At 46.7% G+C, this 86,139-nt stretch carries 78 protein-coding genes, 8 tRNA genes and 1 other RNA gene (1 of these 87 cut by a window edge); 81 read left to right on the top strand and 6 right to left on the bottom strand.

Annotated features, from left to right (window positions below):
• The 47 genes from BM613_RS04530 to BM613_RS04760 all read left to right on the top strand — a co-directional run.
• On the top strand, positions 1 to 197 hold the 3' portion of the coding sequence (locus BM613_RS04530) for a response regulator (protein WP_109429986.1). Its footprint begins 169 nt before the window's first position; only the last 197 of its 366 coding nucleotides appear in the window; the start codon falls outside the window, past its left edge; it ends in the stop codon at positions 195 to 197.
• Entirely contained in the window at positions 197 to 721 is a 525-nt protein-coding gene (locus tag BM613_RS04535; protein WP_109429987.1) for a flagellar biosynthetic protein FliO, read from the top strand. Before BM613_RS04530 ends, BM613_RS04535 begins: the two co-directional genes overlap by 1 nt.
• Positions 718 to 1,476 (top strand): flagellar type III secretion system pore protein FliP, encoded by a 759-nt coding sequence (gene fliP, locus BM613_RS04540; protein ID WP_109429988.1) that lies wholly within the window; start codon positions 718 to 720, stop codon positions 1,474 to 1,476. Before BM613_RS04535 ends, fliP begins: the two co-directional genes overlap by 4 nt.
• Before the next feature lie 15 nt (positions 1,477 to 1,491).
• Positions 1,492 to 1,761 (top strand): flagellar biosynthesis protein FliQ, encoded by a 270-nt coding sequence (gene fliQ / locus BM613_RS04545; protein ID WP_109429989.1) that lies wholly within the window; start codon positions 1,492 to 1,494, stop codon positions 1,759 to 1,761.
• Positions 1,762 to 2,553 carry a flagellar biosynthetic protein FliR gene (fliR, locus tag BM613_RS04550; RefSeq protein ID WP_109429990.1) on the top strand — a complete coding sequence of 264 codons (792 nt, stop codon included), beginning with the start codon at positions 1,762 to 1,764 and terminating at the stop codon, positions 2,551 to 2,553.
• Positions 2,553 to 3,626 carry a flagellar biosynthesis protein FlhB gene (gene flhB, locus BM613_RS04555; RefSeq protein WP_109429991.1) on the top strand — a complete coding sequence of 358 codons (1,074 nt, stop codon included), beginning with the start codon at positions 2,553 to 2,555 and terminating at the stop codon, positions 3,624 to 3,626. The genes fliR and flhB overlap by 1 nt, the downstream gene beginning before the upstream one ends.
• Before the next feature lie 54 nt (positions 3,627 to 3,680).
• Positions 3,681 to 5,717 (top strand): flagellar biosynthesis protein FlhA, encoded by a 2,037-nt coding sequence (gene flhA, locus BM613_RS04560; protein WP_109429992.1) that lies wholly within the window; start codon positions 3,681 to 3,683, stop codon positions 5,715 to 5,717.
• The gene (gene flhF / locus BM613_RS04565) at positions 5,718 to 6,923 is read left to right on the top strand and encodes a flagellar biosynthesis GTPase FlhF (RefSeq protein ID WP_109429993.1); all 1,206 of its coding nucleotides are present in this window, start codon (positions 5,718 to 5,720) and stop codon (positions 6,921 to 6,923) included.
• Positions 6,907 to 7,797: a MinD/ParA family protein gene (locus tag BM613_RS04570; RefSeq protein WP_181362888.1), complete on the top strand. Its 891-nt coding sequence runs from the start codon at positions 6,907 to 6,909 to the stop codon at positions 7,795 to 7,797. Before flhF ends, BM613_RS04570 begins: the two co-directional genes overlap by 17 nt.
• Before the next feature lie 79 nt (positions 7,798 to 7,876).
• Positions 7,877 to 8,497, top strand: coding sequence for a chemotaxis protein CheC (locus BM613_RS04575; RefSeq protein WP_109429995.1), 621 nt, complete (start codon positions 7,877 to 7,879; stop codon positions 8,495 to 8,497).
• A complete protein-coding gene (locus tag BM613_RS04580; protein WP_109429996.1) occupies positions 8,494 to 8,967 on the top strand; it encodes a chemotaxis protein CheD in 474 nt (157 codons plus the stop codon). The genes BM613_RS04575 and BM613_RS04580 overlap by 4 nt, the downstream gene beginning before the upstream one ends.
• Positions 8,968 to 8,985: 18 nt before the next feature.
• Positions 8,986 to 10,392, top strand: a complete 1,407-nt coding sequence (locus tag BM613_RS04585) for a flagellar assembly protein A (RefSeq protein WP_109429997.1) — start codon at positions 8,986 to 8,988, stop codon at positions 10,390 to 10,392.
• Positions 10,393 to 10,457: 65 nt separating this feature from the next.
• Entirely contained in the window at positions 10,458 to 10,931 is a 474-nt protein-coding gene (locus BM613_RS04590; protein WP_109429998.1) for a hypothetical protein, read from the top strand.
• Positions 10,928 to 11,389, top strand: a complete 462-nt coding sequence (locus BM613_RS04595; protein ID WP_109429999.1) for a hypothetical protein — start codon at positions 10,928 to 10,930, stop codon at positions 11,387 to 11,389. The genes BM613_RS04590 and BM613_RS04595 overlap by 4 nt, the downstream gene beginning before the upstream one ends.
• 162 nt (positions 11,390 to 11,551) lie before the next feature.
• Positions 11,552 to 12,253: a 30S ribosomal protein S2 gene (gene rpsB / locus BM613_RS04600; RefSeq protein ID WP_109430000.1), complete on the top strand. Its 702-nt coding sequence runs from the start codon at positions 11,552 to 11,554 to the stop codon at positions 12,251 to 12,253.
• A 68-nt stretch (positions 12,254 to 12,321) separates the two neighbouring features.
• Positions 12,322 to 12,972: a translation elongation factor Ts gene (gene tsf, locus BM613_RS04605; RefSeq protein ID WP_109430001.1), complete on the top strand. Its 651-nt coding sequence runs from the start codon at positions 12,322 to 12,324 to the stop codon at positions 12,970 to 12,972.
• Positions 12,973 to 13,048: 76 nt separating this feature from the next.
• Complete coding sequence (gene pyrH, locus BM613_RS04610; protein ID WP_109430002.1) at positions 13,049 to 13,780, top strand: UMP kinase; 732 nt, start codon at positions 13,049 to 13,051, stop codon at positions 13,778 to 13,780.
• Between the two features lie 32 nt (positions 13,781 to 13,812).
• The gene (gene frr / locus BM613_RS04615) at positions 13,813 to 14,334 is read left to right on the top strand and encodes a ribosome recycling factor (RefSeq protein ID WP_219930634.1); all 522 of its coding nucleotides are present in this window, start codon (positions 13,813 to 13,815) and stop codon (positions 14,332 to 14,334) included.
• A 31-nt stretch (positions 14,335 to 14,365) separates the two neighbouring features.
• Positions 14,366 to 15,142: an undecaprenyl pyrophosphate synthase gene (locus tag BM613_RS04620; protein ID WP_109430004.1), complete on the top strand. Its 777-nt coding sequence runs from the start codon at positions 14,366 to 14,368 to the stop codon at positions 15,140 to 15,142.
• A gap of 9 nt (positions 15,143 to 15,151) precedes the next feature.
• Positions 15,152 to 15,946 (top strand): phosphatidate cytidylyltransferase, encoded by a 795-nt coding sequence (locus BM613_RS04625; protein ID WP_109430005.1) that lies wholly within the window; start codon positions 15,152 to 15,154, stop codon positions 15,944 to 15,946.
• Positions 15,947 to 15,960: 14 nt separating this feature from the next.
• Positions 15,961 to 17,124, top strand: a complete 1,164-nt coding sequence (locus BM613_RS04630; RefSeq protein WP_109430006.1) for a 1-deoxy-D-xylulose-5-phosphate reductoisomerase — start codon at positions 15,961 to 15,963, stop codon at positions 17,122 to 17,124.
• Positions 17,125 to 17,126: 2 nt separating this feature from the next.
• Positions 17,127 to 18,389 carry an RIP metalloprotease RseP gene (gene rseP / locus BM613_RS04635; RefSeq protein ID WP_109430007.1) on the top strand — a complete coding sequence of 421 codons (1,263 nt, stop codon included), beginning with the start codon at positions 17,127 to 17,129 and terminating at the stop codon, positions 18,387 to 18,389.
• 39 nt (positions 18,390 to 18,428) lie between these two features.
• The gene (locus tag BM613_RS04640) at positions 18,429 to 22,811 is read left to right on the top strand and encodes a PolC-type DNA polymerase III (RefSeq protein ID WP_245926237.1); all 4,383 of its coding nucleotides are present in this window, start codon (positions 18,429 to 18,431) and stop codon (positions 22,809 to 22,811) included.
• Between the two features lie 167 nt (positions 22,812 to 22,978).
• Positions 22,979 to 23,446 carry a ribosome maturation factor RimP gene (rimP, locus tag BM613_RS04645; RefSeq protein ID WP_109430008.1) on the top strand — a complete coding sequence of 156 codons (468 nt, stop codon included), beginning with the start codon at positions 22,979 to 22,981 and terminating at the stop codon, positions 23,444 to 23,446.
• Between the two features lie 38 nt (positions 23,447 to 23,484).
• The gene (nusA, locus tag BM613_RS04650) at positions 23,485 to 24,570 is read left to right on the top strand and encodes a transcription termination factor NusA (RefSeq protein WP_109430009.1); all 1,086 of its coding nucleotides are present in this window, start codon (positions 23,485 to 23,487) and stop codon (positions 24,568 to 24,570) included.
• A 14-nt stretch (positions 24,571 to 24,584) separates the two neighbouring features.
• Positions 24,585 to 24,857, top strand: a complete 273-nt coding sequence (gene rnpM / locus BM613_RS04655; protein ID WP_245926238.1) for an RNase P modulator RnpM — start codon at positions 24,585 to 24,587, stop codon at positions 24,855 to 24,857.
• Complete coding sequence (locus BM613_RS04660; protein WP_245926239.1) at positions 24,841 to 25,170, top strand: L7Ae/L30e/S12e/Gadd45 family ribosomal protein; 330 nt, start codon at positions 24,841 to 24,843, stop codon at positions 25,168 to 25,170. Before rnpM ends, BM613_RS04660 begins: the two co-directional genes overlap by 17 nt.
• 38 nt (positions 25,171 to 25,208) lie before the next feature.
• Positions 25,209 to 28,136 carry a translation initiation factor IF-2 gene (gene infB / locus BM613_RS04665; protein ID WP_109430059.1) on the top strand — a complete coding sequence of 976 codons (2,928 nt, stop codon included), beginning with the start codon at positions 25,209 to 25,211 and terminating at the stop codon, positions 28,134 to 28,136.
• 7 nt (positions 28,137 to 28,143) lie between these two features.
• A complete protein-coding gene (gene rbfA / locus BM613_RS04670) occupies positions 28,144 to 28,530 on the top strand; it encodes a 30S ribosome-binding factor RbfA (protein WP_109430012.1) in 387 nt (128 codons plus the stop codon).
• Between the two features lies 1 nt (position 28,531).
• On the top strand, positions 28,532 to 29,527 hold the full coding sequence (locus tag BM613_RS04675) for a DHH family phosphoesterase (RefSeq protein ID WP_181362889.1): 996 nt from the start codon (positions 28,532 to 28,534) through the stop codon (positions 29,525 to 29,527).
• Positions 29,520 to 30,458 (top strand): tRNA pseudouridine(55) synthase TruB, encoded by a 939-nt coding sequence (truB, locus tag BM613_RS04680; protein ID WP_109430014.1) that lies wholly within the window; start codon positions 29,520 to 29,522, stop codon positions 30,456 to 30,458. The genes BM613_RS04675 and truB overlap by 8 nt, the downstream gene beginning before the upstream one ends.
• Complete coding sequence (locus BM613_RS04685; protein WP_109430015.1) at positions 30,455 to 31,402, top strand: bifunctional riboflavin kinase/FAD synthetase; 948 nt, start codon at positions 30,455 to 30,457, stop codon at positions 31,400 to 31,402. The genes truB and BM613_RS04685 overlap by 4 nt, the downstream gene beginning before the upstream one ends.
• A gap of 205 nt (positions 31,403 to 31,607) precedes the next feature.
• Positions 31,608 to 31,877: a 30S ribosomal protein S15 gene (rpsO, locus tag BM613_RS04690; protein ID WP_109430016.1), complete on the top strand. Its 270-nt coding sequence runs from the start codon at positions 31,608 to 31,610 to the stop codon at positions 31,875 to 31,877.
• 114 nt (positions 31,878 to 31,991) lie between these two features.
• On the top strand, positions 31,992 to 34,229 hold the full coding sequence (locus tag BM613_RS04695) for a polyribonucleotide nucleotidyltransferase (RefSeq protein WP_109430017.1): 2,238 nt from the start codon (positions 31,992 to 31,994) through the stop codon (positions 34,227 to 34,229).
• A 145-nt stretch (positions 34,230 to 34,374) separates the two neighbouring features.
• Entirely contained in the window at positions 34,375 to 35,424 is a 1,050-nt protein-coding gene (locus tag BM613_RS04700; RefSeq protein WP_109430018.1) for a polysaccharide deacetylase family protein, read from the top strand.
• A 100-nt stretch (positions 35,425 to 35,524) separates the two neighbouring features.
• The gene (locus BM613_RS04705; protein ID WP_245926241.1) at positions 35,525 to 36,766 is read left to right on the top strand and encodes a M16 family metallopeptidase; all 1,242 of its coding nucleotides are present in this window, start codon (positions 35,525 to 35,527) and stop codon (positions 36,764 to 36,766) included.
• 13 nt (positions 36,767 to 36,779) lie between these two features.
• Entirely contained in the window at positions 36,780 to 37,253 is a 474-nt protein-coding gene (gene dut, locus BM613_RS04710; RefSeq protein ID WP_109430020.1) for a dUTP diphosphatase, read from the top strand.
• 109 nt (positions 37,254 to 37,362) lie between these two features.
• Entirely contained in the window at positions 37,363 to 38,259 is an 897-nt protein-coding gene (gene dpsA / locus BM613_RS04715) for a dipicolinate synthase subunit DpsA (RefSeq protein WP_109430060.1), read from the top strand.
• A 3-nt stretch (positions 38,260 to 38,262) separates the two neighbouring features.
• Positions 38,263 to 38,862, top strand: coding sequence for a dipicolinate synthase subunit B (locus BM613_RS04720; protein ID WP_109430021.1), 600 nt, complete (start codon positions 38,263 to 38,265; stop codon positions 38,860 to 38,862).
• Positions 38,863 to 38,922: 60 nt separating this feature from the next.
• A complete protein-coding gene (locus BM613_RS04725; RefSeq protein ID WP_109430022.1) occupies positions 38,923 to 39,963 on the top strand; it encodes an aspartate-semialdehyde dehydrogenase in 1,041 nt (346 codons plus the stop codon).
• The gene (dapG, locus tag BM613_RS04730) at positions 39,963 to 41,168 is read left to right on the top strand and encodes an aspartate kinase (protein ID WP_109430023.1); all 1,206 of its coding nucleotides are present in this window, start codon (positions 39,963 to 39,965) and stop codon (positions 41,166 to 41,168) included. The genes BM613_RS04725 and dapG overlap by 1 nt, the downstream gene beginning before the upstream one ends.
• A gap of 25 nt (positions 41,169 to 41,193) precedes the next feature.
• On the top strand, positions 41,194 to 42,081 hold the full coding sequence (dapA, locus tag BM613_RS04735) for a 4-hydroxy-tetrahydrodipicolinate synthase (RefSeq protein ID WP_245926242.1): 888 nt from the start codon (positions 41,194 to 41,196) through the stop codon (positions 42,079 to 42,081).
• Between the two features lie 102 nt (positions 42,082 to 42,183).
• On the top strand, positions 42,184 to 43,884 hold the full coding sequence (locus BM613_RS04740) for a ribonuclease J (protein WP_109430025.1): 1,701 nt from the start codon (positions 42,184 to 42,186) through the stop codon (positions 43,882 to 43,884).
• Positions 43,885 to 43,953: 69 nt separating this feature from the next.
• The gene (locus tag BM613_RS04745) at positions 43,954 to 44,730 is read left to right on the top strand and encodes a ClpP family protease (protein WP_425450685.1); all 777 of its coding nucleotides are present in this window, start codon (positions 43,954 to 43,956) and stop codon (positions 44,728 to 44,730) included.
• Entirely contained in the window at positions 44,727 to 44,963 is a 237-nt protein-coding gene (locus BM613_RS04750; RefSeq protein ID WP_109430026.1) for a YlzJ-like family protein, read from the top strand. Before BM613_RS04745 ends, BM613_RS04750 begins: the two co-directional genes overlap by 4 nt.
• Positions 44,964 to 45,136: 173 nt before the next feature.
• Positions 45,137 to 47,725, top strand: coding sequence for an FtsK/SpoIIIE family DNA translocase (locus BM613_RS15640; RefSeq protein ID WP_109430027.1), 2,589 nt, complete (start codon positions 45,137 to 45,139; stop codon positions 47,723 to 47,725).
• A gap of 72 nt (positions 47,726 to 47,797) precedes the next feature.
• Positions 47,798 to 48,421 (top strand): hypothetical protein, encoded by a 624-nt coding sequence (locus tag BM613_RS04760; protein WP_109430028.1) that lies wholly within the window; start codon positions 47,798 to 47,800, stop codon positions 48,419 to 48,421.
• A 58-nt stretch (positions 48,422 to 48,479) separates the two neighbouring features.
• Here BM613_RS04760 and BM613_RS04765 read toward each other — a convergent pair whose 3' ends face one another.
• Positions 48,480 to 48,821, bottom strand: a complete 342-nt coding sequence (locus BM613_RS04765) for a hypothetical protein (RefSeq protein ID WP_109430029.1) — start codon at positions 48,819 to 48,821, stop codon at positions 48,480 to 48,482.
• Between the two features lie 168 nt (positions 48,822 to 48,989).
• Here BM613_RS04765 and BM613_RS04770 point away from each other — a divergent pair, with 168 nt between their 5' ends.
• From BM613_RS04770 to BM613_RS04905, 27 genes are all read left to right on the top strand, one after another.
• Entirely contained in the window at positions 48,990 to 50,216 is a 1,227-nt protein-coding gene (locus BM613_RS04770) for a hypothetical protein (RefSeq protein WP_109430030.1), read from the top strand.
• 9 nt (positions 50,217 to 50,225) lie between these two features.
• A complete protein-coding gene (locus BM613_RS04775) occupies positions 50,226 to 50,999 on the top strand; it encodes a DUF3388 domain-containing protein (protein ID WP_245926243.1) in 774 nt (257 codons plus the stop codon).
• 35 nt (positions 51,000 to 51,034) lie between these two features.
• Positions 51,035 to 51,982, top strand: a complete 948-nt coding sequence (locus BM613_RS14860; RefSeq protein ID WP_146192764.1) for a helix-turn-helix domain-containing protein — start codon at positions 51,035 to 51,037, stop codon at positions 51,980 to 51,982.
• A 12-nt stretch (positions 51,983 to 51,994) separates the two neighbouring features.
• Entirely contained in the window at positions 51,995 to 52,486 is a 492-nt protein-coding gene (locus BM613_RS04785) for a YajQ family cyclic di-GMP-binding protein (protein ID WP_109430031.1), read from the top strand.
• Between the two features lie 136 nt (positions 52,487 to 52,622).
• Positions 52,623 to 53,945, top strand: coding sequence for a 30S ribosomal protein S12 methylthiotransferase RimO (gene rimO, locus BM613_RS04790; RefSeq protein ID WP_245926244.1), 1,323 nt, complete (start codon positions 52,623 to 52,625; stop codon positions 53,943 to 53,945).
• Positions 53,946 to 54,524 carry a CDP-diacylglycerol--glycerol-3-phosphate 3-phosphatidyltransferase gene (gene pgsA, locus BM613_RS04795; protein ID WP_109430033.1) on the top strand — a complete coding sequence of 193 codons (579 nt, stop codon included), beginning with the start codon at positions 53,946 to 53,948 and terminating at the stop codon, positions 54,522 to 54,524.
• A gap of 39 nt (positions 54,525 to 54,563) precedes the next feature.
• Complete coding sequence (locus BM613_RS04800; RefSeq protein ID WP_245926245.1) at positions 54,564 to 55,805, top strand: competence/damage-inducible protein A; 1,242 nt, start codon at positions 54,564 to 54,566, stop codon at positions 55,803 to 55,805.
• Between the two features lie 13 nt (positions 55,806 to 55,818).
• On the top strand, positions 55,819 to 57,423 hold the full coding sequence (locus BM613_RS04805; protein WP_109430034.1) for a DEAD/DEAH box helicase: 1,605 nt from the start codon (positions 55,819 to 55,821) through the stop codon (positions 57,421 to 57,423).
• A gap of 266 nt (positions 57,424 to 57,689) precedes the next feature.
• Positions 57,690 to 58,745, top strand: coding sequence for a recombinase RecA (gene recA / locus BM613_RS04810; RefSeq protein WP_181362891.1), 1,056 nt, complete (start codon positions 57,690 to 57,692; stop codon positions 58,743 to 58,745).
• Between the two features lie 23 nt (positions 58,746 to 58,768).
• Positions 58,769 to 59,434: a regulatory protein RecX gene (locus BM613_RS04815; RefSeq protein WP_181362892.1), complete on the top strand. Its 666-nt coding sequence runs from the start codon at positions 58,769 to 58,771 to the stop codon at positions 59,432 to 59,434.
• Between the two features lie 189 nt (positions 59,435 to 59,623).
• A complete protein-coding gene (gene rny, locus BM613_RS04820; protein ID WP_109430036.1) occupies positions 59,624 to 61,162 on the top strand; it encodes a ribonuclease Y in 1,539 nt (512 codons plus the stop codon).
• Positions 61,163 to 61,262: 100 nt separating this feature from the next.
• Complete coding sequence (locus BM613_RS04825; protein ID WP_109430037.1) at positions 61,263 to 62,039, top strand: TIGR00282 family metallophosphoesterase; 777 nt, start codon at positions 61,263 to 61,265, stop codon at positions 62,037 to 62,039.
• Positions 62,040 to 62,117: 78 nt separating this feature from the next.
• Positions 62,118 to 63,068 (top strand): dipeptidase, encoded by a 951-nt coding sequence (locus BM613_RS04830; protein ID WP_109430038.1) that lies wholly within the window; start codon positions 62,118 to 62,120, stop codon positions 63,066 to 63,068.
• A 264-nt stretch (positions 63,069 to 63,332) separates the two neighbouring features.
• Positions 63,333 to 63,854 (top strand): outer spore coat protein CotE, encoded by a 522-nt coding sequence (gene cotE, locus BM613_RS04840; RefSeq protein WP_109430065.1) that lies wholly within the window; start codon positions 63,333 to 63,335, stop codon positions 63,852 to 63,854.
• 71 nt (positions 63,855 to 63,925) lie between these two features.
• Positions 63,926 to 65,299: a YheC/YheD family protein gene (locus BM613_RS04845; RefSeq protein ID WP_109430040.1), complete on the top strand. Its 1,374-nt coding sequence runs from the start codon at positions 63,926 to 63,928 to the stop codon at positions 65,297 to 65,299.
• Positions 65,296 to 66,450, top strand: coding sequence for a YheC/YheD family endospore coat-associated protein (locus tag BM613_RS04850; protein WP_109430041.1), 1,155 nt, complete (start codon positions 65,296 to 65,298; stop codon positions 66,448 to 66,450). The genes BM613_RS04845 and BM613_RS04850 overlap by 4 nt, the downstream gene beginning before the upstream one ends.
• A gap of 18 nt (positions 66,451 to 66,468) precedes the next feature.
• Positions 66,469 to 67,953 carry a putative amidoligase domain-containing protein gene (locus BM613_RS04855; RefSeq protein WP_109430042.1) on the top strand — a complete coding sequence of 495 codons (1,485 nt, stop codon included), beginning with the start codon at positions 66,469 to 66,471 and terminating at the stop codon, positions 67,951 to 67,953.
• Positions 67,950 to 68,999: a YheC/YheD family endospore coat-associated protein gene (locus BM613_RS04860; RefSeq protein WP_109430043.1), complete on the top strand. Its 1,050-nt coding sequence runs from the start codon at positions 67,950 to 67,952 to the stop codon at positions 68,997 to 68,999. The genes BM613_RS04855 and BM613_RS04860 overlap by 4 nt, the downstream gene beginning before the upstream one ends.
• Positions 68,999 to 70,060 carry a YheC/YheD family protein gene (locus tag BM613_RS04865; protein ID WP_109430044.1) on the top strand — a complete coding sequence of 354 codons (1,062 nt, stop codon included), beginning with the start codon at positions 68,999 to 69,001 and terminating at the stop codon, positions 70,058 to 70,060. Before BM613_RS04860 ends, BM613_RS04865 begins: the two co-directional genes overlap by 1 nt.
• Positions 70,061 to 70,108: 48 nt before the next feature.
• Positions 70,109 to 70,293, top strand: a non-coding RNA gene (gene ssrS / locus BM613_RS04870) — 6S RNA.
• A 155-nt stretch (positions 70,294 to 70,448) separates the two neighbouring features.
• The gene (gene miaB, locus BM613_RS04875; protein WP_245926247.1) at positions 70,449 to 71,906 is read left to right on the top strand and encodes a tRNA (N6-isopentenyl adenosine(37)-C2)-methylthiotransferase MiaB; all 1,458 of its coding nucleotides are present in this window, start codon (positions 70,449 to 70,451) and stop codon (positions 71,904 to 71,906) included.
• Positions 71,907 to 71,959: 53 nt separating this feature from the next.
• Positions 71,960 to 74,512, top strand: a complete 2,553-nt coding sequence (gene mutS / locus BM613_RS04880) for a DNA mismatch repair protein MutS (RefSeq protein ID WP_146192765.1) — start codon at positions 71,960 to 71,962, stop codon at positions 74,510 to 74,512.
• Positions 74,490 to 76,352 carry a DNA mismatch repair endonuclease MutL gene (gene mutL / locus BM613_RS04885; protein ID WP_109430046.1) on the top strand — a complete coding sequence of 621 codons (1,863 nt, stop codon included), beginning with the start codon at positions 74,490 to 74,492 and terminating at the stop codon, positions 76,350 to 76,352. The genes mutS and mutL overlap by 23 nt, the downstream gene beginning before the upstream one ends.
• Before the next feature lie 33 nt (positions 76,353 to 76,385).
• A complete protein-coding gene (miaA, locus tag BM613_RS04890) occupies positions 76,386 to 77,330 on the top strand; it encodes a tRNA (adenosine(37)-N6)-dimethylallyltransferase MiaA (RefSeq protein ID WP_219930633.1) in 945 nt (314 codons plus the stop codon).
• A gap of 88 nt (positions 77,331 to 77,418) precedes the next feature.
• The gene (hfq, locus tag BM613_RS04895) at positions 77,419 to 77,658 is read left to right on the top strand and encodes an RNA chaperone Hfq (RefSeq protein ID WP_245926248.1); all 240 of its coding nucleotides are present in this window, start codon (positions 77,419 to 77,421) and stop codon (positions 77,656 to 77,658) included.
• Between the two features lie 176 nt (positions 77,659 to 77,834).
• A tRNA-Thr gene (locus BM613_RS04900) sits at positions 77,835 to 77,910 on the top strand.
• Between the two features lie 3 nt (positions 77,911 to 77,913).
• A tRNA-Tyr gene (locus BM613_RS04905) sits at positions 77,914 to 77,997 on the top strand.
• 78 nt (positions 77,998 to 78,075) lie between these two features.
• Here the strand turns inward: BM613_RS04905 and BM613_RS04910 are convergent.
• Positions 78,076 to 79,047 (bottom strand): MraY family glycosyltransferase, encoded by a 972-nt coding sequence (locus tag BM613_RS04910; protein WP_245926249.1) that lies wholly within the window; start codon positions 79,045 to 79,047, stop codon positions 78,076 to 78,078.
• 207 nt (positions 79,048 to 79,254) lie between these two features.
• Here BM613_RS04910 and BM613_RS04915 point away from each other — a divergent pair.
• The 6 genes from BM613_RS04915 to BM613_RS04940 all read left to right on the top strand — a co-directional run bounded on the left by BM613_RS04915 (position 79,255) and on the right by BM613_RS04940 (position 79,779).
• Positions 79,255 to 79,330: transfer RNA gene (locus BM613_RS04915), tRNA-Trp, on the top strand.
• Positions 79,331 to 79,344: 14 nt separating this feature from the next.
• Positions 79,345 to 79,420 (top strand) — tRNA-His (locus tag BM613_RS04920).
• Positions 79,421 to 79,422: 2 nt separating this feature from the next.
• Positions 79,423 to 79,497, top strand: a tRNA-Gln gene (locus BM613_RS04925).
• A 14-nt stretch (positions 79,498 to 79,511) separates the two neighbouring features.
• Positions 79,512 to 79,587 (top strand) — tRNA-Lys (locus BM613_RS04930).
• 9 nt (positions 79,588 to 79,596) lie between these two features.
• Positions 79,597 to 79,679 (top strand) — tRNA-Leu (locus tag BM613_RS04935).
• A 23-nt stretch (positions 79,680 to 79,702) separates the two neighbouring features.
• Positions 79,703 to 79,779 (top strand) — tRNA-Pro (locus tag BM613_RS04940).
• A gap of 137 nt (positions 79,780 to 79,916) precedes the next feature.
• On the opposite strand, the gene BM613_RS04945 is transcribed toward BM613_RS04940, so the two are convergent.
• From BM613_RS04945 to BM613_RS04960, 4 genes are all read right to left on the bottom strand, one after another.
• Positions 79,917 to 81,053 (bottom strand): tyrosine-type recombinase/integrase, encoded by a 1,137-nt coding sequence (locus BM613_RS04945; RefSeq protein ID WP_109430049.1) that lies wholly within the window; start codon positions 81,051 to 81,053, stop codon positions 79,917 to 79,919.
• Between the two features lie 68 nt (positions 81,054 to 81,121).
• Positions 81,122 to 81,760: a hypothetical protein gene (locus BM613_RS04950; RefSeq protein WP_109430050.1), complete on the bottom strand. Its 639-nt coding sequence runs from the start codon at positions 81,758 to 81,760 to the stop codon at positions 81,122 to 81,124.
• Between the two features lie 7 nt (positions 81,761 to 81,767).
• Positions 81,768 to 81,950 (bottom strand): hypothetical protein, encoded by a 183-nt coding sequence (locus BM613_RS04955; protein WP_109430051.1) that lies wholly within the window; start codon positions 81,948 to 81,950, stop codon positions 81,768 to 81,770.
• 38 nt (positions 81,951 to 81,988) lie between these two features.
• A complete protein-coding gene (locus BM613_RS04960; protein ID WP_109430052.1) occupies positions 81,989 to 82,303 on the bottom strand; it encodes a hypothetical protein in 315 nt (104 codons plus the stop codon).
• Positions 82,304 to 82,779: 476 nt separating this feature from the next.
• Here BM613_RS04960 and BM613_RS04965 point away from each other — a divergent pair, with 476 nt between their 5' ends.
• Positions 82,780 to 85,770, top strand: a complete 2,991-nt coding sequence (locus BM613_RS04965; protein ID WP_109430053.1) for an AAA family ATPase — start codon at positions 82,780 to 82,782, stop codon at positions 85,768 to 85,770.
• Positions 85,771 to 86,139: the final 369 nt, after the last annotated feature.

Consider the following 86,139-nt stretch of genomic DNA (forward strand, 5'->3'; position numbering starts at 1 on the left):
TGCCAGAGAAAGATGGGATTCAGGCACTCAAAGAGATTCGCGCGTTAGACCCTGCGGCTCGGATCATTATGTGTTCTGCAATGGGACAACAAGGGATGGTTATTGAGGCGATTCAAGCGGGAGCTAAAGACTTTATCGTTAAACCCTTTCAAGCGGATCGAGTTCTTGAAGCTGTCCGAAAAACGTTGGGGTTGTAATGAACGGTTTTGCGAGTGCGTTTGAATTTTTACTCAGTCTTCTATTCATCATTTTTTTGGCGATCGTCTCAATACGGCTGCTAGGGAAAAAGACGCTTGATCTCTCTGGGAATCGTTATGTGCGCATTATCTCTGCGCAATCTCTCGGGCAAAACAAGTCTTTGCATACAGTGGTGGTAGATGACAAGACCGTTCTTTTAGTAGGTGTGGGGACACATGTAGAGTTAGTTGCGCGATTTGACGACACCGCGTTGGCTGAGAAACTCTTAGCTGCAGATAAGGGGCGGCGTGAGACAGCAAACTCAATGTTTTATCCCGCATTTTCGTGGTTGGATGCGAAGTGGCGAAAGGTTCGATCTGTTGATCAGGATGAGGTAAAACCTGATTTCTCCGTTTTTTTGCGCGATCGGTTTGAACTGCTGAAAAGTAAACGACAGGAAGCGCTGGGGGCAGAGGAAGAAAAGTCAATACCAGATGAGAGGATCCAAGCTTCGGAAGTTACCCATCAGGAGAAACAGTTATGAGATTGCGTGGACGTTCTGTGATTGTCGCTCTATTGCTCGCTCTGTTTGTACCTCATCTTGCTTTTGCCGCGACGAATATTGGGGTTCCAGGACTCTCAGTGTCCGTTTCACCGACAACGAGCCCTTCTGGGGTTGTCAGTGTGGTACAAATTCTCGTTTTATTGACGGTGTTGAGCCTCGCGCCAGCGATCCTCATTATGATGACTGCCTTTACCCGTATCGTTGTGGTGCTGTCATTTGTACGCAGTGCCCTCGCATTGCAAACCACACCGCCAAATCAGGTCATTATTGGCCTCGCGTTGTTTCTTACCTTATTTGTGATGGGGCCGACGTTTCAAACCGTGAACAAAGATGCAGTTCAACCCTATTTGGCGGGACGTATCAGTCAAACAGCGGCTATTTCGCGTGCGGAGTATCCATTTAAAGTCTTTATGGCCAAGCAAACGAGGATTCAAGATGTGGATCTATTTTTGCAATACGAACATGAAGCACCGCCTAAATCACTAGCTAGCCTGCCGTTGACTACGCTTGTACCTGCCTTTGCGATTAGTGAACTAAAGACGGCATTTCAAATTGGTGTAATGATCTATATTCCTTTCCTTATCATTGATTTGGTTGTCGCGACGACGTTGATGTCGATGGGAATGATGATGTTGCCCCCTGTCCTCATTTCACTGCCTTTTAAGTTGCTATTATTTGTAATGGTGAATGGGTGGTATTTAGTAGTTAAATCTTTGCTTGCTGGATTTCATTGATTAGGAGGGGATCGTCTGAACGGCAACTTTGTGATTGGGTTAGGTCAACAGGTGATCTTTATTGTATTGGAATTGACAGGTCCCATTTTGATCGTAGGAATGCTTGTGGGCTTAATCATAAGTATTTTCCAAGCGACTACGCAGATTCAGGAACAAACTTTGACCTTTGTTCCTAAAATTGCTGCGATTATTGTCATTCTATTTTTGGCAGGACCGTGGATGTTAGGAACATTAACCCACTTTACATCAGATGTTTTAGGAAATTTACAGCGCTATATACAATAAATGATGATTGGGATAACTTCTATACTCATTTTCCTGTTGATCTTCGTACGTGCAACTGGTGTTGTATTTGCATCTCCGATTTTTGGGAATCTGCAGATTCCGACTTTAGTGAAAATCGGATTGTCGTTTTACTTGTCTGTCATCATAGTGGAAAGTTTGCCTAAAACAACGCTGCTTGCACATGGAGTTCTTGTCAATGCGACGACTTTTGTCCTCTTGCTTTTGCAAGAGGCGCTTGTCGGGATTGCTCTTGGCTTGATTGCAAACTTTATTTTTTATGCGATTCAGTTTGCGGGTGCGTTGCTCGATTTGCAAATCGGATTTTCGATGGTAAATCTAGTGAATCCTGGATTTTCGACCCCATCGACACCCCTTGCGAATCTGCTCTACATTTTATTTGCCCTATTTTTTCTCGGAGTTCACGGCGATTACAGTGTCATATTGGCTATCTTACAAAGTTATCGCTATGTTCCGATCGGTTCTGCCCACTTTGGGGGGCCGGTAGCGGATGTTTTTTTACATGCGACGATCACTTTGTTCCTGATTGCCGTAGAGATTGCTGCTCCGGTTATGTTAGCTATTTTCTTGACAAATATTGCTTTTGCTGTGGCGTCACGTGCGGTTCCGCAAATGAATGTATTTTTTGTTGGGCTTCCCATTACGCTGTTTTTAGGGTTAGGACTTGTAGGTGTTCTCATGCCAGCATTTGTCGCTTTGATGCGTGAATTGATTTATACAATGGATCAACAGTTGAATCAACTTTTACTGGCTTTGGGGAGTGGCAGCGCCTGATGCAATGGAATTTACAGCTTTTTGCTGAAAAAACGGAGCAACCCACAGCACGGCGCAAGACGGAGGCTAAGCGAAAAGGACAAGTTGCAAGAAGTCCCGATTTGACGGCTGCTGTCGGATTTTTAGCGTTAGTGGGCAGCCTTTGGTTGTTTGGTGGAGGGCTTTTGTCAGCACTCTGGCAAGCGATGATCTTGTTATTAGGTCAAGGCACCTTGCAAGCAGCGCATGTAACACTTGATCGTGGGGATGTGCAATTTGCCTTCATACATGTTTTTTCAGCATTAATACCGATTGTTCTAACTGGACTTGGAGTGGGGTTATTGACAGCTTTTGCGCAAGTTGGCCCTATGTTTGTGCCGAGTTTACTTGTTCCAGATTTTACACGAATCGATTTTTTAAAAGGAGTTGCGCGGTTTTTCTCAGTGCGTTCGATTGAAGAGTTAATTAAATCGATGATCAAATTGGGAATTATCGCGATTGCAGTCTATCTTGCCATCATGGCGAGTGCGCCTCAGGTCTTGATGTTGGTTGGAGCTGATCCTGCTCAATTGTTTGCATTATTTATAAACAGTGCATTGATGATCTTTTTGTATGTTGCAGTTGCTTTTCTTGTCTTGTCGTTTGCTGACTTTTTGTTTCAGCGCTTTCAATTTAATCGCAATATCAAGATGACGAAACAGGAAGTCAAAGATGAGATGAAACAAGCAGAGGGGAATCCAGCAATTAAACGTAAGATTCGTGAACGCGGTCGCGCAATCGCTCGTCGACGGATGTTACATAAAGTTCCAACAGCCGATGTAATCATTACCAATCCCACGCATTATGCGGTTGCACTGCGATATGACGCGAAAACCATGCATGCTCCACAGGTCATTGCGAAAGGCAGCGACCAGTTGGCGCATAAAATTCGCGAAATTGCGATCCAACATGATGTGCCTATCGTTGAGAACCGACCATTAGCACGATCGCTTTATCAGTTGACAGAGATTGACGAGTTTGTGCCGCCTGAGTTATTTGCAGCCGTCGCAGAAGTTCTTGCTTATGTTTATCGCCTGCAAAAGCGTAACGTCTAACTGCGTGAGTCAAGTTTTTAGCTCATTTTGTTGTGAAAGGGAGGGACGCAGCGAGTGAAAAAATTGACGTTGCTTCCCATTGTCGTTGTCATTGGTATTATTGCGATGTTAGTGATTCCGATATCGCCAGTTCTACTTAGCTTTTTGCTCATCTTAAACTTAGCGATCTCACTGACGATTCTGATGGTGGCGATGACGACGAAGGAGCCGCTGCAGTTTTCTATTTTCCCCTCGTTGTTATTGATCACGACTTTGTTTCGGCTTGCTTTGAATATCTCTTCAACGCGGCTGATCCTTACGCAAGGGTACGCGGGTCAGGTGATCGAAACGTTTGGCAGTTTTGTGATCAGTAGCAATGCGGTCGTAGGTGTCATCGTATTTGTTATTTTGATTATTATCCAGTTTATCGTCATTACAAAAGGCGCAGAGCGGGTTGCGGAGGTGGCTGCACGTTTTACCCTCGATGCGATGCCTGGTAAGCAAATCAGCATTGATGCAGACATGAACTCTGGGCTAATTACAGAAGCGCAGGCGCGAGCACGTAGAAAAGCGATTGAACAAGAAGCGGATTTTTACGGTGCCATGGACGGGGCAAGCAAATTTGTGAAAGGCGATGCGATTGCTTCCATGATTATTGTTGCAGTCAATATCGTCGGTGGATTTATTATTGGCATGGCGCAGCAAGGACTCCCTTTTCAGACAGCGATCTCGACTTATACTGTGCTTTCTGTTGGCGATGGGTTAGTCAGTCAGATTCCAGCGCTGTTATTGTCCACTGCAACGGGTTTGATCGTCACGCGCTCATCAAGTAGTGATGATTTTGGCGGCGATATCATGGTTCAAGTGTTTTCATCTCCCAAAACCCTCTACATTGTGGCAGTAGTGCTTTTTATGTTAGGAGCATTTTCTCCCATTGGAATTTTGATCACAGGTCCGATCGCTGCCGTTCTCGCTTATTCAGCCTATCGAATGACACGCGTTCGCGCTGCACAACTCAAAGAAACGAAACAAAAAGCTGAGATTGAGCGTGCAAAGACGGTGAAGAGCCCAGAGAGCATGTATCAATTGATTCAAGTAGAACCGATTGAATTTGAGTTTGGCTATGCAATTGTTCCCTTAGCAGATTCAAAGCAAGGAGGCGACTTGCTGGAGCGGGTTGCTTTAATTCGCCGTCAAATTGCGCTTGACTTGGGTATTGTGGTGCCGATGATCCGCTTTCGTGACGATATTCAATTGCGACCGAGTGAATATGTAGTACGCATTCGTGGGACAGAAGTGGCACGTTATGAACTCATGATCGGTCACTATCTTGCTATGAGTGGGGGGGTGACTGATCCTGCAGTTGTTGGGATTCCAACAAAAGAACCGGCGTTTTCGCTGCCGGCTGAATGGATCAGTGAATCGATGCGGGAGAAAGCACTGATTGCTGGGTATACGGTAGTCGATGCGCCTTCTGTGATTGCTACGCATCTTACGGAAATTATCAAACGAAATGCGCGCGAATTGCTCGGGCGTCAAGAGGTAAAGACGCTGCTTGACACTGTAAAGGAGCGTCAGCCCGTCTTAGTTGAAGAATTGGTTCCACAACTATTGACAGTCGGAGATGTGCAAAAAGTACTTGGTAATCTGCTCGATGAACAAGTTTCCATTCGCGACTTGCCGACGATTTTGGAAGTGTTAGCTGATCAAGCGCGTTACACAAAAGACCCGGATGTGCTCACAGAGTTTGTTCGACAAAGATTAAGTCGCCAGATTACAGCGCAAGTGCGCGCAGGTGCTTTTTCGGCCATCACTGCGATTACGCTAAGTCAACCTACTGAACGGCGCCTTGAAGAACATCTGCACCACACGGAACACGGTACGCATTTGGCACTTGATCCGCGATTGACGCAACAGTTATTAAAGGCCGTGAGCGACCATACGGGACGCTTGGCTGCACTTGGGAAAACTGCAATATTGCTCGTGTCGCCACAAATACGCGCACATTTGCGACGGCTTTTGCAACGATCGCTTCCTGATCTATCCGTTTTGTCATATGCCGAATTAGATCCAGATACTCCAGTTGAAAATGGAGGGGTGGTGAATCTATAGATGTTTATCAAACGCTATGTGGCTAAAACAGTAAATGAAGCCCTCCAACAAATCCGTTCGGAACTTGGTCGTGACGCTGTGATTTTATCGCAAAAAAAAATCAAGGCTCGTGGCCTCGCAGGTTTGTTTGGACAACGGGTAGTGGAAATCGTGGCGGGGATTGATGAGGCAGGGAGTAAGAATTCCGGGCAAATGGAAAAAGTGGTTTCTCCCCCTCTTGCATCCTCATCTCCCGTTGTGTCTGTAAGCGAAACCCCAGCACCTCATATTGAAGCAAAGCGTTTACAATCACAGGAACAGCAATTGCAAGAACCTGCGACACTTCTTCAAGCAGCATCTGTACAAGCGGAATTACAAGATATTCGAGCACTGCTCGGCACTCTGCTGATAGGTGAGATCGATGGTGTGCGATCGCGCGAACTAGCAATGACTATGCAACAATTAACAGGAACTAGTTTATCGCAGACCCTGCTCCAGCGCTTTTTGCGTTTGCATGCAGAATCTGTAGGAACAAATCCTGCGACTGCAACTACGGCAGCTTTACGCAGATTGGTTTCAGAAGTAATCGAGGAAGCAGGCAGTATTCGCGCACTTGATCCTAAGGATCGCTTGGTCGCTTTCATTGGGCCGACTGGAGTTGGGAAAACCACAACCGTGGCGAAACTCGCTGCAGTCTCGAGACTGCGTGACAATCGCCAGGTAGGGCTTCTGACGCTCGATACATTTCGTGTTGCCGCAGTGGAACAGTTGCGAACGTATGCTGAAATTCTAAATATCCCTTTTGCAGTTGCGCGGACAGGGCAAGAATTGCAAGAGCAAGTGGATACGTGGTCGGATTTAGATTTAGTCCTCATCGATACGACGGGGCGGGGGTTTCTTGATACAGCGCAGGCAGAAAACCTAGGAAAGTTACTGAGTCAAATTCCTCTTGATTTAACCTATCTCGTATTGAGTGCGGCCGCTAGAGAAGCTGAAGCGCGGCAAGTTGCCCTGCGACTCAAGGAAGTTGGGTATGATGCGCTGCTTTTCACCAAACTCGACGAAACGATTCTTCCTTCGCTCATTTTAACCATGGTCAATGAATTGCATCGCCCACTTTCTTATTTTTCAATAGGACAACAGGTGCCTCACGATCTCATCGTGGCGGATGAATCTACACTTCAAGCTTATTTTTGCGGAGGTGAGTCGCTTGCCCGATCAAGCTGAGCCTTTGCGCGAGCTTTTGCGTGAGAGCAAGGGAGCATTGAGTAAAGCGCATAGTCAGATGCGCCTTGTTGCCGTTGCAAGTGGTAAAGGCGGTGTCGGAAAGTCAAATATCACCCTCAATCTCGGCCTGACACTTGCTCAGGCAGGGATGCGGATTGCGTTGCTTGATGGTGATTTTGGCTTTGCGAATCTCGATATCTTACTTGGAATGCGCCCTTTGCACAGTTTTCTTGACGTACTTGAAGGGCGGATTCCTTTGCAACAAGCCTTGACGCGCGGCCCATATGAGTTAGCATTTATTTCGGGGGGATCAGAATACGTCATTGACAGTAACTTGCGGTCGACTTATGGCGCTCGTCTCACGCAAGAATTGCTGGCAATTGAGACGCAATTTGATCAGATATACATTGATTTTGGAGCAGGGTTTGGGAGCTTTACGGCTGAATTAATGGGACTATGCGATGAGCTAATGATTGTTACCACACCTGAACCGACAGCGCTGGCAGATGCGTACGCGCTAGTAAAGATGGTTGCCAAGGTGATTCCACTCCCACCTGTCTCATTACTGATTAATCGTGCCCATAGTGTAACAGAGGGTATGGATGCTTCGCGCAAGTTGCACCGCGTTGTACAGCAATTTTTGCATGTGGATTTACAAGTATTAGGGTATGTCTTAGAAGATGCAGCAGTACGCCGAGCAGTTTCCAAACAGATTCCATTTATCTTACTCGAGCCTAGATCTATGGCTGCACGCTGTGTAGCACAAGTAGCGAAGAATGTGACAAAAGGTTCACTGTCTTCAAAGAGTGCTCCAGTGTCGCACGAGCGTGGTGTACAAGCTTTTATACGCCGGTTTCTCAAGCGTGGAGGTTAAACTTTTTACATTTGAAAGGAGTTTGTATTGGCTATGCAGAAACATGTAGAAAATCGTTTCTTGTAAAGGGGGGCTTTTGATGGCAGGGACTTATCAATTAGAAACGCAAGCGGCAGATATTTTGCGTGAGTTAGGGAATATTGGTGCGGGCCATGCAGCTACGGCGTTGTCCGAACTCTTACATACACCAATTGCGATGCGCGTTCCACAAGTTGAACTGATTCCGCAAGATGAAATTAGCTCTGTTCTAGGGGGACCAGAATCGTTAGTCGCTTGTGTTTTTCTTCAAGTCATGGGTGACGTAGAAGGAACGATGTTTTTTGTGCAATCTATGGCAAGTGCAAAACAATTAATCTCTAGCATATGGGATGGAGAAGGACAAGGTGATGGAATTAGTGAGATTGGCTGGTCTGCGCTTGGTGAGGTGGGGAATATCTTGGCAGCTAACTATTTATCTGCTTTGATGGATTTTACACACCTTCGCATGTTACCTTCAGTTCCCCTAGTTGCTGTGGATATGGCACAGGCAATTCTCTCGATTGCTTTTCAAGATGAGCGCACAGAGGGACGCTATGCATTAGTCATTCATACGGCCGTTCATCATCGTGACGAGCAAGAAGATGCTCACTTTTTCTTATTCCCCACTCCAAGTGCACAAGATGTATTGCTGCGAGCGCTTGGGATTGGGGGCATCGTATGATTCACCACGTAGGAATGGCGGATGCAAAAGTAGCGCGCGGCAGCGATGCGCTGCGTACACTTGGTCTTGGTTCTTGCGTCGGCGTCACGCTGTTTGATGCGGCCGCGCAAGTTGCGGGGTTAGCTCATGTGATGTTGCCAAGTGCACCTAGTGGGACAGAAGATGTTTTTAAATACGCTGATACAGCGATTCCCCTTTTGCTTTCGATGGTTGTGCAAGAGGGGGCAGATCGAACTCGATTACGCGCAAAGTTAGCAGGTGGTGCGCAGATGTTTGCTTTTTCCAAAGGGATGGATCTCGTGCGAATTGGGCCACGCAATGTGGAGGCAATTTACGCGCAACTTGACACACTGCGCATTCCTGTGATTGCTGCCGATGTTGGCGGGAATTTTGGAAGAACAATACAAATTCAATGCGACACTGGACAACTGTGGGTTCGGACGGTGCAACATGGGGAGCATTATATTTGATCCTTAGGGGGAACTGTCATGGCGAATGAATCGCCAAAGCTTGCTGAATGGGTCAGTTTTGCTGTTCGGGACAAAGGGCTTACGGCTGTTGTGAGTTTTCGCGAACCGCCGCTTGCACAAGAAAAGAGCTTTACGCTGGAAGAATTCAAAGCGCTAATCGAGCACCAAGGCTTTCAATATGGCGTTTTTGCGGATCAGGAACTGAGTGCAATTTTAGATGGATGGTTACAGGCGATGTCAGATGTTCCGATCGCAAAAGGGAAGCCGCCTGAACCTTCACAAGATGAGAGGCTCGAATTCTGTTTTGATACGAACCCACTTCCAACGCCGCAACTGCTAGAAAATGACCGCGTGGATTATCGAGAACTGGGCATTTTGCAAAATGCCCATCAAGGGCAAGTATTGGTGCGTAAGATTCCGGGAAAATGGGGTGAAAAAGGCATTGATGTATATGGGAATGAAGTACCAAGCAATCCTCCCAAAACAAAAACTTTGCCTGCTGGCCAAGGAACTGTAATTGCCCCAGACGGAGCAAGCCTTGTCAGTGCGATCGATGGGCAAATTGTCTATGGTCGAGATCAACGCGTCGCGGTTGTGCCAGTACACCACGTAAGAGAAGATGTTGACTTTTCTACTGGAAATATTGATTTCGTGGGGAGTGTCGTTGTTCATGGCAGTGTGAGAGAAGGATTTACTGTAAAGGCGACGGGAAATATCGAGGTTTTTGGCATTGTTGAGCGTGCAAATCTTTTAGCTGGAGGCGACATTATTATTCGAGGCGGTGTACAGGGATCTGCCAAGACGCGAATCAATGCGAAAGGAGCGATTAAGGCGCTGTTTGTACAAAATGCTGTGATCGAGGCCGAAGGCCCAATGGTTGTTTCAGACAGTGTGATGCACAGTTTCTTGCGTGCCGAAACTCTGCGTGTAACGGGGAAACGCGGGTTACTTGTCGGAGGTGTTACACGTGTTGATCACTCCGTCTTTGCACGCATCATTGGCTCACATTTAGGAACAGCAACTCGCATTGAGTTTGTTCTGCTTAGCGAAGAGAAAAAACAATTGACAATTCATCGCACGCAGTTGGCAAAGCTCGAAGAGACTCTAGGTAAAGCGGAGGAAGCATTAACAAAACTTCATCTGATCGAAGAGCGCGCAGGTCAATTGCCGTTGGAACAACGTCAGATTAGAGACCGCTTACTTGCTACACGTTCCGCGGCCTACGAGGAGCGAACCACGTTACAAGAAGAAGTGCAAAGATTAGAGGCGATGCTTGCTCAAAAGACACGGGTGACGATCGAAGTGACTGCAATGATGTATCCCGGTGTCCAACTGCTGCATGATCACATGGAATGGCATAATAACGATTTTATGAGTGGATGTAAACTTGAGTGCACAGCTGAAGGTTGGCAACGCTATGTCTAATCTTTTATAGGTTATATGCTAGCAAGCGAGAGCAGGAACAAAAGGGGTAGGAAGAAGGTGTGGCAATGACTGTGATCGTTCTGATTTTATTGGCGCTAGGCGCATTTTTATATGCTTGGCTGGCACACAGGAAAACAGGGCCAGACACGCAAATGGCAGTTGTAGCAGCTGTGGAAGAATTCGCCTCACAAATGGAAGCGGAAAACGATCGAATGGTTGAAATGATCGCAGCACTTCGCCATAAACTTGACGGATATGAAGTACAAAAAGAACGCGAAATTTATACGTTAAAAAATGAACTCACAAAATTGCAAACCCAGGTTGCAGAAATGATTGAGCCAAAAACAGACGAAACAGCCATTGTTTCAAATCCTCCTAAGGATGAACTGCCCGAGTTTTTACAGCCAAAGTACAAAGAAGTGGCAGAGCGTTTGCTGCGAGGAGATGATGCACACGCGATCATGATGGAGTTAAATGTTGGTTATGGGGAAGTTGATCTTGTTAAAGGTTTATTGCAAAGTAGGCGGATGCATTCATGAACACACGTGCTCTTTTTGCCACAGGAATAGGGGTAGGATTGCTGTTGGCCGCAGGATTTATACAGATCTCTCCACGTCCAGCGCCTGAGGCTGTCGATTCAGGACTCGTACAGCAGTTGCAGGTACGCCTTCAACAAGTTTCGGCACATGCGACCCAATTGCAAAGAGACTTACAGACCACGCAAAATAAGCTGCAAGTTTTAGAGATGCAGGCGCAGCATAAAGTTCAGACGGCAGTGAACAAAAGTGTAACGCATGGCGTTGCCGTCGATGTCAATATACTTTCCGGAATGACAATCGATCAGATTGCTACTTTGCTACAAAACAAAGGTGTCCTTACAACGCCGAAACTGTTCATCCAATTAGCGGAACATGAACCTTATATACATGCTGGTCACTACGTACTGTATAAAAATGAAGCGATTGCACAAATCCTTGTCGCACTGACGAGTTCGTAAGCAGAGTGTTGTGTTCTTCAATCAATACTTGCTGTATGGCCTGCTTTAATGGTATACTCTTGCAGGTGAAAATTCACACGCTTATTGAGATGGATTAAGTCTGTAGAACAGGGGATCCGATCGATGAAGTAAGCGGAGGGACAACTTGAAGGGAGAATTCAGATGGCAGTCATTTCGATGAAGCAATTACTTGAAGCGGGTGTGCATTTTGGACACCAAACGCGTCGTTGGAATCCAAAGATGGATCGCTATATCTTCACAGAGCGGAACGGGATTTACATTATTGATTTGCAAAAAACAGTGAAAAAAGTAGAAGAAGCTTATAATTTTGTCCGCAGTGTAGCTGCTGAAGGCAAAGATATTCTTTTTGTCGGCACAAAGAAACAGGCGCAAGAGTCTGTGCATGATGAGGCGTTGCGCTGTGGCGGTTATTATGTTAATCAGCGTTGGCTCGGCGGTACGTTGACAAACTTTAGTACGATTCAAAAGCGGATCGAACGTTTGCGTGCACTTGAAGCGATGGAGATGGATGGAACGTTTGATGTGTTGCCGAAAAAAGAAGTGATTTTGCTGCGTAAAGAGAAAGATCGTTTGGAGAAATTTTTGGGCGGAATTAAAGATATGAAGAAAATGCCGGGGGCGCTTTTTATCATCGATCCTCGCAAGGAGCGCATTGCAGTTGCTGAAGCGCGTAAATTAGGCATTCCGATCGTTGGCATTGTAGATACAAACTGTGATCCAGATGAAATTGACTATGTGATTCCGGGGAACGATGATGCAATTCGGGCAGTAAAATTACTTGCGGGTAAAATGGCGGATGCTGTTCTTGAAGGTAAACAAGGCGGCGAAGAGTCTGCTTCGTAAGTTTGTGGCTGGTAAAACAGCTAAGTGGCTTTAAACGAATTTTAGCAAGTATTCAAGGGGTGTACACAGTGGCAGTAACGGCAGAACAAGTGAAACAATTGCGTGAGAAAACAGGAGCGGGCATGCTGGATTGTAAAAAAGCGCTCGCACAAACAGATGGAGATATGGAAAAGGCAATTGAGTTTTTGCGTGAGCAAGGATTGGCTTCTGCTGCGAAAAAAGCAGGTCGTATAGCAGCGGAAGGTGTCGTCGAAGCGTATATTCATGCGGGGGGCCGCATTGGGGTTTTAGTTGAAGTAAACTGCGAGACCGATTTTGTGGCTAAGACAGAAGAGTTTCGTGCGTTGTGCCGAGATATTGCAATGCACATTGCAGCTTCGCGCCCGGAATATTTGCGCCGTGAAGATATTCCAGAAGATGTGGTTGCGCGGGAGACGGAAATTTTCCGTCAGCAAACCTTAAATGAAGGCAAACCTGAACATATTGTTGATAAAATTGTCGCTGGAAAAGTAGATAAGTTTTTGCGTGAGCAATGCTTGCTTGATCAGCCATTCGTAAAAGATCCATCTATGACCGTAGGCACATTGGTTGCCTCAAAGATCGGAAAGATTGGGGAAAACATTTCGATCCGCCGTTTTGCTCGCTATGAGATGGGGGAAGGGTTGGAGCGTAAAGCGGACGACTTTGTGGCAGAAGTCATGGCACAGGTGAAAAAGTGATTTTAGGGGGCACGAAAGTGTTCCCTTTTCGCATCGTCTCATTGGCGGGTAAAGGGTTAGAGTTAGGGAGGTCTGTATGAGTCAAAAGAAGTATCGGCGAGTCGTTCTGAAGTTAAGCGGCGAAGCGCTTGCGGGTGCCGGGGGATTTGGCATTTCGCCTGAGGTGCTGCATTCTGTAGCTGACCAAATTCGTGAGATTACGCAACTTGGTGTACAGGTTGCTGTAGTTGTTGGTGGTGGCAACATTTGGCGTGGGGCCTCGGCAAGTGGCGAGGGTGGAATGGAGCGCGCGCACGCAGATTATATGGGAATGATTGCGACGGTTTTGAATGCTCTCGCGCTGCAAGATGCTTTAGAACGATTGGACGTCGTGACGCGCGTACAGACTTCAATTGAAATGCGACAAGTTGCAGAGCCTTATATTCGACGGAGAGCAATGCGCCATTTGGAGAAGGGTCGAGTTGTGATTTTTGCGGGCGGAACAGGAAATCCCTTCTTTACAACAGATACTGCAGCGGCATTGCGCGCAGCAGAGATTGAGGCAGATGTCATTCTGATGGCGAAAAACGGCGTGGATGGTGTTTATAATGCTGACCCGCAAAAAGTGCCTACGGCGACAAAATATGATTCGTTAAATTTCATGACCGTATTAAGCCAGGGGCTAGGTGTGATGGATGCCACAGCAACTTCGCTTTGCATGGATAATGACATTCCTATTTTGGTATTTTCTATCACGAAGCCTGGAAATATTCGCCGTGCAGTACTAGGTGAACCGATTGGCACGATCGTTCGGAGGGATATCGAGTGAACGAAGAATATATAAAGTCCGCAAAAGAGCGCATGGACAAATGTTTGGCAGCCTTGCGTCGGGATTTTTCCTCTGTTCGCGCCGGGCGTGCGACACCTTCACTTCTAGATAAGATCACAGTGGATTATTATGGTTCGCCAATGCCGATTCATCAAATGGCTACTATTACAGTTCCTGAACCGCGATTGATTGTGATTCAACCGTGGGATAAAAACACGATTGGAGAAATTGAGCGCGCGATTCAAAAGTCAGATCTTGGTTTAACGCCATCAAATGATGGGGTCGTGATTCGGCTTGCAATTCCGCAACTAACGGAAGAACGGCGACTTGAACTGACGAAAGTTATCAAAAAAATGGCAGAAGAGTCTCGCGTTGCAGTGCGCAATGTACGCCGGGATATCAATGAAGAAGTGAAAAAAGCAGAAAAGCAGTCGGCTTTGTCGGAAGATGAAAGTCGTCGGTTGCAAGAACAGATTCAAGAGGTGACCGATAAATCAGTTGCCGAAGTCGATCGGTTGTTGCAACAGAAGGAAAAAGAGTTGCTAGAAGTCTAATCGACTGCTGGGGGTTCTGGGGGAAAACGGCATGTTTCCAGTGTGGAAGGGCGTGTTCCGCAGGCAAAAGGCATCGAAGCTAGAGTCTGATATGCCGTGCCGTCCTGAAGAAATTCCAGTGCATGTGGCTGTGATTATGGACGGTAATGGACGTTGGGCGCGCAGGCGGGCATTGCCGCGCGCGGCTGGGCACCACGCTGGAATGCTCGCTATGCGCGAGGTGATACGCGCTGCGGATGACTGGGGTATTAAAGTGCTCACGCTGTACTCTTTTTCTACCGAAAATTGGAAGAGACCGCGTCAGGAGATCGATTATTTATGGCAGTTGGTTGATGAGTTTTTCAAGTTAGACATTCAGGAATTGGTGGAGCGCAATGTCCACATTCGAATTCTTGGTGATCCATCTCAATTGCCTTTAGCAACACAACAAACCATTGCTCGCGCGTTAGAACAAACTAAAGCGAATTCAGGGTTGACTGTTCAATTCGCTTTGAATTATGGTAGTAGATGGGAAATCGTCAGAGCCGTTCAACAGATTGCCACTCGCATTGAAGAGCTTGAAATTTCGGTTTCAGATATTGATGAGCAAATGGTTTCTGATGCTTTGGCGACTGCGGGTCTGCCTGATCCGGATCTGCTGATTCGAACAGCGGGTGATCAGCGTATAAGCAACTTCCTGTTGTGGCAAATTGCGTATGCGGAGTTTGTATTTGTCGATGTAATGTGGCCGGAATTTACGCGCCAGCACTTTTATTCGGCAATCCAAGCGTTTGTTGCTCGGGAACGGCGGTTTGGTGGATTGAAATGAGGTGACAGGATGCTGCGCCAACGCGTGGTGACCGCGGCGTTAGGTGTCGCTTTAGTGGTATCTGCTACACTCCTTGGTGGAGTGTGGCTTGCCATATTGTTTGCGGCGATCGCTGCGGTGAGTACGCTTGAGATCGGCGCAATGATGAAGGTTCGCGTGACAAGCGCAGAGAATTTGATCGCTGTCGCATTTACGGTGCTCATGGTCATATGGGGACCGTTTGAACAATTTTGGTACGTGCTATTTTACGCATTGTTGATTACCACAATTTTGCGTCGGGAGCAATTTTCTTTTGCTGGTGCGAGTATGCTGTTTGCAGCGGCTCTCTATTCGAGCTATGCTTTTCGCATGATGCTTGATCTGCGTGCATTGAACCATGGGTTTGGTTGGGTTTTACTTGTATTTATTGCGATTTGGTCAACAGATACCGGAGCTTTTTTTATCGGTCGTGCATTTGGTGGACGCAAACTCTTGCCGGAAGTAAGTCCGAAAAAAACGGTATCTGGTGCATTTGGCGGGTTTTTATTTGCTACAGTCATGACCCCGATTGCTGGGGGGTTCTTATTGGGGTACGATATACATAGGATGGCAATGCTTGGACTGCTTGCATTACTTGGTGCGGCGACTTCGATCGCGGGGCAATTGGGCGATTTAGTTGAATCCGCTTTAAAGCGCCATTATGCTGTGAAAGACTCTGGGTGGATTTTGCCTGGGCATGGGGGGATCTTGGATCGCTTTGACAGCTTGCTCTTGGCTGCGCCCATCGCGTATCATTTGATTATCTGGTTGTTTCCACATGTTTGAAGAGAGGTGAGGCGATGACGCGCAAGGTGACGATTCTTGGAGCTACTGGTTCTATAGGTCAGCAAGCGCTTGATGTTGCGCGCGCACATCCGGAGGAGTTGCAGGTTGTCGCCATGTCAGCACATACTCGAATCGAGCAGCTGATTCCTCTCGTTCAGGAGTTTCGACCGCGCTTTGTTGCTGTTCATACGGTAGAGCAAGCGCGTGTCGTGCGCGCGCAGTGTCCGTTTGTGGAAGTGGGTTTTGGCGAAGAGGCATTACAGGATGCGGCTTCCTTGACGGAATCATCCATGTTGCTAAACGCGCTTGTCGGCGCAGCGGGGATTCGTTCGACACTTGCGGCACTTCAAGCTGGCATTGATGTAGCGCTTGCAAATAAAGAGACATTAGTGGCCGCTGGAGACCTCGTTTTGGATGCCGCGCGAGTTGCAAAGGTGAAAATTCTTCCCGTTGATTCTGAGCATTCAGCGATTACTCAGTGCTTGCAAGATGCACATAGTCCTACTGATGTGGAGAAGTTGCTTTTGACTGCTTCAGGTGGACCGTTTCGAACGGCGAGTAAAGCAGATTTACTGCGTGTGACGGTACAAGATGCACTAGCACATCCGACTTGGACGATGGGTGCAAAAATCTCTATTGATTCAGCCACGTTAATGAATAAAGGGTTAGAAGTCATTGAGGCGCATTTTCTGTTTGATGTGCCATACTCTGATATTGAAATTTTGATACATCCGCAAAGCATCATTCACTCAATGGTGCAATTTCGTGATGGAGCTGTGCTTGCTCAATTAGGTTCACCTGATATGCGCATCCCGATTCAGTATGCATTGCTTGGTGATCAAGGGCGACTTGCAGCAAATTGGAAGCGTCTGAACTGGTCGGAGGTATCGCAATTGACCTTTGAACTCCCCGATATCGAGAAATTTCCGGCTATTTCACTTGCTTATGAATGTGGCATCGCACAAAAGACTTATCCGGCGGTAATGAATGCAGCAAATGAAACGGCTGTGTATGCATTTTTGGCAGGACACATTCATTTTCTTGAAATCGTTGAGATCGTGCGACGCGTTGTCGAGGCACATCAAGCAGAAGTGGGAATGGGGCTCGATGAGATTTTTGCGGCAGACCGCTGGGCGCGTGAAACCGCGCAAAGTTTGATCGCGAAAAGGGGGCTTTAAGAGTGATCGCAGGCGTCTTGGCGGGCGGATTAAAGTCCGTTCTCGGGGTCGTCATCGTGTTTTTAGTTCTCGTGACGATTCATGAGTTTGGTCATTTTATCGTTGCAAAGAAAGCAGGCGTGCTTGTTCCGAAGTTTGCGATCGGATTTGGGCCGCCTATCTTTCGTTTTGGTAAGGGTGAAACGGAGTACTCCATTCGCTTATTGCCACTTGGTGGATATGTTCAATTGGCTGGCGATATGCCGCAAGATCAGTTTTTTAAACTTGGCGAAACGCTTGCGATCAAACTCAATGACTCAGGAGAAGCTGTCGAGATAGGTGATCCAGCGGATATTGAGGATGGAATGACTGGAACGCTGGCTTTTATCGACACGATGAAGGCATATAAGCTCGCGCTTGAAGTGGCGGATGGTTATCGTGAATTTCCAATCGCGCGACGTGCGTTTTTGATCACTGGAAAGGATCGCATTGCACTTGCTCCGCCCGATCGACAAATGGCGCAAAAACCTTTGCTTGCCCGCATGCTCATTATCCTGGCAGGACCTCTGATGAATGTGTTGTTAGCGATGGTTCTATTTGCAGTGGTTTTGGGGTCAATTGGTATTGTGACATCACCGCCACAAGTTGCTTCTGTAATGCCTAATTCGCCAGCGGCAAAAGCGGGGATGGTTTCTGGTGACATCATTGAGAGAGTCAATGGTCAATCAGTGACGAGTTGGCCGCAGTTGGTTTTGGAGATTGAACAGCATGCGAAAGATCGCCTTGCCTTCACGGTTTTGCGAGGAGCAAAAGAGCAGACTCTTTATGTCGTGCCTCGTGAACGCAAGAGCGGAATTGGCTTTATTGGAATCTCACCTGCAGTCACGCACGGTGTGGGTCCAGCGATTATTGGTGGGGCACAGCAAACGGCTGTATATACGCAATTGATTTACAACAGTTTTGGGACGCTGTTTACGCATCGTAATGCATTTGTAAAAGATTCAGCAGGACCAGTAAAGATTGTGGCGATTATTGGACAACAAGCGCAACTCGGGATTTTAAACTTAATGAATTTGACTGCGCTGTTGAGTTTGAATTTAGCGATTCTCAATTTACTTCCGATTCCACCGCTCGATGGAAGTCGCTTGCTGTTCTTACTTGTTGAGTTTGTGCGTGGCAGGCCGATTGATCCACGCAAAGAATATATTGTACATGCGATCGGCTTTGTCTTAATTATTGCATTAACAGTGGTGCGCACGTATTTAGATGTGGCACAGTTGTTCTAGTGGATAATATTGTAAATTGGGTAGAGGACGTTGGGTAGGGTGACACAGGAATCATCAGATGCAGTTGTGGAGAGAGCAGAAACTCCTAAAGAAGATCACGGATTCTTTCCTTTACTTGTGAAGGAAGTGGCAGATCGTGTGCGAGTCGATCAGCGATCACTCGATGCGATCGTTCCTTTCGTACGGAATGTAAATATTAAGGGAACTGATCGCCGGGTGCATGTGGTTCTCGAACCAAACTGTGCGCTGTCCGTTTTTGAACTGGTTAGCGCGTGGGCGTTTTTGCAAGGGCGAGTACCAGAAGCAACCGTTTTGATGGAATATGCTGATCTTGATGCTGGCGCGGTCCAATTGGCTCCATGGGAAGAGGTGCAAAGTAAGTCTATAGCAACCGAATCCATTGATTATGGTGTCAGTCTCGCTCTAGCAGTGTGGATGCTGATGGAGCGTGAGCCTGCGCTGCGGGGTGAACTGCAACAGGTCGAATGGCGCTTATCTGGAGATAGGAAAATTCAATTGCGCGTGGCAGGTTCGATTAAGTTATTGCGTGCGCGTCAGGTTGATCAGAAATTGGCAGATTTGCTGTGCGTTCTGCTGAGAGTTCAGTCGTTTACAGTTGAACTTTGTACTGATACAGATGAAGAGCAACGTGTTGTGCAATTTCGTCAAGAGATCGAACAGCAAGATTGGGATGTTTTGCGCCAGCAAGTTACAGTAGACAAAGAATCGAGTGGGCAAACAGCGCAATGTATCGAATATGGACAAGCGATTTTAGAACCGGCTATTTCCATTGCGCTGATTCAAGATGAGATGCGCAGAGTCGTTGTAGAGGGACGTTTGTTTGCTGTTGAATGGCGCGATTTAGCGAATGGACGACGATTGTGCCAATTTTATTTGACGGATGAAAAAGATTCAATTACTTGTAAAATGTTTTCTCGCGGTGGAAAAAAAGAGCTTCCTCTGCCATCTGTAAAAGATGGGATGTACGTGCGTGTGCGTGGTTCCGTGCAATATGACACGTATTCAAAAGAACTCGTCTTACAGGTTAATGATTTGATCGAGTATGAGCCGGCCAGAGAGCGTGACGAAGCTGAAGAAAAGCGAGTCGAATTGCATGCGCATACGCAGATGAGTGCCTTAGATGGGGTGGTTTCAGCTGGAGATCTCGTAGCGGCGGCAAAAGCGTATGGCCATTCTGCGATTGCGATTACCGATCATGGAGTTGTACAGGCATATCCAGAGGCGTACGCGGCAGCTAAAAAACATGAGATCAAGGTTTTATATGGGGTTGAAATCAATCTGATTGATATTGGACAAACGATTGTTTATCAAATGCAGGATACCCCTCTCTCGGAAGATACGATCTATGTGGTGTTTGATACAGAGACAACGGGTTTGTCAGCCGCGGAGCATGAACTTATTGAAATTGCCGGCGTGAAGATGAGGCGCGGAGAAGTGATTGACACGTTTGCGGAGTTAATTGCCCCGGCGAACCCGATTCCAGAGAAAATCACGGAAATTACGAACATCACAAATGAGATGGTAGCAGGGAAACCTACTGTGGATATCGTTTTGCCAAAGTTTCAAGCGTTTTGTGAAGGTGCCATTTTGGTTGCTCACAACGCTGAATTTGATTTGTCTTTTTTAAGTGTGCAGGCTGCTAAACTCGGGTTGCCGCCTTTTTCTCAGTCGACAATTGACACGTTGGCACTTGCGCGCACACTTTTGCCGACAGATCGCAATCACCGTTTAAAGACACTTACACAGAAGTACCATGTTACACTCACGCAACATCACCGTGCACTTGCCGATGCTGAAGCGACGGGTAAGGTATTTTATAAGTTGCTTGAAGAAGCGCAGCACATTTCATCGGTACGAAACTTAAGTGACCTTTCAGCTCTAGGTGCAAAAGGTGGAGATTTTGCGCGCAGTCGCGCCTATCATGCAACAGTTTTAGTGCAGACGCAACAAGGGTTGCGCAATTTATATCGCCTCATCTCTGCTGCTCATGTCGACTATTTTTACCGGGAACCTCGGACGCCACGACAATTGCTCAAACAATACCGAAAGGGTTTGCTGATTGGATCGGGTTGTAAGTATGGCGAAGTGTTTCAGGCTCTCTTGCGCGGGAAAACAGATCAAGAACTGCGTGCACTTCTGGAATTCTATGATTTTATTGAATTGCAGCCACTTGATCATTATGGTGCGTTGATTGAATCTGGTGAAGTAGGAAGTTACGAGGTTGTCGCACAGTATCATAAACGCCTGTTAGCCCTTGCAGATGAGCTGCAAAAACCAGTGGTAGCTACCGGGGACGTGCATTTTTTGCGCGATCAAGATGCAATTTATCGCGAAATTATCATGCATAGCGCTCCCGGTCGCAAAGATGTAAAACCGGGGGTAAAGCAGCCGCCGTTGACTTTTCGCACAACGCAGCAAATGCTAGATGCTTTTTCACACTTAGGCGCTCGTGCAAAAGAAATCGTCGTGTCAAATAGCCGTAAAATCGCGGAGCAAATTGAAACCGTTTTTCCTCTGCCGAATCAAGTGTATCCGCCTAACATGGAGGGGGCAGATGAACAAGTTCGCTCACTTGCCCTAGCTAAGGCTCATCGTTTGTATGGGGATCCGTTGCCTCAAGTGGTGGATGAGCGCTTGCAAAAAGAATTGCACAGTATTATTACACATGGCTTTGCAGTAAACTACTTGATTGCCCATAAGTTAGTAACGAAGAGTTTAGAAGATGGCTACATTGTGGGATCGCGTGGGTCAGTGGGATCTTCACTTGTTGCGACGATGCTTGATATCACCGAAGTGAATCCGTTACCGCCCCATTACTTATGTGAAACTTGCCAAACGAGTGAGTTTATTCTTGATGGTTCGATCGGATCGGGATTTGATTTGCCAGACAAGTTGTGTGCAACTTGTCAGCAACCGATGAAAAAGGATGGTCAAGATATTCCGTTTGAGACTTTTCTAGGGTTTAAAGGAGATAAAGTTCCAGATATTGATCTCAATTTCTCCGGCGAGTATCAAGCGCGTGCGCATAAATATACGGAAGAACTATTTGGTGCAGAGTATGTCTATCGTGCAGGTACAATCTCTACAATTGCTGAAAAAACGGCTTTCGGATATGTTAAGAAATGGGCAGAAGATCGTGGCAAAGTGTTGCGCACAGCGGAAATGCAGCGGCTCGTGGCGGGGTGTACGGGGATTAAGCGAACGACAGGTCAGCATCCAGGCGGCTTGATTATTGTGCCAAACGATCACGAAATTTACGATTTTTGTCCGATTCAGTATCCTGCTGATGATCGCACCGCAGAGATGCGCACGACACATTTTGATTTTCATGCGATTCACGACAATTTGCTGAAACTGGACATTTTGGGTCATGACGATCCGACAGTACTTCGCATGTTGCAAGATATGACAGGAATTGATGTGCGCCAAGTGCCCGTGGATGATCCGAAAGTCTATGCATTGTTTTGTGGGACGGAGTCTTTAGGTGTCTCCCCGCAAGCAATTCGATCACAAACGGGAACGTATGGAATCCCTGAATTCGGGACTAAGTTTGTGCGACAAATGCTTGAAGATACAAAACCCAGTACATTTGCTGATTTAGTCAGAATTTCAGGGTTGTCGCACGGTACAGATGTGTGGCTAAATAACGCGCAAGAACTGATTCGTCAGCGAACGGCACCTTTAAATCAGGTAATTTGTTGTCGTGATGATATCATGGTGTACTTGATTTACCGTGGCTTGGATCCTTCGCGCGCATTTAAAATTATGGAATCCGTACGCAAGGGCAAAGGGTTAACAGAAGAAGATGCAGAATACATGAGATCATTTGAAGTACCAGACTGGTATATGGATTCATGCCGTAAAATTAAATACATGTTTCCTAAAGCACATGCGGCAGCCTATGTACTTAATGCAGTGCGCATTGCGTATTTTAAAGTGTATGAGCCACTTAGTTTTTATGCGGCCTATTTTACGGTGCGGGCTGAAGACTTTGAACTCGAAATTATGGCGCGGGGGGCAGATGCCATCTGGCAGAGGCTTGAAGAAGTTGAGGAAAAAGGGGTACATGCGACGCCTAAGGAAAAATCCTTACAGACTGTACTTGAAGTGGCTTTAGAGATGACGAGGCGCGGGTTTAAATTTCATCCTATAGATTTATATCAATCGGATGCGACGCGCTTTTTGGTGCGAGACAATGGGCTTTTGCCTCCATTTACAGCTGCTTCAGGAATTGGCGAAGCTGCAGCAAGAAACATTGTCGCCGCGCGTGAAATGGGTCCTTTTTTATCGGTTGAAGACTTGATTGACCGCGCGCGTATATCAAAGAATGTCATCGAGTTGCTCCAGCACTTTGGCTGTTTAGAGGGACTCCCTGAATCAAACCAACTGACACTTTTTTAACGAAGAGAGCAAAAGGCAAGAGGGGTTGAACCGTCTGGCTGCTCATGGTATAATCGGGATGACAGAAAGTGTTATACTTTCCTGCGGAGCAAGAGTGGGGGTTCCCCACTCTTTCGTTTGTATGATTTGTGCGACCCCTTAAGAGTAAGGGGGTCAGGAGGGTGTTTATGGCAGCCAAGCAAAAGGTGACAGATCTCGTCGCTGAGATGGTCGCGCCGGTTTTGCGGGAAGCTGGACTTGAACTTGTTGAAGTGGAGTATAAAAAGGAAGGCGCTAACTGGATTTTGCGAGTGTTTCTCGATCGCCCAGGTGGGGCGGTTGATTTAGACGATTGTGCGCACGTCAGTGAAACACTGTCAACTGCCTTGGATGAAGTCGATCCAATCCCGAATGCGTATTTTCTTGAAGTTTCTTCTGCTGGTGCGGAGCGACCACTTAAAACAGAGCGTGATTTTGAACGAGCTGTAGGGAAACGCGTATTTCTCTCTTTTTATGAACCGCTTGACGGAAAGAAGAATATCGAAGGGACACTTCTGTCTTTTTCTGATGAAGTTCTGCGCGTCGAGGAAGATGGCGCAGTGTTTGCGGTGCCAAAAGAGAAAATAGCGGCAGCTCGGCTAGCTCTTGTCTGGTAAGTAGAGTTTTTGATGGGTGTTAAGGGGGTTAGCCTAACGTGAACGCAGATTTTATTGAGGCGCTCGACGAATTAGAGAAAGAGCGTGGAATCAGCAGCGGGATCTTGATCGAAGCGATTGAGGCCGCGCTGATTTCTGCTTATAAGCGCAATTTTAATTCTGCGCAAAATGTGCGTGTAGAGATCGATCGATTGTCTGGAAGCATCCATGTCTACGCTCGTAAAACAGTGGTTGAGACGCCGCGCGATCCGCGTCTTGAAATGTCGCTTGACGCGGCAATGGACATTAGTGCTTCATACCGTTTGGGGGATATTGTCGAGGTTGAAGTGACGCCGCGCGAGTTTGGCCGAATCGCGGCGCAAACTGCAAAGCAGGTGGTCACTCAGCGCATTCGCGAAGCGGAACGCGGCATTATTTACAACGCATATGCAGACATGGAAGAAGATATCGTGTCTGGCGTGATTACGCGGCAAGATGGCCGCTATTCTTATGTCGATTTAGAACGTACGGAAGCTTTACTTGCTGTTTCGGAACAAATTCCAAGTGAAAAGTTAGAGCTTGGCGATCGCGTGCGCGCGTATATCTTGCGTGTGGAAAAGACGACAAAAGGTCCGCAAATTTTACTTTCGCGCATTCATCCGGGACTTTTGCGCAGGTTGCTTGAACTCGAAGTGCCGGAAATTTACGAGGGAGTTGTCGAAGTAAAGTCGGTGGCTCGAGAAGCTGGATCGCGCTCAAAAGTTGCTGTGTACTCGCATAATGCAGATGTCGATCCGATCGGAGCGTGTGTTGGCCCGAAAGGGATGCGCATTCAGTCGATTGTTACAGAATTGCGCGGAGAGAAAATTGATGTGATCGAGTGGAGTAATGACCCCGCTATTTATGTTGCAAGTGCTCTTTCTCCAGCCAAAGTTGTCGATGTAGAGGTTCATGAGAGTGAAAAAGTGGCACGAGTCATCGTTCCTGACCATCAATTGTCACTCGCTATTGGAAAAGAAGGGCAAAATGCGCGTTTGGCAGCTAAACTGACGGGATGGAAAATTGATATTAAGAGCGAAAGTCAAGTTGGACGCTCTTCATCTGTGTTCTCCGATCTTGAACGGGATGCATTTTTGCGCGAGTAGGAGGGTGCATCGCGGTGCGAAAAGTTCCACTTCGGCAGTGTGTGGGATGTCAAGAACAGAAGCCTAAGCGTAGTATGGTACGAATCGTTTTAACACCTGAGGGGATGGTTCAGGTGGATCTCACTGGAAAATTGGCGGGCCGCGGCGCTTATATCTGTCCTTCGCGCGCATGTTTTGACATTGCGCGCAAGCGAAAAGCTTTAGAACGAGCATTAAAGGCACAGTTGAATGATGAAGTATATGAACATCTGTTCGGTGTGGTGGAAACGCGTGAGCAAGACAACTGATCTGCTTGGGTTACTTGGTCTCGCAGCGCGGGCGCGGGCACTTGTCTCAGGAGACGATGTTTGCCTTTCACATATTCGAGCTGCCACTGCGCGATATGTTCTGATTGCGCAAGATGCCGGAGCAAATGGCGCAAAGAAAATCAGAGATAAGTGCACGTTTTATGGAATCCCTTTTGCCACAGTTCTCACGCGAGATGTATTGGGGCGAGCGATTGGCAAAGAGGAGAGAACGGTGGTGGCGATCACGGATGAAAAATTCTCCAAACGAATTAAAGAAGTAGTAGAGCAGATTGTTGGAGGTGTAGATATTTGACAAAATTGCGGGTGTATGAATATGCAAAGCAACTCAATATGTCGAGCAAAGAAATCATTACAATTTTAAGTCGGTTGAATATTCCGGTGAATAATCACATGAGTGTGATGGAGCCTGAGATGGTGGCCGCTGTAGAAGGCTTTTTTTCTGATGTGAAAGCGCGCGCGGCAGCTCGGACAATTGCGATGCAAGAGCGACGAGAAGCATCTCGTCCAGAGCGCATTGTGGGCTCTGTCAGCACGGCGGTTGCAAGTCCAAATGAAGAGTCTGTTGAAACGAAAGGCAGTTCGCGCCTGCAAACGGAGCGCGCGGCGACAGATGAACGAGGCGATGTGACAAATGGTCGCGCGAACGTAAAGGTGGAGAGTGGAGCGTTTAGCCAAGAAACGGCTCTTCCATCTTTCGACAGGCCTGATGGGCAACCTGTAGCGAGCGTGGAAGTCGAAGAAGAGGCAGGTTCGCAAATTACTGGTGCGCGCATTGGTCAGGTTCAACCGCTTCGTTCTTCTGGAGATCGCAATCGACCGTATAATAATCAAGGAAATTACCGTAGTGACCGGGATCGGGCGCGTTCGCAAGGAACAGGTGAGCGATCGGGCAGTAATACTTCGAACTATCGCAATGGCGGTGGGACGCGTTCAAACACTCCAGATGCGCAGCGTGTAGATAGCGGCGAGCGTCGTTTGCGTGTTTCGAACGATGCTTCAAGTAGTACCGCAGATCGGCGTCAGCCGGGGTCAAGCAATCGACCGCCTCATCAAAATGGGAATCGTCCGTCACAACAAGGTGCAGGTCGTTCACAAGGACAAACAGGTCAAAACGCGCGCAATCAACGCACACCGTATAGTGGATCGCAAGGCGATGCGCGCAATCAAGGAGCTTCTTCGCGGCCGGCATACGCTGGTGCGTCTGCGCGACCCAATGATCACAAGTCGGGATTTTCCGGTGGAGCGAGCTCTCGTCCTGATCATCGGCGGCAAGGGGCATCTGGGTCGTTTGGTGGCACGCCAGCGTCTGGTACGTCGGCCCGATTTGAAAGCAGTCCGAACGATCTGAATCGCAGTAATCAAGCAGGTGGGCAGCGGCGTCGGGCGGGTGATCGCAATGGTGGGCGTCCAAGCATGGCTGAAAAGCGTGAGAATAACCACAAGATTCAACCGCCAAGGGGTCGTCGCGATACGCGAGCCAATCAAGCGGTAAAAGCTCCTGAAGTTCCGCGTCAAGTGACGGTAGATGCACCGATGACGGTGGCTGAATTTGCTCACTTGATTCGACGCGAAGCTTCCGAAGTCATCAAAAAGCTGTTGTTCCTAGGGATGCCTGTGACGATTAATCAGGAGATTGATCCGGATACGATGGTTTTAGTGGGTGCCGAGTTAAATACAGAAGTCACTGTGCAAGCGCCGCGCGATTTGGAAGCAGAGGAAATGTTGGTTGAGGAAATGGACGAAGCTTCATTAGAACAGCGTCCGCCCGTTGTTACCATCATGGGGCATGTTGATCACGGGAAAACCACATTACTTGATGCGATTCGACAAACGAATGTCACGGCTTCTGAAGCCGGCGGGATTACCCAGCATATAGGCGCATACCAGGTGGAAATCAATCAAAAGAAAATCACTTTTCTGGACACGCCAGGCCATGCAGCGTTTACGACGATGCGGGCTCGCGGCGCCCAAGTAACAGATATCACCGTTCTTGTCGTTGCGGCAGATGACGGAGTAATGCCCCAAACAATTGAGGCGATCAACCATGCAAAGGCGGCGAACGTCCCCATCATCGTCGCGATTAATAAAATCGATAAACCTGATGCAAATCCGGATCGGATCAAGCAGGAATTGACAGAGTATGGACTTGTCGCAGAAGAATGGGGCGGGGATACGATCTTTGTTCCTTTGTCAGCGCTAAAGAAGCAAGGAATTGAAGAATTACTGGAGATGATTCTGCTCGTAGCAGAAGTTGCAGATCTGAAGGCGAGTTTGACCATGCGTGCGCGAGGAACCGTTATTGAAGCGGAACTCGATCGCGGCAGAGGACCGGTCGCGACCGTCTTAGTTCAAAATGGTGTGTTGCGCGTAGGGGATGTCGTCGTTGCGGGCAATACCTATGGAAAAGTACGAGCGATGGTAAATGATCGCGGCCGCCGAGTAAAAGAGGCGCTTCCAGCCACTCCAGTTGAGATCATCGGCCTTTCGGCTGTGCCAAGCGCTGGCGATCCGTTTGTCGTTTATGATGATGAGCGTCAAGGACGGCTTGTTGCAGAGCGGCGATCAATGCGCCAACGCGCCGAAGAGCTTGGCGCTACGTCGCGGGTTACGCTGGATGATTTGTATAAGCAAATCCAAGAAGGCGAAGTAAAAGATCTAAACGTCATTCTTAAGGCAGATGTTCATGGATCAGCAGAAGCTGTTCTCGGGGCTCTGCAAAAGATTGATGTGAGTGGAGTGCGGATCCGCGTGATTCATACGGGGGTTGGTGCCATTACTGAATCAGATATTCTCTTAGCCTCTGCTTCCAATGCCATTGTTATCGGATTTAACGTTCGCCCGGAGCCAAATGCTGCTAAAATGGCAGAATCAGAGAAAGTTGATGTGCGTTTGCATCGCGTGATTTATCATCTGATCGAAGAAATTGAAGCAGCATCAAAAGGAATGTTAGATCCAGAGTATAAAGAAGTCATACTCGGGCGCGCTGAAATTCGCCAGCTGTTTAAGATCTCCAAGGTTGGCACGATTGCTGGCGCATTTGTCCTAGATGGCAAACTTGTGCGCGATGCGGAAGTGCGCTTGATCCGCAGTGGAGTTGTCGTATTTGAAGGGAAGTTGGATTCGCTGAAGCGGTTTAAAGATGATGCCAAAGAAGTGGCCAGTGGTTATGAATGCGGTCTTACTCTTGAACACTTTAATGATCTAAAAGAGGGCGACATCGTTGAAGCGTACAAGATGGAAGCCATCAAAGCGGAGTAGGTGACTTATGAAACTTCGCGTACAGCGAATTGCTCTGCAGTTGCAAAGAGAAATGAGTGATATTCTCCAGCATCACCTAAAAGATCCGCGCATCGGCTTTGTCACAGTTACCGATGTGGATGTAACAAACGATCTTGCGTATGCCAAAATTTACGTTTCGGTCATGGGAACGGAGGAGCAAAAACAAGAGTCGATGCGCGGATTGGAACGAGCCAAGGGCTTTATTCGCTCAGAGCTTGGTGCACGCATGCGGTTGCGCGTGGTCCCGGAATTACAGTTTCGATTAGATCAATCGATTGACTACAGTGCTAGGATTGAACATGTCCTGCATGAGATCCTCCCTCCAGACGACACGTTAAAAGTGGAACGGAAAGGGGACGATGAGGATCAATAACGTGAGCTTTCAAGCGATATATGAAGCTTTGCGAGTTCCTAGTGATCCTTTGTTGATCATTTGCCATGTCAGTCCAGATGGTGATGCGATCGGTGCGGCCTTGGCTGTTGCTCACCTGTGTGACACTTTTGGCAGGCCCTGCGTTCTTGTGAATGATGATGAGATCCCTGAGCGGTATCAGTTTTTGCCAGGTGTTGAACGATTTTTGCGTACGAGTGCAGTGACAGAATTCTTTCAGTATGCAGTTGCGGTCGATTGTGCTGATTTGCGGCGGCTTGGTGAAGCAGTACGTTTAATTGCGCCAAATGGACAGTTGATCAATATCGATCATCATGGGACGAATAATCATTTTGGTACATTAAATCTGGTGCAAGCTGAAGCATCAGCTACATGTCTTGTGCTTTACCGTTTTATTCGAGCGAATCAACTGCCGATGAATCGCTCGCTCGCGCTTGTTCTTTATACGGGTATTGTATTTGATACAGGAGGGTTCCACTATAACAACACTACTCCTGAAATTCATCTCGCAGCTGCAGATTTGCTGTCGTACGATATCGAACCGTTTTTAGTTGCTGACCGCGTGCTTGAAGCAATGACTCGCGAGCAGATTGAGCTGGTACGCCTTGGTTTATCGACATTGACTGTTCATGAGAGCGGCCTAATTGCCTATGTGGCAGTGGATCAGTCTATGCTAAAGGCTTCTGGAGCGCGCGATGGGGATGTCGAAGTACTTTTGCCATATCCACGTACACTCGTTGGTGTAGAAGTTGGATTGCTCTTTCGTGAGCGCCCAGACGGTATGGTGAAGGTCAGTTTGCGATCGCGGGAGTTTGTTGATGTAGCCCAGATTGCTCTGGTATTTGGTGGGGGTGGACATGTGCGCGCAGCAGGATGTGAAGTTCCTGGCCCTCTACAATCTGCCGTGCAAATCGTGATGAAAGAAGTGGAAGCGGCGGTACACGAAACCTTGCACAAGGTGCGCGAAGCCAATGCATAGTGGCATTGTGGTAGTAAATAAACCCCCACAAATGACTTCGCAGCAAACAGTTACTCAAGTCAAACGCGCGCTAGGTGTTAAAAAGGCAGGACATGCTGGCACACTCGATCCAGATGCTGTGGGAGTTTTGCCGATTTTTCTAGGCCGGGCGACGCGTTTGACGGAGTATGTGTTGGCGGATGAAAAAAGTTATCAAGCTGTTTTGGTGCTTGGTATTAGTACAGACACGCAAGATGCGAGTGGAAAGATAGTGGCTGCAGTTGACGCAACAGCAGTAACAAGGCAACAAATCGATACTGTATTCCAACAGTTTATTGGAATGCAGTGGCAAACTCCACCTGCATATTCCGCTTTGAAGATTAGTGGAAAGCGGGCGTATGAGCTTGCCCGTAAAGGGCTTGAAGTAAAATTGGCACCTAGGCCAATCACAATTTATGAGTTAGTCGTAGAACACGTCACACAAGTTGCGCAGACGGTACAGGTTACTTTTACTGTGCGTTGCAGTAAAGGGACTTATATTCGCACGCTATGTCAGGATCTTGGCGCCGCGCTTGATTTGCCAGCTCACATGGGGCATTTAATGCGCACGCAAACGGGTCCTTTTCATATAGGACAAGCGCAAACCTTGGAGGCGATTCGCGAGCGCATGTGGGAACTCGTTTTGCCTCCTGAGCAAGCGATTTTGCACATGCCAGTCATCTCCCTGTCATCAGATGCACTGCATGTTGTTGTAAACGGTCAAAGTTTCGTTTCTTCTGTTTCGAAAATCACCCAAAGTGCTTTTCGCAAACTTGATCTTTCACCTGCGACTTTGGTGCGTGTACATCTTGAAACGGGAGAGCTTGTTGCGGTGTATGAGATTGCGACTATACAGGCCGATGTGTGCACGTTAATTCCGAAAAAAGTTCTTTGGCAGGCGGTGAATGAATGACTAAGCCAACTCTCATTCAACTCGATGGCTCACCGATCCCGGAGAAAGCGACGCAACGAACTTTTGCCATTGGCAAATTCGATGGGATCCACATCGCTCATCAGGCGGTCATTTCGCGCGCAGTCGAAGTGGCGAAGAAACTGCATGCAACGGCATCACTTTTTACGTTTGATCCTCATCCGCGCTTTGCGCTTACGGGGGATACTGCTTATGAGCGACTGCTTACTCCCCTTAAAGAACGGGCGCGCATTGCTGCGACGCTTGGAATAGCGACTACGTTTGTCGCACAGTTTGACACGCGTTTTCAGCAACAGAGCGCTAAAGAATTTATGGAGCACTACTTATTGCCACTTGGTGCTTGTCATCTTGTGGTCGGTTATGATTTTCGTTTTGGCAAAAATGGGCGTTATACACCGGAGGACTTGATAGAAATCGGTAGAACATACAATATATTGGTAGATGTTGTTCAACCGATTGATTGTGACGGGATTCCTGTGAGCAGTTCTGTAATTCGCAAAAAATTGGAAGAAGGGGACATTGCGCGCGCTACGCGTTTGTTGGGTCGCCCGTACCGTGTGCGCGGACAAGTGAGTAAAGGGGATCAGCGTGGACGTGAGATCGGGTTTCCAACAGCGAATTTATCGTTAAGCGAAAACTATGTTCTTCCAAAATCAGGAGTATATATTGTGGATGTCTGGATTTTAGGGGAAAAAAGGCGTGCAGTTATGAATATTGGTACTCGGCCTACTATTTATGAAGACGGAGTGTTGAGTGTCGAGGTACACATTCCTGATTTTGCAGGAGACCTTTATGGGATTCAGTTAGATGTGGACTTTTTGCATTACGTGCGAGAGGAACGCCGCTTTTCGAGTCTTATGGAGTTGCAAGAGCAACTGGCACGCGATGTACACACGGCGATCGTGTGGGTAACTCCCATACAATAATGCATCAGTTAATTCTTTACTCTTCATCTTACGCTGTGTATACTTATAACGATTGTGCCATACTGATCGTAGGATCTTTAGGTACGAAATCCAAAAAGTGCGGGTTAGCGTGCTCTTTGCGCTATTAACTGCAGCTCGGTATCGCGGTGCTCCGTCGCATACTGTGCTGCGAGTGATCGCATGGACAAATTGTGGAGGGAAATCGATGGCTTTAACGCAAGAACGCAAAACAGAAATTATTCAAGCTTTTGCAGTTCACGAGGGGGATACTGGGTCTCCAGAAGTGCAAGTAGCACTTCTCACTGAGCGCATCAATTACTTGAATGAACACTTCCGTACGCACAAGAAAGATCATCATTCTCGTCGCGGACTCTTTAAGATGGTTTACAAGCGTGCTCATTTGTTGAGATATTTGCGTGAAAACGACATTAATCGTTATCGCGCGCTCATTACGCGGCTTGGACTTCGTCACTAGAAGCTCTGGAGGAGCGGGACCATCCCGCTTCTCCTTTGCTTCTTGCGGTCGACTGTCGCAGGGGCGCGCTGAAGATACATAGGCAGGATGAGTGATTTGAGAGGGGGTTATCTGATGATCTATCGACATACGATCTCGCTCGGTGGGAGACCATTGACCTTTGAAACGGGACGACTAGCTAAACAAGCCAATGGCGCTGTCCTTGTACAATATGGTGAAACGGTTGTTCTTGCCACGGTGACAGCATCGAAGGAACCATCGTCACTGGATTTTTTTCCACTCACTGTGAATTATGAAGAGCGACTTTACGCAGTGGGGAAAATCCCTGGTGGCTTTATAAAAAGAGAGGGCCGTCCGAGCGAAAAAGCGATTCTAGCGAGTCGTTTAATCGATCGTCCGATTCGTCCGCTTTTTGCGGATGGCTTTCGCAATGATGTACAAGTTGTTGTCATGGTACTTTCTGTCGATCAAGATTGTGCTCCTGAGATTGCAGGGATGATCGGGGTATCGGCGGCTTTAACAGTGTCTGACGTTCCGTTTAACGGTCCGATTGCAGGGGTTGTGGTAGGGCGCGTGGATGGTCAGTTTATCATTAATCCAACGGCGGCGCAGGCGGAAAAAAGTGACTTGCATTTAGTTGTGGCCGGAACGCGCGATGCGATTATGATGGTTGAGGCGGGCGCAAAGGAAATTCCTGAAGAACAAATGCTCGAAGCGATCATGTTTGGCCATGAAGAGATTCAACGTGTCATAGAAGGAATTGACGCGTTTGCAAGAGAAGCAGCAAAGCCCAAGATGGCAGTGACTTTGCACAAAGTGGATGAAGCGATTGCAACCACGGTGCGCGCATATGCGACTGAAAAATTGCGCGAAGCAACTTATACGGCTGAGAAGCACAGTCGACAAGAAGCGATTGACGCTGTTGTAAAGGAAACGCAAGAAGCGCTTGCGGAACAGTTTCCTGACCAAACAGCTGCAATTGCGGAAGTTTTACACGATATTGTCAAAGAGATTGTACGACAAGCGATCGTGGTTGACGGACTGCGTCCAGATGGACGAGCTCTAGATGAAATTCGTCCGATATCGGTAGAAGCGGGTGTTTTGCCGCGAACGCATGGATCTGGCCTGTTTACGCGTGGACAAACACAGGCGTTGTCTGTTTGTACGCTTGGTGCGTTAGGTGACGTGCAGATTCTTGATGGGCTTGGGATGGAAGAAAGTAAACGATTTATGCATCACTATAACTTCCCACCGTTTTCAACAGGTGAAGCGCGTCCACTGCGTCCGCCAAGTCGGCGTGACATTGGACATGGGGCACTTGGTGAACGAGCAATTGAACCGATTATCCCATCTGAAGATGTGTTTCCCTATACAATCCGACTCGTGTCTGAAGTTCTTGAATCCAATGGTTCTTCTTCTCAAGCTTCGATTTGCGCTTCCGTTTTGGCATTGATGGATGCGGGAGTTCCAATTAAGGCACCCGTTGCCGGTGTTGCAATGGGACTTGTCAAAGAAGGCAATAACGTTGCTGTTTTGACAGATATACAAGGAATGGAAGACCATCTTGGCGATATGGATTTTAAGGTAGCCGGGACTGCCGATGGGGTTACCGCGCTACAGATGGATATAAAAATCGGTGGCATCGATCGCAGTATATTGCAGACGGCGCTTGAAAAAGCGCATGCGGGCCGGATGTTTATTCTCGATAAAATGCTATCGGTGATTCATCAACCACGCAGTGAATTGTCTAAATTTGCTCCACGCATTCTCACAATGCGTATCAATCCTGATAAAATCCGCGAAGTGATTGGACCAGGTGGACGAGTAATCAATAAGATTATTGAAGATACGGGTGTCAAAATCGACATTGAACAAGATGGTCGAATTTTTATTTCGGCGACAGATGTTGATGCAGGAGAACGTGCAAAAAGTATCATCGAGGGCATTGTGCGCGATGTTGAAGTAGGGCAGACGTATATAGGAAAAGTGACACGTGTAGAAAGTTATGGTGCGTTTGTTGAAATTTTGCCAGGTAAAGAAGGGCTTGTTCACGTCTCTCAATTGGCTGCTGATCGCGTCAAAAAGTCAGAGGACGTCGTAAAAGTTGGCGATTCACTCAAGGTGAAAGTGACAGAAATTGATGGACAAGGTCGAATCAATCTCTCTCATCGAGAAGTATTACGCGATGAGGGCGTTGTACTTGTCGATTTGCCACCGCGCCCAGAGGGAGAAAAACGTTCGAATATCCGCGCAGGCGATCACAATCGTCCAGGTGAACGCAGGGGGAATTCGTCAGGTTCCACGCGTGGGCGTGGGTCAGACGAGCGTAAAGCTCCTGGAAATCCCGTTTAATGTTTGTTGTAATGTGATCCTTCAGGCAGCCTCATTGGCTGCTTTTTGTATTATTTAGGTGGACAAAGGCATATCCTGTCCATGAAGGAATGGGCATTGCACATTGGATGCCAGACCTTTTTTGAACTGGACAGGAGGAAAGACGATGGCGAGGAATCAGAAGAAACATGTGATGATCTTTTCGCGTGATACGGCGATCATTGCGGTGTGCATTGTCTGTGCACTGGTGGCGGCGCAATTTCAACCGAGTAAAAGTTCAGTGGAGGGGGTTTTGCCTGCATTGTCAAAAGCGGTCGCACAAAGCGTCGAGGGTGGGACCGGGCAGCAATATGAACTGCGAGAAGTATTAGCAAAAATCGCACAATATTACAATGCAGAACCGATCAATCCGCGTGTGGATTCTGTATGGAAGTTAATACCAGGACTAAACGGCGTGCGATTAGATATTCCCGCGACGCTCGCCGCAGCAAAACAAAATTCCGCGCAAATACCACTCATTTTTCAGCAAATCCCCCCTTCTATCTCCCTAAATGACTATGTTGCAGAACCTATTTATCGTGGAAATCCACAAAAACGACAAATGGCTCTCATGATTAATGTGGCTTGGGGAACTGAATATATCCCACAGATTCTTTCTATTCTTCGACAAAATGGAGTTCGGGCAACTTTTTTCTTGGATGGATCGTGGGCGAAAAAAAATCCTGAAGTGGCAAAATCGATCGTTCTTGCAGGAATGGAAATTGGAAGTCATGCTTACAATCACCCCATGATGAGTCGTTTGTCGCGCGAGCAGATGATCAATCAATTGACGAAAACGAATGAGGCAATTTTTCATGCAACTGGGCAACACATCACGTTATTTGCCCCCCCTGCAGGGGACTTTAATAATTTAGTTGTGCAGGTGGCTGCAGGAATGAAAATGAAGACAATTTTATGGACCCTAGATACGATTGATTGGAGAAAGCCAAGTCCCACTGTGATTGTCTCACGTATTGTGAAAAGACGTACACCTGGTGCTCTCGTTCTCATGCATCCAACAGAGCCTACTGTGCAAGCTTTGCCAGAGATGATTCGCTCCTTAAAACAGGATGGTTATCAGTTAGTTACAGTATCCGAATTGTTAAGTTCTGTCCGTCCTGTTCCAAAAACATTGGCAGAGGCGCAGGTTGCCTTGAGTAAATCAGGGAAACTCTAAAATGAGAACGCCAAAAGAGAATTTGAGTTTAGAAAATGTAATCTGCTATAGTTATGGTTGCGAATAAATGGTTGGCGCTTACTTAGTGAGGAGGCTTCCCTTGATTTTTCGACACACATTGAGAAATGGCCTGCGTGTGGTGATAGAGGAAATTCCCTTTGTACGCTCAGTGAGTATGGGAATTTGGGTGGGGACAGGATCACGTGATGAACCTGTCCAGTGGTCTGGTATCTCGCATTTTTTGGAACACATGTTTTTTAAAGGGACCCATAAGCATTCTGCTCGCCAATTGGCGGAAGTCTTCGACCAGATCGGAGGGGAAGTCAATGCGTATACCACGAAAGAATATACTTGTTATCATGCAAAAGTATTAGATGAGCATGCGACATTAGCGATTGAAACACTTGCCGAGATGTTGTTTGATTCTGTATTTGACAGCAATGAGATAGAGCGTGAAAAAGAGGTTGTTGTAGAAGAAATTAAAATGTATGAGGATGATCCTGAGGAAATCGTTCATGATTTGATTGTTGAGCAGTCGTTTCAGGCACATCCATTAAGCATGAACATTCTTGGCAACGAAAGTACCTTGCGTTCTTTTGGACAACAAGATTTATTGGAATATATCAAGATGCGCTATGCTCCAGAAAATATGGTCATCGCGATCTCTGGTCACATCGATGCACAAGCCATGTTAGAAACTGTCGAGAGACTATTTCATCCATTATCCACTTCTCTACAGACACTAGTCGACGGCGATGCGCAATTTTGTCCAGGAAATCTGTTTCGTCCAAAAGATGTTGAGCAGACGCATGTCTGTCTCGCGATGCCGGGAGTTGCTTATGATGCAAAGGAAAGTGACGCTCTGCTCTTGTTAAATAATATTCTTGGCGCGAGTTCTAGTTCGCGTCTTTTTCAAGAAATTAGAGAAGAACGCGGGATGGCATATAATGTGTTTTCTTACCATAGCGCATTTCGCGATACGGGTTTACTTACGATCTATTTTGGTGCTTCACCGACAAAAGCGCAAAGTGTGCTCGACTTAGTATTAAAACAATTGAATCACTTTATCAGAAATGGGGTACAGAAAAACGAGCTAGAAAAAGCCAAAAATCAATTAAAAGGTTCTTTATTATTGAGTTTGGAAAGCACATTGAATCGGATGAATCGATTAGGAAAAAACGAACTGTTGTTAAGGCGGCAGGTCGAGGTTGAGCAAGTGATTGCGGATCTTGACACGATATCCGTAGATATGTTGAATCAAATCAGCAAAAATGTACTTTCGGGTCCCTATTCTATTGTAGCGCTAGGACCTAAAGAGTATCCTGTTGCTCTTTCGCAGTAAAGGAGATCGCGCAATGAGAAGATTTGAATGGGTTCCGTCTATTGACTCTACGGGATTGCAATTGCCAAAAAGGCAGACAGCACACGCAGCAGGATACGATCTATTTACGATTTCTGATGTGATCCTCTCACCTCGACAAGTAGTGCTTGTACCTACGGGTGTGCGAGTTCGCCTGCAGCCAGATGAGTGTTTACTCGTCTATGCACGGAGTAGTCTAGCGTTAAAGTACCAACTGATGCTAGCAAATGGCGTTGGTGTAATTGATGCCGATTACTATGCCAATGCAGCAAATGCAGGTCACATCTTTGTACCTCTGGTAAACATCGGAGAACAGGAAGTTGAACTCCATCGGGGAGAGCGAATTGCACAAGGCGTTTTTACTAAATTTTTACTGGTCGATGAGGATTCATCGTCGGATAGAGAATCTGAAGCGCGCATTGGCGGATTTGGATCCACGGATGCACGTAGTTCCTTTTCACCTCGCTGAGCCCCTGCGCATACGATGTTTTATGCGCGGTAGGCTTCTGTCTATTTATCCCGTGCCTTGTATTTTTCTTGGCTAGGCGTAAAATGAGGTGAAAGGGGTACCCGGAATGATGTTGACGGGGATCAAGATGGCGTTTATCGGAGGTGACGCGCGCATCATTGAAGTCGTTCGCTATATGAGCGATTTGGATGCGTCGACGTATCTGTTCGGTTTTGATCGTTTGTCGCTTTCGTTTCCTGATATGCATAAAGTGGAGCTATCCCCCGCAGCACTTGCAGACTTTGACGTGATTGTACTGCCGATTGCGGGGATGGACGACGAAGGACGAGTGGACGCTGCGTTTTCAGACGCACCGCTGCGGTTGTCGGACGAACATTTTGCGGCTATTTCAAAGAAAGCGCCGGTGTTTTCTGGGATTGCACGGCCTGCGTTACAGACGTTGGCGCATAAACATGGCCTCAATTTGATTCGCCTCATGGAACTCGATGAGGTTGCAATTTTAAACTCGATTCCAACGGCAGAGGGAGCCATCGCGATGGCGATGGAGCGAACAGAGATTACACTTCACGGGTCTACTTGTGCTGTTTTGGGCCTTGGTCGTTGTGGTTTGACACTTGCGCGTATGCTGTCTGGAATTGGGGCAAACGTGAGAGTATTTGCTCGTAAACCAGCAGAGCTAGCGCGGATTTATGAGATGGGACTGCGACCTTATGGTCTTTCTCAACTTGTTGATGCGATCGCGGATGCCGATGTCATCTTTAACACGATTCCCGCACCAATTCTGACTGCGGACGTCTTAGCCCACGTTCCTCGTTCTTGTGTGATTATTGATATCGCCTCGATACCAGGAGGAACAGATTTTCGCTATGCAGAGAAGCGCGGGATAAATGCAGTATTGGCACCTAGCCTACCAGGAATTGTCGCGCCAAAAACGGCAGGGCGGATTATCGCACAAACGATTGTGCAGATGATACAAACTCCCTTGAACGCTCCTGGAGGTATGTAAGCGATGGACATTAGCGGAAAGACAATAGGGTTTGCTGTGACAGGTTCGCATTGTACGTATGCAGAAGTTTTTCCGGAGATTGAGCGGTTTGTACAAGCGGGAGCACGTGTGATCCCCATTTTTTCAAATACAGTACTTGCAGTGGCTACACGTTTTGGTGAGGCTGGCGAGTGGGCAGCGCGCATTGAACAAGTTACGGGTGAAAAACCTATCGCTACTTTGCCTGATGCAGAGCCGCTAGGACCTACAAAATTACTTGATGCACTCGTGATTGCGCCCTGTACAGGGAGTACACTCAGCCGTTTAGCCAATGCGCAGACAGATTCTCCTGTGCTAATGGCTGCTAAAGCTACGATGCGCAACGATCGTCCGATTGTGATCGCGATCTCAACAAACGATGGACTTGGGTTAAATGCAGTAAATTTGGCTCGATTGTTGGCATCAAAAAATATGTACTTTGTTCCATTTGGTCAAGATGATCCATTTAAAAAAATGAATTCGTTGGTTGCAAAGATGGATTTGATCATGCCTACGGTTGCTGCGGCCCTTGAAAAGAAGCAGTATCAACCTATGCTGATTGAACGCTATCAGTATGCTCAGTAAATAGCATCTTTATACAGACGGATGCTTGCGACGCAACGGGTGTGAAAGGGATGAGATGTAGTGAAGCGAGATGTGCACGTTGCGGTGGTTGGCGCCACTGGAGCAGTTGGTCAGGCGATGATCGATACGCTTTTGCGGCGCGAGTTTCCGTTTGCCTCTTTAAAATTGCTTGCGTCTGCGCGCTCTGCAGGAACTGTGATTGATGTGCGCGGAGAATCAATTCCTGTTTTAGAAGCGACGCCAGAAGCGTTTGAAGGAGTTGATATTGCCTTATTTAGCGCAGGTGGGGATGTTTCTTTGCGTTTAGCACCTGAGGCTGTAAAACGTGGGGCGTTGGTGATTGACAATACGAGTGCGTATCGAATGGCACCAGAAGTTCCCTTAGTGGTTCCGGAAGTCAATGCGCATGAAATTTTCAATCATCATGGAATTATCGCCAATCCAAATTGCTCCACGATTCAAATGATGGTCGCCCTCTACCCTATTTATCAAGTATATGGCATCCGTCGCATTGTCGTTTCGACTTATCAAGCTGCGTCTGGGGCTGGGCAACGGGCGATCGAAGAGTTAAAGCAGACGGCAGCGGCCATTTTGACTGGGGAAAGTCCTACAGCAAGTGTGCTGCCAGTGTCAAAGTTGGAAAAGCACTATCCACTTGCTTTTAATGTATTGCCGCAGATAGACGTGTTTGAAGCCAATGGCTACACCAAAGAAGAAATGAAAATGGTCAATGAGACGCATAAGATTCTGGCAGATTCAAGGATTCAAGTGACGCCAACGGCGGTTCGAGTACCTGTGGTATATGGTCATTCAGAAGCTGTTTACGTAGAGACAGAAAAACCTTTTGTATTGGAAGATGTGAAGAATTTGTTGGCAAATTCACCTGGACTGATTTTACAAGATGATCCGGCGAATCAGATCTATCCACAACCGCTGCAGGCGGCAGGAGAATTTCCTGTGTTTGTTGGACGTGTGCGCAAAGATCTGTTTGTCGAAAATGGCCTTTCTCTCTGGGTTGTTGCTGACAATATTCTGAAAGGCGCTGCGCTCAATGCAGTTCAAATCGCTGAGATTTGGGTTCGGCAGGAAGGTGTTTTGTAATGAAAGTGATTGTTCAAAAATTTGGAGGAACATCTGTCTCCAGCCGGCCTATGCGTGAAAAAGCAATCATGCATATTGAAGCTGCCATGCAAGAAGGGTATTCTGTCGTCGTTGTCGTATCTGCGATGGGGCGTATTGGCGAACCTTACGCGACAGATACTCTGCTGAATTTAATTGCGAGTGAGGACATTGTTTCGGCGCGTGATCAAGATCTTCTGATGTCATGTGGCGAGACGATTTCAGCAGTCATTTTTGGTGCGATGTTGCGGGGACGCGGCCACGAAGTCACTGTGTTAACAGGTGGGCAGGCAGGCATCGCGACGACCTCGGACTTTGGTAATGCGCGTATTGCAAAGATCGATCCGGAACGCATTATGAAAGAATTAGAACAAAATCGCATTGTCGTTGTCACGGGATTTCAAGGAATGACACGCGAGGGAGAGACGACGACACTTGGACGCGGAGGTAGTGATACATCGGCAACAGCGCTAGGGGTAGCATTAGATGCAGAATTTGTCGATATTTTCACGGATGTGGATGGCATTATGACCGCAGATCCCAACATTGTTCAAGATGCTCGCCGTTTAACGCATTTAACTTACACAGAAATTGCAAATTTTGCTTCTCAAGGTGCTAAAGTCATTCATCCGCGGGCTGTGGAACTTGCTATGCAAAAGAATATCCCAATTCGCGTGCGCAGCACGGAATCCAATGATCCAGGAACACTTGTGACAAGTGGCGTGCATTTTCTTGAAGCACGCCCTGCCAATGATAAAATTTTGACAGGTGTGACGCATAGTAAAAATTTAACACAAATTAAAGTGCGGTCTCACGCTGCACAAACAGGATTCCAAAATCTTGTTTTCCGCTCTATGGCTGAGAATGGAATTTCTGTAGACTTTTTTAATGTTACACCTGAAGAAGTAGTCTATACAGTTCCAAATACTCATGTAAAACAGGCGGTTGCTGCACTCCATGCACTTGATCTAGAGGTGCAGACAATCCCGAATGTCGCCAAAGTAGCTGCAGTTGGAGCGGGTATTCATGGAGTGCCAGGCGTCATGGCACGGATTGTGGAAGCTCTGACGGAAGAAAAAATCGAAATTTTACAATCCGCGGATTCGAACACGACGATTTGGTGTCTTGTTCATGAAAACGACATGGTCAAGGCGCTGCGAGCTATTCACGATAAGTTCAATCTATAAATCAAACCACAGAGGAGGGGTTCTGATGTTTGGTCAGTTGGTGACAGCGATGGTAACACCATTTGATGATTCGCTGGAACTCGCTTTAGATCGTCTCCCCAAATTGATCGATCATCTGATTGCCACAGGTACGACAGGGCTCGTTGTAAGTGGGACGACCGGTGAGTCGGCAACCCTAACGCATCGTGAGAAACTGACTCTTTTTGAGGAAACGGTTCGTCATGTCAATGGCCGTATTCCTGTCATTGCAGGGACAGGGGGAAACAATACTGCTGAAGCAATCGCATTTACAAAAGAAGTTGATCAATTACATGTCGATGCTTTCTTGCTGGTTGCCCCATATTACAATAAGCCCTCTCAAGAAGGGCTTTATCAACACTTTAAAAGTGTGGCGCAGGTGACGGATAAACCGATCATCGTATACAACATTCCTGGCCGCACATCTGTAAATATTACACCTGAGACCATTATTCGTCTTGCAGAGATTGATAATATTGTCGCAGTAAAAGAATCGTCTGGGGACTTTACGCAAATTTCTCGAATTATTGGAGAGACCCCAGAGGATTTTTATGTGTATAGTGGCGATGACAAATTTACGCTCCCCATTTTAGCACTCGGCGGACACGGGGTTGTCAGTGTGGCATCACATGTAGTTGGAGATCCGATGAGTGCGATGTTGCACGCTTTTTTTGACGGTGATCTAAATGAGGCGCGACGGTTGCATCATCGTCTTATGCCACTTTTTGAAGGTCTGTTTAAAACGTCTAATCCAGTACTCGTAAAGGCAGCACTTGAGATGCTAAATGTTCGTGTAGGGTCTGTTCGCCTTCCACTTGTGGCAGCGACTCCTGAAGAATTGCGGGAATTGCGGCGAACCTTAGGGACATTGCTGGATTTGACGATTGTTCATTAGTGGGCTGTAAAAATGATGCAGGGCATTCTTGAGATCATACTGGCAGGTCATGTATAATCGGACTACCAGACGAGTGCGGTTAGAAATGCCCTGCTTTTGTTGATGGTGAAAGAATTTGGTGGAGGTGTACCGTTGAGTAAGAACTTTACAAACAAATTGTCGATTATTCCGCTTGGCGGATTAGGGGAAATCGGCAAGAATATGACAGCCTACGTTTACGGCAACGATATGATTGTCGTGGATGCAGGGTTAAAATTTCCAGAAGAAGAGATGCTAGGAGTCGATATCGTCATTCCTGACATCACCTTTTTAGTTGAAAATAAGCATAAATTCCGGGGACTTTTTCTCACTCATGCGCATGAAGATCATATTGGAGGGTTGCCTTACGTCTTAAAAACGCTTCAAGTACCCGTCTATGGAACACGGCTTACCCTTGGTCTCGTGGAAGCGAAACTGCGTGAACATGGCATTCTAGAACAGACAAAACTCATTCCCATTACCAACCAAAGTGAAATTAAATTAGGCCATTTTAAGGTTTCTTGTTTTTATGTCAATCACAGTATCCCGGACTCAGTTGGTTTTGCGATTGACACACCAGAGGGTCTCGTCGTACAAACGGGTGACTTTAAATTTGATCAAACGCCTGTGGATGGTCGACATGCTGATTATGCGAAAATGACTGCACTTGGCGAGCGCGGTGTGCTTGCACTTTTATCAGATAGTACAAACGCTGAGCGACCTGGCTTTACGATGTCCGAGCGGACTGTAGGCGCGACGATTGATGAAGTGTTTAGAAATGCACAAGGTCGTGTTATTCTCTCGACATTTGCTTCGAACATTCATCGTTTACAACAAGTGATCTATGCGGCAGAGCGATCTTCGCGTAAAGTGGCCGTAATCGGACGCAGTATGGTGAATAATATTGCGATTGCCCGCGATCTAGGTTATTTGCAAGTCCAGCCAACAACATTGATTGAGCCAGATGACATTTCTCGCTATGAGGCGCGCGAAGTAGCATTATTGACGACCGGCTCACAAGGGGAACCGATGTCTGCCCTAACTCGGATGGCGCGTGCAGCTCATCGCAAAGTAGAGATTTATCCAGGTGACACGGTGATTATTGCGTCTTCACCGATCCCGGGTAATGAAAAGTCCATTTCGCGGACCATTGATCAGTTGTTCCGTATTGGCGCACATGTGATTTATCAATCCGTATCAGGTGTTCATGTGTCGGGTCACGGAAGTCAGGAAGAGTTAAAATTAATGTTAAATTTTATTCGTCCAAAGTACTTCGTTCCTGTGCATGGTGAGTTTCGTATGCAAAATCGCCATGCAGAACTCGCACGTGCGACAGGGGTTGAACCGAACAATATCTTTATCATGGACAACGGCGATACGCTTGAATTTCAAGGGGGCGTTGCGCGCTTAGGTGGCAAAGTGCAAGCAGGAGCGGTAATGATTGACGGTCTTGGTGTGGGTGACGTTGGAAACATCGTGTTGCGTGATCGCAAACTTTTGTCGCAAGATGGAATTTTAGTCGTCGTGGTCACGTTGTCAAAACAGACAGGTACAATTTTGTCAGGTCCAGACATCATTTCGCGTGGATTTGTCTATGTGCGCGAGTCCGAAGAACTACTTGATGAAGCGAATCGGATTGTATCTTCAACACTGCAAAAACTTGCTACAGACAATATCAATGACTGGAATGGGTTGAAGACGGGGGTAAGAGATGCCTTGTCGCGTTATTTATATGAACAAACGAGGCGTCGACCCATGGTGTTGCCGATTATTATGGAAGCGTAAATGCCTTTAACCGCATAGATGCCATGCAGTGCGACATACTAGCAGCGAGACTGATGAGGAGTGACGCACATGAGTCATGGCAAAGAACCTTTTATTAGCGGACAAGCAGTTGCGCAGACAAACCCGAATCCAGGGATGCCGGAGTCTGTGCCGATGGGACAAGAACAACCGAGCGTCGCTGAAAATATTGAAAAACTGGGGCAGACGAGTCCGATAACTGATGAATCCAATGTCTATTGTTTAACAATCGTCGGTCAAATCGAAGGACATCTCGTTTTGCCCCCGCAAAACAAGACGACAAAGTATGAACACATTATTCCACAACTGGTTGCCGCTGAACAAAGTGAACGAATTGAAGGCGTTTTGATCATTTTGAACACAGTGGGTGGAGATGTTGAGGCGGGACTTGCGATTGCAGAAATGATCGCCTCCTTGTCAAAACCAACGGTTACACTAGTCCTTGGGGGCGGGCATTCGATTGGAGTGCCAATTGCCGTAGCGAGTAATTACTCATTTATTGCGGAGAGTGCCACGATGACGATTCATCCTATCCGCTTAAATGGATTAGTAATTGGAGTGCCGCAGAGTTTTGAATATCTAGAAAAGATGCAGGAGCGCGTTACACGATTTATCACTGCACACTCTCGTATTAGCGAAGAAACGTTAAAACAATTGATGTTGACAACTGGAGAATTGGCTCGCGATATTGGAACAACTGTAGTAGGTCGCGATGCGGTTGATTATGGGCTCATTGATGAAATTGGTGGATTAGGCCAAGCCATGCGAAAAATGTATGAACTGATTGCGCGTGATCGAGAGACGAGACCGCGGGGTGTACTGCAATGATCCTATGGTCCGTAATTCCAATTGAAACGGTGCTTGACGGATATGATGATCCTACACGTCAGCCGAAGTTACAAACGATTGAGTTTGGTGGTGCTACGCTCGTCGTCGAATGGTTGGGGTACGGACAAATGCGTATTCACCGCCTCATCTCACCGCGCCCAGCTGATTATTTGCGGGCAGATTGGGCTCCAGGACAAATTGTAGACTTAACGGAATTATTTGGACAAAAATAAACGAATTAAGAATTGTTGGATTGAAAATTTCTAATTTCGTATGGACCTCATAGACGGAGCCCGTGTGAGGTCCGTTTTTATGTGAAAGAAGCAGGATATCCTAGAAGTAAAACAGAATTAATGACTGATAGGTAGCAGGTTTGATTGTGGAATTATTTTGGAGGCTTTTGTTGATGGCGAAGTTAGATCACGCAAAACGTGTCTTGAAATATGAAGTGCTAGGGTTACTAGCGTTTGTAGTCGGCATTGTGACGCTTGGAGATCTGGGTGCGGTCGGTCAGGGACTCGACGATCTCTGTGTCATGTTAGCCGGGAATTGGCATTTTCTTATTCCTTTATATATCATGTGGGTCGCAAGTATCGTGATGGTTCGCCGCAATCGCTTTCGATTTACGCCATTTCAAGTTGGCATAGCGATTTGGCTTCTTGTCATTTTAGTGTGGAGTGAACTCGATCTCTACTCGCAAGGTGTGATTGAATATGGGACTGACCATCCGGATTTGCTGCATCTCACACAGGTTGGAATAACCTCGCTTTCGCAGTCCTTGCGCGTGCTTGTCGTCGACCGTTCAACGGTATTACCGCCTGCTAATGCTGGGGGCGGTATGGTTGGATATGCGTTATTCGCTGGACTGCAATATTTATTTGCTGTGACAGGTACATTGCTCGTACTCGTGGTGGCTTCGATCATTGCAGTTGTGTTAATGACGCGCAAGTCGATCATCGGTACGATTGAAAAAGGTTCGCGATTTTTTGAGACGCGGTTTGAGCGTGGATTCGGCGTGTTTATGAAACTTATGGCAAATGTTTTACAAGGTGGTTCAAAGCGGACGCAAAAGCGTGTTCAGACGGAGCGCGAAGTGCAGAAAGAAAGTTTCTCAACGGGTCAAGCTTCTTCTACACGGAAAAATGCAAGGCAGCGCATGACAAGCAAAGACGCATTGCAATCGCATGAAGAGATAAATCAGGAGCCAGAGTTTATTCAAGACAAGAGTGGGCATCTAGCAGAAACTAAGACGTCATTTCCATTTCCCGATTTTGGGGTGCCTTATCAACAGGAACCGGGATATGAAGATTTTATGGCGGAAGTTGGAGAACTTGAAATTCATGAAATGCCAACGATCTCTGACGAGCATGAGGTGACAGAACCGCATGTAACACTTGATGAAGCGCATAGTCGGATGACGGTACAATTGCCAAGGAGTAAAGTAAATTCGCTAAAACCCGATCCTTTTGTGCAGCAGGTGGCTGGGGTTGAGCAAGAAAGTCATTTTACATCTGATGTGTCTCAGGAAAATGGAGGAACGCAGGATCACTTATCCTCTGAGAGTCGTCCCTATCTGTTGCCAGATGTACGACTTCTTGATCGCACGCTTACTAAGCGCGGGGAAAGCCAATCTTCGCAGCGTGATCTACAAAACAATGCAAAAAAATTAGCAGAGACATTTGAAAGTTTTGGTGTTCATGTCACGGTTCTTGGATATAGTCGTGGACCTACAGTGACCAGATATGAGATTCAACCTGCTGCAGGAATTAAAGTTTCGCGCATCTTGAATTTGACCAATGATTTAGCATTGGCCCTTGCTGCGCGTGACATTCGAATTGAAGCTCCTATTCCGGGAAAATCGGCAGTAGGGATCGAGGTGCCAAACAAAGAAATCGCTGTCGTCAGTTTTCGTGAAGTGATAGAATCCGAAGAGTTTATGAAGGCGCAAAGTTTGCTTTCATTTGCCTTAGGAAAGGATATCAGCGGTCGCACGGTAGTTGGGGATCTAGCAAAAATGCCTCATGTTCTCGTGGCAGGCGCCACAGGATCAGGGAAAAGTGTCTGTATTAATGGGATCATTGCAAGTATTTTATTTCGCGCAAAACCCGATGAAGTAAAATTTATCATGATTGATCCAAAAATGGTTGAATTGGGTATATACAACGGGATTCCGCATTTATTTGCTCCCGTGGTGACAGAAGCGCGTAGAGCGGCCGCCGCTTTGCGTAAGGTGATCGCAGAGATGGAACACCGCTATGAGTTGTTTAGTCAAGCAAAGGTGCGGGATCTTGAACGGTATAATCAATTTGCCGAGAAACAGGGAAAACCGCGTTTGCCGTTGATTGTGGTGATCATCGATGAGTTGGCTGATTTGATGATGGTTGCGCCAGGGGACGTGGAAGATGCCATTTGTCGCTTAGCACAAATGGCAAGGGCTTCGGGCATCCATTTGGTCGTGGCGACACAGAGGCCTTCTGTGGATGTGATCACGGGATTAATTAAAGCAAATATCCCATCGCGTATTGCATTTTCCGTATCTTCAGGTGTCGATTCACGTACGATCTTAGATAGTACAGGGGCTGAGAAGCTGTTAGGGCGGGGAGACATGCTGTATATGCCTGTGGGTGCGTCTAAACCTGTGCGTCTGCAAGGTGCCTTTTTATCCGAACCTGAAGTGGAGCGGTTGGTAGAATTTGTTCGACGACAGCAAGAGGCGCAGTACCTGGATGACTTTAGTGCGTTAACTGAAGATAAAACAGAAGCTGCTGATGACTTGGACCCACTATTTGAAGAGGCGGTTCGCATTGTTGTTGAATCAGAACAGGCTTCCGTATCTTTTCTACAGCGAAAATTAAAAGTGGGGTACGCGCGGGCTGCGCGTTTGGTCGATTCACTCGAAGCAATGGGCATTGTTGGGCCGTTTGAGAACAGCAAGCCACGCGAGGTCTTGATGAGTCGGGAACAATGGCTAACAAGGCATTCGTCGAGCGGGTAAGTGGACATGTTCTCCTGTTTGCCGCGTATGATGAACTGATAGGGTATGATGTGCGGCAAAGGAGCGATGGAAGTGAAAGTGGGGTCACAAAAAAACATAGGATTAAAAAGTTTACGAGAAATGCGCCGTCAGTCTTATACCAAACGCTTGGCGCTTTTCGTTATCCTCTGTGCAGTGGCGTGGATGATCGTTTACTTTGAACAGACGGGGGGATTTATCAAGCAGACTGACAGGGTGCAGACGCAGCACTTGCAGGATTCGGGGTTTACAGAGGATCTTTCACTGCAAACGGTCTCAAATGCAAAAACAGAACAGATTGCAACCAGCTTAAAAACTGCCGTTCCTGGATTACAAGAATTGTTTGTTCAGAAGATGGCAGATGGGGGAGTTTCGATCGTCGCAACTTCCTCACTGCGTGGTTTGCCGCATACTTACCTCACTGCGTCTGATGATGCTACGAGATATCTGCTGGCTGCGTATCGTCTACCGGGAATTCGAGTGGATTTCGCAGCCCTTTATATTGAAGAAGATGGGCATTATATCATGGCGGTTGGGCTTGGCGATCAAGCGGCAAAAACCTTGGCGCTAAAGACCTTTGCCCCTGATCAAGGAGTGCAACTTACTCGTGAACTGGCATCCGTTGATCGTTATACGCACGCGCTAACGAATCAAGCTTTTGCAGAGTATCGTAGTTAAGGTCGCAATCCTTCGAATTTGCACAAGGGTGAACCCTCAGATCAAAGCAAAGGAATGGCTAAGATTTCTTTTTTCCAGCGCCAGAAATATACACTTCGGCAAAATGGATGCGCTCTTTGCGCAGGTGTTTGATCAGTTGTCTAAGAACAGCTTCGTGGCCTGTTTTCAACAGTGTTTCTACAATGGTGTGTGCTGTGAATGAGTCCTCTAAACTTTCGCGGATATGCTCGTCGTCTGCCAAATGATCAAGCCACTGATCGTCGAAATGATCTTTGCGTTTTTCCGCATAAGCTCGACGGTACAAATCTTTAATAGAAAAGGGGGCATTGATCGCCTCTAAATAAAAGTCAAGCTGATAAAAGGCGCGTGCTACAGAATAATGTTCATGATTAGAGTTCATCGTTTACACCTCGTAATCTATTATGAGGTTTTCGTGCGAGTCTCGCAAGTGAATGCGTGATTGAGGTTTTGCAGGTCTACTTCTCCATGGTACAATAATGAAAACAGCATGAGCTAATGCAAATGTACATGATGTGAAACTTGTTATATCTTGGGGGATTACTGTATTTTGCGAAACGTTCGACGTGCAGTTTGGGCTGTGATGATAAGTATGATCGCAATGAGTGTAACGGGGTGTGGATTTGTGAACGTGCAAACGCTCACTCCAAATGCAAAACGTACGAGCGTTGTCGTGGTGGGGACATCGGCTGTTTTGTCCTCTTTTGCAGTAGCCAGTGCACTTGAAGGAGCAATAGGCGGGATCACGGCAGTAAGCATAACTGCACCAGAGCATGTGGCACAGTTAGAGCAGGATCTTCAGGTCGCTCATGCGCGCGCAGTGATTTTCCTAAATCCTACATCGGCTGAACAGGCGTTGGCACAGACACAAAAAAATGTTCATTTTGTGTGGATCGGCTATTCCGGTTCACAAATACCGCCAGCCAATGTCACTTGGATCATTCCCAATGTCCAACGCTTAGCTTCGATTGCGGGTTATCTTGCTGGCGGCATACATGGGTATGGAAAGCCAGTGGGCATTTTACTGGGGAGTTTGCCTTCTGACATACGTAGTAGTGACGTTGTTGCAGCGATCTCGTCAGGGATGCATTGTGCTTATTCCAGTGCAATTCCGGAGTTATTTGCTGGCTCAACACAACAACAGTTAGCCATGTTAGCGAGCAATCCTGTGCGCGATCTCATTGTAATCGGTGGACTAACTTCCGCAGTAAAATCTGCAGTGCAGGCGCTCTCCCTTCCTGTGATTGACGTTAACCTTGGCGCGCGTGGTCTGAGCTACCAAACGCAGATTGGCCAATTGGATGTGAATGCCTTTGATGCGGCTGCGCTTTCGCTAGCTTTGCATACGCTTGAAGCAAATTCTGCTCTGCCGTCCGTTTTGCAGACGTCTACAGGTGAGTTTGTGGCGTTATCTGGGTACCCGGGTTGGCAGGGGAGCTCTGGTGTACAGGTATATCAGACGCTTTGTACAACAGGAAAGATTACTCCTAGTCAGTATGCAAATACATCCCTTCCTGTCCAAACTGCGCTAGCATGGCATTTGCCTGTTCCGCCCGTCCTTATGCCATCATCTGCGCTTCAAGGACCAACGACTGTAAAGACGGGGGCACAAGGAACGAGTGTTACTCTGCCGCAGTCAAATTCAAGTGGGAGCACAACTGCAACTTCCTCTTTCGCGAGTGCTGGCACGCAGGTCAGCCATTTGACAAACTCTGTGGGAAGTGTTCCCAAAGATCCCTCTAGTAGTGCAAAATCAACGGGCAAGCCCAAAGGATAGGTGGCTTCATTGGCAGAAGTAGGGGAGTGGTACTTTGAGTATCACATTCAAAAAGATCGATTTGGGTTGCTTGGCGATATTGCGTCTGTCCTTGGCATGCTTTCGATCAATATCGTGACACTGAGCGGCGTACAAGATCGAAGGCGAGGATTTTTATTGCAATCAGACGACCCAGCGCGAATAGAAACTCTAAAGACGATGCTTACTCAAGTAGACAACATTACTGTGACAGCGCTGCGCAAGCCGCGCCTGATTGATCGCTTGGCGCTCAAACACGGCCGATTGATTGAGCGGGAAGCCGATGATGCGCCCTATAAAACATATCGTTTTACACGTGATGATTTAGGATTGCTTGTCGATTTTGTAGGAGAACATTTGAAACGATCCGGGAATCAAGTGATGGGAATTCGCGGGATGCCGCGCGTTGGGAAAACTGAGTCAATGGTGGCGGCAAGTGTGTATGCAGGGAAGCGATGGACATTTATTTCTTCGACATTGTTGAAACAAACCTTACGCACGGATTTGACTGAAGATGAGTTGAGCACAGATGATCACGTGTATATCATCGATGGGATTGTGTCGACAATGAGAGGCAATGAGGATCATATGCGTTTGGTGCGAAGGATTTTGCGCTTACCTGCGCCAAAAATCATAGAGCACCCTGATTTGTTTGTGCAGCGAACGGAATTTACTTGGGGATTGTTTGATCGCGTGATCGAACTGCGCAATGCCATGGATGAAGAGATTACGTACCACGCATTAGAAAATCCGTTTATGGAATGAGCGTCCAATCGGATTGATTCTAAGGGGGTTTTCCGTTGCAAGAGAACGGATCTGGAATGAAGCGCGACGACTTTTCGGGTTCGCAGGAAGCCTTGCGTGAACTCGGCAATTATTTGCGTCAAACGCGTGAAGCGCGTGGACTTACACTGAGTGATGTGGTTGAAGCGACGAAAATTCGCAGTCGCTATCTCTTGGCGATCGAAGAGGGCGATCTTAGCATCATGCCTGGAATCGTATATGCTCGCGGATTTATTCGTAGTTACGCTGATTATTTAGGGCTAGATGGCGCTAAATTGACGGCACAGTATCTCGCGCATCGAGTTGAGAACGGCGAGGCGCAGGCAAATGAGCGTACGCCAGCTATAGATCGCTATACTGACGCAGAGCCGATTGGGTCAAGAACTATCGGGAAACAAACGGCGGATGTAAAAAAATGGTCTACCAAGCAACGTCCGTTATTTCTATCCAGAAGGTGGACGTGGCAGGCATCCCTAGGTGCACTCGCGCTCTTGTTTGTTGCACTGACGCTCATCATCGTTGTCACTGCGGCAGTGCATCAACCACCCGCCCGAAAGTCAATGACGTTGTTCAGTAGTTCAAAGTCACACTCTGGAGTTGGTACAAAGGCGAATGCAGGGACCCATCATGGATCAACTCGTGTTCCGGCAGCGAATGCGGTTGTATTGACAGAGACGCAAAGTACGCCTATTCGTGCGACATTTCAAGTAGTGACAGGAGAACCATTAAAATTATCAGTGACCGCTGTTTCTGGCCGCTGTTGGATCCAAGTGGTGGGAGATGGGCAAATGCTTGTGACAAGCGAGATTCTGACGCCTGGACAAACGGTGTCTTGGACAGCTCAGCATTCGATTCAAATTGATGCTGGGGCGAGCCGCAAAATTTCGATGACGATCAATGGTCTCCCTGTTCCACTTGCAAAGTCGGCTCAAGGAGGCTATACATATTCTTTTGTAAAGAAGTAGGAGGGGTTTGAGGTGGCAAAGGAAGCTTCGTTTGATATTGTCTCTAAAACAGATTTGCAAGAGGTGGCAAATGCGATACATCAAGTGCAAAAAGAGCTGGAGACGCGGTTTGATTTCAAAGGGAGCAAAAGTGACATTTCTTTGCACGACGAGGAGATTGTCGTTGTGAGTGATGATGAATATAAGTTGGCGAGTGTCATCGACATTTTGCAGACCAAGTTAATCAAACGCGGTGTTTCGTTAAAAAGTCTTGATTATGGTGTGATTGAACCTGCTGCGAAAGGGACGGTGCGCCAAAACATTCGCATTAAGCAGGGGCTTGAACAGGAACTAGCAAAAAAGATTATAAAGGTGATTAAGGATTCTAAATTAAAGGTACAAGCTACGTTGCAAGGGGATCAGGTACGCGTCACGGGCAAGAGTCGTGATGACTTGCAACTTGTAATTCAAAGTTTAAAAGAACAAGATTTTCCGGTTGATTTGCAATTTGTCAACTATCGTTAACGTGTACTGTGCACAATAAGTTTTGACACTTCATCCGGAACACTCTATAATTTACAAGAGTGAAATGAGTACATGGAAAGTAGCGGCGAATTCCGCTGCATTTTTTTGCCTTGCTGTACTGTGGAGGAAGATGACGATGGCAAATCAGCGCGTTTCGATTGTAACTCTAGGCTGCGAAAAAAACGCGGTAGACTCAGAAGTTATGGTCGGATTGATGGAGCAAAAGGGATATACCATGACGGATGATCCGGATTTGGCGGATGTTGTCATCGTGAATACATGTGCGTTTATCGATGCTGCGAAGCAAGAATCGATTGACACCATTTTGCGAATCGCAGCAGACAAGCATCCCGGCAAAAAATTGCTGGTTGCTGGATGCATGGCGCAACGCTACGCTGCGGAATTGTTAGAGGAGATTCCTGAGATTGATGGACTTGTAGGCACGGGGGAGTTTCCTCGCATTGTCGACCTGATTGAGCGGGTTAAAAGTGGCGAACGTCCAAAGTGGACGGGGAATCCCGTATACATTTATGATGAGTTCACGCCGCGCAAGACTGCAAAAGGACCTTCTGCATATATTAAGATTGCGGAAGGGTGCGACCATAAGTGCACGTTTTGTGTGATCCCGCAGATGCGTGGTGCATTTCGCTCGCGTCCAATTGAAAGCATCGTCGCTGAGGCTAAGCAGTTGGTTGCTCAAGGTGTGCGTGAAGTGAATTTGATCGCTCAGGATTCGACACAGTATGGATTGGATTTGTATGGGAAGCGACAATTGCCGGAGTTGTTGCACGCATTACATGGGATTGAAGATTTGCAATGGATTCGTCTGCATTACGCGTATCCAGGGTATTTTACGGATGAACTGATTGAGGCTTTTCGGATTTTGCCAAAAGTTGTGAAGTATGTAGACATGCCTTTGCAGCATTCGGAAGACCATATTTTGCGGTCAATGCAGCGTCCTGGACGGCAGCGGCATATTCGCGAATTGGTGAAGAAAATCAGAGAACGCATACCTGGCGTCGTTTTGCGTTCGTCCTTTATTGTTGGCTTTCCAGGTGAAACAGAGGAAGATTTCCAAAACTTGAAGGCGTTTGTCGAAGAGGTTGGTTTTGACCATGTAGGTGTTTTTACTTACTCGGCAGAAGAGTCTTCTTTGGCAGCAACGTTTACAAATCAAGTGGACGACGCAGAGAAGGAGCGGCGTGCAAGTGAACTCATGGAAACTGCCCGGCGTGTGGCTGCAGAGCGCATGGGTCGCTACGTTGGGGAAGTCGTTCCCGTACTGATTGAAGGCTACGATCAAGCGGATCGCTCTGTATACGTGGGAAGAACCCCGTTTGACGCGAAAGAAATTGACGGTCTGGTCTATGTGACAGGTGTTGATTTACAGATCGGTTCGATTGTTCCAGTGCGCATTTCACATGCATTTGAATTTGATCTTGTGGGGGAGGCCGTCTAAGTGAATCTGGCTAACCGCATCACTGTAGCCAGAATGATCATGGTGCCGGTTGTCATGCTGTTTTTGCTGGTGCGCATTCCGCTGTTTGAGGTGCACGCAGGTGGTCGTGTGATCTCTGGCGGCGAACTGATAGCTGCGTTCGTGTTTATAATTGCTGCCAGTACGGACAGTTTGGACGGATATATCGCTCGCAAACGAAAGTTAATCACTAATTTTGGGAAGTTTATGGATCCGCTCGCGGACAAACTTCTTGTATCTACGGCGCTTATTTGTCTGGTTGCTTTGCAAAAAATTCCAGCATGGATTGCGATTCTCATCATTGCACGCGAATTTGCGGTCACAGGATTACGTGCGGTGGCTTCAACAGAAGGAGAAGTCATAGCGGCAAGTGGACTTGGAAAGTGGAAGACCATTTTGCAGATGATCGCTCTTGTGGAGGTTATGATCGGGGACTTTCCTTTCTCTTATTTGGGAATTCCCTTTGATTTGATCACCTTGTATGCAGCAGCAATTATGACAATTGTGAGTGGAGTGGATTATTTTCTTAAAAATCGGCATGTCCTTGGCGCTCAGTCATAATGCCAGGCCGCTTATTTGGCGGATAGGGGTGTCGCATAAGTGCTTACAGCAGAATTGATTGCAGTCGGAACAGAAATTTTATTGGGGCAAATTGAAAATACGCATGCGCGCTATTTGTCTGAAGAATTGGCTAAACTTGGGGTATCGGTTTATTTCCACTCAGTTGTAGGGGATAATATGGATCGCCTAACGGAGCTCGTGAAATTGGCGCTCACGCGTTCGCAAGTCATCCTGATAACGGGTGGGTTAGGACCTACAGGAGACGATGTTACGCGCGATGCGGTTGCTGATGCCTGTGGAGTTGCTCTGCAATTTTCAGCCCAGGCGTATGAACAACATGTGCTCCCTTATTTTCACCGCATCGGCAAAGAGCCTGCAGATGTCAATCGCCGTCAGGCTTTACGTATTGGAGATGCGGAGTTTTTACCTAATCCGCGCGGAACAGCTCCTGGACAATACGTCCGTCATGAGGGGCGGCATCTCTTTTTATTGCCTGGTCCTCCACTTGAGATGCGGCCGATGTTTGAGGAAACTGTGTTGCCAAGGTTGCTGAATTTGGTTGGCTCCGCTGTGATTTTTAGTCGTGTTTTGCACCTGTATGGGATTGGGGAATCAGATGTCGAATCTATGTTGTTGGATCTGTTAAAAACGCAAACGAATCCTACCATTGCACCACTTGCTTCAGAAGGTGAGATGGTTTTGCGGTTAACAGCTCGAGCAACGACAGAGGATGAAGCAAAAGCGCTGATAGCGCCTGTTGAAAAAGAGCTTATGCAGCGTTTGGGTGACTATGTATACGGGTTTGACGGAGTGAGCCTGGCGAGCGTAGTATTTGAAGCTTTGCGAAATCGTCAAAAACGGGTTGCGTTTGCGGAAAGTTGTACAGGTGGGCTGCTTAGCTCTATGCTTGTGGACTTGCCTGGAAGTTCTGAAGTCTTTGAGGGGTCTTTGATTTCGTATTCGGATCGGGTGAAGGCTCGCGAATTAGGGGTATCCGAAGAACTGTTGCGAACCTATGGCGCTGTAAGCGAAGAAGTTGCTCGCGCGATGGCTGAAGGAGTTCGCACAGTGCTCCATACAGATTATGGTGTGAGCGTCACGGGAATTGCAGGGCCTGGGGGTGGAACTGTAGATAAGCCAGTTGGTTTAGTCTACGTTGCAGTCGCTGGTCAAGAAGGAATTCGCGTGGCAAGGAAGGTTTTTCCTGGCGATCGAATGCAAGTGAGAATTCGATCAGCTAAATTGGCGCTATATCAACTTTTACAAGAGTTAACAAGATGATGAGGGTGATTGAATGACGTCGTTTTTAGAATTTAATTTGAGTAAAAAATTGCAAGAAGCGATTGATGAGATGGGATATGAAGAACCATCACCTATTCAAAGTACATGCATTCCTTTGATTTTAGAGGGGAAAGACGTAATCGGACAAGCTCAAACGGGAACGGGGAAAACAGCTGCTTTTGGGATTCCGCTTGTCGAGGCGGCGACGAATAGTCGCTATGTGCAGGCGATTGTATTGCTTCCGACCCGCGAACTTGCGATTCAAGTGGCTGGAGAAATGCGTAAGATCGCAAAGTTTAAACGCGTACGCACGTTACCGATTTATGGTGGACAGTCTATTGGACATCAGATCCGCGCGCTAGAGCAAGGGGTCAATATCGTGATTGGAACACCAGGGCGCGTCTTAGACCATCTGCGGCGTGGGACTTTGAAGCTCGATCGGGTAAAGACCGTCGTTTTGGATGAAGCTGATGAAATGTTAGATATGGGATTTATTGAAGATATTGAGGCAATTCTTCAGGCGATTCCAGAGGATCGGCAAACACTTTTGTTTTCTGCGACAATTCCTCCTGAAGTAAAACGTCTTTCTAATCGCTATATGAAAAATCCAGAACACGTGCAAATGACACGCGGCGAAATGACCGTTCCGCTGATTGATCAAGTTTATTACAAAGTGCTAGAGCGCACCAAACTTGACAGTATGTGTCGAATTATTGACAGTGAAGATGTGACGCTTGGCATTATTTTTTGCCGTACAAAACGCGGCGTTGATGAGTTAACAGAAGCGTTGATTGCTCGTGGGTACTTGGCAGATGGTTTGCATGGCGATTTGAGTCAAGCACAGCGCGATCGCGTCATGAAACGCTTTCGCACAGGTGATATTGAACTGCTCGTCGCGACAGATGTCGCAGCGCGCGGAATTGACGTCGGGAATGTCACGCATGTATTTAACTATGACATTCCGCAGGACACTGAAGCGTACGTACATCGCATTGGCCGTACGGGGCGTGCAGGTCGTCGCGGATTAGCCATTACCCTCGTTACACCACGCGAGTATAAGTTATTAAAGACGATTCAAAGAGATACAAAAGCGACAATCCAAGTGCGTGAAGTTCCTTCACTTGCAGATGTTGCAGAGCGTCAAGCAGAGATTTGGCGTGATCGTTTGTATCAAGCTGTACAAGAAGGTGGACTCGCTCATTACCGTGCGGTTCTTGGTAAGTTGGTTGATGAACTAGACCCGATCGACCTCGCAGCAGCTGCACTTAAACTCGCATCTGCAGGTGAATTGGAAGCGGATGAGAGTGAACAATATGATTTTGGTGATACAGGGGCAGCTCCTGGTATGGTGCGCTTTTTCGTGAACATTGGACGCAGTGCCCGAATGTCCCCTGGCGATTTAGTGCGCATGATTTCCGAGGAGGCAGGGATTCCAAGCAATACCGTGGGTAAAATCGATATTTTTGACAAGTTTACATTTGTTGAAGTGGAAGAAGAGTCTGCCCCCTTTGTGTTTGAAGCGCTTCGTCAAGCGCGAGTAAATGGGATGAGGATTAATTTAGAACCAGCTCGTCCGCGCTCCATGGGAAGTTCCATGCGGCATTATAGTAAGGCGTAAAGTTTAGGTCTGATCAGAGTCGAAGATGGTGATTGTGTTCGGCTAGGAGTGTAGACCAGGAAGTTACTACGAGGTTCAGAGGGTCGTTGCGCTGTGAGTTGCGTAACGACCTTTCTGGTGTAGAGTGAGTTTTCTTTTGGATATATACGAACAAACGTTTGTGTTTTTTGTGTCTTGCGAGTACAATACGATTGACGGGAAATATGATTTTGATCAGTGATAAGATGATGGTATGTAGGATGCATGAAGAAAGGGATGTGGAGCGGGTGGCAGATCGCAAGACAGCGTTAGATCTGGCGCTAAAACAGATTGAGAAACAATTCGGCAAGGGATCTATTATGCGCCTTGGAGAAGCTTCGTCAACGATGAACATCGAAACTGTATCTTCTGGATCTTTGGCGCTTGATATTGCCTTAGGAGTCGGAGGTTTTCCGCGAGGGCGGATTATTGAAATTTACGGTCCTGAATCATCTGGAAAAACGACAGTTGCTTTACATGCGATTGCGGAAGTTCAGCGCCTTGGAGGACAAGCTGCGTTTATTGATGCAGAACATGCACTTGATCCCTTATACGCGCAAAAACTTGGGGTTAATATCGATGAGATGCTCATTTCACAGCCAGATACAGGAGAGCAAGCGCTGGAGATCGCTGAAGCTTTAGTTCGCAGTGGCGCTGTAGATATTATCGTGATTGACTCTGTGGCTGCGCTTGTCCCAAAGGCAGAGATTGAAGGGGAGATGGGCGATTCGCATGTAGGATTGCAAGCTCGCTTGATGTCACAAGCACTTCGGAAGTTGAGTGGAGCGATTAACAAGTCAAAGACGATCGCGATTTTCATCAATCAAATCCGCGAAAAAGTCGGTGTGATGTTTGGAAATCCAGAGACGACGACAGGTGGGAGAGCACTAAAGTTTTACTCGACAATACGCCTTGAAGTGAGACGTGGTGAATCGCTTAAGCAGGGAAATGATCTGGTAGGAAGTCGCACGAAGATTAAAGTTGTGAAAAATAAAGTGGCACCGCCATTTAAACAAGTTGAAGTAGATATTATGTTTGGTGAAGGAATTTCTCGCGTAGGAAGTATCGTCGATCTTGGCACAGAATTAGACATTATTCAAAAGAGCGGCGCTTGGTATTCCTATGGAGAAGAGCGATTGGGTCAAGGCAAAGAGAATGCAAAACAATATCTAAAGGATCACGCAGATGTTGCGGCGCGAATCGAAGCAAAAATCCGCGATTTGACAATTACGTCTGGATTAACAGCTCCAGTTGCTTTTGGCAATGATCAGGTTGATGATGAAGAGTTTGAGTTTGAAGAATAGACTGTAGGGTCGGGATGATCAAAATGGTGGAACTGCATGTTCGGAAGATGATAAAAGATCCCGACAGCCCATGGCGCACATTTTTGAAATTAGAAGATGGGACTGTTGTCGGTCCATATTTAGTGACGAGTGCAGAGCGTGTAGGTGTACAGATTGGAAGTGTATACGATGAAGTTGTAAGAGTAGCGCTTTCTCATGCAGACGCGTTGCAACTTGCAATTGAAGATGCAGTGAGTTACCTAAAGCGAAAGGCGCGAACCGAATCTGAGGTTTTTCGCTATCTAACGAAGAAGTGTCAATATGATGAGTCGATTGCTTTAGAAACGCTCGATTGGTTGAAACAGTATCGTGCAATCGACGATGGTGAATTCATCCGCATAGCGGTCTCTACTGCACAAAATGTGTCTAGTTCCCCGAGTAAACGCGCGCTAACTGCAAAAATGCGAAGGCGGGGGATTGCTAAGGAGCAGATTGCAAAAGTTTTGCAAACACATGACTATGATGAGTTTAAAGGTGCTTTGCAAGTAGCGAGGAGAAAACTTGATCACATTGAACGCAAGTTAGAGAAAGAGGCAGTACCTCTGGGGGATCGAGAACGCAAAAAAAAGGCGTTATTAGGAGCATTTTTAGGTAGAAAGGGATACTCTTCCGCGACGATACATAAAGTGTTTGACCATCTCCTAGACTAGCGGGACGCGTTTTTGGTTGACAGGGATTGGCATGTGCCGTATACTTTAATATGCGTATACCTGCTGTTTTTGAAAAGTGATGAATAACGGTTGAAAATGTTGCATTCAGTATTTGACTAAAACTGAATGTTACTCAGCGTCCCTCTCGGATACGGGTGGGAGGCAGATGAAAAAATGATATCCTCCAGTATGTTCATCGTTGCGATTCTTGTTACAGCTGCAGTGGTGGGCGGAGGGATGCTGTTCTGGATACGAGCTCGTAGCAAATCTGTGGAGATGTCCTTAGCAGGCGCGCGAGCGCAAGCGGAACAAATTGTAGAGTCTGCGAAGAAGACCGCAGAAAGTAAGATTAAGGAAGCTGTTTTAGAGGCCAAAGAAGAGGGCCATCGCATTCGAAACGACGCGGAGCGAGAGCTTCGCGAACGGCGGATGGAAGTTCAACGTTTAGAACGTCGTTTATTGCAAAAAGAAGAAGCGTTAGATCGCAAGGCAGAGTCACTCGAAAAACGATTAGAGACGTTAGCTACTGAGGAAAAAGCGGTTGAGGAATTAAAGTTCCAGCTTGAAGAATCGGTAAGACGGCAATCTGAAGAATTACAGATGATTTCGGGACTAACGGTTAGTGAAGCAAGACAGTTGATTTTAGCTCAGGTGCGTTCTGAATGTAAGCATGATGCAGCACAGCTTATGAAAGAGATTGAGCAACAAGCTAAAGAAGAAGCGGATCGCAAAGCGAAAGAGATTATTGCAACGGCAATTCAGCGTTGTGCTGCAGACCATGTGGCAGAAACAACTGTATCTGTTGTTGCTTTGCCAAGCGATGAAATGAAGGGTCGCATCATCGGTCGCGAAGGTAGAAATATTCGTACCTTAGAGACGTTGACTGGCGTTGATTTGATCATTGACGATACACCGGAAGCTGTTATATTGTCTGGGTTTGATCCAATTCGCCGAGAAATTGCTCGAATTGCGCTTGAGAAGTTGGTTGCTGATGGTCGCATCCATCCCGCTCGCATTGAAGAAATGGTGGAAAAAGCTCGTCGTGAAGTGGATGAAAGAATCCGCGAAGAAGGCGAGCAAGCTACTTTTGAGACTGGGATTCATGGTATGCACCCAGACTTAGTAAAGGTACTTGGCCGATTGAAATATCGCACAAGTTATGGGCAGAATGTGCTGAAACATTCAATTGAGGTTGCCCACTTAGCTGGGTTGATGGCGGCTGAATTAGGCCTAGATGTGAACTTGGCCAAGCGCGGTGGATTATTGCATGATGTCGGAAAAGCGATTACGCATGAAGTAGAAGGCTCACATGTGGAGATTGGTGTCGAATTGGCTAAAAAGTATAGAGAACATCCTGTTGTGATCAATTCCATTGCGGCACATCATGGAGATGTTGAATATACCTCTCCGATCTCAGTATTGGTGGGCGCAGCAGATGCATTGTCTGCTGCGCGACCGGGAGCGAGAAGAGAGTCATTAGACGTATATTTAAAGCGATTAGAAAGGCTTGAAGAAATTGCATGCTCGTTTAGTGGCGTGGACAAGTCTTATGCGATTCAGGCAGGTAGAGAGATTCGGATTATTGTTAAACCCGAGCAGGTTGATGACGCTGAGTCGATCCGGGTGGCGAAAGAAATCTCGAAACGCATTGAGAGTGAACTCGACTATCCTGGTCAGATTAAGGTTACCGTCATTCGCGAGACAAGGGCAGTAGAATACGCAAAATAGGGCGGCCTCTAAGGCTGCTTTATTTTTCTTGTCCGCTAACTTGTGTAGGAACGTGGATAAAACACTAAATCGTACGGGGCGCAAGCGGGAGCGTGGTGTCGTGAAAATTCTCTTTATTGGCGATGTGACTGGAAAACCAGGTTTGCTTTTTGTAAAAGATAGACTACCTCAGCTGATTTCAGAATTCCATCCAGATCTTGTGATTGCGAATGCTGAAAATTCAGCGGTGAATGGACGGGGAATTACGGCTTCTAGTGTTGAATATTTATATGACTGCGGTGTCGAAATTTTAACACTTGGCAATCATGTCTGGGACCAGCGTGAAGCACTCGGAGTGATTCAAGCGGATGAGCGCATCGTGCGTCCGGCGAACTTGCCGCCCGGTGTACCTGGGCGAGGGTATACGGTATGTCGCGTGGCTGGACGGTCAGTGGCGATTATTAGTCTAATCGGCCGTACCTTCATGGGACTCGCAGATTGTCCATTTCGTGCGATAGATCAAATTTTTTCGCAGTTAGATCCTGCAATTAAGCACATTTTTATCGATTTTCACGGAGAAGCGACATCAGAAAAGTTGGCGCTCGGATTTTATGTGGATGGTCGGGCTTCTGTGGTTGTAGGTACACATACGCATGTTCAGACTGCAGATGAACGAATTTTGCCTAAAGGAACAGGGTATCTGACAGATGTAGGGATGACTGGACCACGTGATGGTATTCTTGGTATGAAACGTGAGGTAGTCATTCGTCGATTTCTTGACCAAATGCCAGCACGTTTTGAAGTGGCTGACGGCCCGCGCCAGTTTTCTGCAGTATTGGCTGTGCTAGACGATCAGGGGAGTGCGCGTTCGATGGAGAGAATCTACATTGCCGAATAGAAATTGACTCCTTAGCATCTGGTTAAAGATACGGAAGTTCTAAAGATCGCAAAGGTTGTAAATCAGTGGGGGGATTTTATGTATCGGGGAAAATTTATTGTAGATGGTCACGCCGATATTCTCTACCGGATGGGGAAAGAGAAGTTGTCTTTTTATGATGATAACGCGTTACATCAAAATTATAAGCACTTGCGGCAAAGTGGTGTGGATGTCCAGGTGTTTGTCACTTTTATTGAACCTGAGATCACAGCTTCAGAGCAATTATTCGCTGTTTTCGATTCACTGGATCGTTTTCATCGAGAAGTTGAACGTGCCGATGCGGTTCAAGCAGTCTATACAGTAGCTGAACTGCATCGTGTATTGCAGAGCGGGCGCAAGGCAGCAATTCTCTCACTCGAAGGTGCTGATGCGTTGAATGGACGGATAAGCGTGTTACACGCGTTGTTTCAATCGGGGATTCGACTGATGGGGCTCACTTGGAATGGGGCAAACTGTGTGGCAGATGGTGTTGGGGAAGGACGAGGTGCCGGCCTAACACAGTTTGGGAGAGAAGTCGTCAAGACGATGCGTTCGCTTGGAATGATTGTCGATGTTTCTCATCTAGCAGCGCGTGGCGTATGGGATGTGCTTGATTTGTACGATGGTCCTGTAGTAGCTTCTCACAGTAATGCGATGTCGGTGTTCGCACATCGTCGCAATCTGACAGATGATCAGATTCGTGCGATCGCAGCTTCTGGCGGAGTGATCGGGGCTACATTTGTCCCTGCTTTTATTGGGGCAAGTGACGTCTTGACAATCGAGGATTTAATAAAGCATATCGATCACCTGTTAACTGTGGCAGGGGAGGATGCAGTGGCTCTAGGATCGGATTTTGATGGAATTGAATCAACACTTGTAGATCTTCGCAACGGTAGTGACTATACAGGGCTTTTGGAAAAGATAGAACTCCGCTATGGAGAAAATGTGTTTTCCAAAATTGCAGGGGGCAACTGGTTGCGAGTGTTTGAACAGGTCTTGCCAAAGTTTTGATCACCAATCAGAGGTCTTGTTTTATTGGATTTGTTTTTACAGGTGGGCGCTCAAAATGGGCGCCCTTTTTCGTGTCCGAAGCATCCCTTTTCGCATACGATGTGATGACTGTGGGCGTGGGCGAGAAGGAGAAGCGGTTGTACTCTCACCAAAAGAGCGCGATTGGCATACTGATGAAAGTACAGAAATCGGGCTGGACTTTTCTCACGGTTTTGTTCTCGCCCAACTGAAACGATGCACTAATCCAGAGGAGGTCACAGCGTGATGCTCGCAAAAGATACCGGATGTCGCGAGATCATCACTAGCGCCGTATGTGGCAAAGGGAGCAAATATGCTCAGTCCACGTATACCATTCGTCCTGCGAATCGACCCACGACGATTGGCGGTTGCTGGGTGATGAATCATTCCTGCGAAGCCACATTGGCAGGAGATACGATTGAAGTCCATGGACGATTTGATATTAACGTATGGTATTCATACAACGGCAACAGTGAAACGGCGGTTGCCAAGGATACAGTGCCTTACGTTGAACACATCGCCCTGCAAGATCTAGATCCCCACTGCTTTCATGACGATCTGGCCGTAACTGTAAAAATGGTTCAGCAACCGAATTGCCTAGATGCAACCATCGTGGATGGCGGTGCAGAAATTGCTGTACGCGTGGAACTCGAATTAGCTGTTGAGGTGGTTGGCCGTACGAAAATCTGGGTGTTGACGTGTGAGCCTACCGATAAAAAGGAAAGTTTCGAAGATGAAAGTTCACTAGAGGATGACTCTCGTTTGTAGATCACCCGCACATCCATGGTTTATCAACTTGCGGGGCGCAGTGCGCCCCTTTTTGTGTGAGGTGCGGTCTGATGGAACGATTCTCGAGAAAAAACAGGAGTAACGCAAAAGCACGGTCAAGGCGTTTGAATATAAGGCCAGGGGAATTAGCGAAACGATCGAATTTACAAGCGATCGCATTTGGTTTGCGTTCCGTCACTGTGGATGCGGACGCCTTGTTGCGCCCTGCTTTTGCGAAAAAGGCAGAGCGTTTCTTGCGTTTACCTCCGTATCGCATTCACGCGAAATGGGAAGAGGGTACACTGCGATTCGGGCCTAGTATTGCGGTCTATGCACTTCCAGGCAAAAGTAGTGCCTTTGGAGCGCAAACTCAATTGTTCAAAGAGATGGCGCTACTTGCAAAGAAGCAGGGGATTGATCTATTTGTCTTAACTCCAGGACATCTGCAGTATGAACAGAGACAGTCTTTTGGCTATCGCTATCATTCTAAGCAGCGCAAATGGCGCATGGAAGTTTGTCCATGGCCAGATTTTGTTTGGCGTCGCACTGTCTATCGTCCTTTGCGTTTACAGAATCTTATGGATGTAGATGAAAAATTACTTGGTCAGACTTCTGTAGTTGGAACATTGCCGCGCGATCAGAGTGAAAAGTGGATCTTACATGTGCTTTTGTCGCAATTTCCAAGTATGTTTCCGTTTCTGTTACCGACTTTGCTTGTGCAAACACCGCATGATCTTGTCAATGCCGTCCGCCAGTTAGGAGATGTCTATTTAAAACCTGTTCGCGGTACACAGGGTCAGCAGATTGTGCGTATTGCTTCACTAGCTTCTGGATATGTGGTACAGCGTGCGCAAGGACGCTTAGTCCACAATGCACAAGGAGAAATTTTAGCGACAGATTATGATCTTCAGAGTCGTTTTGGCCGCTTGGCAGTTACTTCTCCTTTTATCGCACAGCGCACCGTGGATATGATGCGCACGATCTACGACGAACCGTTTGATATGCGCTATTTAATACAAGCTTCAATAGAAAATGGCGGGAATCCAATCTGTACAGGCATTGTGGCACGCGTCGCGCAAAGCGAAGCGATTACGACAAATCTTCATACTGGTGCGGTGCCCTTTCGCTTGAGTGAGTTGCAAGATCGCATTCCCCCGCGTTTACTCCCTTTCTTTCAGCAGGCTGTAGAACGAGGTAAACAGGCTGCTTTGTCAGCTTTTTCTGCGGTGTCCACACAACATAAAGAATTGGCGGAACTTGGGGTAGATATCGCATTTGACCGCAATGGGAGAGTTTTTGTTTTGGAAGTGAATCCATGTCCTGGTCGTCAAATGTTTCGGCGTATTGATCCACAAATCAGGCGTTTATCACTTCAGCGGATTCTTGAATATGCTGTGTTTAGCACCGGATTTTTGCGCAGCGTGAAAGGGGCTGACCCGAGGTGATATCACAATCGCCCGCATCGCTGTGTGGAGTAGCGCGCGAGGAACGCGTTCCGCTCATTGGCATTATGGCGAGGCCGCACGCTGTCAATGGGATTTTTCAAGGAAAACAAGGGCCGCTGTTATTGCGTTATTTAGAGGCAGCGGCTCGGGAAAATGCTTTTGCGTGCGTGTTTGATCCAGTTGATCTCGATGTGGAACGTCAGCGATTGCGCGGTTATGTGCTTAGCAAACGGACAATTGCAGGTGAGCGTCGCGTTGAGTTTTTGGATTTAGGGATTCCACTTGTCATCTATGATCAGATCGCATCGCGACGCTATGATCGCTCAAAATCCTGCACTGCAGCGCGTGAATATTTAAAGCAGACTTCTGTCATTTTTAATGATGGATATTTTGACAAATGGGAAGTGCACACCTGGTTAGGAGCTTATGCGCGGTTGCGTCCGCATTTGCCACACACTGCACTCATGACAAGCCAAGATACGTTGCGTATGTTTTTACACGCGCATGAGACTGTGTTTGTAAAGCCGATTCACGGCAGTTTGGGAATTGGAATTGTGCATATTGAACAGAGCGGTGAGTGCTATGAAGCTGTGTTGCGCACGAAGCAAGGCTTACTTCATGCGGGTGTGAAGTGTGACGCAAAATCATTGTATCAACACTTTAAACCGCGCTTTCGGCGGGCATTACACATTGTGCAAGAAGGGATTCCACTTGCTCGATGGGATGGGCGACCGTTTGATATTCGCTTATTGATGCAAAAGAATCACAAAGGACAATGGAAGCGAACAAAGGTGTACCTTCGAGTAGCAGCAAAAGGGGATTTCACTTCCAATTTGACAACAGGGGGGCAAGCACTCCCACTTTCAGCGCTTGAGGAAGAATCGGGATTGAATGTAACAAAACTGAAACGAGAAATTTTGCAATTAGAGAAGTTAATTCCTGCATGTATTGAGGCACAATCTGGTCGAATGCTGGGTGAGATGGGCATCGATCTTGGCGTGAGTCAAACGGGGCAGATTTATGTAATTGAAGTGAATTCAAAACCTTGGAAAACAGCGATGACTCTCTCAGGTTCTGAACAGCTTGTCGATTTGTCATTCCTGCGACCGATTCGCTTCGCGCTTTGGCTTGCGAGTGCCAGACAGAGGTGAAGGGAGGCGCCGTGCATTGTGACATACTATTTGCTCCACAGCGGTCAAATGTCAGCAGAGCGTTTGGCCGCAGAAGTGCCAAGATTAGTAGCGACAGAGGAACTGCGATACGTAGGGCCAGAAGATGTAGTCATCCGTTTTGGGAACACAGAAGATCCTGATCGGGGCAGATGGACGATTAACCGTCGAGAGTCCTTACTTGTCGCTGACTCGCGGCGCGCATTGTTAAAGACGTTGCGTAGAGCTGGGGTACATTGTCCGCGATTTACCAATCGTGATGAGGAAGCGGAAACGCGGAATCAACTGATTCGGCATTATCGTGTGCCTGTTTTTAATTTGCGCGCATTGACTTGCTTTCGGACAGAAGGAAGAATGGTTTGGCTGAGCAAGCGCATCAATCAGATTCAAGACCACTTTTCAGAAGTAGGACTAGAGGCGGATGAAGAGACGCGCAAAGTTAGCTTGCTTGCTGTACGTGCGATGCATGCGGTGGGCTTAGAATTTGGCCTTGTAAGTATTGGCATTGGGCAAAAAGGACGTCCAATTGTCCTTGATATTTCAGCAACCCCAGTATGTAAAGGACGGTTATTGCGTCTGTTTGCTACAGCGATTGAAGATTTTATTGCTGTCGATGAGCAAATTTCACAGGGCGTGGAAGAAAAGATTTTGCTAGGGACAGATTTAGAATTTATGTTGCGCTCGCGTCAAGGCAAGTTAATTCCCGCTTCTCGCTATTTTCCAATGCGGGGTAAAGTGGGATGCGATGATCGAACGCTAGCTGGTAATCGGGCACTTCGCCCACTCGCAGAAATTCGTCCGCAACCTGCAGAAACTCCCGAAGTGTTGTGTAAAAATATTGAATTGGCTTTGCGTGAAGCACAAAAATTCGCTCCTGCAGCGCACCCCGAATGGGTGGCGGGGAGTGCACCCTTTGAACATTTTCCAATAGGCGGCCATCTCCATTTTAGTGGAGTTCCATATACGGCGCGCATTGTCAATTTGCTTGATGCTTACGTAGGGATGCCTCTGATGTTGATTGAAGATCCAATGACTGCAACAAGAAGAAGACCTAAATACGGATTTTTAGGGGATATTCGCCATAAATCATATGGTGGGTTTGAGTATCGTACGCCTGCCAGTTTTTTGGTGGATCCCAATATTGCGCTTGGGGCACTCGCATTAGCTTATGTGATCGCGCATCATCACGCAGAGTTGCCCTATATTGAACTGCATGATGCCAGTCGTTTACGCGCATTTTATCGCAATGATCGCGATTTTTTATTGCCGATTGCTAAAGAAGTGTATGCAAATATAAAGCAGACTTCTAGCTATTTGCCGTATCGTGAAGCGATCGACTTAATTTTTGCAATGATTCAAAGTGACGAGGTTTGGGATGAGTCCGTTGATATTCGCAAAGCTTGGCAGTTGCCGATTCCAATCAAAGCGTCTGGGAAAAAGAAGATCCAGTCCTCTGTACAGGCGAGAGGGGGAGTAAGGGCATGACCAGAAGCCCATTATTTACACTGGCAGTTTTAACAGGGCAGCAAAACGTTCGTTCTCCATACATTCGGGCTCTACTACGCACCGCACAAGTGCAAGGAATCAAAGCGTATCCACTCACGCCTAGTCAATTGTTTTTGTCATCTAATGAAGAATCTTCGTTGCATGTGGTCTACAACCGTATTCCCACCCGCAAAGCAGAGGCATCGCTTGAGGTAAGACGGGCCAAGCAGTGGTTGCAACAACGTGGAATTCCACTTTTTAATCAGCGATTTTTCAATAAGCGCGAGGTGGATCGCGTTTTGCGCAAAGATGAAGAAATAAGAAAAATATTACCTGCTACCATGAGTGATTGGGATACAGCACGCGCACTTTCTTGGCTGGAGGAATATGGGGGTCTCTTCGTCAAGCCAATTGGCGGGAGCTTTGGTGAAGGGATTTGCCGAACGCGCAAAGTCAATGGTTCCTTTCAACTAGAGGTACGCGATCCGGGAGGGGTGCATAAGCTTTCTTTTGTTCGTCCGGAGGAGTGTTTACATGCCTGTTTTACACGCATGGGCAATACGCCGTTCATTGTGCAGGAAGCCATTTCGTTAGCTAGGTACGATGGATGTCCAACGGATTTTCGCGTGCATATTCATCGAGTGGCGAAAGGTCACTGGAAGGTGGCTGGAATCGGAGCAAAAATAGCACATCCAGAAGGGATCACAACACATGTTCACAGTGGTGGCAGGGTCGAAGATGCTGATGTGGTACTACGCAGTTGGTATGGCAGGCAAGCGAATCACGTACGCGAAGAGATTGAACATCTTGCACAGCGTGTCAGCCAGAAATTATCAAATGCATTAGATCCAAGATTGGGTGAACTTGGCCTCGATATTGGGATTGCGCTCGATGGACGGGTTGTACTTTTTGAAGCTAACGCAAAGCCGGGGCGATCAATTTTCTCTCATCCAGCATTGCGCAGTGCTGGACTTTGGTCACGACAAGCGATCTTGCAATATGCGGAGTGGCTCGCTATGCAAAACGTTTCAGTAGGTGTGTTGTGATGGGAGCGAGTAAAGAATATGAACCATTTGGCATTCTGACTGCAAGTCGCGATCCTAAGCGGCTTGGGGGAAACGTCGCACATTTTCGGCGTATTGTTAAGGCAGCCCAAAATCAGGGATTCACATGTAAAATTTATAATTTATGTCCAACCGGGGTGATGGTATATAGAGATGCGGGGAAGGGCAATTTTACGCGAACAGGGTCTGCGATATTGCCAAAGGTTTTATATAATCGCATCCCTACGCGTGATTTGGAAAACCAGTTGTATGTGACAAAAGCAGTAAGGGAACTCCAGGAAGAAGGTCATGTAATCGTCAATCCACATTTTTTGCGCAAAGATCAAATTGCACAGTTGTGGGCAGCAGAGCCTGAACTATCTTCTTACGTTCCGTTTAGTCAAGTGGTACAACGTGATGTGGATATCTTACAGTTTGCAGAACGTTTTCCTGCCTTTTATCTAAAACCTCTTTCAGGGAAAGCGGGCGTTGGCATATACTATGTTGCAATGAACAAAACTCGCTATGAAGTGGTAGAACAAAAAAAAGGGCAGCGAGTGGCACATGGTCATCTGACCCAAGCGCAGTTTGCTTCTTGGATACAGCAACATCATTTTTCTAAACGCTATCTCCAACAGCAAGCAGCACCAGTATTGCTGTATCATGGGAGGCGTTTTGACTTGCGTATGCTTTTGCACAGAGCGCAGAATGAGGACTTTTCTATTACAGGATTAGGGATTCGCGTGGGCCCAGACCAAGGGATTACGACTCATGTGCCAAATGGTGGTGTGATCGCGAACCCTTCTCGCGTTTTGCGAACCCTTTACGGGGATCGCGCGCATGCAGTTGAACAGCGTGCGCGGGCTGTGGCAATTACTGCTGCACAAGCAATTGCCGCAGCGCGCGGGACTTGGCTAGAATTGTCGATTGACATGGGGTTGACTGCTGATGGAATACCTGTGTTGTTTGAGGCAAATGCAAAACCAATGAAGTTTGATGAGCGCGCCATCGAACGCAGAGCGAAAGAGCGATTGGTACACTGTTTGCATACATTTAGCAAATAGTTACTTTATTTACCAGTTGCGTCTTGCGTCGACTCTTGTTATGATAATCATCACCTGCAGTGCACGTACTCGGGACCTTTGTTTTGAACCGTATGTGTTTTAAAGGGAGACAGATCTCCATTTCGTGCTGACATGCCCTCTTTGAAGGGACGTCAAACATCGGAATGCAAGTCGCCCACCTGCGAGAGTGGGTTCATAAAACACACGTTCCATACGGCACATGCGGGTAAGTATGCGTAAATCGAGCAGATGTCGTACGTGTTTATTTTCTATATCGCTAGATCAGGAGGGGGCATGGCTCTCTCCTTTATTGTGTATAAATTGCTGCCTTCAATCGCTTTGTGTACAATAGAAAATATGTGGATTCGGATGATAAGGAAGTGTGAACGTGAGCCATCACATTGACGATATAGGGATGCTGGCTGTACAAGTGAAGCGCCCAGTGATTGAAAAGACAGATTTGCGTGCGCTAACAGACGCCGTTCGTCCTGATTTGGTGGGTGCTTACAAGGGAAAACGCTATATGATCCGCACGTATGGCTGTCAGATGAACGAACATGATACTGAGGTCATGGCCGGACTTTTAGAAATTCTAGGGTATGATTCGACTGAGGATGAAGAATTGGCAGATTTAATTTTATTTAATACATGTGCTGTTCGTGAAAATGCGGAAAACAAGGTATTTGGTGAAGTGGGTCGGATTCGACCGCTTAAGTATCGCAATCCAGAATTGTTGATTGGGGTATGCGGTTGCATGCCACAAGAAAAGGCAGTCCAAGCGAAGATTCGCGAGACGTATCCATGGATTGATCTGGTATTTGGGACGCATAATCTTCACCGTCTCCCAGAATTAGTTGAACAGGCGTATGCAAGTCAAGAGACTGTGATGGAAGTTTGGGACAAGGCACAATTTATGCTTGATGATCTTCCAAAAGTACGCAAAGAGGGCGTGCGGGCGTGGGTGAATATCCAGTATGGTTGCAACAAATTTTGCACCTATTGCATCGTTCCTTACACGCGCGGAAGAGAGCGCAGTCGCACGCTAACAAGCATCGTAGATGAAGTAAAAGGGCTTGTTGCATCAGGATTTAAGGAAATTACGGTTCTTGGACAAAATGTAAATGATTATGGAATCGATCTGGGCAACGCCGATTTTGCGGATTTACTGCGCGCGATTGGACGTGTGGAAGGGATTGAACGCGTGCGCTTTACGACGTCGAATCCGTGGAATTTTACAGATCGCGTGATTGCTGCCATTGCAGAGACTGAGACAGTGTGCGAACATATCCATCTCCCTGTCCAATCTGGTAGTAACGCCGTATTACGCAAAATGAATCGCGGGTATACACGAGAATATTATCTGCAATTAGTCAAAAAAATTCGTGCTGCCATTCCTAACGTTGCACTGACAACAGATATTATTGTCGGCTTCCCTACGGAAACGGAAGAGGATTTTTTACAAACGTTACAACTTATCGAAGAAGTATCTTATGACTCGGCGTATACATTTATCTATTCTCCGCGTACAGGAACGCCTGCTGCTCGCCTTGAAGATCCTGTGCCGTTGGAAGTGAAAAAAGAGCGGTTAAATCGTTTAATGGAGTTGCAAAATAAAATTTCGCGATTACACAATGAGCAATTGATTGGAAAAACACTCGAAGTACTGATTGAGGGAGTAAGTAAAACGAATCCAAATGTTCTCTCCGGACGCACTCGGACTAACAAAATTGTGCTACTTGATGCGCCTAAAGAAGCGATCCATCAAACGGTATTTACGCGTATAGACGCTGCACAGACTTGGACTCTGCGCGGTACGCTCGTGACAAGTGACGTAGAAACAGCTTAATGGCATGAGCTGAAGTCTTGGCTGATTGGTGTTTTGTAGAGGGAGTGAAACTTTTGGCGAAGCGAACGCCTATGATGGAGCAGTACCTAACGATTAAGCAGACGTGTGAAGATGCGCTGCTTTTCTTTCGTTTAGGGGATTTTTACGAATTATTTCTTGAAGATGCCATTTGTGTGAGTGAACTCCTCGACCTTACACTTACAGGTAGGGGAACCGGTGAACAGCGTATGCCGATGTGTGGCGTTCCCTACCATGCTGCAGACACTTACATTAGTCGCTTGGTAACTCTAGGCTATAAAGTTGCGATCTGTGAGCAAGTGGAAGATCCTAAAGAAGCGAAGGGGTTAGTACGGCGTGAAATTATTCGCTTAATTACACCTGGTACAGCTCATGATTATCTCCGTCAAGAAAATTATCGACCGCTCATTGCAACTTTTGGGGTCGTGCATGAAGAGGACTGGACGGGAGCAATCGCTGATGCCTTAACCGGAAATATATGGACTAGAACGGGTGACTTTGAATCACTTTGCAACTGGTTTGATCGAATGCAAGTTGCAGAAGTCATAGGAGATCCGCATAGGTACCCGAATTTCGTGCAACCGTTGCGTGAATATGCACAGCGAGCGGGCATTGTTTACTCGCAATTACCTCGATATGAAGAAGAGGGGCCGGCTGTTGCAGATGAGACTGGAGCGCAGATATTACTTAGGTACTTGGAATATACGAGTAAACGTACGCTTTGCCACATGAAAGCACCAGAGTCGATGAGTGACCATCGTTTTATGGAGCTTTCGGCAAGCACAGTGCGTCACTTAGAAGTGATTCGACCCGTCACGGAAGGTCGTAAGGGAGCTACACTGCTTGAGGCGATTGATTATACATCGAACGCGATGGGGCGGCGGCGACTTCGTGAAATGCTGGAACATCCGTTGCAGGATATTCAGTTGATTGTAGAGCGACAAGAGCGTATCGTGGCGCTGCTTGCCGATGCAGTTGCCCATGCAGATGTACGAGCTTTTTTAAAACAGATGCACGATCTGATTCGAATCATATCTCGTTTGTCTTTTGGACAAGCAACGCCAAGAGATTTGTGGCAACTGGCAGAATCCTTGCGAGTGGTACAACTGCTTCGTGAGCAATTGCAGAGGGAGTCATTGCGCGCTTCGTTTGCGACAATCAGTAAGCGCATGTATGAGTGCGCTGGATTGATAGAACAAATTGAAACACTATTATCTGAGGAAGTGAAAACTGGGAATCAAGAAGGTCAGATCATTCGACCAGGCGCTGATCCGGAAATTGATCATTTACGTGATATCGTAACACAAGGAAGATCTTATATCATGGCGCTAGAACAGAGTGAGCGCATCCGAACAGGGATTAAGTCGTTGAAAATCGGCTATAATCGCGTTTTTGGCTACTATATTGAGATTACGTCAGCCAATCTTCACTTAGTGCCACAAGACTATGAGCGTAAACAAACTCTTGCAAATGGCGAACGCTATGTGACAAAGGAACTGCGTGAGCGTGAACTCGCGATCGCTGAGGCGGGTGAAAAGTTAAGACAACAGGAAGCTGTGCGTATTGCTGAACTCATTGATAGGGCGCAGAAAATGTTGCATCTATTGCAACAAACGGCTGATGCAGTTGCAGATCTTGATGCGATTGTTGGTCTTGCTACAGCGGCGAAGGAAAACCATTATGTGCGTCCAATCGTAGATGATTCCAGTGAATTGCGGATAATTGGGGGACGTCATCCAGTCGTTGAACGACATACGAGGGATGGCTTTATCGAAAATGATACGCAATTAAGTTGTGATCAACATCAGATTGCGTTAATTACAGGACCGAATATGGGTGGAAAAAGCACCTATATGCGTCAAGTCGCTTTGATTGTTTTAATGGCTCAAATCGGTAGTTTTGTTCCGGCTAACGCAGCTCACATTGGCATTGTGGACAAATTATTTACGCGTATTGGCGCATCAGATGACGTATCTGCAGGTCTTAGCACATTTATGGTGGAGATGACAGAAACGGCAGAAATTTTGCGCGGTGCAACAGACCGCAGCTTGCTTGTTTTTGATGAAATCGGGCGAGGAACAGCGACTTATGACGGGATGAGTATCGCAGAAGCGATTGTCGAATATGTGCACGATCATACGCGAGCACGCTCTTTATTTTCAACGCATTACCATGAGCTCACAGAGTTGCCTGCACGCTTGCCGCGCGTATTTAATTTGTCGGTTGCAGTGAAAGAACACGGGGATCAAATCGTTTTTTTGCATCGTGTCGTAAATCGTCCAGCAGATCGCTCATATGGGATTCAAGTCGCACAAAAAGCAGGTTTACCAACGCAAGTGACAGTGCGTGCAAAGCAGATTTTGGGGGTGCTTGAACTCTCACATAAAGAGGCGAACGCATCCCTTGAACAAGTGGCAATCAGTTTTGTTGATCAGACAGTCGATATGTCTTGGCGAGAGTGGATAGAGGAAGTGGCTGACTTGCCGTTAGAAGAATGGTCACCGCGTCAGGCGCTTCATTATTTATTTGAATTGCAGGAACGAATCTTAAAGAAGGGAAACGAGCATGGGAAGAATCCACGTACTTGAGGATCTGGTGGCGAATCAGATTGCGGCAGGGGAAGTAGTGGAGCGTCCTGCAGCTGCTGTAAAAGAGTTGATTGAAAATGCAATTGATGCGGGCGCTAAAAAAATCCAGGTAATCGCGAAGGATGGCGGCTTGACGCTATTAGAAGTTCAGGATGATGGGTCAGGGATTGCGCCAGAGGATGTAAAACTGGCTTTTCTGCGTCATGCGACAAGTAAATTGCGAAATCTAGGCGATCTAAGTAAACTGCGATCGCTAGGCTTTCGCGGGGAGGCGCTACCTTCTATTGCAGCGATCAGCAAGGTTACGTTGCGCACGCGCATTGCAGACGCAGAGGAAGGCGTGCAGGTGCGTTTTGAGGCGGGTCAGCTAGTTGAGCAAACTCCTGTAGGGTGCCCCAAAGGAACGCGCGTCACCGTGCAGGATTTATTTTATAATACGCCTGCTCGCTTAAAGTTTGTGCGTTCTTTACAGACTGAAAATGCGCATATTGTCGATGTTGTTGCACGAGCGGCGATGGCGCGTCCAGATCTTTCATTTCGCGTTCAAATCGATGAGCGTGAGGCATTACATACGCTTGGCGATGGATCTGCCTTTTCCGCTTTTACAGCTATTCAAGGACGAAATTTGGCAAAGGCGGCACTATGGCTCTCTCTGACTTCTCCTGACTATGCACTGGCAGGATTGATCGTCGCTCCTGAATTTGCACGGAAATCGCGCAGTGACATGTGGTTTGCAGTCAATGGACGTCCAATACGCAGTGTTGCCCTTGGGAATGCGGTGCTTGCAGGATATTCTACACTCGTTCCCAAAGGACGATTTCCTGTTGTGGCAATCTCTCTATCTATGAATCCAACATTGATTGATGTGAATGTGCATCCAAGTAAAACAGAGGTGCGCTTTAGTGAAGAACGAGATGTTTGTGCGCTGCTGACAGAAGCTGTGAAACAGACTTTAGAAAAGGGAGTGGCCTCGCCAATCGTACAAAGCCTTCAACAAGACACAGCGAGCGTCATGACTCACACAAAGGAAGGCTCCATTGTGGCTGAGACAAGCTCTGCTAGTACAGGGCGTAGTTTACTTGCTGCAAAGCCAGCCACGTCGTGGTCACAGCAAGTGGTCCATGAGCAAGTAAGTGACAAAAAAGCGATGCAAGTCGCACTTGATTTATTTGGAGTTCACTCAGCTAAGCCAAAAATCATCCCGCATGTGGATCGACAAGTTGCTGACAGCGTAAAAGAGGAGGAGAAATTCCCTTTACATCGCCAGTTGCGTGCAGTGGCACAAGTTTTAAAGCTCGTGATTGTCGCAGAAGACGGAGAGGACATTTATTTGATCGACCAGCACGCTGCCCATGAGCGCGTGCTGTACGAGGCGTTTTTAGGGAAAATACGGCGTCGCGAAAATTACCCACTTCCATTATTGGTTCCACTGACGATCGAATTGCATGCGGCAAAAATTGAGTTACTCATGCAGTATGAGGTGCAAGCTGCGGATTTTGGATTGCGCTTTGAACCGTTTGGGGAAGGGGTAATCCGCGTAACACATGTGCCATCTATTTGGGAAGGGCTTGACATCGCAAAGTTAGCTCACGATGCGATTTATGACTTGTTAGAGGAACGCAAAGTTACCGCATTTCAAAATGAGATTGAAGATAAGGTGATCATGCGCGCTTGTAAGGCAGCCATTAAAGCGAATTCCACGATGAGTCAGATGGAAATGGATGCACTTCTCGAGGCAATGCAAAAATTAGACAATCCATTTACATGTCCGCATGGACGTCCGACCGCGATTCGCATTACACGCAGTCAATTAGAACGTGAATTTAGGCGCACACTGTAAATAGGCATGGTTTATGTAAGGGGGAGGGAAAGGGTGCGAGAACGAAGCATTCCCATTGTATGTTTGGTTGGTCCGACTGCGGTTGGGAAAACGTGGTTAAGCTTAGAAATCGCAGAGCGTCTCCGGGGTGAAATTGTCTCGGCCGATTCGATGCAGGTCTATCGTAAAATGGATATCGGCACAGCCAAGTTGCCATTTGGTGAACGTCGCGGGATTACTCATTATATGATCGATGTGGTAGAGCCGACAGAAGTCTTTACAGCATATGATTATACAACGATGGCGCGCCCTCTCTTGAAGGAGATTTATACACGAGAAAAACTGCCTCTGTTAGTTGGAGGAACAGGTTTATACGTTCGTGCACTCGTCGATCATTTGGATTTTACAAAAGCTGCTAGAGATGAAGTGTTGCGCGATAGGTTGGGGAAAATCGCTGAAGAGCAAGGTGCTGAGATATTGCATGGGCAATTGCAACAACTGGATCCTGATGCCGCTGCGAAGATTCATCCGAATGATCACAAACGTTTAATTCGAGCATTAGAAATTGTCACGTTGACTGGAAAACCCCTTGCAAAAAATTATGATCGTAGAGAATCGCCATTTATACCGCTTTTTATTGGCTTGACCATGGAACGTACAGAACTCTATGCACGCATTGACAAACGAGTCGACGAGATGATTGAAAAGGGTTTGGTGCAGGAAGTGGAAGGCCTTTTAGCTTATGGTTGTACAGCGCAGCACACTTCGATGCAAGCAATTGGTTACAAGGAATTGGTCGAATATATTCATGGGCAGATGAATTTCGAAGATGCCGTAGCCAAGATTAAACAGGCCAGTCGACGATATGCTAAGCGGCAACTGTCATGGTTTCGAGCAGATCCCCGCATTCAGTGGTATACTTTTGCAGAAGGTGATATGATACAATCGATTTCTGATCTACTTGATCAGATCCAACACCACATGGCCGCTTATCGATGATTGAAAGCGGTGATGCGTAAAGAAGCACACCTTAAACTTATTTGCAGTGCGTGAGTCAGGGTACATCGTGTACTTGGGGGGCAATTTTGTGACGACAAATAAATTGGCGAATATTCAGGATAACTTCTTAAACCAGATTCGCAAAGAGAGCATTCCTGTTGTAGTCTATCTGGTCAATGGTTTTCAGATTCGCGGAGTAGTCAAAGCGTTTGACAACTTTACCGTGGTGATTGAGTCGGAAGGTAAGCAGCAGTTAATCTACAAACATGCGGTTTCTACGTTTACTCCTAGTCGCAATGTGCGCTATGAAGGAGAAACTCAGGCATAATGGCAGTAAGTTCAAAAGGATTTCATGGTGTAACGTACTTGCGTCAGACGTCTCCCGCCTGTCAGGCGGTGAGATGGACGACGCACGTTTTATCTATATGAAATTTGATCGCCAGGGATAAAACTCTTGACACGAACTCTAACACGTGCTATATTATCAATTGTTGTGGCTGATAGGCCAGCGTAGCTCAGCAGGTAGAGCAACTGACTTGTAATCAGTAGGTCGCAGGTTCGATTCCTGTCGCTGGCTCCATCTGGAGGGGTACCAAAGTGGCCAACTGGGGCGGACTGTAAATCCGTTGCGAAAGCTTCGTAGGTTCGAATCCTACCCCCTCCACCAGAAAATTTACTACATAAGACAACAGGGCGTTAGTTGTTTATTTAACTAATGCCTTGTTGTCTTTATTTGTCACGGGTTTTATCGAGTAAGCAATAATAAGGCAATTGAGATCACAGAAAAAGCGAGGGATACGAGATAAATCAAACTGACTGTCTGTAGTTGAGAAAATCCAGCTGCCATTAGTCGATAATGACCATGACTGCGATCGGCTTTATACACAGGACGATGTTCTAACATGCGGCGAATGACGACATAAATTGCGTCAAAAATAGGTACGCCTAAAGCAAAAATGGGGACCAAAATAGAAATCGCGGTGGCTGATTTAAAAGCGCCCGTAACCGCGATTGCAGCAAGTACATAGCCTACGAACGTGGATCCTGCATCTCCCATGATAATGCGAGCGGGATAGAAATTAAAACGCAAAAATGCGAGTGTGACGCCAATGAGCGATGCTGCTGAAAGGGCAGATGAGACATCTCCTTTAACGAGCGAAGCAATTAATAGCGTGGCGCTTGCGAAGATTGCAATCCCGCCTGCAAGGCCATCTAAGCCGTCTAGGAAGTTAAATACATTGACAATGCCTGTAATCCAAAAAACAGTGAGAAAATCTGCGAGCCAATGTGGAAATGTAAAGTAATATGCGGGGTGAAAAGGATCTTGGACGCCCCGAATGACGCCTCCACAGTAGATGAGAAGAAATGCTGCAAGTATTTGAATGAAAAATTTTGGCCAGGCAGGGAAATCTCGTTTGCGTGTTTTTGCGTAATCATCTACCATGCCAATAGCAAACATCACCGTTGCCCCTGTGATCATTCCGAGAAAGGGCTTATCCAATCGCAGAGCAAAAAGAAAATGGTGAACTGCGATTGTCACTGTGATAAATCCGATGATCATGGCGGCTCCGCCAAGCATCGGCAATGGGGCTTTGTGCACTTTGCGTTCGGTCGGCATATCGACAAAGCCTGTATGCAAGGCAAGGTGGCGCATCAGGGGGACTAGGAAGTAGACAAGTCCAAAGGACAGACTAAATGCAATGAAATCGGCGGACAAAGAAGTTGCCCCCTAAGCTTATAAAAGTAGATGCATATATAATCCATTAGATTATAGTAAATTACAGGTGGCGTCGTCAATCTGACAGATTTGCCAAAAGGTCAAGAAGAAATTTATATGCGGAGGAACAAAAAAACCCTTGACTTTGTATTTGTCATCAGTGTATATTGATAAAGCATTATTTCACTGGGTTTCGAACTACTACATAGGGGCGTAGTTCAGCTGGTAGAACGGCGGTCTCCAAAACCGCATGTCGTGGGTTCGAATCCTGCCGCCCCTGCCAGTGGTTGAGATATGGTGGGCGTGGCGAAGCGGTCAACGCACCGGATTGTGGCTCCGGCACTCGTGGGTTCGAATCCCATCGCTCACCCCAGTTGGGGAGTAGCCAAGTGGTAAGGCAACGGACTTTGACTCCGTCATTCGTAGGTTCGATCCCTACCTCCCCAGCCACTATCTTTACAATTGAGCCATTAGCTCAGTCGGTAGAGCACCTGACTTTTAATCAGGGTGTCGCTGGTTCGAGTCCAGCATGGCTCACCAGATACGTTTGCGGGTGTGGCGGAATTGGCAGACGCACCAGACTTAGGATCTGGCGGGTAACCGTGGGGGTTCGAGTCCCTTCACCCGCACCATGCAACTCATTTTACTATCTCGACGGAGTTTAGCGCAGTTTGGTAGCGCGCCTGCCTTGGGAGCAGGAGGTCACAGGTTCAAATCCTGTAACTCCGACCACAAAAAAGCCTGATATATCAAGGAAAACGAATGGTAAGCTGGATACAGCCTACCATTTTTGTTTGCCGATGATCTAGTTTTGATCTAGTGAACGAGTATGTGATCCAAAATCGTAGATTCTGCTACCATATATACCGTTAATTAACACTCTGTTCGTTATGCGTTTTGCTCATCTTTTTTCGTTCATCGGCCATTGCCTGTGATAACCGATTTACACTTGCTTTTGTACGTGATGGTGTGGTGTGCAAATAGCGATTGACGGTCATGCTGGTGTTCGCGTGGCCTAGTCGATCTGATATTTCCTTGATCGTTGCGCCTTCTGCCATGAGCATTGAGCCGTGAGTGTGGCGAAGATCGTACAAGCGAATTTTGGGCAGTTCGGCAGCTTGCAGAACATTGGTCAGGTGTTTCCTCACTCTTGAAACGTCGATTGGATTGCCAATTTGATTGGTGAATACTAAATCGTTGTTGATCCATTCGGCGCCAAGCATCGAACGTGCCCGTGATTGTTCTTGTTTGAGATTACGAAGGATGGTGAGTAGATCATTGGGTAGATCAAGGTTGCGGCGGCTCGTTGTGGTTTTTAGGTCGGCAAATTCCCATCCACCACCAGGTAAGTGTTTGACAGATCGTACAATGGAAACAGTTCCGTGATTTAAGTCAACATCCTCCCATTTAAGTCCAAACACTTCCTCTGGTCTAGTTCCTGTAAGTAAAAGAAATGCAAGAATGGGATAATAGGAATCGTGTTGAGCGTGGTCAAGAAATACGACTGCTTGTTCAATGGTTAGAAATGGGCGTTGCTCTGCTCGATCTTTTAGCTTAGTGACAGCATCCATTGGATTTTTGATTAAATAGCCTAGATCCACTGCCTTACGAAAAGCTTTTTTCATGAGATTATAGACCATAACGGCGGTTCTGGTTTTACGTTGCTCGATGGCCAAACGATTGATCACCTTTTGACAGTCCATTGCGTTTAGGGTATTCATGCGTTTTTGACCAATGAATGGAATAACATGATTGGTCAAGCGCAACTCATCCTCATAATAAGTGTTTTTCGTGACTTCCGGCTTCTGATAAGTTGCGAGCCAATCTCTCAAATAGTCCTCGACTTTTGTTTTGCTGGCTGTGATTGTTTCGCCGTGGGATTTTGCATTCTCAAGCTTGGCGGCTTCCAATTCGGCTTTACGTCTTGTGCCGTGAAAAGTGAAACCTTTCTGTCGGCCATCCACAAATATGCGAATATACCAAATTTCTTTTCCTTGGTTGTCCACACCTCGGTAAGTGAAGGTGGCTATTTTGTATTCCTCCTAGCTAGATTGTATCAGAAAGGTTTTTTCTCTTATCCGTATGAATCGAAAAAAGCGGCGTTTGGCTTTAATTGTCCTCGCACTATTACGAAAGAATGCATACTTGCAAATTCATCATTAACGTAGACATGACAGGACCATGAACCTTCAGGAATTTCCCTGGATATTCTTAATGCATTAAAGGATACTTTTTTTCCTTTAAATCTATAAGGGCGTGAGGTAATCCATTGGGTTTGCTTAGCGCTACACCATTCAACAGTTACAACAGCTGACATCTCGTTCGAGGATGGGGAAATAAGTTCGAAAGAGAGTATGACCATAGGATTTTCATCAGTGAAAATATTTGTTAATTCCTCAGCAATTCCTTGAGCATTAACTTTTGTACATAAAACGGACTTGATAAAAATTTGATTACTGATATCTTTTTGAACAGACACAGTCCCATATTCACCATTCTTAAGCAGAAATGATTCATCCGTCCAAGCATCACAAACTCTAAATTTCCCATTCAGTTCAATGGAATAGTAATGAAAAATTTCTGGTGGTGCAACTTGGTAAATATTTAACCGATCAGTTGGAATACCCTCACAAACTAACTTATTAGAAAATTCATCAAAAATGACCCTGACAGATTCTATTTCAGTTTTAAGATTTGGAATATAGATTTCCATCTTTGTTTCACCAAATTCCCAACAAATGTGTTTCAAATACGATCCAACCGATTGAAATTCCGTACCACAATGATTTTGATGCGTCGGTTTTGTCAGTTCCAAAAAATTTGACTAATAACCAAGTACCTATTTTAATTGCAATGTATCCAACAATCGTGGATACTGATGATACAACGATTAACCGAAGCAATTTGCTCCCCCCTCTAGGGCACGTAAGTTAGTGTAAAACTAATTACCCCACCATCCCATATTTTGTCCGAAATGGTCGATAAAATCACCCGCATATGCTAAAGTTGCTGCTCCAACTGCTGCTGCCGCCGCTGCAGGAGCAGCATAGGCGACAACACCTGCTCCTACTTCTCCAACTGCAGCAGTACCCCCATCAATAACTGCCGCATCAAAAACTCCTGCTTTATTAGCTGTATTAATTGAACTTGCTATTTTTCCACCACCAGTAACGGCAGCAGCAATACCGCTAGCAACACTTACAGAATCACGATTGGTTTGATTAAATGCCTTTACTGTAGCACTCCACCAACTCATTTTCTTATCAACTCCAATCAAAATGTATTATAAACCAATCCTACGTGCCCTTTTATAATCTAGCAGTATACGAAAAAAAAGTAAATAATCAGTTGTTTTACATGCTTGTCTAAACACAAATACTTCTTGTGTGCAATTTTTTAGGAATAGCTGGAAGATGCTCCGTGGGGTCGACGTGGCAGAATGAGATGTGGGTGCACTCGGGGTGGCCGAATGCCGGGGCCTCGAAGTGCGCCCACATCTCACCGCAGGGGATTCTGTCCACGTCGGGGGCGCTAACTTGTTAAAAGCCAGAGTGGAACACGTCGGCCTAGATTAAAATTAAACAACCCGTAAACATTTTAATGCAAAACGCAAAAATCAGGTTGTGTTGACCGTGTAACTATTGAGAAAGCAAAAACCATAAAAGTAAAAGTATTCTTGCATTGATTTTTATTACACTCAAAACACCTATAGAGTGAAGGAGGTGTACAAATATGTACGAGGTGCAAGGCGTTCATGAGGATGATAGAATCAAAGAAATGAATCGCATGGGTAAAATTGATGAGTATGCGTATGAATATGCTTGTCGTCCTCGTGCGCTGGCGTTTTTGAATGTACAGAAAAAATATGGTGCGATTGTAGATAGCCATTGCCATAGTATCTTTTGTCCGGTTCATGGTGGCGAAGAACGTGCAGAAATTGCAAAAAACATTACGATGTATGCGAATATGTATCATTTGTATGAGTTTGTGACACTTACCCATTCGTCAGACTTAAAATCTCCAGAAGAAGCAGAACGAGCGTATGATGAGCTAAAGGAACATTTTCAAGCTGTTGTGGAACAGATGAAGAATCTGAAATTTTCATATTACCTTGGAAGAAAAAGGTTTCGTGATAAGAATGCGAAAAAGACGGATGAGCAATATTATCTAAAGTGGTTACGGTGGATCGATCAAGTCATCAGATATGAGTATATCACGAACTTTCGACGTGTAGCACGTTCAGCGATTGCGTTTGCAATTCATAAGCGTCGTCTGATTTTGGATGTACAAGCTGCCTATGCAGAGGTAGATGCTTTTTTAGATGAGAGTTATCAAAACGAGACGGCTCCTGATGTGATTGTAAACCAATTACGAGAGCGGTATGCGTACTTAAAAGGCTATAAAAAGTTGGGGGAAGCGCTGGAAAACGTTCGTTTTAAGGTTGCTGATTATTTTTCACGTCTGAGTGATTATGACGAGTATAAATTTCCTTCTTCTAGTTCAGCGATTTCTCGTTATGTGATGAATGATCTGATTTTAGCTCACAACGAGAACAAAGAAGGGGTGCGTGCTTTAGAAATTGAGAACGAGACAAAAAATCATGTCAACGAGAAGATCACGAAATTCGCTTATATTGGCACGTGGGAAGTGGGAAAAGGCGGTCATTTGCACGTGCATGCGCTCGTTAATTACCCTGTGTTCTCTTATTTTATTGAGAAATCTAGGTTTTCTGGTGAAACGATGCAAGTGTATGATGTGAAAAGCGTGAACCGTTCTGATGCAAACGCACTCTCTGATTATATGGTGAAGTTGGGGCAATATCAGGCGAAAACCGACATAGAGGATATTCAGCGTCTCGCTTCGATCGGCATTTTTGGTCATCGTCATACCGAAAAAGGGGTTGTTAGGGGGAAGTCTGTGTATTTCGTTTCGGATAACGAGATCAAAGTGCACGCCTTCCACAGAATTAAAAAACAGAGTGGATTTGTTTTTGCGGGGTTCACCAAACGTCGAAATATCATAGATAGGATTGGCAATGTTCGTGGGATAGATGTAGAGAGTGAGACGCCCGTTCTCTCCCGCATGATTGACCGCGGTGCTAGTGAAATAGAAATAAAGATGCAATTTAGAGAAGAAGTGGATTCGATTACAGAGAGTTATACTCTTTGGCTTTCCCAAAATGAGAAAGCCAAAGAAATTTGGAAACAGGTTTTGGAGGAATATGAGGATGCTTTCTTTAAAGACATGTGTGAAACTGCGTATACGCATCTTACAAAAGAACAACTTTTTTTTGCTTTGCGAGAAACGCAATATGTAGAGTTCATTAAACGTTATGCCGCCTATCGCGCTGGCTTAGATTGGACGTGGTATGCATATTTCTCTGAAGAGGGGTTTAAAGAGGGCAAAGAGGTTGCGGGAGTTGAATATCTTTCAGGACGATATGATCATGTACCCAAGATAACTAATGAGCAATTGAAAATCATGAACGATGCGCTTTTCCATTCAGAAATTGTGGTGAAGGCAGATGCTGGTTCTGGAAAGACTTTCACGCTAGTTAACTTTCTTAACTATACGCCTTTTGACCCTAAAAAGGTTGCAGTTCTTTCATATACAGCGTCTGTTGCCCAAAAACTACGTAGTGAGTTGGATGCGCGGTATAGTCAATCCGTTCAAACGGTAGATGCTTTTTTGGGGATGCGCCGCCGTGCTAGAAAAACAGTCTATGCTCATAATTTTCATAACGTTGCTTCAGAGATTGAATTGGTGATTATCGACGAATACGAACGTTTGACTCCTGATAAAAAGGCACTTCTTTATATGAGTTTGCCCGAAGATGTCCGGATTTTAAACTTTGGGGATACAAATCAGATTGGCGCATTTGGTCATAAATTTGGTGCTTTGGAAAACTTACCGGGTGTGGAATTGTTTTTTCTGACTAAGAATTTTCGTGTTCGCAAGGGGTTTAAAAATCACGGAGAAGACTTTGTCAAAGATTTTGAGGATCGCAAGGATGAGATTGTACAAGCTGTGTTATCTGGCACAAAAGTACTTGTCAATGTACACAAAATCCGCCGTCTGGTAAATCAATGGGTTTTGGAAGAGTTAGATCGCACAGGCAAGCGTGGAATCAATAGAATTCGTGTTGGCGGTTATATTTTTGCAGAGGGTGATCAAGTTGTAATTAAGCGAAATCGCAAACACAATGATGACGAAAGGTTCAATTCTTTGAATGGTGAAGAAGGTACAATGAAAGTATTTATGGGGGGGCGCGTTCAATATGCGCCGTTTGTCAATGAGTATTATGATGAGGCAATGATTGCTGTAGAGTTGTCAAATGGAAAAGGAATTCGCCTTTTTCGGCATTCTGAGCTACTTCGATACACGGATACAATCCAACATGCATATGCAATCACGATACAATCAAGTCAAGGCAAGGAGTATGAGAATGGAATGGTGTTGTTGGCTCGTACACAGAAAAAAGAGCGAAACAAATATTTTGCTAGTCAAGAAATGTATTATACAGCTATAAGTCGTGCTCGTTCATCGGTAAAGGTGATTACAAATTTGCTAGAAGGTGAGTTTGAGGAATATACAGGAAAAAGCTCAAGCTATGATTATTTGGATGATCGCACGTTAAACGAAAAAGATTTCCATTCTGACCATGCCGTCTTGATTCGTACCATTCGTTATATTGCGAGAGAAAAATTCGCAACTGTTGTATGAGCGTTTTGCAGATTGCTGAGGATAGTCAGGGCAAGGGGTTTTTGGATCAAGTCCTAAATGTGGTGTAATTTCGTTTTCCCTTTGTCGACGGGGTGCCTTGCCTTTTCATCGCCTTCCGACGACTTGAAGCTCTTCCGTTCATCTTGCGATTCGTGTGGCTCCGCCCTTGCATGGATGCGGTTTGGTTTGTCCGGCCAGACGGGACCCAAGCGCAACGTGTTCATTAAGGTTCCGTCTGGATCAGCCAGCGTACCGCATCCTGCAAGGGACGCTGCGCTTTTCGCCTAACCCTGGCCATCCCAAGCGCAAGGTGGAAGCTCTTCATGATGCCTCCGCCTCGACCTTCTGCCTCCATTTCTCCTGCTGCTC

This window comes from Sulfoacidibacillus thermotolerans (assembly GCF_003144315.1).
Classification (GTDB): domain Bacteria; phylum Bacillota; class Bacilli; order Alicyclobacillales; family SLC66; genus Sulfoacidibacillus; species Sulfoacidibacillus thermotolerans.

Excerpts from the sequence above, each read along its gene's own strand:
- rbfA (WP_109430012.1), top strand. The coding sequence starts at position 28,144 with ATGAAACTTCGCGTACAGCGAATTGCTCTGCAGTTGCAAAGAGAAATG.
- BM613_RS04590 (WP_109429998.1), top strand. The coding sequence starts at position 10,458 with ATGACTGTGATCGTTCTGATTTTATTGGCGCTAGGCGCATTTTTATAT.
- BM613_RS04750 (WP_109430026.1), top strand. The coding sequence starts at position 44,727 with ATGATCCTATGGTCCGTAATTCCAATTGAAACGGTGCTTGACGGATAT.
- BM613_RS04765 (WP_109430029.1), bottom strand. The coding sequence starts at position 48,821 with ATGAACTCTAATCATGAACATTATTCTGTAGCACGCGCCTTTTATCAG.
- rpsO (WP_109430016.1), top strand. The coding sequence starts at position 31,608 with ATGGCTTTAACGCAAGAACGCAAAACAGAAATTATTCAAGCTTTTGCA.
- BM613_RS04965 (WP_109430053.1), top strand. The coding sequence starts at position 82,780 with ATGTACGAGGTGCAAGGCGTTCATGAGGATGATAGAATCAAAGAAATG.
- BM613_RS04720 (WP_109430021.1), top strand. The coding sequence starts at position 38,263 with ATGGACATTAGCGGAAAGACAATAGGGTTTGCTGTGACAGGTTCGCAT.
- BM613_RS04865 (WP_109430044.1), top strand. The coding sequence starts at position 68,999 with ATGGGAGCGAGTAAAGAATATGAACCATTTGGCATTCTGACTGCAAGT.
- dapG (WP_109430023.1), top strand. The coding sequence starts at position 39,963 with ATGAAAGTGATTGTTCAAAAATTTGGAGGAACATCTGTCTCCAGCCGG.
- dpsA (WP_109430060.1), top strand. The coding sequence starts at position 37,363 with ATGTTGACGGGGATCAAGATGGCGTTTATCGGAGGTGACGCGCGCATC.
- BM613_RS04585 (WP_109429997.1), top strand. The coding sequence starts at position 8,986 with ATGGCGAATGAATCGCCAAAGCTTGCTGAATGGGTCAGTTTTGCTGTT.
- rimP (WP_109430008.1), top strand. The coding sequence starts at position 22,979 with ATGGCAGCCAAGCAAAAGGTGACAGATCTCGTCGCTGAGATGGTCGCG.
- BM613_RS04740 (WP_109430025.1), top strand. The coding sequence starts at position 42,184 with ATGGTGAAAGAATTTGGTGGAGGTGTACCGTTGAGTAAGAACTTTACA.
- BM613_RS04815 (WP_181362892.1), top strand. The coding sequence starts at position 58,769 with ATGGTGGAACTGCATGTTCGGAAGATGATAAAAGATCCCGACAGCCCA.
- BM613_RS04575 (WP_109429995.1), top strand. The coding sequence starts at position 7,877 with ATGGCAGGGACTTATCAATTAGAAACGCAAGCGGCAGATATTTTGCGT.
- BM613_RS04595 (WP_109429999.1), top strand. The coding sequence starts at position 10,928 with ATGAACACACGTGCTCTTTTTGCCACAGGAATAGGGGTAGGATTGCTG.
- BM613_RS04745 (WP_425450685.1), top strand. The coding sequence starts at position 43,954 with ATGAGTCATGGCAAAGAACCTTTTATTAGCGGACAAGCAGTTGCGCAG.
- BM613_RS04960 (WP_109430052.1), bottom strand. The coding sequence starts at position 82,303 with ATGAGTTGGTGGAGTGCTACAGTAAAGGCATTTAATCAAACCAATCGT.
- rimO (WP_245926244.1), top strand. The coding sequence starts at position 52,623 with ATGGCAAATCAGCGCGTTTCGATTGTAACTCTAGGCTGCGAAAAAAAC.
- BM613_RS04805 (WP_109430034.1), top strand. The coding sequence starts at position 55,819 with ATGACGTCGTTTTTAGAATTTAATTTGAGTAAAAAATTGCAAGAAGCG.
- BM613_RS04580 (WP_109429996.1), top strand. The coding sequence starts at position 8,494 with ATGATTCACCACGTAGGAATGGCGGATGCAAAAGTAGCGCGCGGCAGC.
- pyrH (WP_109430002.1), top strand. The coding sequence starts at position 13,049 with ATGAGTCAAAAGAAGTATCGGCGAGTCGTTCTGAAGTTAAGCGGCGAA.
- BM613_RS04700 (WP_109430018.1), top strand. The coding sequence starts at position 34,375 with ATGGCGAGGAATCAGAAGAAACATGTGATGATCTTTTCGCGTGATACG.
- BM613_RS04695 (WP_109430017.1), top strand. The coding sequence starts at position 31,992 with ATGATCTATCGACATACGATCTCGCTCGGTGGGAGACCATTGACCTTT.
- frr (WP_219930634.1), top strand. The coding sequence starts at position 13,813 with ATGGACAAATGTTTGGCAGCCTTGCGTCGGGATTTTTCCTCTGTTCGC.
- flhB (WP_109429991.1), top strand. The coding sequence starts at position 2,553 with ATGCAATGGAATTTACAGCTTTTTGCTGAAAAAACGGAGCAACCCACA.
- fliR (WP_109429990.1), top strand. The coding sequence starts at position 1,762 with ATGATGATTGGGATAACTTCTATACTCATTTTCCTGTTGATCTTCGTA.
- dapA (WP_245926242.1), top strand. The coding sequence starts at position 41,194 with ATGTTTGGTCAGTTGGTGACAGCGATGGTAACACCATTTGATGATTCG.
- BM613_RS04630 (WP_109430006.1), top strand. The coding sequence starts at position 15,961 with ATGACGCGCAAGGTGACGATTCTTGGAGCTACTGGTTCTATAGGTCAG.
- fliP (WP_109429988.1), top strand. The coding sequence starts at position 718 with ATGAGATTGCGTGGACGTTCTGTGATTGTCGCTCTATTGCTCGCTCTG.
- BM613_RS04845 (WP_109430040.1), top strand. The coding sequence starts at position 63,926 with ATGGAACGATTCTCGAGAAAAAACAGGAGTAACGCAAAAGCACGGTCA.
- BM613_RS15640 (WP_109430027.1), top strand. The coding sequence starts at position 45,137 with ATGGCGAAGTTAGATCACGCAAAACGTGTCTTGAAATATGAAGTGCTA.
- BM613_RS04860 (WP_109430043.1), top strand. The coding sequence starts at position 67,950 with ATGACCAGAAGCCCATTATTTACACTGGCAGTTTTAACAGGGCAGCAA.
- cotE (WP_109430065.1), top strand. The coding sequence starts at position 63,333 with ATGCTCGCAAAAGATACCGGATGTCGCGAGATCATCACTAGCGCCGTA.
- mutL (WP_109430046.1), top strand. The coding sequence starts at position 74,490 with ATGGGAAGAATCCACGTACTTGAGGATCTGGTGGCGAATCAGATTGCG.
- BM613_RS04830 (WP_109430038.1), top strand. The coding sequence starts at position 62,118 with ATGTATCGGGGAAAATTTATTGTAGATGGTCACGCCGATATTCTCTAC.
- rpsB (WP_109430000.1), top strand. The coding sequence starts at position 11,552 with ATGGCAGTCATTTCGATGAAGCAATTACTTGAAGCGGGTGTGCATTTT.
- BM613_RS04535 (WP_109429987.1), top strand. The coding sequence starts at position 197 with ATGAACGGTTTTGCGAGTGCGTTTGAATTTTTACTCAGTCTTCTATTC.
- BM613_RS04620 (WP_109430004.1), top strand. The coding sequence starts at position 14,366 with ATGTTTCCAGTGTGGAAGGGCGTGTTCCGCAGGCAAAAGGCATCGAAG.
- BM613_RS04950 (WP_109430050.1), bottom strand. The coding sequence starts at position 81,760 with ATGGAAATCTATATTCCAAATCTTAAAACTGAAATAGAATCTGTCAGG.
- truB (WP_109430014.1), top strand. The coding sequence starts at position 29,520 with ATGCATAGTGGCATTGTGGTAGTAAATAAACCCCCACAAATGACTTCG.
- flhF (WP_109429993.1), top strand. The coding sequence starts at position 5,718 with ATGTTTATCAAACGCTATGTGGCTAAAACAGTAAATGAAGCCCTCCAA.
- rny (WP_109430036.1), top strand. The coding sequence starts at position 59,624 with ATGTTCATCGTTGCGATTCTTGTTACAGCTGCAGTGGTGGGCGGAGGG.
- BM613_RS04625 (WP_109430005.1), top strand. The coding sequence starts at position 15,152 with ATGCTGCGCCAACGCGTGGTGACCGCGGCGTTAGGTGTCGCTTTAGTG.
- infB (WP_109430059.1), top strand. The coding sequence starts at position 25,209 with ATGTCGAGCAAAGAAATCATTACAATTTTAAGTCGGTTGAATATTCCG.
- BM613_RS04685 (WP_109430015.1), top strand. The coding sequence starts at position 30,455 with ATGACTAAGCCAACTCTCATTCAACTCGATGGCTCACCGATCCCGGAG.
- dut (WP_109430020.1), top strand. The coding sequence starts at position 36,780 with ATGAGAAGATTTGAATGGGTTCCGTCTATTGACTCTACGGGATTGCAA.